The following is a 113768-nucleotide window of genomic DNA, read 5'->3' on the forward strand; positions in this document are numbered from 1 at the left end:
AACGCCACCTGCGACCCCGCACCCTGCATCCAATCGGCCAACACCGACGCCGTCACCGCCACCCGCGCCGCCGTCTTCCCCGACACCACCAACGCCGACACCCCCGACTCGGGCAGTGTCCGACGCGGCGGCGTGACGTCTTGGCCCTGCTCGATCACCACATGCGCGTTGGTGCCGCCGAATCCGAACGACGACACCCCGGCCCGGCGCGGACGCCCCGTCTCGGGCCAAGGAGTTTGTGTGTCAACAACTTTCATCCGCAGGTTGTCAAAGGGGATATGCGGATTCGGGCTTTCGAAGCGCTGATTCGGCGGAATCTCGCCGCGCTCCACCGCCATCACGGCCTTGATGAAGCCGGCGATGCCGGCTGCCGCCTCGGTGTGTCCCAGGTTCGTCTTCAGTGCGCCGATCAGCAGTGGAGAGTCCTCGGGACGGCCACGACCCAGCACCGTGCCCAGGGCGCGCGCTTCGATCGGATCACCCAATAACGTTCCGGTGCCGTGTGTTTCGACGTAGTCGACCATGCCGGGCTGCATCCCCGCGTTGGCGTAGGCGGCACGCAGCACCGCCATCTGGGCTGCCGGGTTGGGAGCCATCAACCCGTTGGAGCGGCCGTCCTGGTTGACGGCCGAGCCGCAGATCACGGCCAGCACCCGATCGCCGTCGCGCTGGGCGTCGGTCAACCGCTTGAGCACCACCACCCCGGCACCCTCACCACGCACAAACCCGTCCGCCGTCGCATCGAACGCGCGGCACCGACCGGTGGGCGAGAGCGCGCCGACTTGGTCGAAACCGCGAAATACCGCCGGGGTCAACAGCAAGTTCACACCGGCGGCGATGGCCAGCTGGGAATCCTGGGTTCGCAGGCTCTGGCAGGCCAGGTGGATGGCAACCAAGGATGACGAGCAGGCGGTGTCCACCGCGACCGACGGGCCACGCAGGTCAAGGAAATACGAGAGACGGTTGGCGATGATGCTCATCGCGCCGCCGGTGTTGTTCCATCCGTCGACCTGGCACAGATCGTTGGACGCGAGGACGCCGTATTCACTCAGGCAGGCACCGGCGAATACCCCGGTCTGCGAACGGCGCAGCGAGCTGGGCGGTATTCCGGCGTGCTCCAACGCCTCCCAGGCCACCTCGAGCAGCAGGCGCTGCTGGGGGTCCATCTTGTCGGCTTCGCTGGGCGAGATCTCGAAAAACTCGGCGTCGAAAGCGTCGATGTCGGGCAGGAACGAACCCCACCGCGTCGTGCGGGCCAACGTCGCAGCTACCTCGGGTGAGCCGCTTTCGAATGGCTGCCACCGCTCGGGCGGCACTTGCCCGATCGTGCAGCCGCGCTCAAGCAATAACTCCCACAACGCTTCCGGGCCAGTAATCCCGCCGGGGAAGCGGCACCCCATCCCCACCACCGCAATCGGCTCGTCGAGCGAGTTGCGCACCGGGCGCTTTACTCCCGCGTCGGATTCGGGGTCGGCTTCGGGCGCGGTGAGGTATGCGGCCAGGGCGTTGATCGTCGGGTGCTCCCAGAACTCGATCGGGGACACCGGCTTTCCCAACAACTCCGACAATTCGCCGGACAGCACGACCGACTCACGAGAGCTCACGCCAAGGTCGGCCAGGGAGAGATCGGGGTCGACCTCGTCCGGGGTGCATCCGATGTTGGTCACCAAGTAGTCGACGAGCCAGTGGCGCAAATCGGCCTCACCACTGATGCTCGAAGAGGTCATACCGTCACATCCAGCCGTTTGAATCCCTCGGTTTGATAGCGCTCGACGCAGGCCGAACGCCGGACTTTGCCGCTCGTGGTGATCGGTATCGAACCTGGTGACACCAGAACGAGATCGGCGACCCGCAGACTGTGCGACTTCGAGATCGCCGACGTGACTTTGCGCTTCACCGAGCGAAGTCGCACCAGCGCCTCTTCCGCGGAGGCTCCTTTGCCCTTGAGTTCGATGATCGCCACCAGTTGCTCGGTGATGTCGTCGGGCACCGATATCGCCGCGACCCGGCCGCCGGTGATTTCCTGGATCGTGGCCTCGATGTCGTCGGGGTAGTGGTTACGCCCGTCGACGATGAGCAAATCTTTGATGCGGCCCATGATGAACAGCTCGCCGTCGGAGATGACGCCCAGATCGCCGGTCCGCAGCCATGGTCCCTCCACGGCTCCCGGTGCGGGATCAACCAGCTTGGCGTTGAAAACGCGCTCGGTTTGTTCCGGCTTGCGCCAATATCCCATCGTCACGTGGTCGCCCTGCACCCAGATCTCGCCCACGGTCCCCTCGGGGTTCTCCACCATGGTCTCGGGGCGGACGATTCGCACCGACGTGGGGTCGGGCGCACCGTAGCCGATGAGTTCGGTTCCCAGCGTCCCGTCGGTTCCGCAGGGCTTGGCTCGCCCGGCGGTCAGGTGTTCATAGTCGAAACGGACCGTCTTGAGCGCGGCGCCGGGTTCGGGAGCTGCCACATAAAGCGTTGCTTCCGCGAGCCCGTAAGACGGACGGATCGCCGTGGCGCTCAGATTGTGGGGAGCGAAACGCTCGGTGAAACGCTTCACGGTCGCGACATGGATCCGTTCACTGCCACTGACGATGCGTTGCACGTTGCCGAGGTCAAGTCCGGCCATGTCGTCGTCGGATGTTCTGCGCACCGACAGTTCGAAGGCGAAGTTAGGTGCGGCGGACAGGCACGGACCGCTGGTGGCGAGCATGTGGATCCAGCGCGCCGGGCGGACCAAAAATGACATGGGGCTCATCAGCACCGCGCTCCGCTGAGCCACCAATGGCGCACAAAGTCCCAGAATCAGCCCCATGTCGTGGTACAGCGGCAGCCAGGACGTCAGGGTCAAGTCGGCTGGAAGCCGAGCGGGATCCCCAAAGTAGGCATACATGCTCTGTGTCACGTTGGCGATGACGTTCTTGTGCGTGACGATGACGCCGGCCGGCGTCCGCGTCGACCCCGATGTGTATTGCAGGTATGCCGCGCCCGAAGAGTGGTGCCGACGCAGTGGGAGGTCGCGCGGAGAGTCCAGGTCCAGCAGGTCGACCTCGATGACGAACGGGGCGGGTTGCCCGTGGTATCCCGTTGCGTATTTCGTGACGTCGCCGACAACGGCCGAAGTCGTGAGAATGGCGACCGGATTGGAATCCCGCAATACCGAGGAAATCCGGTCGTCGTGCACACCGTATTGCGGTGTCGAGAGCGGAACGGCGATGAAACCGGCTTCCAGCGCGCCGAAGAAGGCGACGATATATTCCATTCCCTGCGGCGCGAGAATTGCGACCCGGTCTCCAGGTGATCCGCAGAGTGCGAGCTCCTCGGCAACAATGCGCGCGCGCTGCAACATTTGCGACCATGTCAAGGTCTCAGCAAACCCCGTCGGGTCCTGCTCGTAGTCGATGTACGTGAACGCCGTCGCGTCGGGCTGTTCGTCAGCCCGCGCCTGCAGCAAAGCAGGTATGGACGCATTGGCTACCGGCATTTCGTTACCTTCCCAACTCGCTGTCGGCGTCACTAAGTGCACGCACCCTGTGTGTTGCGTTGAGCGGCTTTGTGGCTCCTCGGCGGAGCCCCCCTACACACAGCAGCTGCTGGCGAAAAACCTTGGCGCGCTGAGACTGGATGGGCGGGGTCCCCGGTTTCCCTCCCCGACCTCGAGTCTCCTTAAGCAAGGTAAGCAATCTAACACGGGGAGGTGATGGGATTTTCGAAATCCACAGATTCATGCACAGGACTCGGCGTGGGTTGTTGACTATGTGGACGACATTTGCCGTGAACAACGTTCTCGCAGGTCATAGCAGTATGTTCGGCAAGTGACCCGTGGTGTTAGTGATGCTGAAGTGGCGTGCGGGCAGCACGATACAACCAAGGTTGTCGGTCCAGCGGGTGCTGGAGCCGGTCGGTTTTGGGACCAGCGCACCGTTTTGCGGGCCGCCCCCACGCGGGGCCTCGAGGGGCCCGGAGAAGCGCTAACGCGGGTGGGGCCGCACGGCGGAGGCCAGGAGATGAAACGGCCGCCCGGAGGGGACCTTGGGCGGGTGTTTGCGTCGAATGGATGACCGCCTGCGGCCGGCCGCCGGCGCGGATCTGCGCGGCATCGGCGGCCGATCGCCTTAGCTAACCCGTGGTGCCCGATCGAGGATTTTTTGCTCGATATTCTTCACCAGTTCCGGCAAATTGTTGTTGAGGTAAAAATGATCTCCAGCAAACACTTGGAGAGAGAATTCGTCGGTAGTGCGATCCGACCAGGCCGTCATGTTTTCCTCGGCCACGATGATGTCGTTATCCGCGACGAAGGCGTGGATCGGGCACGACACCGTTACCTCGGGCGCGCGGGTATAGCCGGCAATGGCCCGCACGCTTTGCAAGGTGGGCAGAATCGTCGACGCGAATTCGTCATTCGCCAGCATTTCGGGGTTCGTGTCGGTGACCTGCGCGACTACGTTCAGGATGTCGCGGTCCGAACCCTGTAGTTCCTTGTAGCGGATGTGGCCGGGTGCCGCGCAGGACGAAACGAACAGGGCGGCGACCGGATGTCCGGCCGATTGGAAGCGCAGCGCCACTTCGAAGGCCAGCAACCCGCCCATGCTGTGGCCGAAGAACGCCACCGGACGGTCGGTCGGGGCGGTGGGCGCCATCATGGTGAAGATTTCGTCGGCGAACTCGGGAATGCTCGGCAGCTGGGTGAGGCCGCGATCGCTGCTTCGCGGGTATTGGACGGCAACCCGCTGGATGTCGGTGGAGAACGCCTTCGCAAACGGCACGTAAAAGGTCGCCGACCCACCGGCGTGCGGAAATATGTAAAGCGTTGCTGCGGGCGGCTTTGCGCCGGCGCTGCCTCGGTCCGTGGGCCCGTTCACTGACTCAGCGTATCTCGGTGCCATTAGCTGGCCGGCCGCCTCGGCATACGTAATTGCTCGTCGGCATCACAAACGCGGGCGCCCTGCGCGGGCGGAAGCGCAGAAGTCCTGGAAGAATCTACTTTTGTGGGCCTATCGACGGCTGCGGCTCGCCCCCGGTGCGCCCGGTTGGTGAATTTGCCCGACACACCGGTGTCGCCACCGCCGTCACAGAGGTAACACCAGGCACACTGGTAACAACAGGAATTGTGCAAGACGCCAGGAGGGTGTGGCCGTGTACCGAGTCTTTGAAGCGCTGGATGAATTAGGCGCCATTGTCGAAGAAGCCCGCGGCGTGCCTATGACGGCTGGCTGTGTGGTGCCTCGCGGTGACGTGCTGGAACTGATCGACGACATCAAGGATGCGATCCCCGGCGAGCTGGACGACGCCCAGGATGTCCTGGATGCCCGTGATTCGATGCTTTCCGACGCCAAGTCGCACGCCGAATCCATGGTGTCCTCGGCAACCACCGAGTCGGAGTCGATGCTCAACCACTCCCGCGCGGAGGCTGACCGGCTGCTTTCCGACGCCAAGTCGCAGGCCGACCGGATGGTGAACGAGGCGCGCCAGCACAGCGAGCGGATGGTCGGGGAGGCCCGCGAGGAAGCGATGCGCATCGCCACGGCGGCCAAACGCGAGTACGAGGCCAGCGTCGGCCGCGCCCAGGCCGAGGCCGACCGGCTGATCGAAAACGGCAACATCTCCTACGAGAAGGCCGTGCAAGAGGGCATCAAGGAACAGCAGCGCCTGGTCTCGCAGAACGAGGTCGTGCAGGCGGCTAACGCGGAGTCCACCCGGCTCATCGACACCGCGCACGCCGAGGCCGACCGGCTGCGCGGTGAGTGCGATATCTACGTCGACAACAAGCTGGCCGAGTTCGAGGAGTTCCTCAACGGCACGCTTCGCTCGGTGGGCCGCGGCCGCCACCAACTGCGGACGGCGGCCGGAACGCACGACTACGCGACCCGCTAGCGCCTAGCGTCCGCGGTTCTGTTCGCCCAGCGCCGACCGGCACCACCTGGGCGGATGGCCGCGACCGGGGCACTCCGGCGGCGCCGTAAGATTTTTCCATGGCGCGCAAACACACCACCACTGCGCAGCATCATCCGGCTTCGCCGATGACGGTCGACGTCACGCGGCTTGGGCGACGCCCGGGATCGATGGTGACCTTGCGTAACACCGTGCCCAGTCCGTCGCGTATCGGACTGGACATGATCGCTATCCCGCAGGGCGCTCCGCTCGACATGGATCTGCGGGTCGAGTCGGTGTCGGAAGGCGTGTTGGTCACCGGCACCGTGTCCGGCCCCACCGTCGGCGAGTGCTCACGCTGCCTGACGGCGGTCAGCGGGCACGTGCAGATCGGGCTGACCGAGCTGTTTGCCTATCCGGACAGCACCACCGAGGCGACCACCGAGGAAGACGAGGTCGGCCGGGTCGTCGACGACCGCATCGACCTCGAGCAGTTCATCGTCGACGCCGTCGGACTCGAGCTTCCGTTTGCACCGGTGTGCCAACCGGATTGCCCGGGGATGTGCCCGCAATGCGGCGTGCTGCTGGCCGACGACCCCGACCACCACCATGACACCATCGATCCGCGATGGGCCAAGCTGGTGGACATGCAGTCCGACGATTCCCGCGACCCGGATACCTCTCGGGGTGACCAGTGACCTCGCGGCAAATTCTGCTCGATGCGCTCGGGGTCGAACTGCCCGAGGAACTGCTCTCGCTGGCGTTGACCCACCGCAGCTACGCCTACGAGCACGGCGGACTACCGACCAACGAGCGGCTGGAGTTCCTCGGCGACGCCGTGCTGGGCCTGACCGTCACCGACGAGCTCTATCACCGTCATCCCGACCGTTCGGAAGGTGATCTGGCCAAACTGCGAGCCAGTGTCGTCAACACCCACGCGCTCGCCGACGTCGCGCGGCAGCTGTCCGAAGGGGGGCTGGGCGGTCACCTGCTGCTGGGGCGCGGCGAGGCGAACACCGGCGGAGCCGACAAGTCGAGCATCCTGGCCGACGGCATGGAGTCGCTGCTGGGCGCGATCTACCTGGCGCACGGCATCGAGACAGCGCGCGAGGTGATCCTGCGATTGTTCGGTGCGCTGCTGGACGCCGCGCCGACGCTGGGCGCCGGGCTGGATTGGAAGACCAGCCTGCAGGAGCTCACCGCGGCGCGCGGCATGGGCGCGCCGTCCTACCAGGTCACCTCCACCGGCCCGGACCACGACAAGGAATTCACCGCGGTGGTCGTCGTGATGGAGACCGAATACGGGTCGGGGATGGGCCGCTCCAAAAAGGAGGCCGAGCAGAAGGCCGCCGCCGCGACCTGGAAAGCGCTGGAGGCGCTGGACACCGCGGGGAAAACGCCCGCTTGACTTGATGGTGATGCCCCGCTGCGCCCGGCTTTGCCGCGCTTGCGATCATGCCTAACGTGATGGTGATGCCCCGCTGCGCCCGGCTTTGCCGCGCTTGCGATCATCACTAGATGCCCGAGCTGCCCGAAGTCGAGGTGGTGCGCCGCGGCTTGCAGGCCCACGTTGTGGGTAAGACGATCACCGCGGTTCGGGTGCACCACCCCCGCGCGGTACGCCGCCACGAAGCCGGGCCCGCCGACCTCACGGCCCGGCTGCTCGGCGCGCGGATCGACGGAACCGATCGCCGCGGCAAATACCTGTGGCTGCTGCTTGACGCCGAGTCGGGCGGGTCGAAGCCCGATGCCGCGCTGGTCGTCCACCTCGGCATGAGCGGCCAGATGCTGCTGGGCAAAGTCCCACGGGCCGACCATGTCCGGATCTCCGCGCTGCTCGACGACGGAACCGTGCTGAGCTTCGCCGACCAGCGGACCTTCGGGGGGTGGATGCTTGCCGACCTGACGGAGGTGGACGGCAGCGTGGTGCCGGAGCCCGTCGCGCACCTCGCGCGGGATCCGCTGGACCCCCGCTTCGACGCCGATGCGGTGGTGAAAGTGTTGCGGGGCAAGCATTCCGAGCTCAAGCGCCAACTGCTGGATCAGCAGGTGGTCTCGGGTATCGGCAACATCTACGCGGACGAAGCATTGTGGCGGGCCAAAGTTCATGGTGCCCGGGTGGCCGCGACGCTGAGTCGGCGCCAGCTGACCGCGGTGCTGGACGCCGCCGCGGACGTGATGCGCGACGCGCTGGCCAAGGGCGGGACCTCGTTCGATTCGCTGTACGTCAACGTCAACGGCGAATCGGGCTACTTCGACCGCTCCCTGGATGCGTATGGGCGCGAAGGCGAAAGCTGCCGGCGTTGTGGAGCGGTGATACGCCGCGAGAAGTTTATGAACCGTTCGTCGTTTTACTGTCCGCGGTGTCAGCCGCGTCCGCGCAGTTAACATTTTCTCGTTAAAAGCTGAGGCTAACCTCAGCATCGTGAGGTTATCCTTACCAGGATGATCAACCTCTGGACTCGGGGCGAGTAATGCGCAAAGCGGCGCGAAACGCAGATCGTTTCTCGGGTTCGCCAACCGTATTAGCGCAGCTGTCGCCCGGTGAGCGGGCGACCATCACGGGCGTGGCGCCGGCGGCGTCAGCCGTGGTGGCGGCCCGACTGCGGCAGTTGGGATTTCGGCCGGCCTCCGACGTCGAGGTCATCCGCCGGGCCCCGATGGGAGACCCGACCATCTACCGGGTTCAGAACACCGAGCTGTGCCTGCGCCGCCGCGAGGCGCGGCTGATCGAAGTCACCCAGGGGACCGACGTATGACGTCGTGCCACGAGGAAGGCGGCGCCGGCGTCGCCGTCGCGGGAATGGCGCGGATCGCGCTGGTGGGCAGTCCCAACGCGGGCAAGACGTCGGTGTTCAACCACCTGACCGGACTGCGCGCCAAGACCGGTAACTATCCGGGCGTCACCGTCGGGCGCAGCGTCGGCACCACCAAGGTGGACGGCGTCGAAATCGCCATCGAGGATCTGCCCGGCACCTACAGCCTCGACCCGATCAGCCCGGACGAACAGGTGGTGGCCGACCTGCTGGGCGGCGAGGTCTACGGCGACGGCCCACCCGATGCGATCGCCATCGTCGCCGACGCCACCACGCTGCACCGCTCGATCATCCTGCTGGCGCAGGTGCTGCGGCAGGACCTTCCGTGTCTGTTGGTGCTGAGCATGACCGACGAATTGACCGCGCGCGGCGGCGGCATCTCCATCGACGCCTTGTCGACGGCGCTGGGCGTCCCGGTCCTCGCTGTGATAGCCAATCGCGGCGTGGGCATCGACACCTTGCGCGCCCAACTGCTGGCCTTCAATCGGTGGCAACGGCCCCCGGTGCTGCCCCCGGCTGACAACGACGCCATCGACGCGTGGGGCACGTCCGTGCTGAAGGCTGCCGATTACGTTGCGCCAAAACCTGATCGGCGCACACGAGGGATCGACGCGGTGGTGCTGCACCCGCTGTGGGGGACCTTCATCTTCTTCGCGGTGATGTTCTGCTTTTTTCAGGTCGTCTTCACCGTCGCCGCGCCGCTGCAGGATCAAGTGGGCAATTGGCTCACCTCGCTGGGCGGACTGGTCAGCAACCACGTCGGCAACTATGTGGTGCGCGGGCTGCTCGGCCAGGGGCTGATCGGCGGCGTCGGCACGGTGCTCCAGTTCATCCCGCAGATCGTGTTGCTGTTCTTGCTGATCGCGCTGCTGGAGAACGTCGGCTACATGGCGCGAGCCGCGTTCTTGATGGACCGGGTGATGGCCGCGACGGGACTTGAAGGGCGCGCGTTCGTCGCGATGCTCTCGTCGTTCGCCTGCGCAATCCCGGGGATCATGGCCACCCGGACGCTGCCATCGTCGCGCGACCGGATCGCCACCATCATCACGGCGCCGCTGATGACCTGCTCGGCCCGGCTTCCGGTGTTCACCCTGCTGGTCGGACTGCTGGTGTCGCCGCGGACGCACTGGGGTGGCCTGAGTGCGCAGGGCATCGCGATGTTTGCGCTGTACGTGTGTGGCGGCACCTCGGCGCTGATCGCCGCGGCGTTGTTCAAATCGACGATCCTGCGCAGTGATTTGCTGCCGTTCACGATGGAGCTTCCGCCTTACCGCTTCCCGTCGGCCAAGAACGTGCTGATCACGATGTGGGATTCGGCGAAGGTGTTCTTACGCAAGGCCGGAACGATCATCCTGGGCACGTCCGTGGTGCTGTGGGTGCTGCTTAATCTGCCGGCGCGCGCGTCCGAGACCGAGAAGATGTCGCCAACGGACGCCACCGCTTACGTGATGAACCACAGCTATGCCGCCGATGTGGGGAAGGCGATCGGGCCGGTGTTCAAACCACTCGGATTCGATTGGCGCATCAACATTTCCCTGCTCGGTTCGTTCTCGGCGCGCGAAGTGTTCGTGTCCACCCTGGGCCAGGTGGCGGCGGCGGAGAGTCCCGACGATCCGCGCGAAGCGCTGGTCGCCATGACCGACGACAACGGCCATAAGGTGTTCACCGCGCCGACCGTCATCGCGCTGATGGCGTACTTCATCTATGCGCTGCAATGCATGTCGACCGTCGCGGTGATGCGCCGCGAGACCAACTCGTGGCGATGGCCACTGTTCGCCTGGTCCTACATGTTCATCCTGGCGTGGGCGGCGGCGTTCGCCGCCCGGTCGGTGGCGATCGCGCTGGGCGCATGATTCCGCTGCACGCCACGGCCACCGCGAATCCCGCGCAGCTGCGCTGGGTGGTCGCAGCCGAGCAACTGCCGCCGCGCGGCACCGTCCGCGTCGCCCCGGGCGCCCTCGGTGCCTTGTTGGATGCCGGCGTGATCGCCGAAGTCGTGGTGGCCGCCACCGGCATCCTGATCACCGTCGGCGCGGCCGACAGCTGGCGTGAGGTGGGCGACGACGTTCGCGAAGCGCTCAGCGAGGCGCTGCTGGACCCGGCGGGCTGGACGATCGACGAATCATCAGTCCCCGCAGGCAAATTGGAGGCAGTCGTCGCGGAGCTGCTGGCCGGCTCGGTGGGCGCGCTCGCCGCTTCGCACGGTGGGGCGATCGAGCTGGTGTCGGTGGTCGGTCACCACGTGACCGTGCGGATGTCGGGTGCCTGCGACGGATGCCCGGGAGCGTCCGCCACGCTTCGGGACGCGCTCGAGCGCGAACTGCGCCGACGGGTCGATGATCAGGTCGTGGTCTCGTCCGAAAATGGTTCCGCCACAATATCGTTCGGCAAGAAGCTGCTGTCGTTGATAGTCCGCTGAGGGCGCCATCGCACGTCCCCGGTAGAAATGAGCCATGACGGAACTGTGGGTCGAACGCACCGGGACGCGCCGCTACACGGGCCGTAGCTCACGCGGAGCGCAGGTTCTGATCGGCTCCGAGGACGTCGAGGGCGTGTTCACCCCCGGCGAACTACTCAAGATCGCGCTTGCCGCGTGCAGCGGGATGTCCAGCGACCAGCCGCTGGCCCGCCGGCTCGGCGACGACTACCAGGCAGTGGTCCGGGTTTCCGGCGACGCCGACCGCGACGAAGAGGTCTATCCACTGCTCTCCGAAACCCTGGAGCTGGACCTGTCCGGATTGTCGGCGGACGACCGGGAACGCCTGCTCGTTGTCGTCAGCCGGGCGATCGACCTGGTCTGCACGGTCGGGCGCACGCTCAAGTCGGGCACCACCGTCAAGTTCGAGATCGCCTCCGAGGCCGACAATGTCGGGTCCTGACGTCCGGCTCACCGCTTGGGTGCACGGCATGGTCCAGGGGGTGGGCTTTCGCTGGTGGACCCGCTGCCGGGCGCTGGAGCTCGGACTCACCGGCTACGCGGCCAATCAGGCCGACGGCCGCGTCCTGGTCGTCGCGCACGGCCCCCGAGAGTCGGGCGAGAAACTGCTGCAGCTGCTGCAAGGCGGCCATTCGTGGCCCGCGCAGCCCGGCCGCGTCGACAAGGTTGTCGCCGAATGGTCGCAACCGCAGGAGCGGTTCGAGGGATTCGTCGAGCGCTAGCCCGAGTCACACCGGTCACTGCGGCACCAGCTGAGCTCGGCACGCTGTGATCGCGAACGTGATAGCGCCGGCGCTATCACGTTTCCGGAGGCGTCATGGCCTCCTTTTCAGTGACTGAAGTGGCCATTGTGGCCAGTGCGTCAGGCTGTGAACGACGGGTGCATTTCGAGCCGGCCGACACCCCTCGGTGACGGCGACTCGGGCAATTTGAGCGGTAGTCTGGCTCGCCGTGTACCTCAAGAGTCTGACGCTGAAGGGCTTCAAGTCCTTCGCTTCGCCGACGACTCTGCGCTTCGAACCGGGCATCACCGCGGTCGTCGGACCCAACGGTTCCGGCAAATCCAACGTGGTCGATGCCCTGGCGTGGGTGATGGGGGAGCAGGGCGCCAAGACGCTGCGCGGCGGAAAGATGGAAGACGTCATCTTCGCCGGCACCTCGTCGCGCGCCCCGCTGGGCCGCGCCGAAGTCACCGTCACGATCGACAACTCCGACAATGCGCTGCCGATCGAGTACTCCGAGGTGTCGATCACGCGACGGATGTTCCGTGACGGCGCCAGTGAATACGAAATCAACGGCACCAGTTGCCGTTTGATGGACGTGCAGGAGCTGCTGAGCGACTCCGGCATCGGCCGCGAGATGCACGTGATCGTGGGGCAGGGCAAGCTCGACGAGATCCTGCAGTCGCGGCCCGAGGATCGCCGCGCGTTCATCGAAGAAGCCGCGGGCGTGCTCAAGCACCGCAAGCGCAAGGAAAAGGCCCTGCGCAAGCTCGACGCGATGCAGGCCAACCTGGCCCGGCTCTCCGACCTGACCACCGAGCTGCGCCGCCAGCTCAAACCGTTGGGCCGCCAAGCCGAGGTGGCCCGTCGCGCCCAGACGATCCAGGCCGACCTGCGCGATGCGCGGCTGCGGCTGGCCGCCGACGACATGGTCAACCGGCAGGGGCAGCGGGACGCGATCTTGGAGGCCGAGGCCACCATGCGCCGCGAGCACGACGTGGCGGCCGGCCGCCTGGCCGCGGCGTCCGAGGAGCTGACCGCGCACGAGACCGCGCTGGCCGAGCTGTCGGTGCGGGCCGAGTCCGTCCAGCACACCTGGTTCGGCCTGTCCGCCTTGGCGGAACGGGTTGGCGCCACGGTGCGCATCGCCAGCGAACGCGCGGCCCACCTCGATGTCGAGCCGGTGGCGGCCGGCGACACCGATCCGGACGCGCTGGATGCCGAGGCCGAAAAGGTCGCGGCCGCCGAGCGCCAGCTGCTGGCGGAGCTGGCCGCCGCCCGGACCCGGCTGGAGACCGCCCGCGCCGAATTGTCCGAGCGCGAACGCGAGGCCACCGAGGCCGACCGGGCGCATCTGGCCGCGGTCCGGGCCGAGGCGGACCGCCGCGAAGGCCTGGCCCGGCTGGCCGGTCAGGTCGAGACCATGCGGGCCCGCGTCGAATCGATCGACGACAGCGTGGCCCTGCTGTCCGAGCGCATCGAACAGGGCGCTGGCCGCGTTCAGCAGACCCGGGCGGAGTTCGAAACCGTGCAGGCCCGCGTCGGCGAACTCGATCAGGGCGAGGTCGGCCTGGACGAACACCACGAGCGGACTGTGGCCGCCATGCGGCTGGCCGACGAGCGTGTCGTCGAGCTGCAGGCCGGCGAGCGGGAAGCCGAGCGCCGGGTGGCTTCGCTGCGCGCCCGCATCGATGCACTCTCGGTGGGCCTCGAGCGCAAGGACGGCGCGGCTTGGCTCACGCAAAACCACAGTGGCGCAGGTCTTTTCGGTCCTGTCGCGAAGTTGGTCAAGGTCCGTTCGGGGTATGAGGCGGCGCTGGCCGCGGTGCTCGGATCGGCGGCCGACGCGCTGGCCGCCGAAAGCTTCGGCGCGGCCCGTTCGGCGGTCGCCGCGCTCAAGCAAGCCGACGGAGGCCGTGCGGCCCTGGTGCTGGGCGACTGGCCGGCCGATCAGCCGCCGCCGGCCGGGCCGCTGCCCGACGGTGCCCTCTGGGCGCTCGACCTGGTCGACGCCCCGCAGCGGCTGAGGGGCGCGATGGTCGCCATGCTGTCCGGCGTCGCGGTGGTCAACGACCTGGGCGCGGCGCTGGATCTGGTGGCGGGCCGCCCGCAGCTGCGCGCGGTCACGCTCGACGGTGACCTGGTCGGCCGCGGCTGGGTGAGCGGCGGTTCGGACCGTAAGCCGTCGACGCTGGAGCTCACCTCGGAGATCGACAAGGCCGGCACCGAGCTGGCCGCCGCCGAGTCGCAGGTGGCGCAACTGTCCGCCGCCTTGTCCGGCGCATTGACCGAGCAGCGCGGTCGTCAGGACTCCGCCGAGCAGGCGCTGGCCGCGCTCAACGAATCCGACACCGCGATCTCGGCGATGTACGAGCAGCTGGGCCGGCTCGGACAGGACGCCCGGACCGCCGAGGACGAATGGAACCGGCTGCTGCGCCAGCGCGAGGAGCTGGAGGCCGGGCGCGCCCAGACCATCGAAGAGGTCACCGGACTCGAAACCCGGCTGCGCAATGCCCAGGAGAGCCAGCTCGCGCCCGCCGAAGACCCCGTCGATCGTCAGCGGATCGCCGCCGCGGCCGACACCGCGCGCGGCGTCGAGGTGGAGGCCCGGCTCGCGGTGCGCACCGCCGAGGAACGAGCCAACGCCGTTCGCGGCCGGGCGGATTCGTTGCGCCGTGCGGCCGCCGCCGAACGCGAGGCACGGGTACGGGCCCAACAGGCACACGCCGCGCGGTTGCGGGCGGCCGCGGTGGCGGCGGCGGTGGCCGACGCGGGTCGGCTGCTGGCGACGAGGTTGAACCGGGTCGTCGGCGCGGCGTCGCAGATCCGCGACGCGATGGTCGGCGAACGGGAGGCGCGGTCGACGGCGATGGCGGCGGTGCGCGACGAGGTGCACACGCTGGGCGCCCGGGTGGCCAAACTGACCGACTCGCTGCACCGCGACGAGGTGGCCAACGCCCAGGCGGAGCTGCGCATCGAACAGCTGGAACAAATGGTGCTCGAGCAGTTCGGCATGAGCCCCGCGGATTTGATCGCCGAGTACGGCCCGCAGATCGCGCTGCCGGCCTCCGAGCTGGAGATGGCCGAGTTCGAGCTGGCCCGCGAGCGCGGCGAGCAGGTCACCGCGCCCGCCCCGGTGCCCTACGACCGGCCCACCCAGGAGCGGCGGGCCAAACGGGCCGAGCGCGAGCTGGCCGAACTGGGCCGGGTCAATCCGCTGGCCCTCGAGGAGTTTGCCGCGCTGGAGGAGCGCTACAACTTCTTGTCCACCCAGCTCGAAGACGTCAAGTCGGCCCGCAAGGATCTGCTCGAGGTCGTCGCCGAGGTCGATTCTCGCATCCTGCAGGTGTTCAGCGACGCATTCATCGACGTAGAGCGTGAATTTCAGGAAGTCTTCGCCGTGCTGTTCCCCGGTGGCGAAGGCCGGCTGCGGCTGACCAATCCGGATGACATGCTGACCACCGGCATCGAGGTCGAAGCCCGTCCGCCCGGCAAGAAGATCACCCGACTGTCTTTGCTGTCCGGTGGCGAGAAGGCGCTGACCGCGGTCGCGATGCTGGTGGCGATCTTCCGCGCCCGTCCGTCGCCGTTCTACATCATGGACGAGGTGGAGGCCGCGCTCGACGACACGAACCTGCGCCGCCTGATCTCGCTGTTCGAGCTGCTGCGGGCGCGCTCGCAGCTGCTGATCATCACCCATCAGAAGCCGACGATGGAGGTCGCCGATGCGTTGTACGGCGTGACCATGCAGGGCGACGGCATCACCGCGGTGATCTCGCAGCGGATGCGTGGACAAGAGGTCCAGCAGCTCGTCACTGCTTCTTCTTAGAGCACCGGCGGCGGCTGCCGCTGTGAGTCGCCGTGAGTTCGGCGACGTGGCCCTGAAACAATGTCAGCGTGTCGCAAGGTCTTTGGATCACCATCGCCGTCGTTGCCGCCCTGGTTGTCATCGCTGCGCTGGTCCTGGGGCTGACCCGGTACCGCCGCCGGCGGATCAGCCTGACCCGGCCCGAGCCGGGCGCACTCGAGGGTTCCGGGCGCTACACCGCGTCGTCGGGCATCACCTTCAGTCAGAGCGCGCCGGCGCAGGACCGGATCGACACCGGCGGGTTGCCCGCCGTGGGAGACGACGCGACCATCCCGCGCGACGCGCCGCGGCGCACGATCTCCGATGTTCACCTCCCCGCACCGGAGGCCGAACCCGAGACGGTCGCGCCGCCCGCGCCCGCGCCGGCGCCAGAGCCGGAACCGGAGCCGGAGATCCCCGCGGCCGCCGAGATCGACGAGATCGCGCCGACCGAAGGCCGGCTGGAGCGCCTGCGCGGCCGGATGGCGAGATCGCAGAACGCGCTCGGGCGCAGCATGCTGGGCTTGATCGGCGGCGGTGACCTGGACGAAGAGTCCTGGCAGGACATCGAGGACACCCTGCTGGTCGCCGATCTGGGCCCGGTGGCCACCGAGTCGGTGGTCGCGCAGCTGCGCAGCCGCCTGGCCGGCGGCAACGTGCGCAGCGAGGCCGACGCGCGGGCCGTGCTGCGCGACGTGCTGATCAGAGAGCTGAAACCCGAGATGGATCGCTCGATTAACGCACTGCCACACAACGAGCACCCGTCGGTGCTGCTGATCGTCGGCGTCAACGGCACCGGGAAAACCACCACCGTCGGCAAGCTGGCGCGGGTGCTGGTGGCCGACGGCCGGCGTGTCGTGCTGGGCGCGGCCGACACATTCCGGGCCGCGGCCGCCGATCAGCTGCAGACCTGGGCGTCCCGGGTGGGCGCCGAGGTGGTGCGCGGAGCCGAAGGTTCGGACCCGGCGGCCGTGGCCTTCGACGCCGTCGACAAGGGCATCGAAACGGGTGCCGACGTCGTGCTGATCGACACCGCGGGACGGCTGCACACCAAAGTCGGCCTGATGGATGAGCTCGACAAGGTCAAACGCGTGGTAACCCGGCGCGCCGCCGTGGACGAGGTGCTGTTGGTCCTCGACGCCACCATCGGACAGAACGGGCTGGCCCAGGCCAAGGTCTTCGCCGACGTCGTCGACATCACCGGCGCGGTGCTGACCAAGCTGGACGGAACGGCCAAGGGCGGCATCGTTTTCCGGGTCCAACAAGAACTCGGCGTGCCGGTGAAACTGGTCGGCCTCGGTGAAGGCCCCGACGATTTGGCGCCGTTCGAGCCCGCCGCATTCGTGGATGCCCTGCTCGGCTGAAACCCCTTACATGAGGACCGTTTCGTTAATGACGCCGAAACACGGTGGCCCCATCTCGGAAACAACCATTGCGCAAGGTTCTGGATCAGGTCATCGGGCACATGTCTGATGACTTCTTCAGGGCCGACCGGAGGTGATAGCGAGTGAGTTTCCCAGTAATGGGCCAGCCCAATACCGGCGATACCGCCTGGATGCTGGCGAGTTCCGCGCTGGTGTTGTTGATGACGCCAGGCCTGGCGTTCTTCTATGGCGGTATGGTGCGCGCCAGAAGCGTGCTGAACATGCTCATGATGAGCATCAGCGCGATGGGCGTGGTGACGGTGCTGTGGGTGCTATATGGCTATTCGGTCTCGTTTGGCACTGACAAGGCCAATTACATCGGCGACCCGACCGAGTACTGGGGCCTCAAGGGTCTGATCGGGGGTAACGCCGTAGCCGCCGACCCGACCAAGGGTGTTGCGGCGACGGACATCCCGCTGGCCGGCACGCTGCCCGCGACCGTATTCGTGGCATTCCAGCTGATGTTCGCGATCATCACCGTCGCGCTGATCTCGGGCGCGGTGTCCGACCGCCTCAAGTTCAGCGCCTGGCTGGTGTTCTCCGGGTTGTGGGCGACGTTCGTGTACTTCCCCGTCGCACACTGGGTCTTCGCGTTCGACGGCTTCGCCGCCGAGAAGGGCGGCTGGATCGCGAACAAGCTGCACGCGATCGACTTCGCCGGCGGAACCGCGGTCCATATCAACTCCGGTGTGGCCGGCCTGATGCTGGCGATCGTGCTGGGCAAGCGCAAAGGCTGGCCCACCACGCTGTTCCGCCCGCACAATGTGCCGTTCGTGATGCTCGGTGCGGGCTTGCTGTGGTTCGGTTGGTACGGCTTCAACGCCGGCTCGGCCACCAGCTCCAACGGTGCGGCTGGGGCGACGTTCATGACGACCACGATCGCGACGGCCACGGCCATGCTGGCCTGGCTCCTCACCGAGCGGATCCGCGACGGCAAGGCCACGACCCTGGGTGCGGCATCCGGCATCGTCGCCGGGCTGGTCGCGATCACCCCGTCCTGCTCGTCGGTGAATGCGCTCGGCGCGCTGATCATCGGTCTGGTAGCCGGTGTGGTGTGTGCGCTGGCGGTCGGGCTGAAGTTCAAGTTCGGCTTCGACGACTCGCTCGACGTGGTCGGGGTGCACCTGGTCGGTGGTCTGGCGGGCACGCTGCTGGTGGGTCTGCTGGCCGCCCCGGAGAGCGTGGCGATCAACGGCGTGACCGGCGTATCCAAGGGTCTGTTCTACGGCGGCGGCTGGGATCAGCTGGAGCGACAGGCGGTCGGCGCGTTCTCCGTTCTGTTCTACTCGGGGATCGTGACGCTTATCCTGGCTCTGATTCTGAAGTACACCATCGGGCTGCGTCTGAGTCCCGAGTCGGAAGCGGCGGGTATCGATGAGTCCGAGCACGCGGAGAGCAGCTACGATTTCGCAGTAGTCACCGGTTCGATTCTTCCTCATGCCAGCCTGCCGGACAGCTCTAATGGACTGGACGAAGCAGTCGCGGCCGAGAAAGTGGAGGCGGAGTAGAAATGAAGCTGATCACCGCAATCGTGAAGCCGTTCACCCTCGACGACGTCAAGACCAGCCTCGAGGACGCGGGCGTCCTGGGGATGACGGTCAGCGAAATCCAGGGCTATGGACGGCAGAAGGGTCACACCGAGGTTTACCGGGGTGCTGAATACTCGGTCGATTTCGTGCCGAAAGTTCGGATCGAGGTCGTTGTCGACGACTCCATCGTCGACAAGGTCGTGGACAGCATTGTCCGGGCGGCGCGCACCGGCAAGATCGGTGACGGCAAGGTCTGGGTGAGTCCCGTGGAAACCATCGTGCGAGTGCGCACCGGTGAACGCGGAACTGATGCGTTATGACGCTAGCCGCAAGTTGACGGTCCAGCCCGAGCGGGCCGGGAGGTTATGAAACCGAACGAGCCCGACCGGGAATCTGGAGCGGACGCCGCGCACGCAGAAATCGCTTCCGGGGCAAGCGATTTAGCTGCTGCGCGGCGTACGCTGCTGTCTGAGGGCAGCACACTGCATGCGGCCGAGCTGCGGCACGCTTGGCTGGAGCTACACGAGTCGTGGTTGACCGCCAAGGCCGACGAGATCGGCGTCACCGACACCAGTGAATTCGCGATCGTCGGCGTCGGCGGACTCGGTCGCCGCGAGTTGCTGCCTTACTCCGACCTGGACTTGATGTTGTTGCACGACAACGTGTCTGACGATGTGCTGCAGCGGGTCGCCGACGGGCTGTGGTATCCGTTGTGGGACGCCAACGTTCGGCTCGACCACAGCGTGCGCACGGTGGCCCGGACGCTGAGCGTCGCCAACGGTGACATGATCGCCGCCCTGGGCCTGCTGGACGCCCGCCACATTGCCGGCAACGCGGAGCTGTCCGAGGAGTTGATCGCCGGCGCAAGAAAGCAGTGGCGCACCGCGATTCGTTCCCGGATGAACGAGCTGGAGGAGATGACGCAAGCCCGGTGGCTGCGCTGCGGCCGGATCGCGCAGCGCGCCGAGCCGGACCTGAAATCGGGCCGCGGTGGCCTGCGTGACGTCCAATTGCTCGATGCGCTGGGCGTCGCCCAACTCATCGACCGACGCGGGATGAGCCGCCCGGAAAGCCCCGGGGGTTCACTCGACGACGCCTACCTCACGCTGCTCGACGTGCGCACCGAACTGCATCGGGTGTCCGGCCGCGGACGCGATCAGTTGCTGGCTCAGTTCGCCGACGAGATCAGCGCCGCGTTGCACCTTGGTGATCGTTTCAGTTTGGCGCGCAGGCTGTCTGATGCCGGCCGTACCATCGCGTACCACTCTGAAACCGGGTTGCGGACTGCGCAGAACGCGTTGCCGCGACGCGGCATCTCGGCATTGGTGCGGCGCCCGAAGCGGCGGCCGCTGGACGAGGACGTCGTGGAGTATGACGGTGAAATCGTGCTTGCCCGCGAGGCCCAACCCGGACGCGATCCCGGACTGGTGCTTCGGGTGGCCGCCGCCTCGGCCCACACCGGCCTGCCCATCGGGGCTGCCACGCTCAGCCGGCTGGCCACCAGCGTCCCGGACTTGCCGACACCGTGGCCGCGGGAGGCGTTGGACGACCTGCTGGTCGTGCTGCTGGCCGGCCCCACGATGGTGAACACGATCGAGTCGCTGGACCGTACCGGCCTGTGGAGCAAGCTATTTCCCGAATGGGACGCCGTCCGCGATCTTCCTCCGCGCGACGTCTCCCATGTGTGGACGGTGGATCGTCATATCGTCGAGACCGCCGTCAATGCGGCCCCCCTGACGACTCGCGTCGCGCGATCGGACCTGCTGGCACTGGGCGCGCTGCTGCACGACATCGGCAAGGGGCGCGATGTGGACCATTGCGTGTTCGGGGCCGATCTGGTGCTTCCGATCGGCGAAAGGCTGGGGTTGTCGCCGAAGGACATCGACACGCTGGCAGGCATGGTCCGCCACCATCTGCTACTGCCCATCACCGCCACCCGAAGCGACCTCAACGACCCGGCGACCATCGAGTCGGTGTCGGAGGCCTTGGGTGGCGACCAGCAACTGCTGGAGTTGTTGCATGCGCTGGCGGAGGCGGACTCGAAGGCGACCGGGCCAGGGGTGTGGAGCGACTGGAAGGCCTCCCTCATCGAGGACCTGGTGCGCCGCTGTCGGATGGTGATGGCAGGTGAGCCGCTGCCGGAGGCCGAACCGACTGCGCCACACTATCTTTCACTGGCGGCAGACCACGGCGTGCACGTTGAGATCAAGCCGGGGGAGCGGGAGCGTCTGCATGCGGTGATGGTCGCACCGGACGAGCGGGGCTTGGTGTCGAAAGCCGCGGCGGTGCTGGCATTGAACTCGCTGCGGATCCACTCGGCGACGGTAAACACTCACGAGGGCGTCGCGGTCACCGAATTCGTGGTGTCGCCGCTGTTCGGTTCTCCGCCCGAAGCGGGCCTACTGCGCCAGCAGTTCGTCGGTGCGCTGGCCGGCGACATCGACGTGCTCGCCATGGTGGAGAAGCGCGCCGGCGAGGCCGCGAGTTCGGCGTCCGCGCGGGCGGGGGAGGTGCAGGTGGGTGTGCCCGTCACGCGTTCGACCGCACCGCCGCACATCCTGTGGCTGGAGACCGGGGCCGACGGCCAGCTGGTCCTCGAGGTCCGCGCGGTGGACCGGCCGGGCTTGCTCGCGCTGCTGACCCGCGCGCTGGAGCGGACCGGCGCCGACATCGTCTGGGCCAAGGTCAACACATTCGGGTCGACGGCGGCCGACGTGTTCTCGGTGGTGCTGCCCGGGGACGGCGACGAGGGTGCGCGCGCCGACGTGGAGAAGCACCTACTGGCCGTGCTGAGCGCTCCGGGCGACGACGCGATCGGCTAGGCGTCTACTACGCCAGCTCCGAATTCAGTTGCCGCAGGGCCACAATGCGGTCCTTCAGCTGGTCGCGGGTCGCGGCCGCGATCGGCGGACCGCCGCAGCGCCGGCGCAGCTCGTTGTGGATCCATCCGTGCGGCTTGCCGGTGCGGTGATGGGCGACCGACACCAGACTGTTGAGTTCGCGGCGCAGCTCGCGGAGCTGACCGTGCATGGACCCGGGCGCCGACGGCACCGGTGCCGCGTGCCCGGACGCGGCCCGCTTCTGGAGCTGCTCGTCCTGGCGCCGGTGCAGCAGAGCCCGCATCTGGGTGGCGTCGAGCAATCCCGGGATGCCGAGGTAGTCGGCCTCCTCGTCGCTTCCGGCCGCGGCGGCGGTGCCGAACGAGGACCCGTCGAAGATGACCTGATCCAATTCGGCGTCGGCGCCCAACGAGATGAAACCCTTTTCCAGTTCCGTCTTTTCGTCTTGCGTCTTGACGGCCGGGTCATCGAGCAGCGGGTCGTCGAGGGATTCGCGGTGCGGCTCGCCGAGTACGTGGTTGCGCTCGGCTTCCAACTCGCTTGCCAGCATCAGCAGGTTGGGCACCGACGGCACGAAGATGCTCGCGCTCTCGCCCGGCCGTCGTGACCGCACGAAGCGCCCGATGGCCTGTGCGAAGAACAGTGGCGTCGAGGCGCTGGTGGCGTAGATCCCGACCGACAGCCGGGGGACGTCGACACCTTCGGAGACCATCCGCACCGCGACCAGCCAGCGAGTGCCGCTGTCGGCGAATTCGGAGATCCGGGCCGACGATCCCGGATCGTCGGAGAGCACCAGCGTCGGCACTTCGCCGGTGAGCTTCGTCAGCAGGGCGGCATACGCGCGAGCCGCGGTCTGATCGGACGCGATGACCATGCCGCCGGCGTCGGGCACATGCACGCGCTTCTGGCGCAGCCGCTGATCCGCGGCGGTGATCACCGCGGGCATCCATTCGCCCGCGGGATCCAGCGCGGTGCGCCACGCCCGCGCGGTCTGCTCGGCCGACAGCGGCTCGCCCAGTCGCGCCTCGTGCTCTTCGCCGGCGCTGTCGCGCCAGCGCGCCTGCCCCGAGTAGGCGAGGAACACCACTGGCCGTACCACGCCGTCGGCGAGCGCTTCGGCGTAGCCGTAGGTGTGGTCGGCCTGCGAACGGCGCACTCCGTCGGCACCCGATTCGTAGGTGACGAACGGGATGGGGCTGTCGTCGCTGCGAAACGGCGTGCCCGTCAAGGCAAGTCGGCGGGTGGCATCGCCGAAGGCTTCGCGAATGGCGTCGCCCCAGGTCTTGGCGTCACCGCCATGGTGGATCTCGTCGAAAACGACCAGGGTCTTGCGCTGCTCGGTGCGCACCCGGTGCAGCGTCGGATGCGACGCGACCTGGGCGTAGGTGACCATGACGCCGTGATACTCCGACGAGGTCGCCGCGCTGGTATTGGAGAACCTCGGGTCCAGGAAAATGCCGTACCGCAGCGCGGCCTGCGCCCACTGCACCTTGAGGTGCTCGGTGGGCACCACGACGGTGATCTGCTCGACGGCGCGACTGCCCAGCAGTTCGGCGATCACCCGCAGCGCGAACGTCGTCTTCCCGGACCCGGGAGTGGCCACGGCGAGGAAGTCGCGTGGCTCGGCGGCCACGTACTTCACCAACGCGCGGCGCTGCCAGCCTCGCAGCGGCGCAGTGTCGACTCCAACGCTCGCGTCGGCGGCGTTGACCGGCTGCATCGACACAGCTCCCCTCCGGCGCGCGGTTGGCAGGTCGCGCCCATTCAACAAGATTTAGGTCCCGGCCCGCGATGCTAGCCGGTGTGACGGCGGGTGTGAAATGTAGCATGACAACGCTTTTCGGCGCTGTAACGACTCCAAAGAGACGGGGCCGGGTTATCCCGAAAGCTGTGTCGGGCTCGCCAAGTCGCGGGTCTGCAGCCACGCGTTTATCCGCTCGGCGACGTCGGTCCAGCCCGGTTCGAGCATCATGTTGTGGCCCATCGCGAAGAACTCCGGCTCGGTCGCATACGCGCGTGCCGTGGCGCGCACCTCGTCGACGCTGACGAAGCCGTCGTAGAGGGCGCCGAGGACCAGAATCGGCGTCCTCACCCGCCGGGTTCTGACGCGGCGCACGATCGGATCGGTCATGGCGGCGCGAACGCTCTCGGCCCCGGCGCGTCGCCTACAGGATTCGACGATGGCCTCGGGCGTGTCGGCGCAGAACAGGTAATCGCGGGTCAGCTCCGGGGTGGCGAGGAATTTCAGCAGCGTGGGGTCGCTCCAGGCTTCCAGGGTCATCGACGGTCGGCGGCGCCAGACGCGTATCGCCAAGGTGAGCACGCCCTTGGGCGGCACGGAGCCCAACAGCACCGCGGCCGGGGCGCTGTGCTGTTCGAGGTAGCGCTGGATCACGAAGCCGCCCAGCGAATGGCCGATCAGCACCGGTTCGCCGCCCAGATCGTCGGCCACCGAGCGCAGATCGTCCATGTAGTCGGCGACGGACACCTTGGTCAACGGCTTGGCTGTCGGGCTGCTGCCGTGGCCGCGCAGGCTGATCGAGACCGCGCGGTAGCCGGCGTCGGCGAAGTAGTCCAGGAAGTGGTCGTCCCAGCACCAGGCACCGTGCCAGCCGCCGTGCACGAAGAGCAACGGCACGGGATGGTCGGAGCTGCACGATCCTTTGTCGATGACCTCGAGCATGAGCTGACATTTGCTGGCCGCGGCCGCGGCGTCAAGAGGGCCGCACACTCGCGCCGGTGGGGGCACCCGCCGGCTCTCCACTAGACCTGATGAGTGGTGACCCGCTGCGCCCGACTGCGTCGCGCTGGCGATCACCACTAGGCTGGCGGGGTGTTTGAATCGCTGTCCGACCGGTTGACCGGTGCCCTGCAGGGGCTGCGCGGTAAAGGTCGACTGACTGACGCCGACATCGATGCCACCACTCGCGAAATCCGCCTCGCGCTGCTGGAAGCCGACGTATCGCTGGCCGTCGTGCGGGCATTCGTCGGCCGGATCAAAGAGCGCGCTCGGGGCGCAGAGGTGTCCGGTGCCCTCAACCCGGCGCAGCAGGTCGTCAAGATCGTCAACGAAGAACTCGTCGGCATCCTCGGCGGCCAGACCCGCCAGCTGGCGTTTGCGAAGACACCGCCGACCGTGGTGATGCTCGCCGGCCTGCAGGGTTCCGGTAAGACCACGCTGGCCGGGAAGTTGGCCGCATGGCTGCGCGGCCAGGGACACACGCCGCTGCTGGTGGCCTGCGACCTGCAGCGTCCCGCCGCGGTCAACCAGCTGCAAGTGGTCGGCCAGCGGGCCGGGGTGCCGGTCTTCGCGCCGCATCCCGGAGAGTCGCCGGAGTCCGGCCCCGGTGACCCGGTCGCCGTCGCGTCGGCCGGACTCGCCGAAGCCCGCGCCAAGCATCACGACGTCGTCATCGTCGACACCGCCGGCCGGCTGGGCATCGACGACGAGCTGATGAGCCAGGCCGCCGCCATCCGGGACGCCGTCGATCCCGACGAAGTGCTCTTCGTGCTCGACGCGATGATCGGTCAGGACGCGGTCACCACCGCCGAAGCATTCCGGGAAGGCGTCGGCTTCACCGGCGTGGTGCTGACCAAGCTCGACGGCGATGCCCGCGGTGGTGCCGCGTTGTCGGTCCGCGAGGTCACCGGCGTACCAATCCTTTTCGCGTCCACCGGCGAGAAGCTGGAGGACTTCGACGTCTTCCACCCGGACCGGATGGCCAGCCGCATCCTCGGCATGGGCGACGTGCTCAGCCTGATCGAACAGGCCGAGCAGGTCTTCGACGCCGAGCAGGCCGAGGCCGCCGCCGCCAAGATCGGCACCGGCGAGCTGACCCTCGAGGATTTCCTCGAGCAGATGCTCGCGATCCGCAAGATGGGGCCGATCGGCAACCTGCTGGGCATGCTGCCCGGCGCCGGGCAGATGAAGGACGCGCTGGCCGAGGTCGACGACCGGCAGCTCGACCGGTTGCAGGCCATCATCCGCGGCATGACGCCGCAGGAGCGCGCCGACCCCAAGATCATCAACGCCTCGCGGCGGCTGCGCATCGCCAATGGTTCGGGCGTGGCGGTTTCCGAGGTCAACCAGCTGGTCGACCGCTTCTTCGAAGCCCGCAAGATGATGTCGTCGATGCTCGGCGGCATGGGCATCCCGGGCATGGGCCGCAAGTCGGCGACGCGAAAAGCCAAGGGCGCTAAAGGCAAGAAGGGCAAGAAGGGGGGACGCGGTCCGACGCCGCCGAAGGTCCGCAATCCGCTGGGCGCCGGCATGCCGGGCATGGCAGGGATGCCGCCGGGGTTCCCCGATCTGTCACAGATGCCCGAGGGCCTCAACGAGCTGCCGCCCGGCCTGGCCGACTTCGATCTGTCCAAGCTGAAGTTCCCGGGCAAGAAATAGCCGCACGGTGCCGATGCACGTGCGAGGTCGGGGGTTACCCGACGAGACCTCGGTCGAACTGTGGATCGTCGACGGCCACATCAGCACCGAACGGGTTGCCGGGGCCGAAACCGTGTTCGGGGCTTCTGGAGGCGGCTGGATCCTGCCCGGGCTGGTGGACGCCCACTGTCACGTCGGGCTCGGCCACCACGGCGAGATCCCGCTCGACGACGCGATCGAACAGGGCGAGACCGAACGCGATGTCGGCGCGCTGCTGTTGCGCGACTGCGGCTCACCCACCGACACCCGCAGCCTCGACGACCGCGAGGACCTGCCCCGCATCATCCGGGCCGGAAAGCACATCGCCAGGCCCAAGCGCTATCAGGCGGGCTTCGCGAAAGAGCTCGAAGACGAGTCCCAGCTGCCGGCCGCGGTGGCCGTGGAGGCGCAGCGCGGTGACGGCTGGGTCAAACTGGTCGGCGACTGGATCGACCGCGGCGCCGGCGACCTCGCCCCGCTGTGGTCCGACGACGTGCTCAAGGCCGCGATCGACACCGCACACACCCACGGTGCCCGCGTCACCGCCCACGTCTTCAGCGACGAGGCCATGCCCGGGCTGATCAAGGCCGGCATCGACTGCATCGAACACGGCACCGGGCTCACCGACGACACCATCGCGCTGATGCTCGAGCATAAAACCGTGTTGGTCCCCACCCTGATCAACATCATCGACAACTTCCCGGGCATCGCCGACGCCGCGAAGCGGTACCCGAGCTATGCCGCGCACATGCGCGATCTGTACGCGCGCTGCCCCGAGCGGATCGCGGCGGCCGCGGATGCGGGCGTGCCGATCTATGCCGGAAGCGATGCCGGCACGATGATCGCGCACGGCCGGATCGCCGATGAGGTCGAGGCGCTGGCGGGGATCGGGATGAGCCCGACCGACGCGCTGGGGGCGGCGTGCTGGGATGCCCGCCGCTGGCTGGGCCGGCCCGGCCTGGAACACGGGGCGCCCGCTGATCTGGTGTGCTATTCACAGGACCCGCGCCACGGTCCCGGTGTGCTGAGCCAACCCGACCTGGTGATCCTGCGCGGCAACATCTTTCGGCCCTGAAGCAGGGCTAGCGCCGGCCGGGCGCCTGGTAAGCGGGGCATCGCGGCGGCGGATAGAATGAGCCGATGGCGTTGGCCAGCGGCGCGGTTTTTGCCGGATATACCGTCGCTCGAAGGCTCGGATCCGGGGTGACTGGAGATGTCTACCTTGTCCAGGATCCGCGTTCGTCGCGCTGGCAGGCGCTCAAGGTTCTTTCGCTGACGTTGTCCTCGGACCGTCAGTTCCGCCGGGATTTTCTGTCCGAGACGTCGACCGTCTCGAGCCTTCATCACCCGAACATCGTGGCTGTGCACGACCGCGGCGACTTCGACGGACAGCTGTGGATCGCGATGGACTACGTGGAGGGCAGCAACGCCGCGCAGTTGTGCAAGGACCGATTCCCGGCGGTGTGGCCCGTCGGCGAAGTCCTGGCCATCGTCACCGCGGCGGCCGACGCGCTGGACTACGCCCACCAGCGCGGATTGCTGCACCGCGACGTCAAACCGGCCAACATACTGCTGACCAGCCCGGGAGAGGGCGAACAACGGATTCTGTTGTCGGACTTCGGGGTAGCCCGGCCACTCGGCGAGCACTCGGGCGTGGTCGGCTCCCATGTGCCGGTCGGCACGGTCGGCTACGCCGCGCCCGAACAGTTGATGGGGGCTGACGTCGATCGGCGCGCCGATCAGTATGCGTTGGCCGCCACGGCATTTCACTTGCTGACGGGCGCACCGCCGACCGAATATCTCAACCCGGCCGCGGCGCTGCGCGAGTTGCTCACGGATCCGCCGCGCAAGCTCAGCGACCAGCGCCCGGAATTGGCGCAGCTGGATCGGGTGTTCTCGCGGGCGCTCGCCGAACGACCCGTCGACCGGTTCGCGAGCTGCCGAGAGTTCGCCGACGCCGCCAACGAACTGTCCGCCGTCGAAACGGGAGATCGCAGCCCCGATGCCGTTCTGGTGCTCGATTACCCGGCCTTCGGGTGGCCCGGCGACGAGGACACTGCGAGTACCGAACCGGACCGCGGGGCACTAGCCGATGCCGACGCACCGGTCAGCCTGCCGACGAAGCGTCGGCCCCGCAAGATCGTGATCGGCGCGGTGGTGATCGCGGTGCTGATCGGGCTGTTCGCCTTCGGCATCATCACCGGGCGGAAGATGGAGTCGACTGCCGCGCGGGCGGCCAGCACCCCATCGAGTGCGCCCGCCCCGGCCGCCGCGCTCCCACCGCCGAGCGCGACGTCGGGTCCGCCCGCCGCGCTGGAGGGCACTTATCGCCTCGAGGTCGAGCGGTCCAAGCAGACTTTCGATTACACGCCCAGCCCGCAGCCCCCGGACGTGACGACCTGGTGGGCGTTCCGCTCGTCGTGCACGCCGTCGTACTGCTCGGCCGCCGCGATTCTGCTCGACGACAAGGATCACACCCAGCCGGCCCTGACGGGCGCTCGTCCCGTCGTCTTCCGGTTCGACGATGGTCAATGGCAGTCGCGTCCGGAAACGGTGCCGTTTGCGTGTGTGGGAGCAAACGGTATCGCCAAGTCGCAGACCACGGTGCAGACGCTGGTGCTGCGGCCCAACCCGCAGGGCGATCTTGTCGGCGAGATGGAGCTTGTCGTGCAAACCGACGAGTGTGGCCAGCGCGCGTCGGTGGTCCGGGTTCCCGCAAAGCTGAGCCGGACCGCCGACACCCCACCCGGTGTCTACGTGCCGGACCCGGTCACCGTCCCCGAAATCGCCGGCGCCCAGACCGCCGTATCCCCGACCCCCGGCGCCTCGAAGCCGTCCGGGACGCCGTCCAAGCCGGGTGGCTGACCCGCTTAGCGACCTGACCTGCACCGTTGCGTGTTTCAGAAAAAGATTGCGAGCGCTCACTATCTATGATAGGTTCGCTGCAACCGATCGACCTGGAGGCGACAGTGACTTACGACGTGATCATCCGCGACGGATTGTGGTTTGACGGAACCGGCAGCGCGCCGCATACCCGCACGCTGGGCATCCGCGACGGCGTGGTGGCCACGGTGTCGGCCACCCCGCTGGACGAGACGGGCTGCCCCGAGGTGATCGACGCGGCGGGCAAGTGGATCACGCCCGGCTTCCTCGACGTGCACACCCACTACGACGCCGAAGTGCTGCTGGACCCCGGCCTGCGCGAGTCGGTGCGCCACGGCGTCACCACGGTGTTGCTGGGCATGTGCTCGCTGTCGACGGTCTACGCCGACTCCGAGGACGCCGCCGACCTGTTCAGCCGGGTCGAGGCGGTGCCGCGCAAATTCGTCCTCGGCGCGCTGGAAACCAACCGGACGTGGAGCACCGCCGCCGAATACATCGCGGCCATCGACGCGCTGCCGCTCGGCCCGAATGTCAGCTCGCTGCTTGGTCATTCGGACCTGCGCAGCACGGTGCTCGGACTCGAGCGCGCCACCGACGCCGCCGTCAAGCCCACGGCCGCCGAGCTGGAGAAAATGGCGACGCTGCTCGACGAGGCGCTCGAGGCCGGGATGCTCGGCATGTCGGGCATGGACGCGGCGATCGACAAACTGGACGGCGACCGCTTCCGGTCGCGGGCGCTGCCGTCCACCTTCGCGACCTGGCGGGAACGGCGCAAGCTGATCAAGGTGCTGCGCAAGCGCGGCCGGATCCTGCAGAGCGCGCCCGACGTCAACAATGCGGCGTCCGCGCTGCTGTTCTTCTTGGCCAGCAGCCGGATATTCAATCGGCGCAAGGGCGTTCGGATGAGCCTGCTGGTGTCCGCCGACGCCAAGTCGATGCCGCTCGCGGTCTACGTCTTCGGGCCGGCAACTCGCCTGGCGAACAAGATCCTGGGCTCCAGCGTGCGGTTCCAGCACCTGCCGGTGCCGTTCGAGTTGTACTCCGACGGAATCGATCTGCCGGTCTTCGAGGAGTTCGGCGCCGGTACGGCCGCCCTGCACCTGCGTGATCAGTTGCAGCGCAACGAGTTACTGGCCGACGAGGCCTACCGCCGCAAGTTCCGGCAGGAGTTCGACCGCATCAAGCTCGGGCCGTCCCTGTGGCACCGTGACTTCCACGACGCGGTCATCGTCGAGTGCCCCGATAAGTCGTTGATCGGCAAGAGCTTTGGCGCGATCGCCGAAGAGCGCGGACTGCACCCACTCGACGCGTTCCTCGATGTGCTGGTCGAAAACGGTGAACGCAACGTGCGGTGGACGACCATCGTTGCCAATCACCGGCCCAAGCTGCTCAACGCGCTCGCCAACGAGGACAGCGTGCACATGGGCTTCTCGGACGCCGGTGCGCACCTGCGCAATATGGCCTTCTACAACTTTCCGATCAAGCTGCTCAAGCGGACTCGCGACGCCTATCGGGCGGGTGCGCCGTTCATGTCCACCGAACGGGCGGTGCATCGTTTGACCGGCGAACTGGCGGACTGGTTCGGCGTCGACGCCGGAACCCTGCGGGAGGGCGACCGGGCGGACTTCGTGGTGATCGACCCGGCCGGCCTGAACGACGAGGTCGACGCCTATCACGAGGAAGAAGTGCCCTTCTACGGCGGCTTGCGGCGCATGGTCAATCGCAGCGACGGCGCCGTCGTCGCGACCGGTGTGGGCGGCGCCGTGGTGTTCCGCGCGGGTCAGTTCCGCGACGGCTACGGACAGACGGTGAAGTCCGGCCGCTACCTGCGGGCGGGTCAGCGCGCGCAGCGCTCGGCTGCACTGGTCTGAGCGCGACATGGCCAGAACCCAGCAGCAACGCCGTGAGGAGACCGTCGGGCGGCTGCTCGAGGCGTCCATCGCCAGCATTGTCGAGGTCGGATACGCGCGGGCATCCGCGGCCGTGATCACCAAGCGGGCCGGGGTGTCGGTCGGCGCGTTGTTCCGTCACTTCGAGACGATGAGCGACTTCATGGCGGCGACGGCATCGGAGGTGCTGCGCCGGCAGGTGGAGTCGTTCACCAAGCAGGTCGCCCAGATTCCGGCCGACCGGCCGGCGCTGGAAGCGGCGCTGACGATTCTGCGGGACATCACCGGCGGCTCCACGAACGCGGTGCTCTACGAACTGATGATCGCCGCGCGTACCGACGAGAAGCTTAACGCCCATCTGCGCGACGTGCTGGCGCAGTACACGGCGAAGATCCTCGACGCCGCGCGTGCGCTGCCGGGAGCCGAGGCCGTCCCGGCGGAGACGTTCCCGGTGCTGGTGGCGTTGATGACGAATGTCTTCGACGGCGCGGCGATCGTGCGCGGGATCTTCCCGGAACCGGATATCGAGGAGCAGCGAATCGCGTTGCTATCCGCGCTGATAACCGGTCTGGTCCCGAACGAGGACTCCTAGCGACGGTTTACAGCGAGCCGATGCTGGACTGCGGGTTGAGCGCAAAGCCCCAGTCGAACAAGCTGCCCGCCTGATCCCAATAGGTCGGTCCGCCGGGCTTGATCAGCCCGTACATCATGGCGACCACCAAGCGGCGTCCGCCGCGGGAAGCGGCACCGACGAAGGTCTTTCGGGCCGCGTTGGTGAATCCGGTCTTGCCGCCGATGGCGCCCGGATAGCGAGTCAACAGTTCGTCCTGGTTGGTGATCGGTTGATCGCCGTTGTCGCCGGGGAACATCGCCGACGGCTCGGCGGTGATGTGGGCGAACATCGGGGTCGCCATCGCGGCCCGGAAGATCACCGCCAGGTCGTGCGCGGTCGACTCCCCGGAGCCGCCGGGGCCGTCCAGGCCGGACGGGGTGGCCGCGTGGGTGCTGGTCGCCCCGAGGGAGGCGGCCTTGGCGTTCATCTTGGCCACGGTGGCGTCGGCTCCGCCCAGTAGGTGCGCCAGCGTGTTGGCGGCATCGTTGCCGGACACCAGCAGCAGCCCGTCCAGCAGCTGCCGCGCGGTGTAGGTGCGGCCGGGCTTGATCCCGACGCAGTTGCACTCGACCTGGGTGTCGGCGACGTCGGCGACGACGGTGGAGTCCAGGCTCACCTGGTCCAGCACCACCAACGCCAGCAGCACCTTGATGGTGCTCGCCGGCGGGTGGGCCACGTTCTGGTCGCGACCGGCCAGCACCTGACCGCTGTCGAGATCGGCCAGGATCCAGGTCTGGGCCGGGCCGTCGGGAATCGGGATCGAGCCGATCGGCTGCATGTCGTCGGCCCGGGACGTCGCAGCGGTGGCACCGCAGGTAGCGATCGTGACCAAAGCAGCGACTGCGGCCATGAGTTTCCGCATGGGCGCAAAGTTTAACTTCCGGGCGCAGCCTTTACCTCACGGACACCACGGCGGGACGGGGCAGAACGGAAGCGTGGGCAGCGGCAGGTACGGGGTCTGGGTGGGTACCGGCCCCCGCGGAGGCGGCTGCTTGAACGGCAGGGACGACCACGAGTAAAAAGCGCCGGTGCCGGTGTCGTGGACTCCCGCGTAATCCCAGTAGAAGTCGTGACAGACGTTCGCGTCCCAGGGAATCGGCCGGCCCGCGGGATCGGGGTCGCCCGGACACCAGCGCTGACAGGAGCTTCCCGGCGCGCAGGCCCCGGGTGCGGCCTGCGCGACACGCTCGGCCGGACCCAGCGCGGCGAAGGCGGCCCACACCGACACCGCCATTGCTAAGCAGGCGATCCCTGCTTTCATAGCTGGGATTATTCTCCAATCCGGCTTTGCGCGGTACCGCGAATTGGCGGGCCTGTCCCCGGTGCGGGCGGCGGTGTTGAATCGACAACCATGAGTGAACGAATCGACTACGAAGCGGTGGCCCCGCGGGGTGTGAAGACACTCGGTGGCGTTCACCTCTACCTGACCCAGTCGGGTCTGCCGCCGGTGCTGCTGACCACCGTCTACCTGCGGGTGTCGCTGATCAACGGCTGCGCCTACTGCATCGACATGCACTCGCGGGAGTTGCGCGAATCAGGGGTGTCGAACGAGAAGATCGCCCTGGTTCCGGTGTGGCAGGAAGCCGGTGAGCTGTTCGACAGCCGCGAGCGCGCCGCATTGGCGTGGGCGGAAACCATCACCCTGATAGCGGCCACGGGTGCGCCCGACAGCGCATACACGGCGGTATCGGAGCACTTCGACGAGAAGGAACTGGTCGACCTCACGATCGCAATCGGGTTGATGAATGCCTACAACCGGCTGGCGATCAGCTTCCGCAACCCACCGGCAGCGGCGATTGCGAAACATGCTGAAACACCAGTGAACTGACGAACCACCGACATCGGCGACGAGTCGCTTCGGCGTCGAGGACACCCCGGGTGTTGAATCGATGCATGTTGAGCCTGGCCGAAATTTCCGACCGTCTGGAGATCCAGCAGCTGATGGTGGACTACTCCACCGCTATTGACCAGCGGCGATTCGACGATTTGGACAAGGTATTCACCGAGGACGCGTACATCGATTACACGGCCTTGGGGGGTATCGAGGGCCGTTATCCCGAGGTCAAGAAGTGGCTGTCGGAGGTGCTGCCGACCTTCCCGGTGTATGCGCACATGCTCGGGAACTTCTCGGTGCAGGTCGACGGGGATAAGGCCACGTCGCGGGTGATCTGCTTCAACCCGATGGTCTTTCCCGGCGGCCCCGAAACCAAGCAAGACCAGGTGATGTTCTGCGGGCTCTGGTACGACGACGAGTTCGTGCGCACCCCGGCCGGCTGGCGGATGACGCGCCGGGTCGAGACGAAGGTCTTCCAGAAAGTGATGTGAGCCGCCGACGCCTCGCGGCCGGGCGAATTTCTGCCGAAGCCCCTCGTTCTGGCACAATAGGCGGCTGTCCGCCGCGCGACCCGCCCCGTTTTACCGGGGTGCTTGTTCGGCGGTCATACACGCGAGGCAAAACCGGACCCGGGCATCCCGCCCCGATCGCTGAATTGCAGCGTGACACACGCAGGAGAGATCGCTTAACCATGGCTGTGAAGATCAAGCTCACTCGGCTTGGCAAAATCCGCAATCCCCAGTACCGCATCGCCGTCGCCGACGCCCGCAACCGGCGCGACGGCCGCTCGATCGAGGTCATCGGCCGGTACCACCCGAAGGAAGACCCGAGCCTGATCGAGGTCAACTCCGAGCGCGCCCAGTACTGGCTCTCGGTCGGGGCTCAGCCCACCGAGCCCGTCCTCAAGCTGCTGAAGATCACCGGCGACTGGCAGAAGTTCAAGGGCCTGCCCGGTGCGGAAGGCAGCCTGCAGCTCAAGGCGCCCAAGCCCAGCAAGCTGGAGCTGTTCAACGCCGCGCTGGCCGAGGCCGACGGCGGACCGAGCACCGAGGCCACCAAGCCGAAGAAGAAGGCCCCGGCCAAGAAGGCCGCGAAGGCCGACGAGGCCGGCGCGCAAGCCGCGCCCGCGCCCGAGGCGGCACCGGCCGAGACCGAGGCCCCGGCTCCCGAGGCCGCCGCCGCGCCCGCCGAGGGCGGCGAGCAGCCCGAACCGGCCGAGTCTTCTACGGAAAGCTGACTGACGCAATGAGTACGGTCGTCGTCGACGCTGTCGAGCATCTGGTCCGCGGAATCGTGGACAACCCTGACGATGTCCGGGTGGACCTGGTGACCAGCCGGCGTGGACGCACTGTCGAGGTTCATGTCCATCCCGACGATCTGGGCAAGGTGATCGGTCGCGGGGGACGTACCGCGACCGCGTTGCGCACGCTGGTCGCCGGTATCGGCGGCCGCGGTATCCGTGTCGACGTGGTGGACACCGACCAGTAGCGGGGCGCGCTGATGGAGCTGCTCGTCGGGCGCGTCGTAAAAGCACACGGCATCACCGGCGAGGTGGTCGTGGAAGTTCACACCGACGACCCCGCCGACCGCTTCGCAGCGGGGCGCACGTTGCGCGCCAAACCATCCCGTGGCCGCGGAGAAGAACGCAGTTGCGTCGTCGATACCGTGCGCCAACACGGCGGGCGGCTGCTGGTGCGATTCGCCGGAGTCAACGACCGCGAGGGTGCCGACGCGTTGCGCGGCAGCCTGTTCGTGGTCGACTCCGATGACCTGCCGCCGATCGACGAGGCGGACACGTACTACGACCACCAACTCGAGGGCCTGCACGTGCGGACCACGGCGGGTGAGGATGTCGGGGTCGTGGCCGAGGTGCTGCACACCGCGGCGGGGGAGCTGCTTGCGGTGCGCCGAAGTGACGGCGACGAAACGCGGGAAGTGTTGGTGCCGTTCGTGAATGCGATCGTCACGTCGGTGTCGTTGGACGACCAGACGGTCGAAATCGATCCGCCCGAGGGCCTGCTGGATTTGGAGTAGCGGGTGCGCATCGACGTCGTCACGATTTTTCCGGCCTATCTGGATCCGCTGCGGCAATCGTTGCCGGGCAAGGCAATTGCGTCGGGCTTGGTCGACCTGCGGGTGCACGACTTGCGGGCGTGGACCCACGACGTACACCACTCGGTGGACGACGCACCCTACGGCGGCGGACCGGGGATGGTGATGCGGGCGCCGGTGTGGGGTGAAGTGCTGGATGAAATCTGTTCCAGCGAAACATTATTGGTCGTTCCAACCCCGGCAGGCGGGCTGTTCGACCAGGCCACCGCCCAGCGCTGGAGCACCGAGGGGCACCTGGTGTTCGCCTGCGGGCGCTACGAGGGCATCGACCAGCGCGTCGTTCAGGACGCGGGCCGCCGCATGCGGGTCGAGGAAGTCTCGATCGGCGACTACGTGCTGCCGGGTGGCGAGTCGGCGGCCGTCGTGATGATCGAGGCCGTGCTGCGGCTGCTGACCGGCGTTCTGGGCAATCCCGCGTCGCATCACGAGGATTCGCATTCGCCGGGCCACGGCGGCCTGTTGGAGGGGCCCAGCTATACCCGGCCGTCGAGCTGGCGGGGCCTCGACGTCCCGGAGGTGCTGCTGTCCGGCGATCACGCGCGTATTTCCGCCTGGCGCCGCGAGGTTTCGCTACAGCGCACCCGCGAACGCCGCCCGGATCTCGCCCCCGGCGATTCGCCTTAGAAGGGCGTGGGCCCGATGCGGCCGTTGGGGAACATCGTCTTGACGGCCTGCGTGATCGTGTCGCGCGCCGTGGCGTCGTCGGAGGACTGCAGCGACTCGACGACCACGATGTAGCGCCGGTCGGCGCCCACCACGCCGGTAGACAGGTGCATCCACTCGGTGCCGATGCAGCACATCCAGCCCTGCTTGACCGCCACCGGCTCGGCGAACAGACCGTCGGGGATGCCGAACCGCTGCGGGTATCCGTCGATGCCGTTCGGGGTGGACTGCGCCAGATCGTTGACGATGATCTTGGCCCGCTCGGCAGGCAGCCCACCGGCGCCGTCGAGCAGCTCGTCGTAGTAGTGGATCAGGTCGGTCAGCGAGCTCATCGTGTTCCACCAGCGGCCGTCCGACGGCGGGGTGGTCGACGACAGCCCATAGCGGCCCGCGACCTGGTTGATGATGTTGTCGCCGCCGCCCTGATCCCAGAACTTCTCGGCGGCGCCGTCGTCGGACGACTGCAACATGACGTCCAACGCCCGACGGTCGTCGGGAGACAGGGTGGTCTTGCCCTGGGCTTCCTGGAGCAGGAGGTCGTCGGCGATGAACAGCTTGGCCACCGACGCGGTGCCGATGATCTGGGTGTTGCCGTTCGATATCAGCTCATGCGTCTTGCGGTCCAGGATCCCCACCGAGAGCGTGGCCCCGCTGGCCGCGGCCTGCTCGGTCGCCTGTTGCATGCGGGCCTGCAGTCCGCCGAATCCGGCGATCGGGGCCGCTGGCACCTCGTTGGTGTCCAGCAGCAGCTGAATGAGTTGCGGCTGGTGATCGGCCCCGCCGGGGGCGGACTTGCCGGGCACCTGTGTCTGAGGTTTTGCCGCCACCCTGGCCTCGTCACACCCGGCCAGCACCAGCGTCACCGCCGCGATGGCGGCGAGTGCGGTGAGCGGGCGTACGCGCATCTTTTTTCTTCTCCCAAGTTCTCTGACGTAAAACTGTTGTGGGCGGCCGTACCGCAATCTGCCCGGGCGTCTTTGAGTTCGGGTAGTGACCAGCGTGTTTTGACCCCAGTAATATGTACCACTCACCAGCGTCTTCGGCGCGCCGTGAACCGCAGGGTTTACCTGTGATTTTCAATGCATGCGGGGTGTCTGGCACAATTGACCAGTTGTCTCCAGCGGCAGCCGGCCGGCCGGGCCGCTTTTTGCCCGCTGCGAGATACGACCCAAGCCCGAATCGGCTTACGACCACCCCTGCGTGCGGGCAGTTGCCGCACGCCGCGACCTCAAGGAAGTGTCTCTGCGATGAACAGGCTGGACTTCGTCGACCAGGCGTCGCTGCGCGACGACATCCCGGCCTTCAGCCCGGGCGACACCATAAACGTGCACGTCAAGGTCATCGAGGGCGCCAAGGAGCGTGTCCAGGTGTTCAAGGGTGTGGTGATCCGCCGGCAGGGCGGCGGCATCCGCGAGACCTTCACCGTGCGCAAGGAGAGCTACGGCGTCGGCGTCGAGCGGACCTTCCCGGTGCACTCGCCGAACATCGACCACATCGAGTTGGTGACGCGTGGCGATGTCCGCCGCGCCAAGCTCTACTACCTGCGCGAACTCCGCGGCAAGAAGGCCAAAATCAAGGAAAAGCGCTGACCGCGCGCGTCAGGGCGGTCGCTGCGGCACGCCTCGACGCTCTACAAACACTCAAACCGCGCTGGCTACTGTAGATCTCGTGACGGATTCCACGGACTCGCCCGAGCCCCAGTCCGAGCCTGGTCAGTCGGAGCCGAAGGTCTCCACCCGCGCCGCGGACGCGCCCCTGAACGAAGCGGTCGAGGCCACCACCGTGCCCGCACCGGACGAGCAGTCCGACGCCGACGAGCCGGAGCCCAAGAAGAAGTCCGCGCTGCGTGAGCTGGCGATCCTGTCGGTCACCGCGATCGTCCTCTACTACGTCATGTTGACGTTCGTGGCGCGTCCTTACCTGATTCCCTCGGAGTCGATGGAGCCCACGCTGCACGGATGCTCGGGTTGTGTCGGCGACCGGATCATGGTCGACAAGCTGAGTTACCGCTTCGGTTCGCCGCATCCCGGCGATGTCATCGTCTTCAAGGGACCGCCGTCCTGGAACACCGGATACAAGTCGATCCGGTCGAACAACACCGCGCTGCGCTGGGTCCAGAACACGCTGTCGTTCATCGGTTTCGTGCCACCGGACGAGAACGATCTGGTGAAACGGGTCATCGCGACCGGGGGGCAGACGGTGCAGTGCCGGGCCGACACCGGGTTGACGGTCAACGGCAAGCCGCTCAAGGAGCCGTACCTGAAGCCGGCCACCATGATGGCCGACCCGTCGGTCTACCCGTGCCTGGGTAGCGAATTCGGGCCGGTCACCGTCCCGGACGGACGGTTGTGGGTGATGGGTGACAACCGCACCCATTCGGCGGACTCGCGCGCCCACTGCACCAGCACCCCGGCCGACGCGCTCAAAGGCATTCTGTGCACTGGCGATCCGATGTCGGGGACGGTGCCCGTGGACAACGTCATCGGCAAGGCCAGGTTCATCGTCTGGCCGCCGACACGATGGGGTGGAGTGGGTTCGGTGAACCCACAGCAAGGCCAGTAGCCATGGCCACGACGTGGCCGCCGCGGACGGTGATCCGCAAATCGTCGGGGCTGCGCACCCTGGAGTCCGCGCTGCATCGCAGCGGTCTGGGGCCGGTGGCGGGCGTGGACGAGGTGGGTCGCGGTGCCTGCGCGGGCCCGCTGGTGGTGGCGGCCTGCGTGTTGGGCCCCAACCGATTGGAAAGTCTTGCTGCCCTTGATGATTCGAAGAAGCTCACCGAGAAGATGCGGGAGAGGCTGTTCCCGCTGATCTGCCGTTACGCGGTGGCCTATCACGTGGTGTTCATCCCGTCCGTCGAAGTCGACCGGCGCGGCGTGCACGTCGCCAATATCGAAGGCATGCGGCGCGCGGTGGCCGGCCTGTCGGTGCGCCCGGGTTATGTGCTGAGCGACGGATTTCGCGTGCCCGGGCTGCCGGTGCCGTCGTTGCCGGTGGTCGGTGGGGACGCGGCAGCCGCCTGCATCGCCGCGGCCAGCGTGCTGGCGAAGGTCAGCCGGGACCGGCTGATGGTCGCGATGGACGCCGACCACCCCGGCTACGGCTTCGCCGACCACAAGGGCTACAGCACGGCCGCGCACAGCATGGCGCTGACCCAGCTCGGGCCGTGTGCGCAGCACCGGTATTCGTTCATCAACGTCCGGCGCGTGGCCTCGCCATCTGGGGAAGGCTCCCGCACCCGGGTGGTCGCCGAATGTAAACCGGACCCTCCGGACGCGCGTGGCGGACACCCGTGAGGAAAGATGGAGGCAGCCTTCTCGCCCGGCGAGCATGCTGTCGGTCAGCGGCCCGAACGGGAAGTCGGAGAAACTGGCAGGGAAAAGGACGTCTGAGCAGATGAGTGCCGAAGATCTCGAGAAGTATGAAACCGAGATGGAGCTCTCGCTCTACCGCGAATACAAGGACATCGTCGGCCAGTTCAGCTACGTGGTGGAGACCGAACGGCGCTTCTACCTGGCCAACAGCGTGGAGATGGTGCCGCGCAACGCCGACGGCGAGGTGTATTTCGAGCTGCGGCTCTCCGACGCCTGGGTCTGGGACATGTACCGGCCGGCGCGGTTCGTCAAGCAGGTGCGGGTGGTCACCTTCAAAGACGTCAACATCGAAGAAGTCGAGAAGCCCGAGCTGCGGCTACCCGAATAGCTAGTCGCCGGGCGGCGGTAACTCTTGCTCGCCGTTGGACGGCAGGTTGCCACGTCGTTCGATGACCTCGCGCGCGACGTCGGCCAGCTTGATGTTCAGGGCCTGCGAATGCCGGCGCAGCAGGTCGAACGCCTCGTCTTCGCTCAGGTCGTGCAGCAGCATCAGCATGCCGACGGCCTTGCCGATCTCGCGATTGCTGAGCAGACCGCGTCGCAGGCTGGCGGCATCTTCTCCCTTAGCCACCGCGTTGATGGCCACGCTGGCGAACGATGCCAGCACCGCTGCGCGCCCGGCGGACTCGTCGTCGAACATGTTGGGGGTGTCGCTGAACAGGTTGAGCGCCGCCCCCTTGCGCTTGTTGACCAGCAGCCGAAACCCCATGGCGCCGCGCACCGGCGTCTCCTCGAGAAGCCGGGCCGCCAGCTTGGGCCAATGCGACGGCGTCGTCAGGTCCGTGTCGATCTGCGGAGTCTCCTCCTCGATCGCGTCCAGACAGGGGCCGTCGCCGGCCTCCAGCTCCATCTGATCGATGTTCCTGGCGAGCGCGTCGCTCGCGCCCACGGTGACATAACGATCGTTGTCGAGCACCAACAGACTCGCGTGGTCGCAGCCGCGGATGGCCAGGGTCGCGGCGATGCAGATGGCAGCGTACATCTGCGTGGCGTCCGAGCCTTGATAGATGATCTCGGCGAGGGCCGAGAAAACCGTCGCCGGATCGGCTTTCTCACCGCCAGGCATCGACTCGTCGCCTTTCGATTCATCTGCCATGTTGTGCCTCATTTCCGGCGGTATCGCCGCCGTGACTCACGTTGAGCCGCCGAAGATCAATCCGCGGTAAACGTATGCCCTACCCACTGTGTTTCCCCATACCGATCCATTGGCGACCGGTGCAGATGCGGTGCACCGCGCCGGCAACCGATGAGCCATGTCGACACTAAAGCAAATTCGCCCGCTAACCACCACTTTCTTGCTCGTGGTTTGGGTGCCGCGCGGCCGCGACAGCGGCATCACCCGGCTCGGTGGGCCCGGGTGCACTCGCCGGCGCAGACGCTGGTGGCGCTGGCTTCGGCGGTGTGGTCGCCCGCCGGGTATTTTGGCGTGGTGAGGTCAACTCCGTGGGGAACGTAACCGCGCGCCGGCGCGCAACGCACCTCAACGCAGGTCAGGCGATCACCCGGCCCGAGACCCTGGCGGTGGAGGAGCCGCTGGAGATCCGCGTCAACGGCACGCCGGTCACCGTGACCATGCGGACCCCTGGTTCGGATTTCGAACTCGCGCAAGGCTTTCTGCTTACCGAAGGCGTGATCGCCCGGCGCGAAGACGTGCTGAGCATCCGCTACTGCGGTGGCCGCGGCGGGGATGGCGCCAACACGTACAACGTTCTGGATGTGACGCTGGCCGCCGACGTGAATCCGCCCGATCTCAACGTCACCCGCAACTTCTACACGACGTCCTCGTGCGGGGTGTGCGGCAAGGCGTCGCTGGACGCGGTCCGGGTGATCAGCCGCTTTTCGCCGGGGGATGACCCCGTCACGGTCGCCGCGGCCACGCTCAAGGCAATGCCCGGTCAACTGCGCAGTGCGCAAAAGGTTTTCGACAGCACCGGTGGGTTGCACGCTGCCGCGCTGTTCGACGTGCACGGCACGATGCTGGTGGTGCGAGAGGACATCGGCAGGCACAACGCCGTCGACAAGGTCATCGGCTGGGCGCTTGAACATGAGCGGATACCGTGCAGCGGCGCGGTGCTGTTGGTCAGCGGCCGGGCGTCCTTCGAGATCACCCAGAAGGCCGTGCTGGCGGGGATCCCCGTGCTGGCCGCGGTGTCCGCGCCGTCGTCGCTGGCGGTGTCCCTGGCAGAGGAATCCGGGCTCACGCTGGTCGCGTTCCTGCGGGAGGATTCGATGAACGTGTACACCCGCGCCGACCGGATCACGTAGCGGATTCTGCTGCGGCGCAGATCCTTTCCTGGCGCCGGCTGTGGATGCGCGCCCGACTGGGGATAACCGGTCGTCATACCGGGCACGAGGCGCCCGTCGCGGCATGTCATGTCGGGCCCGGCGGGCATCTTGGCCCCCATGACGACCGCAAAGGCCTCCGAGGCCGACAAGACACCGACCCGGATCGAGTTGGGAGCGATGGGTGAGGCCCTCGCCGTGGAATACCTGGCGCGGATGGGGTTGCGGATCCTGGACCGCAACTGGCGCTCCCGCTACGGCGAACTCGACGTGATCGCCGCCGACGACACCATCCGCACGGTGGTGTTCGTCGAGGTCAAGACGCGCACGGGCGACGGATATGGGGGTCTGGCGCACGCGGTCACACCCCGCAAGGTCCGGCGGTTGCGCCGGCTGGCCGGACTCTGGCTGGCCGCTCAGGACGGGCGCTGGGCGGCAGTCCGCATCGATGTGATCGGGGTGCGGATCGGGCGCCGCCGCACGCCGGAGATTTCGCATCTGCGGGGGATCGGCTGATGGCGCTCGGGCGCGCGTTCTCGGTCGCGGTGCGCGGGCTGGACGGACAGATCGTCGAGATCGAGGCCGACATCACCTCGGGGCTGCCCGGTGTCCATCTCGTCGGCCTGCCCGACGCCGCGTTGCAGGAGTCCCGCGACCGGGTCCGGGCGGCGGTGACCAACTGCGGAAACAGCTGGCCCATGGCCAGACTCACGCTTGCGCTGTCACCGGCGACGCTGCCGAAAATGGGATCGGTCTACGACATCGCCCTCGCGGCAGCCGTCTTGTCGGCGCAGCGCAAGAATCCGTGGGAACGCCTGGAGAAGACGGTGCTGCTCGGCGAGCTATCGCTGGACGGCCGGGTCCGTGCCGTGCGCGGGGTGCTGCCCGCAGTGCTCGCCGCCAAGCGCGACGGCTGGCCCGCCGTCGTCGTCCCGGTGGGCAACCTGGCCGAGGCCAGCCTGGTCGACGGAATCGACGTCTGGGGCGTCCGCACACTGGGGCAACTGCAGGGCTGGCTGGGCGGTTCGGCCCGCCTGGACGAGCGGACCAGTGCGGCGGCCACCGGTCCGGAGCCGGCGGGCGATCTGGCCGACGTGTTGGGGCAGGCGCAGGCGCGTTTCGCGGTCGAGGTGGCGGCCGCCGGGGCGCATCACCTGATGCTGACCGGGCCGCCCGGCGTGGGGAAAACGATGCTGGCGCAACGCCTTCCGGGATTGCTGCCCCCTCTGACGGACAGCGAGGCCCTGGAGGTCACCGCGATCCACTCGGTGGCCGGGCTGTTGTCCGGGGACACGCCGCTGATCACCCAGCCGCCGTTCGTGGCGCCGCACCACAGTTCCAGCGTCGCCGCACTCGTCGGAGGCGGGTCGGGAATGGCCCGCCCGGGCGCGGTCAGCCGGGCGCACCGTGGAGTGCTGTTCCTCGACGAATGCGCCGAGATCAGCGTCAGCGCGCTGGAAGCATTGCGAACACCTTTGGAAGACGGGCTCATTCGGCTCGCGCGCCGCGACGGGGTGGCGTGCTACCCCGCCCGATTCCAGCTGGTGTTGGCCGCCAACCCGTGCCCCTGCGCGCCGGCCGATCCGCAGGATTGCATCTGTGCGGCCGTGACCAAACGCCGCTACCTGGGCAAGCTTTCGGGCCCCCTACTGGATCGGGTGGACCTGCGGGTACAGATGCATCCAGTACGGGCGGGCGCGTTCGCGGCGGCCGACGGTGAATCCAGCGCGCAGGTGCGTCAGCGGGTGGCGCAGGCCCGCGACACGGCCGCTGCGCGTTGGCGGCCGCACGGTTTCGGAACCAACGCCGAAGTGAGCGGAACACTGCTGCGGCGCAAGTTCCGGCCTGCCGCCAAGGCAATGGACCCGCTGCGCCTCGCCGTCGAGCGCGGGCTGCTCAGCATCCGCGGGTTGGATCGCACCCTGCGTGTCGCGTGGAGCCTGGCCGACCTGGCGGGTCGCGGCTCGCCGGGGCTCGACGAGGTGGCCGCCGCGCTGAGCTTCCGGCAACTGGGGGCACAACGATGACCGCGGACTTCGACGATCCCGCGTGGCCGGCCTGGGCTTACCTGTCGCGAGTCGTCGAGCCGCCGTGCCCCGAACTCGCCGGGTTGGTGCAGTGTGTCGGCCCGGTCGAGGCGGCTGAGCGGGTACGGCGCGGACTGGTCAGCGACGAGCTGGCCCGGCGCACCGCGGCCAGGCGGGAACTAGACCGGGGCGCGCAGGATCTCGAGCTGCTCGCCCGTCGCGACGGTCGGTTGATCACACCCGATTGCGTCGAGTGGCCGCTGGTTGCGTTCTCGGCATTCTGCGGTGTCGGGGCAAGGCCGCGCGGCGCGCCGCCCCTGGTCTTGTGGGCGCTGGGGCCCGCGCGGCTGGACGAGGTGGCGCAGCGCGCGGCCGCGGTGGTCGGCACCCGCGCGGCCACCGGTTACGGCGAACAGGTGGCCGCCGACCTGGCGGCGGGACTGGCCGAGCGGGACGTCGCGGTGGTTTCCGGCGGCGCCTACGGCATCGACGGCGCGGCCCACCGCGCGGCGCTGCACTGCGACGGGATCACCGTGGCAGCACTGGCCGGCGGAATCGACGTCCCCTATCCGGCGGGACACTCGGCGCTGCTGCACCGCATCGGCCAGCACGGACTGCTGTTCAGCGAATACCCACCCGGCACCCGCCCCGCCCGGCACCGGTTCCTGACCCGCAATCGCCTGGTCGCCGCTGTCGCCGGGGCGGCCGTCGTGGTGGAAGCGGGGCTGCGCAGCGGCGCCGCGAACACCGCCGCCTGGGCGCGGTCGCTGGGCCGGGTGGTGGCGGCGGTGCCCGGACCCGTGACTTCGTCGGCCTCGGCGGGTTGTCACGCGCTGCTGCGCAATGGGGCGGAGCTGGTCACCCGGGCCGACGACATCGTCGAGCTCGTCGGCCGCATCGGCGAACTCGCCGTCGAAGAGCCGCGGCCCGCCACGGCTTTCGACGGGCTGGGCGAGGCCGAACGTCAGGTGTACGAGGCGTTGCCCGGTCGTGGTGCCGCGACGGTCGACGAGATCGCCATCGCCTCCGGGCTGCCGCCCGAGCACGTGCTGGGACCGCTGGCCATCCTCGAGGTCGCCGGGCTGGTCGAGCGCGACTGTGGGCGATGGCGAATTTCCCGGGCCGGCGGCGGCCGACCTGCGGCGACGGCCCGACTCGTATAGTCGGCGGGGGCCGGGTCTGAACAGGAGGACACGTGGCAGGTCGACCCCTTCAACGATTCGAAGTCGTCGGTACCCAACAAATCGCACCGCACATGGTCCGCGTGACGCTGGGCAGCAATCAGTTCGACACCTTCGTGCCGAGCAACTTCACCGACTCCTACGTCAAGTTGGTATTCGTCGCCGACGACATCGACGTGGCCGGTTTGCCCCAGCCGCTGACCCAGGACAGCTTTTCCGTCCTGCCGCCCGAGAAAAGGCCGTCGGTACGGACCATCACTGTTCGCAAGGTCGACGCCGCGGCGTGTCTGATCTCGCTGGACATCGTGGTGCACGGCGAGCACGGCGTGGCGGGTGCCTGGGCGGCGTCGGCCCAGCCCGGTCAGGTGATCTACCTGATGGGGCCCGGCGGCGCCTACACACCCGACCCCGCGGCCGACTGGCATCTGCTGGCCGGTGACGAGTCCGCGCTGCCGGCCATCGCCACCGCACTGGAAGCGTTGCCCCCCAACGCCATTGGCAAGGCGTTCATCGAAGTGGCCGGGCCGGCCGACGAAATCCCATTGACCGCGCCGGAAGGCGTGGCGGTGAGCTGGATTTACCGCGGGAGCCGCGCCGATCTGGCAAGCGACGACCGTGCCGGCGATTTCGCGCCGCTGATCGAGGCGGTCACCACCACGCTGTGGCTGCCCGGGCAGCCACACGTCTTCATCCACGGTGAAGCCCAAGCCGTCATGCACAACTTGCGGCCCTACATCCGCAAAGAGCGTGGGGTGGACGCCAAGTGGGCGTCGTCGATCTCCGGTTACTGGCGACGCGGCCGCACCGAAGAGACCTTCCGGCAATGGAAGAAGGAGCTGGCCGAGGCCGAGTCGGCAAGCTCGTCAGCCTGACGGCCGCCTGGCATTCTCTTTTCCATGGCATTCGGCAACTACCAGAACGAGATTTACTTCCAGGGCCTGGCCGGGGTGGCGCCCGCGCTGCCGATGGTCTTCGCGGAGTTGGAGGCCCGCGCGGAGCGGGCAATGTCGCCGTCGGTCTGGTCCTACGTCGCCGGTGGCGCCGGCGACGAACGCACGCAGCGGGCCAACCGTGAGGCGTTCGATCGCTGGGGCCTGATGCCGCGCATGTTCGTCGGTGCCGCCGACCGCGACCTGTCGGTGGAGATGTTCGGCCTGACCTTGCCGTCTCCGGTGTTCATGGCTCCGATCGGCGTCATCGGTATCTGTGCTCAAGACGGCCACGGCGATCTGGCCACCGCGCGCGCGGCCGCGGCCACCGGTGTCCCCATGGTCGTTTCCACCCTGACCGCCGACCCGCTGGAAGAGGTCGCCGGGCAGTTCGGTGACACCCCCGGCTTCTTCCAGCTGTACACGCCCAAGGATCGTGAGCTGGCCGCCAGCCTCCTGCAGCGGGCCGAAGCTGCCGGCTTCAAGGGCATCATCGTCACCCTCGACACCTGGATTCCCGGGTGGCGCCCGCGCGACCTCACCACGGCCAACTTTCCCCAGTTGCGGGGGCTCTGCCTGAGCAACTACACCAGCGACCCGGTCTTCCGCGCCAGCCTGCAGCGCCCACCCGAGGAGGACCCGCAAGGCACTGTGCTGCAGTGGATAACGACCTTCGGGAACCCGTTGACCTGGGACGACCTTGGCTGGCTGCGGTCGTTGACCGACTTGCCGCTGATCATCAAGGGCATCTGCCATCCCGACGACGCCCGGCGCGCCAAGGACGGCGGTGTCGACGGCATCTACTGCTCCACCCACGGCGGCCGGCAGGCCAACGGCGGCCTGCCCGCGCTGGACTGCCTGCCGGGCGTCGTCGAGGCGGCCGACGGCTTACCGGTGCTGTTCGACTCGGGGATCCGCAACGGCGCCGACATCGTCAAGGCGCTGGCAATGGGCGCGACCGCGGTCGGGGTCGGTCGTCCCTACGCCTACGGTCTGGCGCTCGGCGGCGTCGACGGCATCGTGCACGTGCTGCGCATGCTGCTGGCCGAAGCCGACCTGATCATGGCCGTCGACGGCTATCCGACGCTGAAAGATCTCACCCCGGACACGCTCCGGCGCGTCGACTGACGCAGCGGTCCGTGCCTGCGACCGTGGGGGAGTGCAGGCGATCCTCGACGAGTTCGACGAGTACCTGGATTTGCAATGCGGCCGGTCAGCGCACACGCGTCGCGCGTATCTGGGCGATTTGCGCTCGTTGTTCGCCTTCCTCGACGGCCACGGCGCCGCCCTGGACGGTTTGAGCCTGCCGCTGCTGCGCACCTGGCTGTCCACCGGCGCGGTGGCCGGGGCCGCGCGCACGACGCTGGCCCGTCGCACCTCGGCGGTCAAGGCGTTCACCGCGTGGGCGGTCCGGCGCGGCCTGCTGACCGTGGACCCGGCCGTGCGGCTGCAGGTGCCGAAGGCGCACCGCACCCTGCCGGCGGTGCTGCGTCAGGATCAGGCCGCAGACGCCATGGCGGCCGCGAAATCCGGTGCCGAGCAAGGAGATCCGCTGGCGCTGCGGGACCGGCTGATCGTCGAGATGTTGTACGCCACCGGGATCCGGGTGAGCGAGCTGTGCGGCCTGGATATCGACGACGTGGACACTGGCCACCGCGTGGTGCGCGTCCTCGGTAAGGGCGACAAGCAGCGCACCGCGCCGTTCGGCGTCCCGGCTGCCGACGCGCTGCGCGCCTGGCTGGCTGACGGGCGTCCCGCCCTGGTCACCGCGGAGTCCGGGCCGGCGCTGCTGCTGGGCGCACGCGGCGGCCGACTCGATGTGCGCCAGGCCCGCACCGTCGTGCACCAGACCATCGCCGCGGTGGACGGCGCGCCCGACATGGGGCCCCACGGGCTGCGGCACAGCGCCGCCACGCATCTACTCGAAGGCGGGGCTGACCTGCGGGTCGTCCAGGAGCTGCTCGGCCATTCCAGCCTGGCGACCACCCAGCTCTACACCCATGTCGCGGTGTCGCGGTTGCGGGCGGTGCACGATCAGGCCCACCCGCGCGCCTGAGAGCGGCCGCGAGTGTGCGCTGACGGCGGTGTGTGTGCGCCCTGGGCGCCCTGGGCGCACACACCGCGCGCGATCTAGCCGCCGAGTGGCTTGAGCCGCACCGCAGTGGACTTCAGCAGGCCCAGCGGATCGACATAGTCGGCGGCCGACGCCGGACCCCACATCGCGCCCCAGTGCAAACAGGCCCCTCCAGCTTGCGAGGCACGGCATCCGGGGTGCCCGGCCACCAACTCGCCGATCGGCGTCTGCGCCGTCACGCGCTGACCGGCCCGGACGTTCGCCCGGACCGGTTCGTAGCTGGTGCGCAATCCGCCGGGATGGGCCAGCGACACCACCGGCCGTCCCGCCAGCAGCCCGGCGAACACCACGGTCGCGCTGCCGGCGGCGTACACCGGTTGGCCGGGGCGCCCGGCCAGGTCCACGCCGCGGTGCCCGGGGTGCCAGTCGGGCAATGGGGCGTCGAATCCCCGCAGGACGGCCGGGGCCGGCCGCAGCGGCCAGTCCAGCCGGACCTGGGCAGCGTCGGGGTCCGCCGCCACCGGGAATGCGCTGATCAGGGCTAGGGTCAGGCTCACGCTCACGACCAGCGCCGCCCACCGCACCCCATGAGTTCAGCGCGGCGTCGACGACTCGGCCACCCGCGTTAGCCCAATCTGTGCACGCAAGCCGCACTGTGGATACGTGCTGGCAAAAACCACCAGCTGAGTCGGTGTAAACTGCTCGTCGCAGCTCGTTCGCGGGCTGACTTCGCGCGTCTGCCCCGCGTCTCCCGTTCCACTAGGAGAACGCAGCGCATGCCGGGCGGTCCCGTAACAGGGTCCGGCATCGCAGCAGGCGCCAGGGCCCGGCTTCACCCGATGCCGGGCGACAACCGATACAAAGGAATGGCATCACCATGGCCGTCGTGACCATGAAACAGCTGCTGGATAGCGGCACCCACTTCGGGCACCAGACCCGACGCTGGAATCCCAAGATGAAGCGGTTCATCTTCACCGACCGCAACGGCATCTACATCATCGACCTGCAGCAGACGCTGACCTACATCGACAAGGCGTACGAGTTCGTCAAGGAGACCGTCGCCCACGGCGGCAGCATCATGTTCGTCGGCACCAAGAAGCAGGCGCAGGAGTCCGTCGCGGCCGAAGCGACCCGCGTCGGTATGCCGTTCGTGAATCAGCGCTGGCTGGGTGGGATGCTCACCAACTTCTCCACCGTGCACAAGCGCCTGCAGCGCCTCAAGGAGCTCGAGGCGATGGAGCAGACCGGTGGCTTCGAGGGCCGCACCAAGAAGGAAATCTTGATGCTGACCCGGGAGAAGAACAAGCTGGAGCGCAGCCTCGGCGGTATCCGCGACATGGCCAAGGTGCCGTCGGCGATCTGGGTCGTCGACACCAACAAGGAGCATCTCGCGGTCGCGGAGGCTCGTAAGCTGAACATCCCGATCATCGCGATCCTGGACACCAACTGCGACCCCGACGAGGTCGACTACCCGATCCCGGGCAACGACGACGCGATCCGCTCGGCGGCGCTGCTGACCAAGGTGATCGCCTCCGCGGTCGCCGAGGGCCTGCAGGCGCGTGCCGGCGTGGGCCGAGGCGACGGCAAGCCCGAGGCTGGGGATTCGCTGGCCGCCGAGCCGCTCGCCGAGTGGGAGCAGGAGCTGCTGGCTTCGGCGACCACGACTGCGACGACCACAGCCACCACCGACGCCGTTGGAGCTGCAACCGAAACAACCACTGACCCCTCCTAGGAAGGCTGACCATTGGCGAACTTCACCGCTGCCGACGTCAAGCGTCTTCGTGAGCTCACCGGTGCCGGCATGCTCGACTGCAAGAACGCACTGGCCGAAAGCGACGGCGACTTCGACAAGGCGGTCGAGGCACTCCGGATCAAGGGCGCCAAGGATGTCGGCAAGCGCGCCGAGCGCGCCACGGCCGAAGGTCTGGTCGCGGCCAAGGACGGTGCGCTGATCGAGCTGAACAGCGAGACCGACTTCGTCGCCAAGAATGCGGAGTTCCAGAAGCTGGCCGACGAGATCGTCGCCGCGGCAGCGCAGTCCAAGGCTGCCGACGTTGATGCGCTCAAGGCCGCTGTTATCCCTGGGGAAGCGGCGACGACTACGGTCGAGCAGGCCGTGGCCGATCTGTCGGCCAAGATCGGCGAGAAGCTTGAACTGCGCCGGGCCGCCTTCTTCGGCGGCACCGTCGAGACCTACCTGCACAAACGCGCCGCGGACCTGCCGCCGGGCGTGGGTGTGCTCGTCGAATACACCGGCGATGGTGCCGAGGCTGCGCACACGGTGGCGCTGCAGATCGCGGCCCTCAAGGCCCGCTACCTGTCCCGCGACGACGTCCCCGAGGACGTGGTGGCCAGCGAGCGGCGCATCGCAGAGGAGACCGCGAAGGCCGAGGGCAAGCCGGAGCAGGCGCTGCCCAAGATCGTCGAGGGCCGGCTGAACGGCTTCTTCAAGGACTCCGTGCTGCTCGAGCAGCCGTCGGTGTCCGACAACAAGAAGACCGTCAAAGCGCTGCTCGACGAGGCCGGCGTCACGGTGACCCGGTTCGCTCGCTTCGAGGTGGGTCAGGCCTAACCGCGCAACGCGAGCGGCTAGCGTCACTGCTATGCGACGCGTGCACGCTTTCGGTGACGACGCCCTCGGCGATCTCGACGCCGTCGGTCTCAGCGAGGCCATCCGAGCCGGCTGGCTCGGCAGAACCGACGTCATCGAGGCTGCGATCGCTCGCACCGAGGCCGTCAACCCTGCCCTGAACGGCTTGGCGCACAAGGCCTTTGAGCAGGCGCGGGTGATCGCGTCCGGGAAGCCGTCAAGCGCCTTCTTCAGCGGTGTCCCCACGTTCATCAAGGACAACGTCGATGTCACCGGCCAGCCGACGATGCGGGGCGCCGACGCGTGGGCACCCCGCAATGCCGTCGCGGACGGCGAATTCACCCAGGTGTACCTCGCCACCGGGCCGACGCCGCTGGGCAAGACACAGATGTCGGAGTTCGGGTTCAGCGCGGCCGCCGAGCATCCGCGGCTGGGGCCGGTGCGCAACCCGTGGGACACCGACTACACGGCCGGGGCTTCATCGTCGGGATCGGGCGCGTTCGTCGCCGCCGGGGTGGTGCCGATCGCACACGCCAACGACGGCGGTGGCTCGATCCGAATTCCGGCCGCCTGCAACGGGATTGTCGGCCTCAAGCCGTCGCGCGGTCGGCTGCCACTGGATGCGGAGTTGCGACGGATGCCGGTGGGCATCGTCGCCAACGGCGTGCTGACCCGCTCCGTGCGCGACACTGCGGCCTTCTATCGGGAGGCCGAACGCGTCTGGCGTAATCCCAAGCTGGCGCCCGTCGGCGACGTCACCGGGCTCGGCCGGCAGCGGCTGCGGATCGCCGTGGTCACCGACTCGGTCCGGCGCGGGTGCGGCCAGGAGCTCACCGAGCTGACCCTCAAGTCCGCCGGGGTGCTCGAAGAACTGGGGCACCGCGTCGAACACATCGACGAGCACCCGGTGCCGGACAGCTTCGTCGACGACTTCATCCTGTATTGGGGATTCCTCGCACTGGTGCAGGTGCGCACCGGGCGGCGCGCGTTCGGCAACACGTTCGACCGCACCCGGCTGGACGCCTTGACGCTGGGCCTGGAGCGCCACACCGGTCGCAACCTGCACCGGCTGCCGGGGGCCATCATGCGACTGCGCAGAATGCGGCGGCGCAGCGCCGAGTTTTACCAAACCTATGACGTGTTACTCACCCCGACGCTCGCCGACATGACACCGCGCGTTGGTCACCTGGCGCCCACCGACTACCAGCAGGTCATGGACCGGCTGATCGATTGGGTCGCGTTCACGCCACTGCAGAACGTCACCGGGGATCCGGCGATCTCGTTGCCGTTGGCCCAATCCACGGAGGGGATGCCCGTGGGCATGATGTTCGCCGCCGACCTGGGGCAGGAAGCGCTGCTGCTGGAACTGGCCTACGAACTCGAAGCGGCGAAGCCGTGGGCAAGGATCCAAGCGGCCGGATAGCGGCGTTCAGTCGGAGCCGAGCTTTTCCAGCATCCGTTTGAATTCGCGTTGCTGCGTGGCGGTCAGCTTGGCCAGGATGTGGTCATCGGCGTTGCGGACCGCGGCTTCGGCGCGCTTCAGCAGCGCGCGCCCCTGACTGGTCAGTGTGGCCGGCAGCGCCCGCCCGGAGGACACCGACGTCGGCCGTTCCACGGCACGAACCTCTTCCAGCCTGCGTAGCACCGTGTTCATCGCCTGCGGTGTGACGTTGGTGTTGCGGGACAGCTCGGCGCTGGACAATCCCGGGGACATCGAAAGGATGCGCAGGCAAACGAATTCGGGAAGTGTCAGGTCCAGCGGACCCAACACGGCGGCAACCTCGGGTCGCAGCACGGCTGCCACGCGGTAGAGCAGGTAGCCAAGCGGAGCATCGTCGGTCGCAGCCATGTCAGCGATATTGACATATCCGCGCGGCGTCTGGACGTAAGCACGGCCTATCAAGGCGAATTACGCTGCGGCGAATACGAAGTAACACATCGGCGCACGGCACTTGAACGTCGGGTCAATTCGGCGACATGGGCTCGTGGACCCGTTTGGCGCGCGGACGCCAATGGGTATCGCCGGACACGGCGAAGATACGAGAAACTGGGGGCGACAATGAAATTCAGCACGACGACAGCGAAAGCGGCTCTGAGCGCAGCGGGGATTGCCGGGGCAAGCATCTTCATGGCCCCGATTGCTGCTGCCAATGTGCAGAGCTACGGTGCTACCGAACAGGCGGTCGATGGCCCGCTGGTCATGGACTACACGGTGAGTAACCTGCGGCCGAGCGATGCGACGCTACCGGGATTCCAACCCGCTGGGAAGCTGTACCAGGCCGATGTGACGGCGAAATCGGATGCCGGAACGGTCCGGCCGCAAATCTCTCGTTTCATGGCACGGGCGTTCAATGGCACGATTTATCCAGTCCTCAACAACGGACCTGTTCCCAACGGCCTTGACCCCAGGCCGATCGATCAAGGCCAACAGACGTCCGGCGAGCTGTACTTCGACGTGACCGGCGAGCAGCCGATCGGCGTGGTGTACACCGATCGCGCGGACGATTTCCTCGTCTGGACGCGCCACGTGTAGTCAATGCGACCTGCGAATTCGCAGCGCATCTGATTGCGCCGCGGAATTCGACTGTGGCATTTGTGGCTCAACTTGATTTTGAGGTCCATGCGCATTCTGGGGCGACACAAATTTTGGCCAGCAATAGTATCGTCGCAGGTCAGCGCCAAAATGTTTGGGGCCGCGGGTTATTGGCTATGCGGCACAGGTGCCGTGATGACCCGTGCCGGGGGGAAATCATTGCGGGAAATCAATTCGCAACAATGGAGGTATCTAGCATGAAGTTCACTTCTAATGCTATGAAATCGGTGATCGGAGCCGCCGGCATTGCTGCTGTTGGCGCTTTCACCGCCGCGACCGCGTACGCCGCGCCGCCCAATATTCAGGGCTTCGGCACCAGTCAACAGCTCATCGAAGGGCCGCTGATCACCAGCTACACGGTGAGTAACCTGCAGCCGAGCAATGCGGCGATCCCGGGCTACACGCCGAAGGGGACGCTGTACCAGGCGGATGTCACCGCCCGGTCGGACGGCGGACTGGTCACCCCAATGGTGAACGACTTCGTCGCCCGCGGTCCCAACGGTCAGAACTACCGGGTGATCGACAAGGTTCAGGCCCCGGGCAGCCTTAACCCGGCGCCGATCCAGCAGGGTAGCGAGTCGACCGGCACGCTGTACTTCGACGTGACCGGCGCACCGCCGAACGGTGTCGTCTACAACGAGGGCACGCAAGACGTCCTGATCTGGACGTCGAACATGTCGGGTAGCTCGGAGCCCGGTGTGGCACCGAACGCCACCCCGGCGCCTGGCATGCCGCCGGGCCCGGCGCCCGCCGCGCCAGCGCACACCTAAGCCCGGCTTCGGCCTAGCTGCTTAAAAGAACTCCCCGCGCCACCGACCGTGGCGCGGGGAGTTCTGCGTCGCTGCCCCAACCGTTTTGGTGCACGATAAGACGAGTTGGACATGACTCGGCTGGGTACTCGTCAGTAATGAGTTATGCAGATCACAGACCGCAAGCGGTACGCGAACAAGCGCAAGAACAAGCCGAACAGGCCCGAGCAGTGGTCGAGGAAAAGCGCAGTGATCAGGGCGGCGGATTGACCGGCTGGGTAGCGCGGCGTGCCGCCCAATGGGACCTGAGCGGCCAGGACGAGACCGCCCTGCAGCGTCAGAAGTTCTTTTGGAATCTGTTGGTCGACTATTGGTTTCGGATGGAGATCGACGGGTGGGAGAACATTCCCGATCCACCGGCGCTCTTGGTCGGGATTCACTCCGGTGCCCCGTTCGTCTGGGACGCGTGGACTGTCGGTCTGCAATGGTGGCGCCGCTTCGGCCAGGAGCGTCCGCTGCACGGTACCGCGCACGACGCGTTGATGGCCATCCCCGTCATCGGGCGCTACTTCCGCTCGATGGGCGTGCTTCCGGCCGCCCCGGACTCCATCGCCACGGCGCTGGCCGAGGGCCGAGACGTCGCGTTATGGCCTGGCGGAGAAGTGGATTCGCTGCGTCCCTGGGCCGAGCGTGACCGCGCCAACCTCGCGGGCCGCAAAGGCTTCGTGAAGATGGCGATTCGTGCCGGCGTGCCGATAGTGCCGATAGCGACGGTCGGCGGCGCGGACGCCATGCCGGTGCTGATCCGAGGTGACCGGCTGTCGAAGGTGTTACAACTCGACAAGCTGTTGCGGCTCAAGGTCTTTCCGCTGGCGGTATCGCTGCCGTGGGGCATCGCGCCGGCTGCGCTTCCGCAGCTGCCGTTGCCGGCCAAGATCAGGACGCGGTTCATGCCCGCGATTGAGCTGGACCACGATGCCGCGCGCGCTGAGGACGACGACTACGTCGACCGCAAGTACCAGGAGGTCCAAGACGGCATTCAGCACGGAATGGACGCGCTGGCCCGCAAACGTGCGCTGCCGCTATTCGCCTGACGAGCGAAAGTGCTTGTAAACCAATCGTATACGGCGCGTCAGCGGTGGGAGCCGTTGAGGTTCGGACTCGGCCCGGTGTCGTTGACGATCCACTGCGGATGCGGTGGCGTCACCGCCATGTAGCCCACCCCGCGGACCGTGTCGACCATCGATTCGTGTTCGGGTCCCAGCTTTGCGCGCAGCCGTCGCACGTGAACATCGACGGTGCGGACGCGTCCGTTGGAGTCGTATCCCCACACCTCGTGCATCAGCCGAGTTCTGCTGAATGCCCGACCGGCATGTTGCACAAGGAAATTCAGCAATCTGAACTCGGTGACCGTCAGGCGAAGATCCTTGCCGCACAGCGACCCGGCGAAACTTGCCGGATGCAGGACGAGGTCACCGAACGTCAACGACCCGTCCACCGCACTGCGGCGTCGCTTGATCGCCAGGCGCAGCCGCGCCTCCAACTCGTCTGCGCCGGTGGCGGGCAACATCACATCGTCGAGGCGCCAGTCGACGTCCACGGACGCGAAATGCGCCGGGGCGACGACCGCCACGACCGCGATGGCGGGCGCGTTGGCGGTCAGGCCGCGGCACACACTGCGGGCCGCCGCCAGGTCGGTGCGCGCATCGATGATCGCCACGTCAGCACTGTCATGATGGCCGTCGAGGTGGTCGGAGAGCGGGACGCGTCGGATCGTTTGCGTCAACGATTGCAGGGTCGGTAACGCCGATGCGAAATCGTCGGCATTGGAAAGCAGTAGCACGTCCAAAGACATCTCCAAACCTCATCAGGGTCCGTCGCCGCCCCCGAGCGCGTCGGCACCTCACTGGGAGATATGCCGTCAGCGCAGCGCTGAATACCCCGTTCAGCTCACAACTATGCCTTCTTTGTTGCTCGCGTTCGGGCGAATGCAGGTGGATACGGGCGATTCGTGGAGATGGTTTTGCCTGGGTGGAGCCGAAAATGGCCCCCGACAAGTCGACGGGCCCGGCCCGTCAATACGGGCCGGACCCATCCTTGAATCAAACTATTGGTTGGACTTCTGGCGCTCTTCGGCGACCTTCGCGGCGCCACGCGCGGCGTCGGCTTCGGCTTCCTTCTTCGCCGCGTCGCGCTGGGCTTCTGCCTTGTCCTGCTGCGCCTGGCCCTCGCGGGTGAGGTCATCGCGACCGGCCAGAGCACCGGCAGCTTCCTTGACCTTGCCCTTGGCGTCCTCGACGACGCCCTTAACGGCTTCCGCGGGTCCAGAGTTTTCGTTATCAGCCATGGATGATCCGTCCTCCTGTGGCGTACGTGGTGTGAGCGACTAACGCGCTCCTACGATCGGCTGAACGATCGATTCGGGATACGGCGTGTTCCGGTCCTACTTCTCAAGACCGCTGTTTCCCCGCCGCGTTGGTCCGGGTTCCCAGGCCGCGGGGACCTCAAACATTTGATGCCGGAGGCAAAGTCGCGACGGCGGCCCATCCGAGCGTGACCTGCGCCGACGGGTCGGGGCAACGACCCGGCTCGCGAACCGCGCAGATAATGCACCCCGCTGGCGTCAGACTGTGCTGCGATGGGGCAGGATATGAACCGCCGTTCCGGGTGGAGGTTGCCTGGGATGGCACTGTCATGCGAGGAGTCTGATGACGCAGCCTGAGCCTACGAGCGCTAACGGCGTGCCGACCTCCGCCGCCGACCACGGACACCCGCCGAATCAGGCCAAGTATTCGAGAGTGTTGCTCAAGCTTGGTGGCGAAATGTTCGGCGGCGGCCAGGTCGGCCTGGATCCCGATGTCGTGGCGCAGGTGGCCCGACAGATCGCCGAGGTGGTCCGAGACGGCGTACAAGTCGCCGTCGTGATCGGCGGTGGCAACTTCTTCCGGGGCGCTCAACTTCAGCAGCGCGGCATGGAGCGCACCCGTTCGGACTACATGGGCATGCTCGGCACCGTGATGAACAGCCTTGCGCTGCAGGACTTTCTGGAGAAGGAAGGCATCGCCACCCGTGTCCAGACCGCCATCACGATGGGCCAGGTGGCCGAGCCCTACATCCCGTTGCGGGCCGTCCGGCATCTGGAGAAGGGCCGTGTGGTCATCTTCGGCGCCGGCATGGGGCTGCCGTACTTCTCCACCGACACCACGGCCGCGCAGCGCGCCCTGGAGATCGGCGCGGACGTGGTCCTGATGGCCAAGGCGGTCGACGGTGTGTTCACCGCGGATCCGCGGCAGGATCCCGACGCCGAGCTGCTCGCGGTGATCAGCCATCGGGAAGTCATCGACCGAGGGCTGCGGGTGGCCGATGCGACCGCCTTCAGTCTCTGTATGGACAATGGCATGCCGATCCTCGTGTTCAACCTGCTGACTGACGGCAATATCGCTCGGGCGGTCGCTGGTGAGAAGATCGGAACGCTGGTTACCACTTGAAGGAAGACGTGATGATCCGCGCCTGCGAGGATGCACGGCGCAGGATGTGGGGGTACCACCCGCTTGCGGGGGATGAGGAGCGGCGCACATGATCGATGAGGCTCTCTTCGACGCTGAAGAGAAGATGGAAAAGGCAGTGTCGGTGGCCCGTGACGACCTGTCGACCATCCGGACCGGCCGCGCCAATCCGGGCATGTTCAACCGGATCGTCATCGACTACTACGGCACGAACACCCCAATCACCCAGCTGGCCAGCATCAACGTTCCCGAGGCGCGGCTCGTCGTCATCAAGCCCTACGAGGCCAGCCAGCTGCACGCCATCGAGACGGCCATTCGCAACTCCGAGCTCGGGGTGAACCCCAGCAACGACGGCACCCTGATTCGGGTGGCGGTACCGCAGCTGACCGAGGAACGCCGCCGCGAACTGGTCAAACAGGCCAAGGGCAAGGGGGAGGACGCCAAGGTCTCGGTGCGCAACATCCGTCGTAAAGCGATGGAAGAGCTGCACCGGATCCGCAAGGACGGCGAAGCCGGCGAAGACGAGGTCGGCCGGGCGGAGAAGGACCTGGACAAGACGACTCAGCAGTACGTCACCCAGATCGAAGAGTTGGTCAAGCACAAAGAAGGCGAGCTGCTGGAGGTCTAGCGGCCGCTCAGCAACCAAGTCCGTGGCAACCCCCGATGCTGGCGCAGGCACCCCGTCCGACGCGCGGGAGGCCAGCGAAACGGCGCGGGAGCCGACCCGGAAGACGTCTCGCGCGGGGCGCGACCTGCCCGCCGCATTCGCGGTCGGGCTGTTCACCGGTGGACTTGTGGTCGTCACGCTGATGTTCGCGCCGCGCTACTGGGTGGTGCTGTGCTCCGGAGCGATTTTGATCGCCAGCCATGAGGTGGTGCGGCGGCTGCGCGAAGCGGGCTATGTCATCCCGGTCATACCGCTGCTGGTCGGTGGGCAGGTCACCGTCTGGCTGACTTGGCCGTTCGGTGCTCGGGGAGCGTTGGCAGGTTTCGGCGCCACCGTGGTGGTGTGCATGTTCTGGCGGCTGTTCATGCACGACGAAAGCAGGCACCACGATCCGGATGCCGGCCCGCCACCCCCGTCGAACTACCTGCGCGATGCGTCGGCCACCATCTTCTTGACCGCATGGGTCCCGTTGTTCGCCTCCTTCGCCGCGCTGCTGGTTTACCACCCGTCCGAAGGCGCGGGGCGGGTGTTCTGCCTGATGATGACGGTCGTCGCCTCCGATGTGGGTGGCTACGCGTTCGGCGTGCTGTTCGGCAAGCATCCGTGGGTTCCGATGATCAGCCCGAAGAAGTCGTGGGAGGGACTGGCCGGTTCGCTGGTCTGCGGGATCACCGCGGCGTTGTTGATCGCGACATTCCTGGCACGCAGACCGCCGTGGGAGGGTGTGGTACTCGGGTTCGTGCTGGTGCTGACCTGCGCGCTTGGCGATCTGGTGGAATCCCAGGTCAAGCGTGACCTCGGTATCAAGGACATGGGCCGGCTGCTTCCCGGCCATGGGGGCCTGATGGACCGGCTCGACGGCGTGCTTCCGTCGGCGGTCGCGGCCTGGACGCTGTTCACATTGCTGCCGGCCTGAGAAGGCCGATACTGGTCACGTCATGGTCCAAGAATTGGTGTTCGACGCGCCGCGCCGCGGCTTGCCGCCGCGGCATCTCGCCGACCTCGACGCGAATGGGCGGGCCGCGGCCGTCGCGGACCTGGGCTTGCCGGCGTTTCGGGCCAAACAGCTCGCTAACCAGTACTACGGCCGGCTGATCGCCGATCCGCGGCAGATGACCGATCTGCCTGCGGCGGTGCGCGATGTGATCGCCGAGACCATGTTCCCGAACCTGATCACCGTCGCCACCGAAATCACCTGCGACGCGGGCCAGACTCGAAAGACGTTGTGGCGGGCCATCGATGGCACGACCTTCGAATCGGTGATGATGCGCTACCCGCAGCGAAACACGGTGTGCATCTCGTCGCAGGCCGGCTGCGGCATGGCGTGTCCGTTCTGCGCCACCGGCCAAGGCGGATTGACGCGCAACCTGTCGACGGCGGAGATCCTGGAACAAGTGCGCGCCGCCGCGGTGGCGCTGCGCGACGACTTCGGTGACCGGCTGTCGAACGTCGTCTTCATGGGCATGGGGGAGCCGCTGGCCAATTACGCCAGGGTGCTCGCCGCGGTGCGGCGCATCACCGAGGCGCCCCCGCACGGCTTCGGCATCTCGGCCCGCTCGGTGACGGTGTCGACGGTGGGCCTGGCCCCGGCGATCCGCAAGCTCGCCGACGAACGCCTGGGAGTGACGCTGGCGTTGTCGCTGCACGCGCCCGACGACGAGCTGCGCGACACGCTGGTTCCGGTCAACAACCGGTGGAAGATCGGCGAGGCGCTGGACGCGGCGCGATACTACGGCGACGTGACCGGCCGGCGGGTGTCGATCGAGTACGCGTTGATTCGCGACGTCAACGACCAACCCTGGCGGGCCGACCTGCTCGGCAAGCGGCTGCACGGCGCGCTCGGGCCGCTGGTGCACGTCAACCTGATTCCGCTCAACCCGACGCCGGGCAGTGACTGGGATGCCAGCCCCAAGGACGTGGAGCGGGAGTTCGTCCGGCGGGTCCGGGCAAAAGGCGTCTCGTGCACGGTACGAGACACCCGGGGCCGCGAGATCAGCGCCGCGTGCGGGCAGCTGGCCTTCGAGAAGGGGTAGAGCAGCGCTGAACCAGGCGGCGGGCTACTCCGTCTTGTGAGGTAGAAGTCCAGCAAAGGGGGTTGCCATGACCATTCGCTTGGTATCGCACGTCAAGATGTTTGCCGCGGCCTTGGTAATGGGCCTTGTCGCGGTTGTCCTGATGTCGGCAGCCGCGCCGCGCGCGCTGGCCGCCGACGATCGACTGCAGTTCACCGGAACCACGCTGAGCGGCGCGCCGTTCAACGGCGCCAGCCTGCAGGGGAAGCCGGCGGTGCTGTGGTTCTGGGCGCCGTTCTGCCCGTTCTGCAACGCCGAAGCTCCCGGCGTCGGTCAGGTGGCGGCGGCCAATCCCGGTGTCACCTTCGTCGGCATCGCCGGGCATTCGGATGTCGGCGCCGAACAAAACTTCGTCTCCAAGTACAACGTGAACTTCACCAACCTCAACGACGCCGACGGCTCGATCTGGGCCCGCTACAACGTGCCCTGGCAGCCGGCGTACGTGTTCTACCGGGCGGACGGTAGCTCGACGTTCGTCAACAACCCGACCTCGGCCATGTCCCAGCAAGAGCTGGCCGGGCGGGTCGCCGCGCTGAAGTGAATCAAGGCCTCGTCGGTCTGGCGTTCGCCGCCGGGTTGGTGGCCGCGGTGAACCCGTGCGGGTTCGCGATGCTGCCCGCCTACCTGCTGCTGGTGGTGCGCGAGCAGCACGGTGAACGCGCCGGCCCGCTTGCCGGAGTGGGGCGTGCCCTGAGCGCTACCGCGGGGATGGCGCTCGGTTTTCTGACGGTGTTCGGTTCGTTCGGCGCGCTGACCATCTCGGCGGCCACCACGGTGCAGCGATACCTGCCGTACGCGACGGTGGTGATCGGCGTTGTGCTTGTCGCGCTTGGGATTTGGCTGCTGTCGGGTCGGGAGTTGACCGCCCTGACGCCCCGGCAGCTGGGACCGCGGTGGGCTCCGAAGCAGCAGGGATCACGCATTGTGGGCATGTACGGCTACGGGATCAGCTACGCGATCGCGTCGCTGTCCTGCACCATCGGGCCGTTTCTGGCGGTCACCGCCGCCGGCTTGCGGAGCGGGTCGGTCGTCACGGGGGTGTCGATCTATCTGGCTTACGTCGCGGGCCTGACCCTGGTCGTCGGCGTGCTTGCCATCGCCGCCGCGACCGCGAGCTCGGCCCTGGCCGATCGGCTGCGGCGGATCTTGCCGTTCGTCAATCGGATCGGCGGCGCGCTGCTGGTGCTGGTCGGGCTGTACGTCGCCTATTACGGCCTCTACGAGTTGCGGCTGCTGAACACCGCCGCGGATCCGCGGGATGCGGTGATCACCGCGGCCGGCCGGATGCAGGGCGTGCTGGCCGGCTGGGTGCACCAGCACGGCGTCTGGCCGTGGATCGTGGCGCTGTTTGCCCTGGTGGCCGCCGCGCTGGTGAATGCGTGGCAGCGCCGCGCGCGGCGTTGAGCAGTGGTGTGACGGCTACCTGATCCAGCCGCGCCGGCGGCCCCACATGTCGCGGATCAGGACGAAGAGCGCGAGGACGGCGAACCCGATCAGGAAGTTGTCCTCGACGTGGCCGACGTGATTGCCGCGCAGCATCGCCAGCAGGAAGATGACGCCGAGGATGCCGACACCGTGCCAGGTGCGGGTGTTGATCTTGCTCCACCCCCACGCGGCGGATGGCACCTCGGCCGGGTCGACGCCGTTGTAGTGCTCCACCTCGGTACTGGCCACGGCGATTCCCTTCGGGTCCGATCGTCTTCTGCCTCGATATTCTGGCACACACTCCGGGCTGCGGCGCTTCTCAGGGCGCCGGTTGGCGACCGACCGTACCGCGCTGGTCGGCCACCAACCTCGGCTGACATCCGGTCCCGTAGAACCACACAACCAGCCTGCTTCTGCCCGTCTACGACGGCGGCATCAGCACCGTGTCGATCATGTACACCGTCGCGTTCGCGGTCGGCACCCCACCGCAGACCACGCTCGCGTTGTTGACCTTGAGGCCGTTGCCCTGACCGGTCACCGTCGCATTCGCTCCCTGAAGGGTGGGGTGAGTGCCGACGACCCTGTCCGGGCTCAATTGCCCCTGAACAACGTGGTAGGTCAGGATGCTCTTGAGCATCGCCGCGTTCGTCTTCAGCTGACCGATCGTGGACTCGGGCAGCTTGCTGAACGCCGCGTCTGTCGGCGCGAACACCGTGTACTGACCGTTGTTGAGGGTGTCGACCAGGTTCACCTGCGGGTTGAGCTGGCCGGAAAGCGCCGAGGTGAGCGTGGTGAGCTGAGGATTGTTCGACGCCGCCACGGCAACGGGAACCTGCGACATCCCTTCCACCGAAGCGGGACCGTTGGGATGGGCAGCTGCGTAGTCCGCGCATCCCGGGCCCACCAAATCAGCGGCCCCAGCGCTCGGGGAGACAGCGACCCCGAGGCTCAAGATGCCGGCCGCCGCGAAACTGGTTGCCGCAATTTTGCTGTGTACTTTCATTGCCATTCACTCCCTGATAGGCCGGCAGAATTCACCCCGTTTGGCTGAACCCCGGCCTCACTTGTTCGGAGCGGATCCGCTTTGGGATTGGTCGCGACAACGAATTAGCCGTAGGTGAAGGAAAATACCTGCAAGCCGTTGCTGGGCCGCACCTCTAGTGTCCCGGGGCTCATCCGGTCGCCGGCGACGATCCGGTGGGAGGTCGGCGGCCCGCTGATCGGCACCGTTGTTGATTTTCCATCCCGCGTCACTGTGAGTGTTCCGGTTCCGCCGGCCACGATGTAGACGTTTTTCGCCCGGTAGTTGAGTTTGATGGCGGCGTTGTCGCCGTCGGCCGTCGCGCCCTGATAATCCAGCGACCACGGCCCCGTCAGCGCAAAGCTGTTGGCCTTCAGGTCCGGCGGATACTCAAACGTCGCGGCCCCTTCGTCATACGTGCCGCGGCCACCGTAATTCACCACTTTGCCAACGGCGAAATACGTTTCGGGCGTGAGGCCGGGCTGCGGGGTGGTGTCGGCCGCGTCGACAGGCGGGGGGAGCTTGACGCCCGGCTTCGCGTCGGCGAGCAACTGCCGGATCAGCTTCTCGGTCACGTTGTAATCGCCTTCGCCGAACTTGATGTGGCGAACCGTGCCGTCGGCGTCGATGAGATATTCGGCCGGCCAGTATCGGTTGCGGTAGTTCGTCCAGGTGCTGTAGCCGTCATCCAGCGCGATCGGGTAGGTGATGCCCAGATCCGCAGCGCCCTGGGCGACGTTGTCCGGAACTTTCTCGAACGCGTACTCAGGGGTGTGCACGCCGATGACCTCGAAGCCGCTGTCCCGGTAGGCGCGATACCAGCCGACGACATGCGGGATTGCGCGTTGGCAGTTGATGCAGGAGTAGGCCCAGAAATCAATCAGCACGACTTTGCCGCGTAACGAATTCAGGGCAATCGGCTTGCCCTCCGAAGTGTTCAGCCACCCCGCGATTCCCTTGAGATCTGGTGCAGAGCCACAACTTTCGAGGGTCGACGCGCCGTTGCTGCAGTTCGACAGCTGCGCGTTCTGGGCGTTGACGATGCCGCCGAGGTTCAGCTTCTCCCGGATCCTGTCGGACCCGCCGACTTTCTGCTGCAGCGCGGCCGTGTAGTCGGGAATGGCTCGCTGCAACGTGGCCGGCAGGTCGAATACCAGTGCCACCGCGAGCAGGATCGTCACAATTCCAGCGGTGATTCGGATCTCGCGCTGTCGGCTCCGAAAAGCCTTGACACGCTCGGCGACCCGTTGGCCGGCCAGTGCGAAGGACAGCAGCGGCAGCGCGGCGCCGAGGGCGAACGCACCCGTCAGCACGACGATGCCGGCGCTGATGGTCGCGGTGGCCCCGGCCACCACGATGGCTGCGAGAACGGGCCCCGCACAGGGGACGTAGAGCACACCCAGCGCCAGACCGAGCCCGAAACCATTGCCGCGGTTGGCGATTTGCTTTTGTGGGATGCGAGAGAACGGCCGCTCCAGCAGCTGCTCAAACTTCGGAAAGATGAGGCCGATACCGATCGTTACCAACGCCACCAGCGCGATCCAGCGGATGGCGTCCTGCGGTAGGTGCAGCAGCGACAGTAGTGCCGAGCCGAGCAGGGTCACCACGCTGAAGCTGAGCACCAGGCCGCCGATCACCCGGTACGGGCGCAAGGTCTCGGACAGCTCGCGCTTTGGCTGGACCGCCACAGCGCCTTCGGATTCCGGTGACGCCATCGCACCACCGCGCCGGGTGCCGGAGAAAAATATCACCGGCAACACCGGCAGGATGCATGGTGATATCCCGGTGATCAGGCCCCCGAGGAAGCCGATCAAAGCAAGCGTCAGCATGTCTGGTATTCGTCGCCGTCGTCGGCGTGGATTGGTAAGAGCGGCAACGGCTTATGGCACATTCGCCTACACGCGACAAGGTAGGGCACCCCGCGCGACGGGCTGCCCTACCTCGGGTGCGGTAAACGTTACTGCGCCGGCGGCATCAGCACCGTGTCGATCATGTACACCGTCGCGTTCGCGGTGTGCACCCCGCCGCACACCAGGCCCGCGTCGTTGACCTTGAGGTCGTTTCCCTGACCGGTCACCGTCGAGTTGGCGCCCTGCAGGGTCGGGTGGGTGCCGTCGACCTTCGCCGGACTCAACTGACCCTGCACCACGTGATACGTCAGGATGCTTTTCAGCAACGGGGCATCCGTCTTGAGTTTGTCGACGGTGGCCGGCGGAAGCTTGGCGAATGCGGCGTCAGTCGGAGCGAACACCGTGTACTGCCCATTGTTCAGGGTGTCGACGAGGTTCACGCTCGGGTTGAGCTTGCCCGATAGCGCCGAAGTCAGGGTGGTCAGCATCGGATTGTTCGACGCCGCCGTCGCGACCGGGTCCTGCGCCATCCCGGCCACCGACCCCGGGCCGCTCGGATTCTGCGCGGCGTAGGCCGAGCACCCGGACCCGATCAGGTCCGCGGCCGGATTCGCCGTCGCCGACGTCGTGGCGGACGCCGCCATGCTGCTCGCCGGCGTCGCGCTGGTGGTGTCTTGAGCCGCGGGTTTGTTGCTCGAGCACCCAGCGAAACCCACGATCGCCATTGCTGCGAGGCTCGCCGCCGCAACTGCCTTGGCCTGCACGTTCATCATCGAGTTCTGACTCCTTCGCTATACACGGCGTTTCCACCGTCCTCCCGTTGACAGAAGTGATTCGGAGTGACGCCGGTCACGGATGGGTCTGAAAACCATTCGGTTCCGTCTCGCCCGCCGGGCTGCACAATGAGTAAGTGAGCAACCCGACCACCGAAGCGCCGGCCGACGGCCCCATCCGCGTGCTCGTGTTGGGCAGCACCGGCTCCATCGGCACCCAGGCACTCGAGGTCATCGCCGCCAACCCGGACCGCTTCGAGGTGGTCGGGCTGGCGGCCGGCGGGTCGAACCTGGACACGTTGGCGCGCCAGCGCGCCGAGACCGGGGTGACCAATATCGCCGTCGCCGACGAACACGCGGCCGCCGCACTCGGAGACATCGCCTTCCACGGGCCCGAAGCCGTTACCCGGCTGGTCGAGGAGACCGAGGCCGACGTCGTGCTCAATGCCCTGGTCGGGGCGCTGGGCCTGCGACCGACCTTGGCGGCCCTGAACTCGGGGGCGCGGCTGGCGCTGGCCAACAAGGAATCGCTGATCGCGGGCGGTCCGCTGGTCCTCAAGGCCGCACAGCCGGGTCAGATCGTGCCGGTGGACTCCGAGCACTCCGCGCTGGCCCAATGCCTGCGCGGCGGCGAACCAGACGAGGTCGCCAAGCTGGTGCTGACTGCCTCGGGTGGGCCGTTCCGCGGCTGGGCCGCCGCCGACCTGGAAGCCGTCACACCCGAGCAGGCCGGTGCCCATCCGACCTGGTCAATGGGCCCGATGAACACGCTGAACTCGGCGTCGCTGGTCAACAAGGGGCTCGAACTCATCGAAACGCACCTGCTGTTCGGCATTCCCTACGACCGCATCGAGGTCGTGGTGCACCCCCAATCGATTGTTCATTCAATGGTCACGTTCATCGACGGCTCGACGATCGCCCAGGCCAGCCCGCCGGATATGAAGCTGCCCATCTCGCTGGCGTTGGGCTGGCCGCGGCGGGTGGCCGGGGCGGCCGCGAGCTGCGACTTCACCACGGCATCTAGCTGGGACTTCGAGCCGCTGGACAGCGACGTTTTCCCGGCCGTCGAGCTGGCCCGGCACGCCGGAGAGACCGGCGGCTGCATGACCGCGGTCTACAACGCCGCCAACGAGGAAGCCGCGGCGGCCTTCCTGGACGGCCGTATCGGCTTTCCCGCCATCGTCAGAACAATCGGCGACGTGCTGAGCGCCGCCGACCAATGGGCCGTTTCACCCGCTAACGTGGAAGAGGTACTAGACGCGCAGCGCTGGGCCCGGGAGCGAGCGCAGCGCGCGGTCACCACCGCAAGCCCCGCGGGAGTCTGGAAATAAGGTCTCGGGAACGGTCTTAGAAAGGTCCTAGCGCCTGATGATGTTCGCAATCGGCATTGTGCTGTTCGCGCTGGCCATCCTGATCTCGGTGGCCCTGCACGAATGCGGCCACATGTGGGTCGCGCGCGCCACCGGCATGAAGGTGCGCCGCTATTTCGTCGGGTTCGGCCCCACGCTGTGGTCGACCCGGCGCGGTGAGACCGAATACGGTGTCAAGGCCGTTCCGCTGGGTGGATTCTGCGACATCGCCGGGATGACCCCGGTCGAGGAGCTGGCGTTCGACGAGACCGACCGGGCGATGTACAAGCAGGCGACGTGGAAGCGCGTCGCGGTGCTGTTCGCCGGCCCGGGCATGAACTTCGTCATCTGTCTGGCTCTGATCTACGTCATCGCGATGATCTGGGGGCTGCCCAACCTGCATCCGCCCACCAAGGCGATTGTCGGTGAAACCGCTTGTGTCGCACCGGAAACGGCGCCGGGCAAGATCGGGAACTGCAACGGCCCCGGTCCGGCCGCGCTGGCCGGCATTCGCCCAGGCGATGTCGTCGTCAAGGTCGGCGACACCCCGGTGTCCACCTTCGACGACATGGCCGCCGCGATCCGCAAGCTGCACGGCACCGCGCCGATCGTCGTCGAGCGGGACGGCACCCCGATCACCGCTTACGTCGACATCACGCAAACTCAGCGCTACGTGACCACCGGAGGCAACGGAGGGGACGGAAAGCCCGCGGCCGCAACGGTCGGCGCCATGGGCGTCGGCGCCGTCAAAGTCACGCCCACGCGCTACGGCGTGCTCACCGCCATTCCCGCCACGTTCGCCTTCACCGGCGACCTGACGGTCGAGGTGGGCAAGGCGCTGGTCACTATCCCGACGAAGGTCGGCGCGCTGGTGCACGCGATCGGCGGCGGGCAGCGCGACCCGGAGACGCCGATGAGCGTCGTCGGGGCCAGCATCATCGGCGGCGACACCGTCGACCACGGGTTATGGGTGGCATTCTGGTTCTTCCTGGCCCAGTTGAACCTGATTCTGGGCGCGATCAACCTGTTGCCGCTGCTGCCTTTCGACGGCGGCCACATCGCGGTCGCGGTGTTCGAAAGGATCCGCAACCTGGTGCGGTCCGCCCGCGGCATGGTCGCGGCGGCGCCGGTGAACTATCTCAAGCTCATGCCTGCGACCTACGTGGTCTTGGTGTTTGTGGTCGGCTACATGCTGCTGACCGTGACCGCAGATCTGGTCAACCCGATCAGGCTCTTTCAGTAACCAACCGAAGGAATTCGAACAGTGGACATTGGCTTGGGCATGCCGGAGGCTCCGGCGCCCACGCTCGCACCCCGGCGCAAGACGCGCCAATTGATGGTGCGCGACGTCGGGGTCGGCAGCGACCACCCGATTTCGGTGCAGTCGATGTGCACCACCAAGACTCACGACGTCAACACGACGCTGCAGCAGATCGCCGAGCTGACGGCCGCGGGCTGCAACATCGTCCGGGTCGCCTGCCCGCGTCAGGAGGATGCCGACGCGCTGGCCGAGATCGCCCGGCACAGCCAGATCCCGGTGATCGCCGACATCCACTTCCAGCCGAAGTACATCTTCGCCGCGATCGACGCCGGATGTGCTGCGGTGCGGGTCAATCCGGGCAACATCAAGGAGTTCGACGGCCGGGTCGGTGAAGTCGCGAAGGCGGCCGGCGCCGCCGGTATCCCGATCCGGATCGGCGTCAACGCCGGCTCGCTGGACAAGCGGTTCATGGAGAAGTACGGCAAGGCCACGCCCGAGGCGCTGGTCGAGTCGGCGCTGTGGGAGGCCTCGCTGTTCGAGGAGCACGGCTTCGGCGACATCAAGATCAGCGTCAAGCACAACGACCCGGTGGTGATGGTCGCGGCCTATGAGCAGCTGGCCGCGCAGTGCGACTACCCGCTGCACCTCGGCGTCACCGAGGCCGGGCCGGCGTTTCAGGGCACCATCAAGTCGGCGGTGGCGTTCGGCGCCCTGCTGTCGCGCGGCATCGGCGACACCATCCGGGTGTCCCTGTCGGCGCCACCGGTCGAGGAAGTCAAGGTCGGCATTCAGATTCTCGAGTCGCTGAACCTGCACCCGCGCGGGCTGGAGATCGTGTCGTGCCCGTCGTGCGGTCGCGCGCAGGTCGATGTCTACGCCCTGGCCAACGCGGTCTCCGCGGGGCTCGACGGTCTCGATGTGCCGCTGCGGGTCGCCGTGATGGGGTGCGTGGTGAACGGCCCGGGGGAGGCCCGCGAAGCCGATCTCGGCGTTGCCTCCGGAAATGGCAAGGGCCAGATCTTCGTTCGCGGCGAGGTGATCAAGACCGTGCCCGAAGCCCAGATCGTCGAGACGCTGATCGAAGAGGCCATGCGGTTGGCTTCCGAAAGCGGACAAGCGGCGGGAAGTGATAACGGTCCTGGCTCAACAGCAAGCGGTTCGCCAATTGTGACCGTAAGCTGATTAAGACCAGTTCGCTCTTGCTGGCCCTCAGTTCGCACCACAGAGAGTTCGCCAGATGTCGGCTCCGCCCCTGTTTCGCCTAGTCGGCGACCGACGGGTGTCCGTGGTGCGTGACGCCGCCGCGGTCTGGCGAGTTCTGGACGAGGACCCGATCGGGTCGTGCATGGTCGCCTCCCGCGTCGCCGATCACGGGATCGACCCCGGTGCGATCGGTGGGGAGCTGTGGACCCGCCGCGGCGCGGACGAGTCGCTGTGTTTCGCCGGAGCCAACCTGATCCCGCTGCGCGGGCTGCCGACCGACCTGAATGCGTTTGCGGACGAGGCGATGAGCGGGACACGGCGCTGTTCATCGCTGGTCGGCCGGGCCAGCCTGGTACTGCCGATGTGGGAGCGGCTGGAGCAGGCCTGGGGGCCGGCGCGCGACGTGCGCGAACGCCAACCACTGATGGCGCTGGCCAAGCACCCGTTCTGCGAGCTCGACCCCGAGGTGCGCCAGGTGCGGCCCGAGGAGCTGGACGCCTACCTGGTGGCCGCGGTCGACATGTTCATCGGCGAGGTCGGCATCGACCCGCGGCTCGGGGACGGCGGTCGCGGGTACCGCCGCCGGGTGGCCAGTCTGATCGCGGCCGGGCGCGCCTGGGCCCGGTTCGAGCACGGCCAGGTCGTCTTCAAGGCCGAGGTGGGGTCGCAGTCGCCCGCGGTCGGCCAGATCCAGGGCGTCTGGGTGCATCCGGAATGGCGTGGCCTGGGGCTCGGCGCCCGCGGCACCGCGATGCTGGCGGCCGTGATCGTCGGCAGCGGGCGCATTGCCAGCCTGTACGTCAACGACTTCAACGAGGTGGCGCGGGCGGCGTACTCCCGGGTGGGCTTCGCCGAGGTCGGCACCTTCGCGACCGTGCTGCTCGACTAGCGGCGGTCGCCCACTCTCGGCACGAGGGATTCGCGCCAATCCGTGCATAACGGTTCGGCCTCGGTGTGTCTGCGGGGCAGTAGCGGCCCGCGTTCATAACATCTGTAACGATGGCAACAAGAAGCACACTGGTATCAGGCGTATCAATGGTCTCAGGACTGTTGCTCGTCGCGGCTGTCGCGCTGTCTGGGTGCACTCCGCGTCCCGACGGGCCGGGGCCCGCCGCGGAGAAGTACTTCCGCGCCTTGGCCATTGGCGATACCGCGACCGCCGCCCAACTCAGCGACAACCCCAACGAGGCCCGCGAAGCGCTCAACGCGGCCTGGGCCGGGCTGCAGGCCACCCACCTGGACGCGCAGGTCCTCAGCGCCAAGTACGCCGAGGACACCGGCACCGTCAGCTATCGCTTCACTTGGCACCTGCCCAAGAACCGGCTCTGGAGCTATGACGGCCAGCTGCAGATGGCCCGCTACGAGGGGCGCTGGGAGGTTCGCTGGGCGCCCAACGGGCTGCACCCCAAGCTGGGCGAGCATCAGACCTTCGCACTGCGCGCCGACGCGCCACACCGGGCCTCGGTGAACGAACTCGGGGGCAGCGACGTACTGGCGCCCGGCTACCGCTACCACTACACGCTGGACGCCACCCAGGCCGGACCGCCGCAGTCGCTGAGCTTCGCCACCCACTCGATCGTCGACGTGCTGCGGCCCTTCAACGACACGCTGACCGACCCGCAGCTGCTCGCCGAGCAGGCCAGCTCGGCGACGCATCCGATCGATCTGGGCGTCACGCTGCTTCCGGCCGACAACGACAAGGTGTTTCCGGCGATCGGCAGGCTGCCCGGCATCGTGGTGACGCCCCAGGCCGACATGCTGGCGACCGACCCGCACTTCGCCCCGGCCGTCATCGGCGAAGTCAAGAAGGCCGTGATCGACCAACTCGACGGCCAGGCCGGCTGGCGGGTGGTCAGCGTCAACCAGAACAACGTCGACGTCGCGGTGCTGCACGAGGTCGACGGCTCGCCGGCGCCGTCGGTGTCGATCACCTTGGACCGGGTGGTGCAGAACGCCGCCCAGCGCGCGGTGGACAACAAGGGCGGCAAGGCGATGATCGTCGTGATCAAGCCGTCGACGGGGGAGATCCTGGCCATCGCGCAGAACGGCGGCGCCGATGCCGACGGCCTGCCCGCCACCAACGGCCTGTTTCCGCCCGGGTCGACGTTCAAGATGGTCACGGCCGGCGCGGCCGTCGACCGCGACATGGTGACGCCCAACTCGATGCTGGGTTGCCCGGGCCATCTCGACATCGGGCACCGCACCATCCCGAACTACGGCGGCTTCGACCTCGGCGTGGTCTCGTTGTCCCGCGCGTTCGCCAGTTCGTGCAACACCACGTTCGCCGAGTTGGGCAGCAGGATGCCGCCGCGCGGGTTGACCCAGACGGCCTCCCAATACGGGATCGGGCTTGACTACACGGTGGACGGCATCACCACCGTGACCGGGTCGGTGCCGCCGACGGTCGACTTGGCCGAGCGCACCGAAGACGGCTTCGGCCAGGGCAAAGTGCTGGCCAGCCCGTTCGGCATGGCCCTGGTGGCGGCCACCGTCGCGGCCGGGAAAACCCCAGTGCCGCAACTGATCGCGGGCCGGCCGACGGCGGTCGAGGGCGACAACACCCCGATCAGCCCGAAGATGATCGATGCGCTGCGACCGATGATGCGACTGGTGGTGACGAACGGGACCGCCAAGGAGATCAACGGCTGCGGCGAGGTCTACGGCAAGACCGGTGAGGCCGAATTCCCGGGCGGGTCGCACTCCTGGTTCGCCGGGTATCGCGGCGATCTGGCCTTCGCGGCGCTGATCGTCGGGGGTGGCAGCTCGGAGTGGGCGGTCCGGATGACGAAATTCATGTTCGACGCGATGCCGCCCGGCTATCTGGCCTGAAGCGCCCGGTGCGCCCGGTCCTGGGGCCCGCAACAGCGGTAAATTGCGAACATGACGGATACCGGCGGGGACATGGTGACGTTGCGCGTCTCCGATGCGGACCGCAACGGGACGATGCGGCGGCTGCACAACGCGGTTGCGCTCGGGCTGATCGATATCGACGAGTTCGAACAGCGCTCGTCGCAGGTGTCCTACGCGCGCACCCGCCCCGAGCTGGACGGCCTGGTCGGTGACCTGCCCGGGCCGGGCGCGATCGTCACCTCCGCGGCAGACCGGGTCGAGCTGCGTGGCTGGGCCGGCTCGCTGCGGCGACACGGCGAATGGACGGTGCCCACCCGGTTGGCGCTGGTACGCCGGCTGGGATCGGTCAAACTCGAGCTCACCAAGGCCCGGTTCGCCGGGCCGGTGGTGGTCGTCGAACTCGACGTGCGGTTCGGCTCGGTCGATATCTGGCTGCCGGACGGCGCCAGCGCCTCGATCGACGACGTCGAGGTCTATGGAGGCAGTGCCCGCGACCGCCGCAAGGATGCGCCCGGCGAAGGCAGGCCGCATGTGGTGCTGACCGGCCGGGTGGTGTGCGGCTCGGTGACGATCCATGGACCACGCCGTTCGCTGCTGCGTCGCCGCGGGGTCTGATCGCCGGGCTGCGGCTCCACGCCCGATCGCCCCGCTGTCGCGGCCCGATCGCCCCGCTGCCGACGCCCGATCGCCCCGCTGTCGCCGTCGAGTGTGCGTTGATGGCGGGAAAACGAGCGAATTCCCGCCCAGCAGACACACTCAACGCCGCTGCCTCACACTGGTTGCCGAGCTGCGCGCGTCGCAGCCGCCGCGTCGCCTGCGATTAAGCTAGCGGCATGTCTGTTCGCACCGCGCTTTCGCCCGGAGTGTTGTCCCCGACGCTGCCGGTGCCCAACCGCATCCCGCGCCCGGAATACGCCTGGAAGCCCACCGCGAAGGAGGGCACCGAGCCGTGGGTGCAGACGCCCGAGGTGATCGAGAAGATGCGCGTCGCGGGCCGGATTGCAGGCGGCGCGCTCGCGGAGGCGGGCAAGGCCGTCGCGCCCGGAGTGACGACCGACGAACTGGACCGCATCGCGCACGAATACATGGTCGACAACGGCGCCTACCCGTCGACGTTGGGCTACAAGGGCTACCCGAAGTCGTGCTGCACGTCGCTCAACGAGGTGATCTGCCACGGCATCCCCGACTCGACGGTGGTAGCCGACGGCGACATCGTCAACATCGACGTCACCGCCTACATCGACGGCGTGCACGGCGACACCAATGCGACGTTTCTGGCCGGCGACGTGTCCGAGGAACATCGGCTGCTCGTCGAGCGGACCCGCGAGGCGACGATGCGAGCGATCAACGCCGTCAAACCGGGGCGCGCGCTGTCCGTCGTCGGCCGCGTCATCGAGGCATACGCAAATCGGTTCGGGTACAACGTTGTTCGCGACTTCACCGGCCACGGAATCGGCACCACGTTCCACAACGGGCTGGTCGTGCTGCACTACGACCAGCCTTCGGTCACCACGGAGATACAGCCGGGCATGACGTTCACCATCGAACCGATGATCAATCTCGGCGCGCTGGACTACGAAATCTGGGACGACGGCTGGACCGTGGTCACCAAGGACCGCAAGTGGACCGCACAGTTCGAGCACACCCTGCTGGTCACCGATACCGGCGTCGAGATCCTGACCGTCGCCTGAGCCGCTTGTCAGCGTGAACGGCGCTCTGCTGGTCGCGGGTACCAGCTCCGATGCCGGGAAATCGGTTCTGGTCGCGGGCCTGTGCCGGCTGCTGGCCCGCAGGGGAGTCCGGGTCGCGCCGTTCAAGGCGCAGAACATGTCGAACAACTCCGCGGTCACCGTCGAGGGCGGCGAAATCGGCCGGGCTCAGGCGATTCAGGCCCGGGCGGCGGGACTGGAACCCAGCGTGCGATTCAACCCGATCCTGCTCAAACCGGGCAGCGACCGGACGTCGCAGCTGGTGATCAGGGGCCGTGTCGCCGATTCGGTCACCGCGGTAAGCTATTTCGGGCATCGCGACCGGCTGGCGAAAATCGTCATCGACGACTTGTCTTCTCTGCGAGACGACTTCGATGTGGTGATCTGCGAGGGCGCCGGGTCTCCGGCCGAAATCAATTTGCGGGCAACAGATTTAGCGAACATGGGCTTGGCCAGGGCCGCGAATCTTCCGGTCGTCCTGGTCGGCGACATCGACCGCGGCGGTCTGCTGGCCCATCTGTTCGGGACGGTCGCGGTGCTCGAGCCGGACGATCAGGCGCTGATCGCGGGCTTCATCGTCAACAAGTTCCGCGGTGACCCCGCGCTGCTGGAGCCCGGGCTGCGTCAGCTCCTCGAAATGACCGGTCGCCCAACGTATGGCGTGTTGCCCTACGCCGACGAGCTCTGGCTGGATGCTGAGGACTCGCTGTCGGTCCTCGCGCATCGCGTCGTCGGCAGGCCGGCCCCGCCGCTGGGCGGCGAGTGGCTGAAGGTCGCCGCCATCCGGCTGCCGCGAATCTCCAACTCGACCGACATCGAGGCCCTGGCATGCGAACCGGGCGTGTTGGTGCGCTGGATCAGCGACCCCGCCGACCTGGCCGACACCGACCTGGTGGTGCTTCCGGGCAGCAAGGCGACCGTCGCCGACCTGAACTGGTTGCGTGAACGCGGCCTGGCCGCCGCGATCACCGATCACGCCAGAGTCGGCAAACCGGTGCTGGGGATCTGCGGGGGATTGCAGATGCTCTGCCGGCGCATCGAGGACACGGTGGAATCCGGACACGGGGAAGTGGCGGGCCTGGGCCTGCTGGACGCCGACATCGTCTTCGGCGAACACAAGACGCTGCGCCGCTGGCAGCAGCCGCTGCGCGGCTACGAAATCCACCATGGCCAGCTCATTCGATGCGACGAAGCGGGCTGGTTCGACGCGAGCACGGGGCCGGGTTCGCCGCCATCCGGCATCATGCGGGCGGCGGTCTTCGGCACGCACTGGCACGGCCTGCTCGACAACGACGACTTCCGGCGCGGATGGCTCACCCGCGTCGCCGCGGCCGCCGGGCGGACGAGGTTCGTTGTCGCCGGGGACACCAATGTCGCGGCGCGCCGCGACGCCCAGCTGGATCTGATGGCCGAGCTGCTGGCGTCCCACCTCGATATCGACGCCGTCCTCGGCCTGCTCGACGGCGCAGGGCCGTCACGACCGCACATCGCAAGCCGGCTGCGGCCGTAGGGCCGTGCAATTGCGGGGACACCGGAGAAACCTCGCGCGGCGTCAATATTGGCTGTAGCGTGCGTAAGTGCCCTCGATGATGACCACGCTCGACGGGTTTCCCGTCCCGGTGGGCGTGTCCGGTCCTGAGAAGGGTGTCGTCGTCGTCATCCTCGGCGATGAACAGCGCGAGCTAGGCGCCTACGACGCGGTCTGCGAGCGCCTCCACACCGCGTCGCTTCGCACCATCGTCATCGGCCTCGACCCGCGGCTGACCCCGAAGTCGGTGATCGGCATTCTCGACGGGTTGGGCATCGCCTGGGCGGTGGTGGTGGGCGACCGCGCCGGCGGCGACATCGCCTGGGAACTGGCAGCCACCAAGCTGGGCCGGTTTGTCGGCCTGGTCGTCGTCGACCGCGGACATCCGCGAGTGGCCGACGTCAACGGCGTGGTCCGTGACGACCACTGCCCGCCGGTGGAGATCGGCACCACAGTGCTGGTCAGCACGCCGGGTGGACGGACGGTCGCCCGCGACAGCCAGCGGTTCGTCTACGCCGACTACCGCACAGTGGATTTGCTCGGGCGGCGCAATGCGCAGGAGTCGACCGCGCAATTGGCGGCCGAGATCGTTTTGCGCACCAGCACCTGGTAGCACGCGTGAACGCCTCTGGAACTCCTCGGCCGGTCATCGGCCTGACCAGTTATCTCGAGCAGGTGCAGTCCGATGGGTGGGACATGCCGGCGGGCTACCTGGGTGCGAACTATTTCGAGGGCGTCATCATGGCCGGCGGCGTCGCGGTGCTGCTGCCGCCGCAACCGGTGGACCCCGACATCGCCGAGAGCGTGCTCGACAGCCTGGACGGGCTGGTGATCACCGGCGGCTATGACGTCGACCCGGCAGCCTATGGCCAGCAACCGCATCCGAAGACCGACGCGCCTCGCACGGTCCGCGATGCGTTCGAATTGGCGCTGTTGCGGGGCGCGCTGGACCGTGGACTCCCGGTGCTGGGGATCTGTCGCGGCACGCAGATGCTCAATGTCGCGTTCGGCGGAACGCTGCACCAGCACCTGCCCGATGTTCTCGGCCACCGCGGGCACCACGCGGGCTATGGACGCTTCACCAAGTTGCCGGTCCGCACGGTCGCCGGCACCAGACTGGCCGGGCTGCTGGGCGAGTCCGCCGATGCGTGGTGCTATCACCATCAAGCCGTCGACAAGGTCGGTGACGGCCTGATCGTCAGCGCGTGGGACGCCGACGGCGTCGTCGAAGGACTCGAGGTACCCGGCGACAACTTCGCGGTTGCGGTGCAATGGCATCCAGAGCAGTTCCTCGACGACCTGCGGTTGTTCGAGGCGATAGTCGACGCCGCCAGCTCCTACGCGTCGAGCGCGCGGATCGGTGGCTCGTCTCGCCGTTAACGGGTAAGCGGCCAATGTGGCGGCTCACCGGTTCCGACCAGACGAATTGGCTCGTAGCCCCAATTGTGCTGCGGTGCGACGTTTTCCGGGCATAGCGTGTCGGCCATCCAGCCCCGCGGCACGGACAACATCCCGATCGACGTCGCACGCCCGAAGCCCGTTGTGGCAGGCGCACTGCCGGGGCGGGCCCGGTTCGGCAGCAGGGACAGCAACGCCGCCGCGCTGTGCAGTGCCGCCTGCTTGTTGCGCGAATTCAGGTGATCGACCGCGAAATCCGACGGCGCGGACAGTGAACCGAGTTTCGACAGTGACGCTGTCGCCGGCGACAGTAACGCGTCGAACGGCGTCAACGGCGACGCGGACAGCGCAACGAGAGCATCGGTAATGGTCGAGACTACTTGGTAGCCAGTCGATATGACGTCCGGTGCGACCTTCAGCGCCCGGCTGGCGGGTGCTCGGGTGACGTTCTCGCCCGGCTCGGCCGTGGCGGGCGGCGAAGTGAACGGTGTCACCGCCGCGGCGTCGGCGCAGGCCACTGCATAGGTGTGCATCGTGTCGACGTCCTGGGCCCACATCTGGTCGTAGTCGCTCTCGGCCTGCGCGATTGCCGGGCCGGATTGTCCTAGACAATTCGTCTCGGCAAGCCACGTCCGCAGCATGCGATTGGCCTGGATCGCGGAGGGAGGAACCATCGCCGCCCACGCCAACTCATAGGCGCTCGCGGCCGACTTGGCCGCAGTGGCGGTCATTTCGGCCTGTGCCGCAGCGTCATTGAGCCAATCGATATGTGCTGCCGCGGCCTGGGTCAGCGCCTGCGACCCAGCCAGCCTCGAGGTCACCGAACTGCATTGCGCCGCAGTGTCATACAGGCGAGCGGCCAGCCCGTCCCACGCTGCGGCGGCGTCCGTCATCGACCGCGAGCCGGGGCCCGAATACATCAGCCCGGAGTTGGTCTCCGGCGGTAGCGTTCCAAAATCCATTGCTATCTCACTTTTAGGGCAGTGGCGAACTGTGAAAACATGGCTGCCCTTCACGACGTTGACGCGGCGAAGGAGCGAGGGACACTGGCCTAGCAGGCCGCAAAAGGCCTCAGCGACGAGATACGCAGAGCAGCGTCAAGATTTCTTGATCACCGCATTCAGCCGCGGGTGCGCCGGTATGAACGTTGCCGGATCGAAAACCCGTGCCGGCGAGGGAAGTCGGTAGCTCGGAGCGCACCGTGTGCGATTGCAAGCGCGTCCAGACATCCGGGCGGTCGTGCGTCATCCACATGCTGTGAAACGGCTTTTTGCTCATCGGCGAGGCGCCCCATGAGCTGGCATGTTGAAGATGAGTCGTAGCGTGCGAATGCTCGGAAGGTGGGTTTGCGTGTGACCACGCCGCGGGCTCGGGCAAGGTGGCCGCGGAAAACTGGGACCGCAACGCAGAACCGGCGACGAGACTGATGAATACGCTGAGCGCCGCCACCACGGCGATGGCAGGCTGCCGCCGTCGAGAATGTCTAGCGCCCCTAACGTTCACTGTGGCCCGACTGTACAACACAAAACCTGTGCATCAGCCGCTGCCAGCTGTGAGGTCGATTAAAGTCTGTTGTGCATTCTCCGGACGAATAGCCCCCTGATCGCACTGACCACACCAGCACCAAACAAGCTGGGCTAGAACCGATTTAACAGTGATATCGCATGTGCTATCGCTTTTCCAAATGATGCGGCCCGAAGCTCCGCGATGCCGATGGGGCGCGTGTGACTGTACGGCAGCAGGCCCGGCAAGCAGCCGTGCAGCTCACGACTCGAAGACGATGAGCGGAATCGCCATTTCGGCTGCGCTGGCTCCGCCGTGAAAACCTATGAGGCGAGCCGCTTCCGGGGGTTCATGTTTGGTTGCCAGCACCGCCGCATCGCCAGTGCAGATGACGACGACGTCGCCGATCCGCGCCAGATGCCGCGGATCGACCGGCCCGAACATCCCGGTGGCCACCGCCTGTTCGCGACTGTAGACCGCGGCCCGGCCGTCCAGCAGCTCGCTCCACGTCGCCTGCACGTCGGCCGCCGCGCCGGGTTCGGTATGCAGGTAGCGCACCCGCGGTTCACCCGCGACCACCCGGATTCCCGCGCTCAGCCGGGTATCGGTGTCCAGGTCGACGCGGGCGTGCGGCGGAACGTTGAGACCGCCGTGGTCGGCGGTCACCAGCAGCGCCGCGTTCGGCGGCAGGGCGTCGACCAGGCGGGTCAGCAGCGCATCGACACGGGTGGCCGCCTCATGCCAGTGCGGCGATCCGATACCGAACACGTGCGCGGCCATGTCGAGCTCGGCGGTGTAGGCGTAAACCAGACCCGGTGTCGCACCCAGCTCGTCGATGACGTGCTGGGCGTAATCGTCGGTCGGGGTAGTCGGGCGAAAGCCGGCGCCGCGATACGCCGCGTCGGTCAGCCCGCTACCCATGAACAACGCCGGCAGCACCGCCCGCGCCGCGACCCCGGATCGCGCAAGCCGCTCGAACCAGGTCGGCACCGGCTGCCATTGCGCGTACGGCGGGTCGTCGTCACGCCAATAGATGTGGGTGAGCACGCGATCGGTGCCGGGGACGTTGACGGTGAAGCCGAGGATGCCGTGCTGGCCCGGCGGCGCGCCGGTGCCCAGCGACACCAGGCTGCTCGGCGTGGTGGACGGGAAGGTGCAGGTGAGTTCGCTCATCTCACCGGCGCCGCCGGCCAGAACCGAGGCAAGCAGCGGCGCGCTGCCCGCCAGCTCCGGCAACAGGTGCCAGCCCAGGCCGTCGACCAGCACGACGGCGACGCGATCAACCTGCTTGGCAACCGATTCCGTCACCGCGAGCCGGTCGACGGCACCCGGCACCCCGAGCAGTGCGGCGGCCGCGGGCAGTACGTCGAGCAGGGATCCGGGCGCTGGACCAGACATGGCCCCAGTCTGGCACGACTAGACGTGGGCCAGCCGCTGGCTGGTCACCCGCAGTTGCCGCTCGGTGCTCTCGGCGAGCGCGTGTACCTGTTGCGGGTTCAGCCGGCCGCACAGCCGGCCCCAGTGCACCGCGACTTCGTCACCGACGGACACATCGGGCACCGCGCTGTAGCCGTCGGCCCAGACGTCGAGCGCTCGCACCGAAGGCTCGGCCAGCGTGAGCACATGACCATCGCAGACCAGCGGCCGGCAGCTCACCGTGACATCATCTCCGGTGCGGGAAATGACTGTGCCCCAAGTGATTCTGCAGTTGTCCAGCACGCCGAGCGGGTGCTCGTCCATGCCGCGACCCAGAAATCGCGTCCACGGGTAGACGCCGAACACGTGGAAGCAATGGTTGCCCGCCGCCTCGCCGGCCAGGTCCGTAGTCAGATGTGACCAGTAGCGTCCCGCCTGCGGGCCGATGATCGCCAGCAACGCATCGAAAAAGTCCCGTGGATCGATGCCGGCGCCGACGCCGCCGCCGAGCCAATACGATTCGACCAGGCGATGATCCAGCGGGTCGGCGATACCCGTCAGCGCGGACAACACCCGCAGATACGGCCAGGCCCCGGAGAACCTCGTTGCCGCGGCGCGCACCTGGTCGACCGAACCGTCGCGCAACGTCGCTCCCAAGGCAGGACCGCAATAGCCCAGCGCGTTGGGTGCATAGGCGTAGCGGGCGAACATCTCGGCGCCACGGACGTCGGTCAACGAATCACACCCGCCCAGACTGCCCCACGAGCTTGATGGCATCACGGTGCATGCGGCCGAAGTTGTAGTAGGCCGCGCACGCCCCCTCCGGAGACACCATGCACGTCCCGATCGGCGTCTCAGGGGTGCAGGCGGTGCCGAAAACCTTGCATTCCCAAGGCTTGAGCACACCCTTGAGCACCTCGCCGCATTGACAGGCCTTCGGGTCGGCGACCCGCACGCCGGGCATCGCGAACCGCAGCTCGGCGTCGAACTCCGCGAAGTCGTCGTGCAGCCGCAACGCGCTTTGCGAGATGAAGCCCAGGCCGCGCCACTCGAAATGCGGACGCAGCGCGAACACCTTGCCCATCAACGCCAGCGCGGCCGGGTTGCCGTGCTCGGGCACCACCCGCTTGTACTGGTTCTCCACCTCGCAGCGGCCCTCACGGATCTGACGCAGCAGCATAGCGACCGACGCCAGGATGTCCAGCGGCTCGAACCCGGCCACCACCAACGGCTTTCGATACACGTCCGGGACGAATCGATACGGCCGGTTGCCGACCACGGTGGACACATGCCCGGGGCCGATGAAACCCGACAGCCGCAGATCCGGTGACTCCAGGATCGCCTTGATCGGCGGCACGATCGTGACGTGGTTACAGAACACGCTGAAGTTCGGCAGCCCCTCCTCGCGTGCCCGCACCAGCGTGACCGCGGTTGACGGGGCGGTGGTTTCGAAGCCGATCGCGAAGAACACGATCTGCTTGTCCGGGTTGTCGACCGCAATCTTGAGCGCGTCCAGCGGGGAGTAGACGAACCGTACATCGGCGCCGCGTGCCTTGGCGTCCAGCAGACTCCCGTTCGAACCGGGCACCCGCATCATGTCGCCGAAGCAGGTGAAGATCACGTCGGGCTGACTCGCCAGCCACATCGCGTCGTCGATGCGGCCCATCGGGATCACGCACACCGGGCAGCCCGGTCCATGCACCAGTTCGACGTTGTCGGGCAGCAGGTGCTCGATGCCGTGCCGGTAGATGGTGTGGGTGTGCCCGCCGCACACCTCCATGAACTTGAACTGTTCGCCGCCGGTGCTCGCCAGGTGCTCGATGGCGACGAGCAGCTTGCGGGCCGCCGCGGGATCGCGGAATTCGTCAACGAATTTCATTTGCCGTCCCCCTTAGACGATGGCCGACGAGTCGAAGGCTTGCATTTCGGCTGTGTAGGCGTCACCGAGTTGTTTGATCGCGGCCAAGGTGAGCAACGCTTCGGTTTCGTCGATCTTGGCCATCGCGAACCCGACGTGGACCAGCACCCAGTCGTCGGGCTCGGGCATCTCGCTTTCCAATAGGCGCACACTGATCGTGCGCTGGACGCCGCTGACGTCGACCTTCGCCAAATAGTTTGCCGGGTCGGTGATCTCAACGATCCGGCCGGGAATTCCAAGGCACATCTCGGCGTATCTCCTTATCTGTCAGCAGATCCGCGGCAGCGGGTCCCCGACGAGCATGTCGACGATCCGGGTACCGCCGAATCCGGTACGCAGTACCACGGTCTCCGCGGGTTCGGTGACGATTTCCCCGACAACGGCCGCCTGCGCGCCCAGCGGATGTGACCGCAGTGCGGCCAGTCCGGCCTCGGCCTCCTCCGCCGCGACGACGGCGACGAACTTGCCCTCGTTGGCGACATAGAGCGGATCGATGCCCAGCAACTCGCAGGCCCCATTCACCATGGGTTGCACCAGAAGTTGATCCTCTTCGAGCAGCACCCCAAGACCGCAGGCCTGAGCCAGTTCGTTGCACACCGTGCCCACGCCGCCCCGGGTGGCGTCGCGCAGCCAGCGGGTGGACGGCGCGGCCGCCAGCAGCAGCTCCACCAGCGGGCTGACGCACGCGGTGTCGGAAGCAATGTCGGCCTCGATCGCCAGGTCGCCCCGGGCGAGCATGACGGCCATGCCGTGGTCGCCCATCGACCCGGACAACAGCAGTTTGTCGCCGGCGCGCACCGAGTCCGCCGACAGCGTGCGCCCGGCCGGGATGACACCGGCTCCCGCGGTGGTGATGAACAGCCCGTCGGCCGCACCTTTCGGCACCACCTTGGTGTCGCCGGTGACGATCTGCACCCCGGCTTTGGCGGCGGCGGCGGCCATATCCGCGACGATCTCTTTCAACTCGGCGATCGGAAACCCCTCTTCGAGCACGAATGCCGCCGAAATCCAGGCCGGCACCGCGCCGGTCATCGCCAGGTCGTTGCAGGTGCCATGGATGGCGAGCTCGCCCACCGAGCCGCCGGGAAAACGCCTGGGCTGCACCACAAAGGAATCCGTGGACATGGCCAGACGCTCGCCGCTTGGCAGGGTGAGCACCGCGCCGTCACCGAGTGACTCCAGCGCCGGGTTGCGGAACGCCTCCATGAACACCGCGTCCACCAGCGCTGCCGAGGCCTTGCCGCCGGCGCCATGCGCCAGGGTCACGTGGTCGTCGAGCAACCGCGGGCGGCGTCTGCGGAACGTTTCAATCCGCTCGATCACCTCGCCCTCGGCGAAGCGCGGCCCCGATGACAGGTATTCGCCTGCGGACTTACTCATGCGGCCCCCAAACCTTGGTCACCGGATCGTTCGTGAACCGCCAACCACAGCTGATAGCCCAGCAGCGCTTGCGATTCCTGGATCCGGTGCACACTTTGCGAACGAACGACGAAGCAGGCGTCCACATTTGGATTATCAGCGAAGGCGCCGCCGTCGTAGCCGGCGAAACCGATGGTGTACAAGCCGCGTTGGCGCGCCTCGGCCAGCGCGGTGAGTAGGTTCGGCGAATTGCCGCTGGTGGACATCGCGATGGCGATATCACCGGCGTGCGCGCGGGCGATCAACTGACGGGCGAACACCAGCTCGAACCCGACGTCGTTGCCCAGCGCGGTCACGATGGCCTGGTCGGCGGTCAACGACCAGGCCGGCAGGGACCTGCCAATCGGCGGTCGGGCGAACAAGAGCGCCAAGGTGGTGGAATCCGTGCAGCTGCCGCCGTTTCCGAAGGTGAACATTCGTCCGCCCGCCGCGAACCGGCGCGCCGTCTCGGTGGCCGCCCGGTCCAGCAGTTCGGCGTTTGCCTCGAGCGTGGAGCGCCGTAACGCCAGGCTCTCGGCCGCTTTCGCCTGCGCCGACGCGGCCAGATCCGCGAGCAGCGATTTCGGGTCGTCCTCCTGCGCATCGATGAACGGGTAGAGGAAGTTGGTGGGCTCGTCGCTCATGAAGGACCCTCCTCTTCATCCACTTTTGTGATCGCGGTGCCCGCGTGCACCAGGACCAACTCGCCCTCGGCGACCGGGTCGACCAGCGTGGTGACCACGTTCTCGACTCCGCGCGCGGTGCGCACTGTGGCTGTTCCGGGGGCCTGCCCGTCGGCCGCCGCGGTCAAGATCTCGCCCAGGCGGCCCTCGTCGCTACAGGTCACGCAAACTTCTTCCGCAGAACCGGGTTTGAGCAGCCCGGAGTGCTCGAAACAGACGTGCGTGAGTTCCCACAGCAGGTGGTAGAACAGCACGAAGCCGCCGGTCGCGGGCACCCGTGGATCGGGGTCGTCCAGCCACAGCACGTGATCGGCCAGCCCGGCTTTCGGCCGTTCGCCGCTGCCGATCCAGATCGTGGTGGCACCCCACGCCGGGCTTCGGCGCATTATCGAGCGCACTTGTGCGTCGTGCGCGTCCGCGACCGCGATCACGATGTCGCCGGGTCGCACCGAAACCCGCACCAGATCAACCAAATCGGGCCCGGTCAGTGCGACGGCAGGCAGTGCCCGCTTTCCCATGATCACCGGGTGGACGAACTCGACCGCGATGTGTAGCGCATGCGGCTCCCAGGACGGGGCGATGGACCACATGGTGGCGCCCGCGGCGAACCGCTTGGCCAACGTGAATGCCGTGGCGGCCAGGTCTTCGGCCAGCTCGGCGCCCAGCCCGCGGTCGATCGTGGTAACGGTTGTCATCGCATTGCCTCCTCGAGTGCGGTCAGCATCGAGATCGCCGCCTGACCCAATGCCAGCCCGCCGTCGTTGGGCGGTACGGTGTGGTGGGTCAGCACCTCAAAACCATTGCGCTGCAGCAGCTCACGGCAAGAACGCAGCAGCAGCACATTCTGGAACACGCCGCCGGTCAGGCCGACCAGCCGGATGGGGCCGGCCACCTGGGCAACCACCTTGGCGACGGCGATTGCGACCGCCCGGTGGAATGCGGCCGCCAGCAATGCCACCGGCGTGCCCGCGTGCAGCGCCGACACGGTCGCTTGCACCAGCGCGGACGGGTCGATCACCCCGTCGGCGCGCACCGTCAGCGGCAGCGACGGCCCGGGGCCGGCGGCGCGCTCGGCCAGCGCCTCGAGCTCGATGGCGGCCTGGCCTTCGTAGTCAATGCGGTGCCGCACCCCCAACAGGGAGGCGATCGCGTCGAACAGCCGGCCCATGCTGGAACACGGCACACATCCCGCGCCCGTCTCCAATTGCGAACGGGTGAGCCGCAATTCCTCAACCGACGCCGCGGCGACCGGCGCCAGATCCGGGGTCCAGTCGATGCCGGCCATCCACAACTGGGACAGCGCCATCCGCCACGGGTTGCGGACGGCGGCGTCCCCGCCCGGTAGCGGGACCGGGAGCAGGTGGCCGGCCCGCACGAAGCGGTGGCTGTCGCGCCCGAGCACGAGGATCTCGCCGCCCCAGATCGTGTCATCGCAGCCGTAACCGGTGCCGTCGAAGGAGACGCCGACGACGGGCTCACCGATGCGCCCGCGTTCGGCCAACAGCGACACCACGTGCGCGTGATGATGCTGGACGAGATCCAGCGGTCGATCGCCGACACGACGCTCCGCCCAACTTCGAGTGTGATATCCCGGATGCAGGTCGGCGGCCAATCGGGCCGGCTCGCCGCGTATTTCGCTCAGTTGACCGACCGCACGCTCGAACGCCCGCAGCGTCTCCCAGGTGGCCATGTCGCCGATATGGCCGGACAGATACGCACGCGAACCGTCGGTGAGGCAGCAGGTGTTCTTCAACTCTCCGCCCACCGCGAGCACCGCCGGGCCCGTGCGCCCCAGGTCGACCGGCAGCGGCGCATAGCCGCGGGACCGGCGAATCGGAAGCTCCCGACCGTCCACGACGCGCACCACGGAGTCGTCACACGGCACGTGAATGGGCCGGTCGTGATCCAGGATCGCATCGCAGAGTGCCGAAAGCCTGGACGCGACATCGTCGTCGGTGAAGCAGATGGGTTCCTCGGTTCGGTTGGCGCTGGTGAGCACCAGCGCGTCGGGAACCTGCTCGGCGGCATCGGGCACGGCTGCCAACAGCAGGTGGTGAAGGGGGGAGTACGGCAGCATCAGGCCCAGCAGCGGGCTTCCGGGGGCAACGGCTTCGGCGACCGGAGCGTTCGGGCGGCGTCGCAACAACACGATCGGGCGCGCGGGACTGCACAGCACCGCGGCCTCGTCGTCGTCGATGCAAGCGTAGCGCCGCGCAACCTCAAGGTCGCGGACCAGCATGGCGAAGGGCTTGGCGCCCCGCGCCTTTCGTGATCGCAATGCGCCGACGGCCGTCTCGTCGTCGACGGCACAGGACAGGTGGTAGCCGCCGACGCCCTTGATCGCGACCACCGAGCCCACGGCCAGCGCCCGTTGCGCCGCCGCCAGTGCCGCGTCCGATCCAGTGGCCCGCCCGACCTCCTCGGAGAACCACAGCGAGGGACCGCATTCGGGGCAGGCTATCGGCTGTGCGTGGAACCGGCGATCCGCGGGGTCATGGTATTCGGCCGCACATCGCGCACACATGGTGAACGCCGACATCGTGGTGGCCGGGCGGTCATACGGCAACTCACGGATGATGGTGAACCGCGGCCCGCAGTTGGTACAGGTTATGAACGGGTGCCGGTAGCGCCGGTTGCGCGGGTCGAACAGTTCGGCGACACAGTCGTCACACACCGCGATGTCGGGTGGAATCGGCGTCGTGGCACCGGCGATCGACCGGCTGGGCACGATCCGGAACTCGGGCGCCCAACCGGGATCCGCCGCCAGGTCCGTCACGCGGACGTCGGCGACACGAGCCAGCGGCGGGGCCTGAGTACGCAGCCGGCGACCGAACTCTGCCACCCGCTCGCGTTCGCCCTGCACCTCGAGAAAAACCGCGCCGGAATCGTTGCCGACGAACCCGGCCAGCCCGAGTTCGGTGGCGATCCGGTGAACGAACGGACGAAAGCCAACCCCCTGAACTACACCGGTCACGGTGAAGCGCTGCCGGACCCGGGTGTCAGCGAGGTTGGACCGCAGCATCAGGGGGGTGTCGGTCATCTCAACCGTCCCCCGGGCTGACTGTCGGATCAATGCCCCGGCCCATCAGTTCCAGACCGGCCATCGCCTGCTCGGCACCGGCGCGATCCGTCTTCTCGATCACGAAGCCCATGTGGATGATCACCCAGTCGCCGGGTGCGAAGGTCTCTTCCGGCAACATGCCGACGTTGACCTTGCGCTGCTCGCCCGTGACGTCGACCAGCGCGAGTTGGCCCTCGTAGCCGTCCAGCATCCTGATCACCTGACCGGGTATCCCAAGACACATCTCAGCACTCCTCGGGCAGCGCGGCAGCGGTGGTGGGTATTTGCAACGCCGCGATGATCTCCTCGATGGCGTGCACGGCCCGCGGAACGGCCTTGGCGACCGGCTCGGACAGGCCAATGCCTTCCTCGACACTTCCGGCCTCACACCCGACGACGACCGTGTAGGGCGGACTGCCGCCCAGCGCTCGCAGGCTGGCGAACACCGCTGCCGGATCCATGCTGTGACCGTCGAATCCGATGTTCGCACCGCCGGATTGATGATCGGCCTGAAAGACGTGCAAGGTGCCCGGGTTGCCGCGGCTGGGCACCGCGTCGACGAGGACCAGCGAGTCCCAGTCCTCGAGCAGGTCGTATGCCAGGTGCATACCCGCGATGCCGTAGTCGGTAATGCGGACACCCGGATTGCCTTGTGGCAGCTCGGCGTGGCGGACCACTTCGGAGCCGAATCCGTCGTCGCCCAGAAAGATGTTGCCGATCCCGGCCACCAGGATGCGCTTGGTCATTGCATTGCCCGATGCGGCTACATCCGCCTCAACTTGAGGTAGCGGCGGGCATCCGGCAGTGAGACCAGTCCCAGCGCCAAACCGATCCCGACCACAAGGGCGAGGATCGCGATGAATATCCAACCTACGATTTCCATGTCGAACTCCTTTCAGGGGTTGATGAGTCGTGCTCTACTTCCAGCGGCTCGACTTCGTCGGGGGAGAAGTACAGGTAACGGCCGTACCAGTCGTGCAGCTCGGCGGCCGGGTCGTCCTCGACCACCACGCCCACATGCTTGTTGCCCTCGACGTCCTCGTGCACCGACGTGACGCGGGCGGTCTTGCCGGCGACGAAGATGTCTTGCGCATCGGCGTTGCGGCGCGGCCGCAGCCGCACCCGGCTACCTCGCGCGATCCGGAAGCCGTTCACCAGCACCGCGTCGATTTCTGGTCGAACAGCGTTGTCGGCCAGCGGATCCCACCAATCGACGCCTTCGGGAATTTCCGGGACCAGGCCGACGGGAATGTCGAGCCGGTGCGGATCACGCAGCACCCCGTGCAGGCGTGCCATCGCGTCGGGTGACATCGTGTCGCACTGGTCGATGAGCCGCGCGGCCCGCGGATCGGTGGCCCGGGCCTGCGCCTTCTCGTCGTCGGTCATGGTCATCACACGCAGGGTCAGGATCTCGTCGATCTCGGTGCAGTCATACAGCGCGGCGTTGCTCTGCTCGGCGACCTCGGGGTGGTCGTAGAGAATGATCGGCGAGATCAGCAGCATGTCTTGGCTGCCGGGTGGGCCGGCCAGCACGGGGAAGCAGCGGTGCTGGGCGCACCGGGACACCGCGTCGGCCGCGGCCGGTGCCGGCTCGAGCATCGAGACGAACCGGCCACCGATGACTTCGGCGATCAGGTGGCTGCCGATCATGGACCGCGCGATCGCGTCGTCCTTGTCCACCGCGGCATCCCCGATGTTGTTCAACCGCACCGAAACCCTGCGGACGCCGCCATCGACTTCGCTGGAGACGCTGAGCTCGCCCCGGATCTGTCTGCGTTCGCGAACCAGGCGACCGCGGTCGAGTTCTTCGATGTCGGTCGCCGCGTCTGCCACAACCGGCAGTGAACACGGCAGTTCCTCGAATGCGATAGGGCCGAAGGACCTCTCGCACTCGACGGCTTCGTCCCAGGTCAGCCAGGACCCGGTCGGCGTACTCAGCTGGGCAACGGGTTCGAAGCGCCCGTCGGCTACTTCGCGTTCGGCCCGGCGATGCTGCAGCTGCAGGAAACGCACCACCAGGGTGATCGCCTCGCCCCCCTCGACCAGGAACTGCGCCGCCAGCGCATCGTCCTCGCCCAGGCCCGCATCGGCCGCACCCGGCGGCCCCAAAACGCCGAACTGCCAACGTGATTGATTCTTGGTTGACGTGCCGCGGTACGGGTAGAGCAGGTAGCCCTCGTAGAGCACCGCGTCGGCGACGGCACGGGCCCGGTCCCAGCTCGAGGTCGTCATGCCGTCGTCCGCTCGGCTTCCAGCAGCGAGGTGACCGCTTGGTCGAGGTCGAGCATTCCCTGCGCCGACTTGTAGTTGGCCAACCCCGCGATGGTTTCGTGACTCAGGCGCACCCAGCCGGTGTTGGGATAGTGCTGCGCGATCAGTGCACGCCAGACCGCGACCGGCATGTCGTAGCGGTGCTCGCGGTCCCAAGGCACCTGCTGGACGGAGAAGCCGCGCTCGGATTTGACGAATATGGTCCCGCTGAACAGGAATTGCAGCGGCACCGTGCCGTCGCGCAGCGCGTGCAGATACTTGGCGGCGGCGACCTCGAAGTCGTAGGTGCACTCCAGCGGCAGCGCCACGGTTGTCCTACCGGCGAATCCGGGCACCATCGCGGTGCAGTGCTGCCAGAGGAAGCCGTGTTGGGTGCTTGCCCAGCGTTCACGCGGCCCGAACAGGTCGATCAGCCCGGCTGCCTCCTCATCGGAGTACGACCGTCGTGGCGGCTCGATGCGGACCTGGCAGCGCAGCGCGATGGCGTGCACCGGGTCGTCCCCCTCGGCGACGACACCGACGCGGGCGATGAGCACCGGGCTCACGGCGTACGGCTCGGGTGCCACGTCGGCAATGTTGTAGGTGACCTCTACCTGGCCGGTCATGGCGGCGTCCCGGGGAGGGTTTCTGAGGCGCGGGCCGCGATCCGGGTAAAGAACTCGTCGATGAACTGGCGCGCCTGCTGGCCGCCGTCGAACCCGCGCCACAGCATGCGCAGGCGACCGACGAACTCGTAGCAGGCGTCGATCGGGACGAGATAGCTTTGCGGCTGCCCGGTTTCGCCTTCGCCGCTTTGGGAGCCGTCGATTTCGGGGACCCGGACCAACAGCGCCTCCACGTCGTCGCTCAGCAGACTCACCCGGGAGTCGGCCGCGCTGATGGCGTTCCAGGCGTCGAGGTCCAGCTCGGATTCGCAGGCCCCGGCCGGGCCCGGGTAGAACGCGACGGTGCGCGACAGCGCGGAGTTGGCGAAAAAGAAGGCGACGCCGACCGGGATTTGGAGTGCGTCCCAGGCGCGCCGGTCCAATGCGAAATCCGGGAAGGCCAGATACCGATCCGGCACTGCGCGGTAACGCAATTCGGCGTCGGGATCGGTGAACAACAGATAGCAGGCGCGGCACACGCACATCAGCTGCCGGCCGGCGACATTCACCACGTGCTGATGCTCGTCGGTGATGACCTCGTTGCACATCTCGCATCGCTCGCCGGCCGCCTCGGCGACAGGCCGGTTGCTTTTGATGCGGTTGAGCACGTCGTAGGGCGTTGTCATGCGCCGGCTCCCATCGGCTCGGCCAGTGCTACCGACGGCACCCCATCGCGAAGCAGCAGGGGGAGCGGCTCGAGGTGGGCCCCGTTGGGGCCGGCACCCGCGTGCACGATGTCGAACTGCGTGCCGCAGCGCGGGCAGCCCAACAGCGTCTCGCGCAGTTGCGCACCCGCTAACGAGTCATCACACACCGGACAATGGTCGCGGTAGGCCAGGGGCAGGTCGCCGACCCTGCACACCACCATCGTGGTGCCCGAAATCCGGAACCCCGCAACCTCGCCGGGCTCCAACTCGGCCAGTTCGGGTACCGGATACCAGGTTGAGCCGTTCGAGTGGCTGTGGCCATTCGAACGCAGGGGTGCCATCAGTGATTCGGTGGGTATCAAGGCGGGCCCCGACGCGGACTCGGCGGTGACCACTTCGATCTCCGAAATCTCCGGCGCCGCAGCCCGAACCGCGTCCTCGACGGCAAGCTCCAGCGTCACCGCCGAGGATGGACAACTCTTGCAGCTGCCCGTGAACGCCAGCCGCACGTTGCTTTCTCCCATCGTTCCGACGGGAACGATCTCCAGCAGATCCACATCGCCGCCGTGTGAACCGAGGTACGGCCGCACCCGATCCAGCGCGTCGGAGACCCGGCGATGCACGTCATGCGGGTGCAGGCCGTGAACCAAGAGCAGACTGGCCACCAGGTCGTCGGTGGCCAGCCGCTCCGTCAGTTCGGGATCGCCCAGTTGCATGATCCGATCCAGCCCGGCTCCGTAGAGCCCGACTACTTCCCGGACCAGCTGCTGCGCCCGCTCGTACGCGGCCGTGCCACCCGCCGCACAGGAATCCAGCAGTGTCTGGATCCGATCGCCCGCGCTACGCCACTGCACTTCGCTTTCGGAGGCTTCTCGGGGTTTCTCCGGGCGACCCGTCATGTCAGTCCCCGGCGGGTGACTGCGTTGGTGTGTGCAGTCTGTCCAGGGTCTTGCCCTTCCCCAGATACATGTGCACACCGCAGGGCAGGCATGGATCGAAGCTGCGCACCGTGCGCATGACATCGATGCCCTTGAAGTTCTCCCGGCCGTTTTCCTCGAAGATCGGCTGACCCTGGACGGCGTCCTCGTAGGGGCCCGGCGTGCCAAAGCTGTCGCGCGGGTTGGCATTCCACGGGGTGGGCGGGTAGGGGTGGTAGTTCGCGATCTTGCCGTCCCGGATCACCATATGGTGGCTCAGCACGCCGCGGACCGCCTCGGTGAAGCCGCAGCCGATGGCCTCGTCGGGCACCTCGAACTTCTCCCAGGTCTTGGTGCGCCCGGCGCGGATCTCCGCCAGCGCCTTCTCGGCAAAGTGCAGCGCGCACGCCGCCGCGTAGGCCTGGAAGTAGGTCCGGGCGCGGTCCCGTTCGATCGTGTTGCTGCCGTAGGTGGGAATCTTCCACTCGAACTCCACCGGGCCCTTCAGTGCGGTCTTGGGCAGGTTGATCTTCACGCTGTTGCCGGTTGCCTTGACGTAGCCGATGTCGACCAGGCCGGCCAGCGCTGTCGACCACAGCCGCGCCAGCGGGCCGCCGCCGGTATCCAGCGCCAAGTGATCCTTGCCGTCGAACCAGCGCGGCGACATCACCCAGCTGTAATTGCCACCGGCCATGTCCCGCTTCTGCGGATGCGGGTTGGTGTGCTGGTTCCACGGATGCCGCCGGTCTACCGCGTTGCCCAGCGGATCGGTCTTGACGAACATCTCCTGGTCGGTCCAGTCGTCGTAATACGAACTGCCCAAAAGGATCCGGATGCCGAGGTTGATGTCGACCAGCGAGTGGGTGACCAGCTTGCCGTCGACCACCACGCCCGGGGTGACGAACATCGCGTTACCCCAACGCTCCATGTCCTTGTACTCGAAGTTGCACACGTCGGGATCCTGGAAGGAGCCCCAGCAGCCGAGCAGCGTGCGGCGTAATCCGACGTTCTCGTATCCGGGCAGCGCCTCATAGAAGAAGTCGAACAGGTCGTCGTGCATGGGCACGACCTTCTTCATGAACTCGACGTAGCGCATCAGTCGCGTCATGTAGTCGGTCATCAGCTGGATGGTCGCGACGGTGCCGACCCCGCCCGGGTACAGCGTGGACGGGTGCACATGGCGACCTTCCATGAGGCAGAACATCTCTCGTGTCCAGCGACTCACCACGAGCGCCTCGCGGTAGAACTCGCCGCTGAACGGATTGAGCGACCGCATAATGTCGGCGATGGTCTTGTAGCCGTGCGCGTCGGCGTGCGGTGCCGCGGTCTTCTCCGCCTGGGCCAGCACGCTCGGGTTGGTCTCGGCGACCATCTTTTCGCAGAAGTCAACGCCGACCAGGTTCTCCTGGAAGATGTTGTGGTCGAACATGTATTCCGCTGCCTCACCCAGGTTGACGATCCACTCGCCGAGGTGGGGTGGCTTGACCCCGTAGGCCATGTTCTGCGCGTAGCAGGAGCAGGTCGCGTGGTTGTCGCCGCAGATACCGCAGATGCGGCTGGTGATGAAATGCGCGTCGCGGGGATCCTTGCCCTTCATGAAGATCGAGTAGCCGCGGAAGATCGACGATGTGCTGTGACACTCGACGACTTCCTTGTTCTCGAAATCGATCTTGGTGTAGATGCCGAGACTGCCGACGATCCTGGTGATCGGGTCCCACGCCATTTCGACGAGCTGGCCCGGCTCCTTCTTCTCTTGCGTCGGCTTGGGAATGATGGTTGTCATCGCATTACTGCTCTCTGCCCCAAGGGCTAGGTGGTGAAGTGAGAACGAAGCGCCCGCGACCTACCAGGTGCGGCGTGCCCCGGTGACCAGTTCGGTGCCCTTGTGGCGCCAGCGCGGTTCCTTGTCGACGGTTCGGGCCGTGATACCCCTCAAACTACGAATCACGGTCCCGTACAAACCCGATGCGGTGCTGGACAGCTTGCCGCCCGGCGGCTCGTCCATGAACGGCATGAATTTGTCGGGGAACCCCGGCATCGTGCACCCGATGCAGATGCCACCCACGTTCGGGCAACCACCGATTCCGTTGATCCAGCCGCGTTTGGGCACATTGCATTTCACGACCGGGCCCCAACAGCCAAGCTTGACAATGCATTTCGGTGACCCATATTCGGTGGCGAAATCGCCCTGCTCGTAGTAGCCGGCCCGGTCGCAACCCTCGTGGACGGTGTTGCCGAACAACCACTGGGGGCGCAGCGCGTCGTCGAGCGGGATCATCGGCGCCTGACCGGTGGCCATGTAGAGCAGGTAGGTCAGCGTCTCCGCCATGTTGTCGGGATGGGCCGGGCAGCCGGGAACGCAGACGATCGGAATGCCGGCCTTGCTCTTCCAGTCCCAGCCGAGGTAGTCGGGTACGCCCATCGCTCCGGTCGGGTTGCCGGCCATCGCGTGGATGCCGCCGTAGGTGGCGCAGGTCCCGACCGCGACCACCGCGGTGGCCTTGGGCGTCAGCCGGTCGAGCCACTCGCTGGTGGTCATCGGCTGGCCGGTGGCGGGATCGTTGCCGAACCCACACCAGTACCCCTCGTCCTTGATCTTCTCGTTCGGAATGGATCCCTCGACGACAAGCACGAATGGTTCCAATTCGCCGCGGTCGGCTTTGAAGAACCACTCGAGAAAGTCGTCCGCGCCTCCGGTGGGCCCGCATTCGAAGTCGATCAGAGGCCAGTGCACGGCTACCTGAGGGAGACCGGGAAGAGCCCCGAGAGCGATCTCCTCAACGCTGGGCTGGGTGGCGGCAGTCAACGCCACCGAATCACCGTCACAACTGAGGCCTGCATTGATCCATAACACGTGGATCAGCGTTTGTTCTGCTTTGACTGCTGCTTCCGTTGGCATGCTGCAGCTTTCCGGGGCCGGGCTGGGGCCCCTGCGCCGCCGGAGTCGACCGTCGGCCCACTTGCGCAGCGCTGTTTTTGGGTCTACTCCCGCCCTCAGGAGTTGTCAACGGTTCCCCCTTTGCCGGCATTTAAACATGTGTGTCGAAGCTCGGTGCGGGGGCCATATTTCCGCTGTGCGGCAAGGAGTTTCGGGCAATCGGCGCCCGCGTGCGAAACCGCTGAGGATAACTAATTTCTCTCGGGTGGGCTGACTGAGAAGAAATTGCGCCGCCGCGCCTTCATGCGAATCATTTGCATGAAACCCAGACGTCAGTCCACGACTCCTTCGGCGAACCGTCTCAGCCATCCGAACCAAGCGCCCATGCCGGCGCCGGTGCGCGCACTTACCGGCAGGATCGCCGCGGTCGCATTGACCTCGCGGACGTGCGCAATGTAGGTGTCCACGTCGACGTCCAGGTAGGGGACCAAGTCAATCTTGTTGAGCAACACCACATCCACCGATCGAAACATCACCGGATACTTCAGCGGCTTGTCCTCGCCCTCGGTGACGGAATACACCATCGCCTTGGCGTGCTCGCCGACGTCGAACTCCGCCGGGCAGACCAGGTTGCCGACGTTTTCGACGATCACCAGATCCAGGCCCCGAAGGTCGAGGCCCGGCAGCGCACGATTGACCATCGGGGCGTCGAGATGGCATTCGCCGCCGAAGCCGTTACTGGTGTTCAGCAGCGACACCTGGGCGCCGCGACCGCTGAGCTTGGCCGCATCGAGGTCGGTGGCGATGTCGCCCTCGATCACCCCGATCGCGAATTCGCCGGCGAGCGCGTCGAGCGTTGCCGCAAGGACTGTCGTTTTTCCGGACCCCGGTGAGCTCATCAGGTTGAGGGCGCGGATCCCGTTGCTCTCGAACGCCGACCGGTTGGCGTCGGCGAGAACGTCGTTCTCGGCGAAGATCGCCTCCAGCACATCGATGCGCTGCTTGCCGGTCTCGTAGCGGCTGTGATCGCCGTGGTCATGATCGTGGGGAACGTGATCGTGTTCGTGGGTGTGCACGGCCCCGTCATCGTGCCGATGAAATCTACCCATCGTCAACACCTTTCACGAGACGTCCAACGACGTGACCAGGAATTCGTTGCCGTGCAGTACTTCGACATCGGAACTGTCGCAGCGCGGACACCAGATCGACCAGGCCGAGGTGATCTCCGAGCACCGGCCGCACGCGCGGCAGCGCACCTCGGCGCCGATGCACTCGAGTTCCAGCTCGGCGTCCGGCATGTTCTCCGATTCCCGGACCAGAGTCCAGCAGAACGACAACGACTCGGGAACCACCTGGCGAAGGGCGCCGACTCGGACGCGGACCACGTCGACGTGCCGCCCGTCGGCGTGCGTCTTGACCACACCGGCGATCGCCTCGCACAGCGAAAGCTCATGCATCGCCGGTCACCGGCGTCGGGCTCGGGCCCATGAAGTCGTTTCTACACCCGTGGGCGCGTTGGCTGGTGCCCACTTCTCTTCGATGCGGCCATAGCGCCAGACGAGCAGCGCGACCACCCAGGTGCTCACGAAGATGCCGACGATCACGAAGCCGACGGTGTTGAGGTCGAGGCCGCCGAGCCAGTCCCAGAAGGGGCCCCGCCAGCCCAGCTGGCCGGCGAACAGGTCGAGCAGCTCGATGCTGCCGATCAACAGGGCGACGACGACCGATAGCCCGGTGATGGTGATGTTGTAGTAGATCTTGCGCACCGGGTTGGAAAACGCCCAGCCGTAGGCGAAGTTCATGAACGAGCCGTCGATGGTGTCCAGCAGGCACATGCCGGCGGCGAACAACACGGGTAGACACAGGATCGCGTACCACGGCAGCCCGGCGGCCGCGCTGGTGCCGGCCAGCACCAGCAGGGCGATCTCGGTCGCGGTGTCGAAGCCCAGACCGAACAGCAACCCGACCGGGTACACGTGCCAGGACTTGGAGATCGAACGCGTGAAGCGGCCGAGGAAGCGGTTGAGAAATCCGCGGTTGGCCAAGTGCTGTTCGAGCTCCGCCTCGTCGTATTCGCCGCGGCGTAACCGCAGGAAAACCCGCAGGATTCCGGCCAGCACTATCACGTTGAGGACGGCGATCAGATAGAGGAAGACGCCCGAGACGCCGGTCCCGATCAGGCCGGTGTAGTGATGCAACGCCGAGGAATCGTCTTCGACCGGCCCGATGATGGCCTTGGCTCCGATCGCCAGCAGCATCGCCAGCACGAACACCACGGTGGAGTGGCCCAGCGAGAAGAAGAACCCGACCGCAAGCGGGCGCTGACCGTCGCTCATCAGCTTGCGGGTGGTGTTGTCGATTGCGGCGATGTGGTCGGCATCGAAGGCGTGCCGCAGGCCCAGGGCATAAGCCGTCAGTCCGACGCCTATGCCAAATGCCTTGCCGCCCACGCTTAGTCGCGCCGGCTCGACGATCAAGAGCAGGGTGGCCCAGCCGATGAGATGCAGCGCGACGATGAGCGCCACCATGGCGCAAAGGCGCCCCCATTCCGCGGGTGCCAGGAAGCCGTGCAGCCTGGCTAACCTGGTCCGCGGCGCGGCGAGCTTGCTACCGGCCATTGCGTCCTTCCCGCCTGAGCAGAACACGACAGCCACGACCTTAGGGTCGGACGCGAACTCGATGCAAGTGAGTTGCAGGAGGGATACCCGCTCGGTCGGCGCTCAAGACTGGCAATCCGGGATGCGCGGCGCAACACTGAACGGGTGACGTCCAACCCGTCGGCGCTTGACCCTGCCGTCACCGAACGCATCGGTGACTTCCTGCGGGCCCGCGGGTTGCGGCGGATGACGTCGCGGATACAGGTGTTGGCGGTGCTGGAACCGGTCAACGGCCACCTCTCCGTCGCGGAGATCCATCAGCGGGTACAGGCCGGCCTGCCGCCCGGCGCCCAGCCGCCCGACGTGGCCACCATCTACCGCACCGTGACCACCCTGGTCGAGCAGGCGGTGCTGCACGCGTTGACCCTCGACGGCGGCATCACGACCTACGGGCTGGCGGCCGCCCCCCATCACCACGCGGTGTGCACACGGTGCGGCTCGATCATCGAGGTGCCCGCCCGGCAGCTGAGCTCGGCGCTCGAACACGCGATGGAGGGCAGTGCGTTCGCCCTGTCGGAGCGGGCCGGTCTGACGCTGCGCGGCCTGTGCCCGCAGTGCCAGGACGCCGAGTCGGCGGGCCGGCGCTGAGGTCAGCGCAGGCCCAGTAGCGCGTTCTCCACCACCTCGGGCAGCGCCGGATGGATCCAGTACTGCCCGCGGGCCATCTGCGGGGCGCTAAGACCGAAGCTGATGGCCTGGATCAACGGCTGGATGATCGACGATGCCTGATGGCCCATGATGTGCGCACCCAGCAGTCGCCCGGTCCCGCGCTCGCCGATGAGCTTCACGATCCCGGTGGTGTCCTCCATCGCCCAGCCGTAGGCGACGTCGCCGTAGTCCTGGATCGTCACCGATACTTTGAAACCCTGTGCGATGGCTTCATTTTCGGTCAACCCAACGCACGCGATCTGGGGATCGGTGAACACCGCGGACGGCACATAGCGATGGTCGGTGACCGCCATCGCTTCGGTGTCGTCCCAGTCGCACAGCAGATTGTGCCGCACCACGCGCGCCTCGTGGTTGGCGACGTGCTTGAGCTGATACGGCGAGGAGACGTCGCCGAGGGCGAAAACCCCACGCGCCGTGGTTCGCTGGTACTCGTCGGCGACCACGCGGCCATCCTCGACGGCGACGCCGGCCTGCTCGGCGTCCAAAAGATCGGCGTTGGAGACCCGACCGGTCGCGACCAGTAGTGCGTCGGCGTCCAGGGTGTGACCGTTGTCGAGTCGCACCGCGACGCCCGAGCTTTGGTTCTCGGCGTGCACGACACTGCGGTGGGTGTGCAGCTCCCATTTGCTCGACGCGATGCGGGTGAAGCGTTTGCAGAGGGTGTCATCGCAATGCCGCAGCAAGGCGGAGCCCCGGACCACCAGGGTGACCCGCGAGCCCAGCGAGGAGAAGATGTGCGCGAATTCGGCCGCCACGAAGCCGCCGCCGACGATCACCAGATGCTCTGGCAACTCGGAGATCCGCATGATCGTGTCGCTGGTGTAGTACTGAGCGCCGCACTCGAGGATTGCCGGGGGAACCGTGGCCCGGGCCCCCGCGGCGATCACCACCTGATCGGCCGTGAACTCGTCGCCGGCCTCGGTGCGCAGCAGGTAGCGCCCGTCGGCCTGAACCGGTCCAAATCGGGTGTGCTGCTTGTACACGTCGATATTGGGCGCGGAGCTCCGATAGTCCTCACCGCCGACCCCGATCGGGTCGATGCGCCCGAAGACGCGCGAGACGATGTCGTCCCAGCGCACCCGGTCGATGCGTGCGTCGATGCCGTAGCGCGCCGCCTCCCGGATCGTTTGGGCGACCTCGGCGGCGTAGACGAACATCTTGGTCGGGATGCAACCGACGTTGAGGCAGGTGCCGCCGAACGTGCCCTGTTCGCAGATCGCCACCCGCTTGTCGGCGAAGCGGTCATCGAGAACGGAGTTGCCCGAACCGGTTCCGATGATCGCGACATCGTAGGTCTCCACGCCGTCACCCCTTTCCAAACGATGCCGAGGCGTCGGTGTTGTTGGCGCGCAGGTACCCGTTCAGCCAGATATCCAGTTCCCGATAGGCGACTTCGCGCGGCCCCTCCAATGACAGGAACACATCGTGTTTGGCGTCGGTCACCGGAATGGCGGTGCTGCGGTTCCCGATACAGCCGGCCCACCTTGCGATCTGAGCGACGTCGAGAACCGCGTCGCCACGTTGCATGTCCATCGCGTCGGTGGTTTCGGGCACGCTGTGGTCCGAGCGCAGGATCAGGTTGGGCACACCGACATCCAGGCCTCGGTGCAGCCGGGCCTGGCCGCGGCGCACGGCGTGCAGCCACCCCACGGTGATTGGGAAGCCGCCCAACGGTTTCCACCGCAGGTCGTAGTCGAACTCGCCGTGGTAGTCGCGATGCAGGGTGGTGCCGTAGCCGCCCTTGCTGGCCCCCCGGAGTACGCCTTTGGAGCGCACTCGCGACAGCCCGGCGATCATCGCCGAGGTCAGTCCCATGCGAAGGGCGGCCGGGCCGTGTAGATCCAGGAACGGGCTGTTGAGCACCAATCCGCCAATGCCGGCGTGCGCCTTCGCGTTTCGTCGGCGCAGCCGGTCCATCCACAACGCCACGATCAGCCCGCCGGCGGAATGGCCGTACATCAGAATCTTGACGGACTGCTCGGCGATGACGGCCAGGGCGCGTTCGAGTTCGGCGTCATAGCGGGCGAGATCGGTGATGAAGTGCGGGGTCTGGTTGTCGCGTCGCGACCGGCCGCACTTCTGCAGGTCCAGTGCATAGAAGGTGAATCCGCGGTTGGCGAAGTGATCGGCCAGCGCGGTGTTGAAGAAGTAATCGGTGTAACCGTGCACCGCCAGCACCGCGTGCTGACGACCATTCGCCCCGCTTGTTTCCGGGCCGGGTTCTCCGCCGCGCCGGATCAGGGTTGCGACGATGTCGCCCTCGCCGGCCGGATCGGGTCCCAGCGCAATGGTGTACTGCCAGTAGCCAGGCAGGACGTCGGGCACCCAGCCAGTCACCAGGCCAGCTTAGCGTGGCACCACCTTTTGCTGGTCGAGGCCGGTCCAGGTCGTTTCGCCGGCGCCGTCGGGATAACCTGATGACCGGCAAGGAAAGGACCAGCGTTTCGGTGGCAGACATAACGGCGCGCACCGACGTCGTGCTGGTCGGCGCCGGCATCATGAGCGCCACCCTGGCCGCGTTGCTGCGACTGCTGGAGCCGGACTGGTCGATCACCGTGATCGAGCGGCTGGACGCCGTCGCCGCCGAGAGCAGCAGTCCGTGGAACAACGCCGGCACCGGGCACGCCGGGCTGTGCGAGATGAACTACACGCCGGAGCGCCCAGGCTCCCAGGGCTCGATCGACATCAGTAAAGCGGTGTCCATCAACGAGCAATTCCAGGTAACCCGCCAGTTCTGGGCGTACGCCGTCGAGCGCGGCATCCTCACCGATCGAAGCTTTCTGAACCGCGTCCCGCACGTCAGTTTTGTGCACGGCGCGCAGCGGGTCGACTATTTGCGGCGGCGTCAGCAGGCGCTGGCACCGAACCCGCTGTTCGCCGGTACCGAATTGATCGACGACCCGGACGAGTTCACCCGCCGGCTTCCGTTCATGGCCGCCAAACGTGACTTCTCCGAGCCGATCGCACTCAACTGGGCCCCTGACGGCACCGACGTGGACTTCGGTTCGCTGTCCAAGCAGCTGATCGGCTTTTGCGTGCAGGGCGGCGTCACCGCGCTGTTCGGCCACGAGGTCGCAAACCTGACCCGGCGGGCAGATGGCGGCTGGACGGTGCGGATCGGTAATCGCCGCACCGGCGAAAAGCGCAAGCTGAACGCAAAATTCGTGTTCGTCGGCGCAGGTGGTGACGCACTGCGCCTGCTACAGAAGTCCGGTATCGACGAGGTCAAAGGCTTCGCCGGCTTCCCGATCGGCGGCCGGTTCGTGCGCACCGACAATCCCGCGCTCACCGGTGCGCACCGGGCCAAGGTCTACGGCGTCCCGGCGCCCGGAGCCCCACCGCTGGGGGCGCTGCATCTGGATCTGCGGTTCGTCAACGGCAAATCGTGGCTGGTCTTCGGGCCATACGCCGGCTGGTCACCCAGGTTCTTGAAGCATGGTCACGTCAGCGATCTGCCCCGATCCATCAGGCCGGACAACGTGGTGTCGATGCTGGGCGTCGGCGTCACCGAGATGGGACTGGTCAATTACTTGATCCGCGAACTGCGGCTCACCGAGCCCGGCCGAATCCACGCGCTGCGCGAATTCGCGCCCAGTGCGCTGGATTCGGATTGGCAGCTGACGGTGGCCGGACAGCGCGTGCAGGTGATCCGCCGGGCCAAGGGCAGGGGAGGCGTGCTCGAATTCGGCACCAGCGTGCTGGGATCGGCCGACGGCAGCATCGCCGGACTGCTCGGTGGTTCCCCAGGAGCCTCGACGGCCGTGCCGATCATGCTCGATGTGCTTGCGGGCTGCTTCGCGAAGCGCTATCAGTCCTGGCTGCCCATGCTCAAGGAGATGATTCCTTCGTTGGGGACCAAGCTCTCCAATGAACCGGCGCTCTACGACGAGGTGCGCTCGTGGAGCGCCAAGGTATTACAGTTGGACGCCTCATGACCCGCGCCGGCGAGCGAAAGTGAAAAGCGATGAGGAGGAGCGGCGCAAATGACTGAAGCGCTACGCCGCATCTGGGCCAAAGACCTTGACGCCCAAACCCTTTACGAGCTACTCAAGCTCAGGGTGGAGGTGTTCGTCGTCGAACAGGCCATCCCGTATCCGGAGCTGGACGGGCGTGACTTGCTGGCCGAAACTCGGCACTTCTGGCTGGAAACTCCTGACGGCGACGTGATCTGCACGCTGCGGCTGATGGAGGAGCACGCCGGAGGTGCGAAGGCGTTCCGGATCGGACGGCTGTGCACCAAACGCAGCGCGCGCGGACAGGGCCACACCACCCGGCTGCTGCGTGCCGCACTGGCCGAGGTCGGCGACTACCCGTGCCGGATCAACGCGCAGACCTATCTGGCCGACATGTACGCCCACCACGGGTTTATCCGCGATGGCGACGACTTTGTGGACGACGGTGTTCCGCACGTCCCCATGCTGCGGCCCGGTTCCGGCCTGGCGGCGATGCCGTGAGGCCCTATCCGTTCAGCGCGATCGTCGGTCACGACCAGTTGCGGTTGGCGCTGCTGTTGTGTGCGGTGCGTCCGGAAATCGGCGGAGCGCTGATCCGCGGCGAGAAGGGCACCGCCAAATCGACGGCCGTACGCGGCCTTGCCGCGTTGCTGTCCGCGGCGACCGGAAGCAACGGCGCCGGCAGCGGCCTGGTCGAAATGCCGCTGGGCGCAACCGAAGACCGGGTTATCGGATCGCTGGACCTGCAGCGGGTGCTGCGCGACGGTGAGCATGCGTTCTCCCCGGGATTGCTCGCGCGTGCCCACGGTGGCGTGCTCTACGTCGACGAGGTCAACCTGCTACACGATCACCTGGTCGACGTGCTGCTCGACGCCGCCGCGATGGGGCGGGTGCACATCGAACGCGACGGCATCTCGCACTCGCATGAGGCCCGTTTCGTGCTGATCGGCACGATGAATCCGGAGGAAGGCGAACTGCGCCCGCAGCTGCTCGACCGGTTCGGGCTGACCGTCGACGTGCATGCGTCGCGTGATGTCGATGTGCGGGTGGAGGTGATTCGGCAGCGGCTGGCCTACGAGGCCGACCCGGACGGGTTCGCCACGCGCTATGCCGCCGACGACGCCGAGCTCGCCCGGCGGATCGCCTCTGCTCGCGCGCTCGTCGACGATGTGGTGTTGCCGGACAACGAGTTACGACGAATCGCGGCGCTGTGTGCGGCGTTCGATGTCGACGGGATGCGAGCCGATCTGGTGGTCGCCCGCACCGCCGTCGCGCACGCCGCCTGGCGGGGCGTGACCACCGTCGAGGAGCAGGATATCCGGGTGGCGGCCGAACTGGCGCTACCGCATCGGCGCCGCCGCGACCCGTTCGACGATCCGGGTATCGACCGCGACCAGTTGGACGACGCCTTGGCGCGGGCCGGTGACGATCCGGAACCTGATCCCGACCCGCCCGGCGGTGGACAGTCCGCCAATGACCTTGACTCACAATCGGATTCGTCGTCCGCCGGGAAGCCGCAGCCACCTAGGACGCGGCCCAGTGCCCCGCCGTCGAAAACGTTTCGTGCCCGCGCGCTAACGGTTCCCGGCGTCGGTGAAGGAGCCCCCGGCCGACGCTCGCGGGCCCGCAACCGCGCGGGGAGCGTGGTGGCCGCCGCTGACGGCAACGATGCCGCGGCTCACGGACTACACCTGTTCGCGACCCTGCTGTCGGCCGCCGAGCAGGCCGGGGCCGGGCCGCTACGCCCGCGACCCGACGATGTGCGCCGGGCGGTCCGCGAAGGACGCGAGGGCAACCTGGTGATCTTCGTCGTCGACGCGTCCGGGTCGATGGCCGCCCGCGACCGGATGGCCGCGGTGAGCGGTGCCACCCTGTCGCTGTTGCGCGATGCCTATCAGCGGCGGGACAAGGTCGCGGTGATCACCTTCCGGCAGCACGAGGCGCGGCTGTTGCTGCCCCCGACGTCGTCGGCGCACATCGCCGGACGGCGCCTGGCCCGATTCGATACCGGCGGCAAGACGCCGCTGGCCGAGGGTCTGCTGGCCGCGCGTCAGCTGATCGTCCGGGAAAGGGCACGCGACTCCGCACGGCGTCCGCTGGTGGTGGTGCTCACCGACGGCCGGGCGACCGCCGGGCCGGACCCGTTGGGCCGCAGTCGGATCGCGGCGTCCCGACTGGTCGCGGAGAGCACGGCGGCGGTGGTCGTGGACTGTGAAACATCTTATGTGCGGCTGGGATTGGCCGCACAGCTCGCCCGCCAGCTCGGTGCGCCGGTCGTCCGGCTGGAGCAACTGCACGCCGATCATCTGACGCGAGCCGTACGCAGCGCGGCCTAGCCGGCGGGCCGCAACAAAGGAGGTGCGCCCTTATGCCACAGGGAACCCCGGTGCAGGTCCCGGATGACGGACTGACCACCCGGGACCGGCGCAATCTGCCGGTACTGGCGGTGCACACCGGCGACGGCAAGGGAAAGTCGACGGCGGCGTTCGGAATGGCGCTGCGCGCGTGGAGCGCACGGCTGGACGTCGCGGTGTTTCAGTTCGTCAAGAGCGCGAAGTGGAAGGTGGGGGAGGAAGCCGTCTTTCGCCAACTCGGCCAGTTGCACGACGAGCACGGCGTCGGTGGCGCGGTGGAATGGCACAAGATGGGCAGCGGCTGGTCCTGGTCGCGTAAATCCGGCAGCGAGGACGATCATGCGGCCGCGGCCGCCGACGGCTGGGCGGAGATCTCGCGCCGGCTGGCCGAACAGCGGCATGATTTCTACGTGCTCGACGAGTTCACCTATCCGCTGAAGTGGGGCTGGGTCGACGTCGACGAGGTGGTGGACGTATTGCTGGCCCGGCCGGGCCATCAGCATGTGGTGATCACGGGTCGCGCCGCGCCGCCGCGGCTGGTGCACGCCGCCGACCTCGTCACCGAGATGGCCAAGGTCAAGCACCCGATGGACGCGGGACGCAAGGGACAAAAGGGCATCGAGTGGTGAATGCCCCCGCGGTCGTCGTCGCCGCGCCCGCGTCGGGCAGCGGAAAGACCACGGTGGCAACGGGTTTGATCGGCGCGCTGCGCGCGGCCGGGAATGCGGTCGCACCGTTCAAGGTGGGCCCGGACTTCATCGACCCCGGCTACCACGGGCTGGCCGCCGGCCGCCCCGGACGCAACCTCGACCCGGTAATGGTGGGGGAAGGGCTCATCGGCCCGCTGTACGCGCACGGCGCTGCCGGAGCGGACATCGCGGTGATCGAGGGCGTGATGGGGCTGTTCGACGGGCGGATCGGGCCCCCGGAAAATCCCATGACGTCGGTGCCGGCGGGCTGCACCGCGCACGTCGCCGGCCTGGTGGGCGCCCCGGTGATCATGGTGGTGGATGCGCGCGGCCAAAGCCACAGCATCGCCGCACTGCTGCATGGCTTTTCGACATTCGATACCGCAACCCGGATCGCCGGCGTGATTCTCAATCGGGTGGGATCTGCACGGCACGAGCAGGTGTTGCGACAGGCCTGCGAGCACACCGGCATCCCGGTGCTGGGCGCCATTCCGCGCACCGCCGAATTAGAGCTGCCGACAAGGTATTTGGGTCTGGTCACCGCGGTCGAGTACGGGCGTCGGGCCCGGCTCGCGGTCGAGGCGATGACGGCCCTGATCGCCCGGCATGTCGATTTGGCCGCGGTGATGGCGGTCGCGGCAAGTCGTACCAGCGGCACAGCGTGGGATCCGGTTGCCGCAGTGGGGGAGACGACCGGCCGGCGCCGGGCCACGGTGGCGATGGCCGCCGGGAAGGCCTTCAGTTTCGGCTACGCCGAACACGCGGAGCTGCTGCGCGCCGCCGGCGCCGACGTGGTCGAGTTCGACCCACTGGTCGATACGTTGCCCGACGGCACCGGCGCCGTCCTGTTGCCCGGCGGTTTTCCCGAACAGTTCACGGCCGACCTGTCCGCCAATGACATTGTGCGACAACAGATCGGCGAGCTAGCCGCGGCCGGTGCGCCGGTGCACGCCGAATGTGCGGGGCTGATCTACCTGGCTTCCGAGCTCGACGGGTACCCGATGTGCGGGGTCCTGGGTGGATCGGCGCGGTTCACCCCGCAGCTGAAGTTGGCGTATCGCGACGCGGTCGCGGTGGCCGATTCGGCGCTGTATCCGGCCGGAGCGCGGGTGGTCGGACACGAATTCCACCGGACGGTCATCACCTTCACCGAGAGCTACCAGCCCGCCTGGGTCTACCGGGCCGGCGAAGCGGACGACAACGCGGCGCCGATGCGCGACGGCGTCGTGCACGCCGGCGTACACGCGTCGTACCTGCACACTCACCCAGCCGCCGTTCCGGACGCGGTAGCGCGTTTCGTCGCACGCGCCGCCGGCCCTCTCCCGCAAGCGGGCGGTACCCCCACGCGCCCGGCTTGAGGACCGCGCGGATGCTTTTCACTAGGCTTGCCGCGTGACCGAGAGCCCCTACCTCGTCGGACTGCGGCTGACCGGCAAGAAGGTCGTCGTGGTCGGCGGAGGCACGGTCGCCCAGCGTCGGCTACCCCTGCTCATCTCCAGCGGTGCCGACGTCCACGTGATCTCCCGCAGTGCCACCCCGGCCGTCGAGGCGATGAGCGGAATCACCTTGACGGTGCGCGAATACCGCGACGGTGACCTCGACGGAGCCTGGTACGTGATCGCGGCCACCAATGACGCAGCGGTCAACGCCGCGGTGGTGGCCGAGGCCGACAGCCGGCAAATCTTCTGTGTACGGGCCGACATCGCCATCGAGGGCACCGCGGTGACCCCGGCGTCGTTCGAGTACGCCGGGCTGTCGGTGGGCGTGCTGGCCGGCGGCGAGCACCGCCGGTCGGCAGCGATCCGCTCGGCCATCCGTGAGGCGTTGCAACAGGGCCTGATTACGGCAGAAAGTTCCGACGTCGTGCGCGGCGGGGTGGCTCTGATCGGCGGCGGCCCCGGCGACCCCGAGCTGATCACGGTCCGCGGTCGCCGGCTACTTGCCCAGGCCGACGTCGTGGTCGCGGATCGGCTGGCTCCCCCCGAACTGCTCGCCGAGCTGCCGCCGCATGTCGAAGTCATCGACGCCGCCAAGATTCCGTACGGGCGGGCGATGGCCCAGGACGCGATCAACGACGTCATGATCGAACGGGCCCGCGCCGGGAGCTTCGTGGTCCGGCTCAAGGGCGGCGACCCGTTCGTATTCGCGCGCGGTTATGAGGAAGTCATCGCGTGCGTCGACGCCGGCATTCCGGTCACGGTGGTCCCCGGTGTGACAAGTGCCATAGCGGTACCCGCGCTGGCGGGCGTTCCGGTCACGCACCGGGGCCTCAATCACGAGTTCGTGGTGGTCAGCGGCCATCTGCCGCCCGGGCATCCCGAATCGTTAGTGAATTGGAATGCGCTGGCGGCATTGTCGGGCACCATCGTTTTGCTGATGGCGGTCGAACGCATTGAACTCTTCGTCGACGTGCTGCTCAAAGGCGGCCGACCTGCGGATACACCTGTGCTGGTGGTTCAGCACGGAACGACGCCGGCGCAGCACACGTTGCGGGCCACTCTTGCCGACACGCCGCAGCTGGTTCGGGCTGAAGGGATCAGACCTCCCGCGATCATCGTGATCGGGCCTGTGGCGGCGTTCGGGGTTTAAACGATTCTTAAGATTACTGTAAGGTAACCCGTTATGACGGCCCTCAACGACACAGAGCGTGCGGCCCAAAATTGGACCGCCGCACGCCCCGATCGTCCGGCCCCGGAGCGCACCGAGCGCCCGGCGGAGACCTCTTCCGCGACCGCCACCACCCGCACTAGCAGGTATTACCCGGCGTGGTTGCCCTCTCGCCGCTTCATCGCGGCCGTGATCGCCATCGGCGGCATGCAGCTGCTGGCAACCATGGACAGCACCGTCGCGATCGTCGCGCTTCCTAAGATTCAAAACGAGCTGAGCTTGTCCGACGCCGGCCGTAGCTGGGTGATCACCGCGTATGTGCTCACCTTCGGCGGGCTGATGCTGCTGGGTGGCCGCCTCGGCGACACCATCGGCCGCAAACGCACCTTCATCGTCGGCGTCACGCTGTTCACCATCTCCTCCGTGCTGTGCGCGGTGGCCTGGGACGAGGCGACGTTGGTCATCGCCCGGCTGCTGCAGGGCGTCGGGTCGGCCATCGCGTCACCGACCGGTCTTGCACTGGTAGCCACGACTTTCGCGAAGGGCCCGGCGCGCAACGCGGCGACGGCGGTGTTCGCCGCGATGACCGCGATCGGCTCGGTGATGGGCTTGGTGGTCGGTGGGGCGCTGACCGAGTTTTCGTGGCGGCTCGCGTTCCTGGTCAACGTGCCGATCGGGCTGGTGATGATCTACCTGGCCCGCACCGCGCTGCGCGAGACCAACCGGGAGCGGATGAAGCTCGACGCCACCGGCGCCATGCTGGCCACATTGGCTTGCACCGCTGCGGTTTTCGCCTTCTCGATGGGTCCGGAAAAGGGCTGGGTTTCGCCGACCACCATCGGTTCGGGTGTGGTGGCCGTGGCCGCCGCCATCGCGTTCGCCATCGTGGAGCGCACCGCCGAAAACCCCGTCGTGCCCTTCCAGTTGTTCCGCGACCGCAACCGGCTGGCCACCTTCGCCGCCATCTTGCTCGCCGGTGGCGTGATGTTCAGCCTCACCGTCTGCATCGGCCTGTACGTGCAGGACATCCTGGGCTACAGCGCGCTGCGCGCGGGTGTCGGATTCATCCCGTTCGTCATCGCGATGGGAATCGGCCTCGGTATCTCCTCGCAGCTGGTGTCGCGGTTCTCGCCGCGAGTGCTGACCATCGGCGGCGGCTGGCTGCTGCTGCTCGCCATGATCTACGGCTCGGCCTTCATGCACCGCGGTGTGCCCTACTTCCCGAACCTGGTGCTGCCGATCGTCGTCGGCGGGATCGGCATCGGCATGGTTGTCGTCCCACTGACGCTGGCGGCGATCGCGGGCGTCGGTTTCGACCAGATCGGCCCGGTGTCGGCGATGACGCTGATGCTGCAAAGCCTGGGTGGGCCGCTGGTGCTGGCCGTGATCCAGGCCGTCATCACCTCGCGCACGCTGTATCTGGGCGGCACCACCGGTCCGGTGAAGTTCATGAACGACGCGCAACTGCAGGCGCTCGACCACGGCTACACCTACGGCCTGCTGTGGGTGGCCGGAACGGCCGTGATCGTCGGCTGCGCCGCCCTGTTCATCGGGTACACCCCGGGGCAGGTCGCGCACGCGCAAGAGGTCAAGGAAGCGATCGACGCCGGGGAGCTCTAAGCTCCCGGCCCTGGTCGCTCTCCCCGCCGTCGTCAAACCCGTCGCACGCTAGGCTGGCCCGCTGTGATCACCCGGATGTCCGAGTTGTTCCTGCGCACTTTGCGCGACGATCCCGCCGATGCCGAACTGGCCAGCCACAAGCTGCTGATTCGCGCGGGATACGTCCGGCCTATCGCCCCGGGGCTGTACAGCTGGCTGCCGCTGGGGCTGCGGGTGCTGCGCAACATCGAACGCGTTGTCCGCGAGGAGATGAACGCGATTGGCGGGCAGGAGATCCTGTTCCCCGCGCTGCTGCCGCGCGCGCCGTACGAGACGACGAACCGCTGGACGGAATACGGCGACAGCGTGTTTCGGGTGCAGGACCGCCGCGGCAACGACTACATGCTCGCTCCCACGCACGAAGAGTTTTTCGCCTTGGTCGTCAAGGGTGAGTACAGCTCCTACAAAGACTTTCCGCTCACGCTGTATCAAATCCAGATCAAGTACCGCGACGAGGCGCGGCCGCGAGCCGGGATCATGCGTGGCAGGGAATTCGTCATGAAGGATTCCTATTCCTTCGACATCGACGCCGCCGGCCTCAAGGCCGCCTACCACGCGCACCGCGAGGCGTATCAGCGCATCTTCGATCGGCTGCGGCTTCGCTACGTCATCGTGTCGGCGGTGTCCGGCGCGATGGGCGGCAGCGCCTCCGAAGAGTTCCTGGCCGAGAGCCCCAGCGGGGAGGACACCTTCGTGCGGTGCCTCGAATCGGGTTATGCGGCCAATGTCGAGGCGGTGATCACCGCCCGCCCGGACGCGCTGCCTGTCGACGGGCTGCCGCAGGCGGTGGTGCACGACACCGGCGACACCCCGACCATCGCCAGCCTGGTGGCCTGGGCCAACGAAGCCGGCCTCGGTCGCGACGTCACCGCGGCCGACACGTTGAAAAACGTGCTGCTCAAGGTCCGCCAACCCGGCGGGGAGTGGGAGCTGCTGGCGATCGGGCTGCCCGGCGACCGCGAAGTCGACGACAAGAGGCTGGGCGCGGCACTGGAGCCGGCCGAGTATGCGCTACTCGGCGATGCCGATTTCGCCAAGTATCCGTTTCTGGTCAAGGGTTATATCGGGCCGAAAGCATTGCGGGACAACGATGTTCGCTATCTTGTCGACCCGCGGGTGGTGGACGGCACCAGCTGGATCACCGGCGCCGACGAGCCCGGCCGCCATGTCGTCGGTCTGGTGGCGGGCCGCGACTTCACCGCTGACGGCACCATCGAGGCAGCCGAAGTGCGCGAAGGCGATCCGTCTCCGGACGGCGCCGGCCCGCTGGTCATGGCGCGCGGCATCGAGATCGGCCACATCTTCCAGCTGGGCCGCAAGTACACCGATGCCTTCACCGTCGACGTGCTCGGCGAGGACGGCAAGCCGGTGCGATTGACGATGGGCTCCTACGGGCTCGGGGTGTCGCGGCTGGTCGCCGTCGTCGCCGAGCAACACCATGACGAGCTGGGCTTGCGCTGGCCGGCGGCGATCGCGCCGTTCGACGTGCACCTGGTGATCGCCAACAAAGACGCGCAGGCCCGCGAAGGCGCCACGACGCTGGCCAGCGACCTGGATCGGCTGGGCCTCGAGGTGCTGCTGGACGACCGCCAGGCCTCGCCCGGGGTCAAGTTCAAAGACGCCGAGCTGCTCGGGATGCCCTGGGTCGTCGTGATCGGACGGGGTTGGGCCGACGGTGTCGTGGAGCTGCGCGACCGATTCGGCGGACAGACTCGCGAGCTGGCGGCCGGGGTCTCGCTGGCCACCGACATCGTGGCGGCCATCACCGGCTAGCCTCGGCTACTCGTTGCCGCCGGGGAAGCTGGTCGTGATCGGCCAGGCGCCCAGGATGCGGCTCCATCGGGCGCCCATCACCGCGCTCTGCGTCAGGGCCGTCGAGGCGAACGCACGGTCTTCGGCGGTCTCGGCGTGTTCGGTGACCGCGCGCCATGCCGTCGCGCCGTCGCTTTCCATTCGTACCGCCAGGCGGGCCGCATCGGCCGGGCTGCCCACCAGTAAGGGCAGCTGATAGCCGGCGGCGGCGGGCGGGGCAGTCACCTTGCGGGCGGCCAGCATGGCGATCACGTCGTCGCGACGCTGGCGATGCGTCAGCAGCGCCTCCACCACCAAGTCGTTGACGCTGGGTGGCGACAGCGCGGACACGATGCCGTAGCCGTAGATCGTCGAGTGCTCGACGGCCAGCGCATCGCAGAGCGCAGCGTTGTCGGCATCCTGGCCCGAGGTCATATCGACGGGCCCCCGGGTACCAGCGCGACCGTGTAGGACGCCGTGCACGACGCGGCGATCGAGGCGAGCAGCCCCGCCCGATAGCCCGACTCGGAGGACACCAGCCGCGCGGCGTTGTCGGCCGAGGTGCGCAGCGCGTTGATCACGTCGGACACCGGGGGTGGCGGCGGCGGTGGCCCCGTGGGTGCGGCCGGGCTCTGGCTGGGGCTGGTCGTCTCGCTCGACGAGGTGGTGAGCTTGCCGGCCGCCCGGGAGATCTCCGTGGACAGGGCGCGGGCGTGGGCGCCGCGCTGGTTGGCGACCACCGACAGCGCGGCCGCGATCTGCGGCGCAACGCCGACGGCCGCGGCGGCGGCACCGGCGAGCGCGCTGTCGCGCCTGGCCTGGTCTAACGGCCCCAGCAGCTGTTCGACCGCGGGGGGTTTGGGCGGGGACTCGCCGCAGGCGGATACGACCACCCCGAGCGCAGCAAGAGCAGCACCCCCGGCGAGCACACCCCGCCTGCTGGTGACGGGTACTGCGCTAGGCACAGCAACATCCTGCCACCCGAACCCGGGCGGGCATCATGCCAGGACGCCGACCTACGCGATCACCTCGTCATACGCAATTCCTGGCGTATCGTTAGGGGCTGGTTCTCGCGGAACGGCCGCTATCGCGTTTCACCGGGACGCCGGAAGTCGCCCGAAGATGGATGGGCGGCGACATCAGCCAGATGACCGGACAACTCAAGATGAGGAGCTCGCCGTGACCACCGGGCTACCGTCGCAGACGCAGGTGATCGAGCTACTCGGTAGTGAGTTCGCGCGCGCCGGCTACGAAATCGAAGACGTGGTCATCGATCCCCGGGTGCGTCCGCCCCGGATCACGGTGATCGCCGATGGGGACACCGCTCTCGACTTGGACACCGTCGCGGCGCTGGCGCGTTCGGCGTCGGCTTTGCTGGACGACCTGGACGGCATCGGCGACCGCTACGTTCTCGAAGTCAGCTCACCCGGCGTAGAGCGCCCACTGACCAGCGAGAAGCACTTTCGCCGCGCGCGTGGCCGCAAGGTCGAGCTCGAGTTGTCGGACGGATCGCGATTGACCGGCCGGGTGGGGGAGACCCGCGCCGACGCGGTGGCGCTGGTGGTCCGCGACGGCCGCGACTGGGCGGTGCGCGAGATCCCGCTCGCTGAGATCGCGAAAGCTGTTGTCCAGGTTGAGTTTTCGTCGCCATCCCAAGCCGAGCTGGATTTGGCGGGTGCGGGTGAGTCCCGGAGGACGGAGGCCGGAGCATGAACATCGACATGGCCGCGTTGCACGCCATCGAGGTGGACCGGGGCATCTCGGTCAACGAGCTGCTCGAGACGATCAAGTCGGCGTTGCTGACCGCCTATCGGCACACCCAGGGCCACCAGAACGATGCGCGGATCGAGATCGACCGCAAGACCGGCGTCGTGAAGGTCATGGCCCGCGAGGTGGACGAAGACGGCAACGTCATCAGCGAATGGGACGACACCCCCGAGGGTTTCGGCCGCATCGCCGCGACCACCGCTCGTCAGGTGATGCTGCAGCGCTTCCGCGACGCCGAGAACGAGCGCACCTACGGCGAGTTCTCCACCCGTGAGGGCGAAATCGTCGCCGGCGTTATTCAGCGCGACAGCCGGGCGAACGCCCGTGGTCTGGTCGTCGTCCGGATGGGCAGCGAAACCAAGGCCTCCGAGGGCGTCATCCCGGCGGCCGAACAGGTCCCCGGTGAGAGCTACGAGCACGGCAACCGGGTGCGCTGCTACGTGGTCGGCGTGACGCGGGGTTCGCGCGAGCCGGTGATCACGTTGTCGCGTACCCACCCCAATCTGGTTCGCAAGTTGTTCTCGCTGGAAGTCCCCGAGATCGCCGACGGGTCGGTGGAGATTGTGGCCGTGGCACGTGAGGCGGGCCACCGTTCCAAGATCGCGGTCGCGTCCCGAGTGCCCGGCTTGAACGCCAAAGGCGCCTGTATCGGCCCGATGGGGCAGCGGGTCCGCAACGTGATGAGCGAGCTGTCCGGGGAGAAGATCGACATCATCGACTACGACGAGGACCCGGCCCGCTTCGTCGCCAACGCGTTATCGCCGGCGAAGGTGGTGTCGGTGTCGGTCATCGACGAGGCCGCCCGCGCCGCCCGCGTGGTGGTGCCCGACTTCCAGTTGTCGCTGGCCATCGGCAAGGAGGGGCAGAACGCGCGGCTGGCCGCCCGGCTCACCGGGTGGCGCATCGACATCCGCGGCGATTCGCCCGCTGGTTCCGGGGGGCAGCCGGAGGACCAGCCGGAACACGGTGCCAGCCACCCGATGGCCCACGACCACTAACCCGACCCAACCGCTTCGCGTCTGAGTTAGGGGAAGCCGGTTTTTTGCGGCGTCGCGCGCGATCAGGCGCACACCTCGCGGCGCAGCTACGGGTGGTTCTGACCATCGGTTCCGTGACGCTAGACTGAGCCGTGATCCAGCGCGAGCCTTCGGCCCCCGAAGCTAGAAGGGCGCACAGACACATGGGTAGACCCGTGCGGACGTGTGTCGGGTGCCGAAAGCGAGAGTTGGCCGTCCAATTGCTCCGAGTGGTGGCTGTGCCTACCGGGAACGGCGGATACGCCGTAATCGTTGACACAGCGACCCGCCTGCCGGGGCGGGGTGCCTGGTTGCATCCCGCGTCGCGGTGCGTACACGAGGCGATTCGGCGGCGGGCTTTCACCAAGGCGCTGCGCATCGACCGTCCACCGGACACATCCGCGTTGGTCGAGCACCTACAGGTGCTGGACTCGCCCGGCAACAGAACAGGTAGCGAAGAACATGAGCACACCGTGAAGTCCCGATGACCATGCGTCATAGCTAAACCCGAGGCGCGGCCCACGACTGTCGCCTCATAGACAGGAGATGTAGTGGCAGGTAAGGCCCGCGTACACGAGTTGGCTAAGGAACTCGGTGTTACCAGTAAGGAAGTTCTCGCCCGGCTGAATGATCAGGGCGAATTCGTCAAATCCGCATCGTCGACGGTCGAGGCCCCGGTTGCTCGCCGGTTGCGCGAGTCGTTCGGCGGCAGTAAGCCCGCGGCCGCCGCCAAGAGCGCCGCGAAGAGCCCGGACCGCTCACTCGACAAGGCCCTGGACAAGGCGATTCAAAAGCCCTCCGGTAATGGTGAGGCGACTGCCGCGCCGGCGAAGCCCGCTGACGCCGGCGGAGCGGCTGCCCAAGCTTCCCCGGCCGCGACGGCCGGAGCGCCCGCGGCGCCTGCGCCCAGCCGGCCCGCGCCGTCGCCCGCGGCGCGCCCCTCGGCTCCCGCGCCTGGGCAGCCGCC

110 protein-coding genes and 3 pseudogenes (1 of these 113 running past the window's edge) are annotated in these 113768 nt (G+C 67.4%); 71 read left to right on the forward strand and 42 right to left on the reverse strand.

All coding sequences use genetic code 11. The features are described 5' to 3' along the window. From ACZY0B_RS03740 to ACZY0B_RS03750, 3 genes are all read right to left on the reverse strand, one after another. A partial coding sequence (locus tag ACZY0B_RS03740) for a type I polyketide synthase (protein ID WP_463762649.1) occupies positions 1-1727 on the reverse strand: 1727 nt, incomplete at its 3' end. After that, positions 1724-3478 carry a long-chain-fatty-acid--AMP ligase FAAL26/FadD26 gene (gene fadD26 / locus ACZY0B_RS03745; protein WP_463762650.1) on the reverse strand — a complete coding sequence of 585 codons (1755 nt, stop codon included), beginning with the start codon at positions 3476-3478 and terminating at the stop codon, positions 1724-1726. The genes fadD26 and ACZY0B_RS03740, both read right to left, overlap by 4 nt. Before the next feature lie 631 nt (positions 3479-4109). Beyond that, positions 4110-4880, reverse strand: coding sequence for a thioesterase II family protein (locus tag ACZY0B_RS03750; protein ID WP_463762651.1), 771 nt, complete (start codon positions 4878-4880; stop codon positions 4110-4112). 250 nt (positions 4881-5130) lie between these two features. On the opposite strand from ACZY0B_RS03750, the gene sepIVA reads away from it, so the two are divergent. From sepIVA to ACZY0B_RS03820, 14 genes are all read left to right on the forward strand, one after another. Beyond that, the gene (gene sepIVA, locus ACZY0B_RS03755) at positions 5131-5868 is read left to right on the forward strand and encodes a cell division protein SepIVA (protein WP_463762652.1); all 738 of its coding nucleotides are present in this window, start codon (positions 5131-5133) and stop codon (positions 5866-5868) included. 98 nt (positions 5869-5966) lie between these two features. Beyond that, positions 5967-6563 (forward strand): YceD family protein, encoded by a 597-nt coding sequence (locus ACZY0B_RS03760; protein ID WP_463762653.1) that lies wholly within the window; start codon positions 5967-5969, stop codon positions 6561-6563. Further along, a complete protein-coding gene (gene rnc, locus ACZY0B_RS03765; protein ID WP_463762654.1) occupies positions 6560-7273 on the forward strand; it encodes a ribonuclease III in 714 nt (237 codons plus the stop codon). Before ACZY0B_RS03760 ends, rnc begins: the two co-directional genes overlap by 4 nt. A gap of 110 nt (positions 7274-7383) precedes the next feature. After that, on the forward strand, positions 7384-8253 hold the full coding sequence (mutM, locus tag ACZY0B_RS03770) for a DNA-formamidopyrimidine glycosylase (RefSeq protein ID WP_463762655.1): 870 nt from the start codon (positions 7384-7386) through the stop codon (positions 8251-8253). Positions 8254-8339: 86 nt separating this feature from the next. Continuing rightward, positions 8340-8624, forward strand: coding sequence for a FeoA family protein (locus tag ACZY0B_RS03775; RefSeq protein ID WP_463762656.1), 285 nt, complete (start codon positions 8340-8342; stop codon positions 8622-8624). Beyond that, complete coding sequence (gene feoB / locus ACZY0B_RS03780; RefSeq protein ID WP_463762657.1) at positions 8621-10534, forward strand: ferrous iron transporter B; 1914 nt, start codon at positions 8621-8623, stop codon at positions 10532-10534. Before ACZY0B_RS03775 ends, feoB begins: the two co-directional genes overlap by 4 nt. Beyond that, positions 10531-11100 (forward strand): NifU family protein, encoded by a 570-nt coding sequence (locus tag ACZY0B_RS03785; protein ID WP_463762658.1) that lies wholly within the window; start codon positions 10531-10533, stop codon positions 11098-11100. The genes feoB and ACZY0B_RS03785 overlap by 4 nt, the downstream gene beginning before the upstream one ends. 34 nt (positions 11101-11134) lie before the next feature. Further along, positions 11135-11560 (forward strand): OsmC family protein, encoded by a 426-nt coding sequence (locus ACZY0B_RS03790; RefSeq protein WP_463762659.1) that lies wholly within the window; start codon positions 11135-11137, stop codon positions 11558-11560. Beyond that, positions 11547-11840: an acylphosphatase gene (locus ACZY0B_RS03795; protein WP_463762660.1), complete on the forward strand. Its 294-nt coding sequence runs from the start codon at positions 11547-11549 to the stop codon at positions 11838-11840. Before ACZY0B_RS03790 ends, ACZY0B_RS03795 begins: the two co-directional genes overlap by 14 nt. A gap of 229 nt (positions 11841-12069) precedes the next feature. Next, positions 12070-15669 carry a chromosome segregation protein SMC gene (smc, locus tag ACZY0B_RS03800; RefSeq protein WP_463762661.1) on the forward strand — a complete coding sequence of 1200 codons (3600 nt, stop codon included), beginning with the start codon at positions 12070-12072 and terminating at the stop codon, positions 15667-15669. Between the two features lie 68 nt (positions 15670-15737). Continuing rightward, on the forward strand, positions 15738-17051 hold the full coding sequence (ftsY, locus tag ACZY0B_RS03805) for a signal recognition particle-docking protein FtsY (RefSeq protein ID WP_463762662.1): 1314 nt from the start codon (positions 15738-15740) through the stop codon (positions 17049-17051). Positions 17052-17209: 158 nt separating this feature from the next. Further along, entirely contained in the window at positions 17210-18619 is a 1410-nt protein-coding gene (locus tag ACZY0B_RS03810) for an ammonium transporter (RefSeq protein WP_463762920.1), read from the forward strand. A gap of 2 nt (positions 18620-18621) precedes the next feature. Beyond that, positions 18622-18960 (forward strand): nitrogen regulatory protein P-II, encoded by a 339-nt coding sequence (glnB, locus tag ACZY0B_RS03815; protein WP_003878721.1) that lies wholly within the window; start codon positions 18622-18624, stop codon positions 18958-18960. A gap of 45 nt (positions 18961-19005) precedes the next feature. Continuing rightward, positions 19006-21462 (forward strand): [protein-PII] uridylyltransferase, encoded by a 2457-nt coding sequence (locus ACZY0B_RS03820; RefSeq protein ID WP_463762664.1) that lies wholly within the window; start codon positions 19006-19008, stop codon positions 21460-21462. 7 nt (positions 21463-21469) lie between these two features. Here the strand turns inward: ACZY0B_RS03820 and ACZY0B_RS03825 are convergent, their stop codons facing one another. Together ACZY0B_RS03825 and ACZY0B_RS03830 are read right to left on the reverse strand one after the other, a co-directional pair. Further along, positions 21470-23200, reverse strand: a complete 1731-nt coding sequence (locus tag ACZY0B_RS03825) for a DEAD/DEAH box helicase (RefSeq protein ID WP_463762665.1) — start codon at positions 23198-23200, stop codon at positions 21470-21472. 156 nt (positions 23201-23356) lie between these two features. Beyond that, on the reverse strand, positions 23357-24163 hold the full coding sequence (locus ACZY0B_RS03830) for an alpha/beta hydrolase (protein WP_463762666.1): 807 nt from the start codon (positions 24161-24163) through the stop codon (positions 23357-23359). A gap of 150 nt (positions 24164-24313) precedes the next feature. Between ACZY0B_RS03830 and ffh the strand changes: the two genes are divergently transcribed. The 5 genes from ffh (at position 24314) to ACZY0B_RS03855 (ending at position 31261) form a co-directional block, all read left to right on the forward strand. After that, complete coding sequence (ffh, locus tag ACZY0B_RS03835) at positions 24314-25879, forward strand: signal recognition particle protein (protein ID WP_463762667.1); 1566 nt, start codon at positions 24314-24316, stop codon at positions 25877-25879. A gap of 13 nt (positions 25880-25892) precedes the next feature. Next, positions 25893-26972 carry a metal-dependent hydrolase family protein gene (locus ACZY0B_RS03840; RefSeq protein WP_463762668.1) on the forward strand — a complete coding sequence of 360 codons (1080 nt, stop codon included), beginning with the start codon at positions 25893-25895 and terminating at the stop codon, positions 26970-26972. Positions 26973-27037: 65 nt separating this feature from the next. Next, complete coding sequence (locus tag ACZY0B_RS03845) at positions 27038-28762, forward strand: serine/threonine-protein kinase (protein ID WP_463762669.1); 1725 nt, start codon at positions 27038-27040, stop codon at positions 28760-28762. A 65-nt stretch (positions 28763-28827) separates the two neighbouring features. Then, the gene (locus ACZY0B_RS03850; protein ID WP_463762670.1) at positions 28828-30651 is read left to right on the forward strand and encodes an N-acyl-D-amino-acid deacylase family protein; all 1824 of its coding nucleotides are present in this window, start codon (positions 28828-28830) and stop codon (positions 30649-30651) included. 7 nt (positions 30652-30658) lie between these two features. Further along, positions 30659-31261: a TetR/AcrR family transcriptional regulator gene (locus ACZY0B_RS03855; protein WP_463762672.1), complete on the forward strand. Its 603-nt coding sequence runs from the start codon at positions 30659-30661 to the stop codon at positions 31259-31261. 7 nt (positions 31262-31268) lie between these two features. Here ACZY0B_RS03855 and ACZY0B_RS03860 read toward each other — a convergent pair whose 3' ends face one another. Both ACZY0B_RS03860 and ACZY0B_RS03865 read right to left on the reverse strand, forming a co-directional pair. Beyond that, a complete protein-coding gene (locus tag ACZY0B_RS03860) occupies positions 31269-32144 on the reverse strand; it encodes a D-alanyl-D-alanine carboxypeptidase family protein (protein ID WP_463762673.1) in 876 nt (291 codons plus the stop codon). Positions 32145-32180: 36 nt separating this feature from the next. Next, on the reverse strand, positions 32181-32543 hold the full coding sequence (locus ACZY0B_RS03865; protein ID WP_463762674.1) for a hypothetical protein: 363 nt from the start codon (positions 32541-32543) through the stop codon (positions 32181-32183). Between the two features lie 90 nt (positions 32544-32633). On the opposite strand from ACZY0B_RS03865, the gene ACZY0B_RS03870 reads away from it, so the two are divergent. From ACZY0B_RS03870 to trmD, 6 genes are all read left to right on the forward strand, one after another. After that, positions 32634-33110, forward strand: coding sequence for a carboxymuconolactone decarboxylase family protein (locus ACZY0B_RS03870; protein ID WP_463762675.1), 477 nt, complete (start codon positions 32634-32636; stop codon positions 33108-33110). Between the two features lie 65 nt (positions 33111-33175). Then, complete coding sequence (locus tag ACZY0B_RS03875; protein ID WP_463762676.1) at positions 33176-33607, forward strand: nuclear transport factor 2 family protein; 432 nt, start codon at positions 33176-33178, stop codon at positions 33605-33607. Between the two features lie 200 nt (positions 33608-33807). Further along, positions 33808-34353, forward strand: a complete 546-nt coding sequence (gene rpsP, locus ACZY0B_RS03880) for a 30S ribosomal protein S16 (protein WP_463762677.1) — start codon at positions 33808-33810, stop codon at positions 34351-34353. An 8-nt stretch (positions 34354-34361) separates the two neighbouring features. After that, a complete protein-coding gene (locus ACZY0B_RS03885) occupies positions 34362-34604 on the forward strand; it encodes an RNA-binding protein (RefSeq protein ID WP_036354608.1) in 243 nt (80 codons plus the stop codon). Between the two features lie 12 nt (positions 34605-34616). Further along, complete coding sequence (rimM, locus tag ACZY0B_RS03890; RefSeq protein WP_463762678.1) at positions 34617-35150, forward strand: ribosome maturation factor RimM; 534 nt, start codon at positions 34617-34619, stop codon at positions 35148-35150. A gap of 3 nt (positions 35151-35153) precedes the next feature. Next, positions 35154-35852 carry a tRNA (guanosine(37)-N1)-methyltransferase TrmD gene (gene trmD, locus ACZY0B_RS03895; protein ID WP_463762679.1) on the forward strand — a complete coding sequence of 233 codons (699 nt, stop codon included), beginning with the start codon at positions 35154-35156 and terminating at the stop codon, positions 35850-35852. On the opposite strand, the gene ACZY0B_RS03900 is transcribed toward trmD, so the two are convergent. Beyond that, the gene (locus ACZY0B_RS03900) at positions 35849-36796 is read right to left on the reverse strand and encodes a hypothetical protein (protein WP_463762680.1); all 948 of its coding nucleotides are present in this window, start codon (positions 36794-36796) and stop codon (positions 35849-35851) included. The genes trmD and ACZY0B_RS03900 overlap by 4 nt on opposite strands. 342 nt (positions 36797-37138) lie before the next feature. Here ACZY0B_RS03900 and rplS point away from each other — a divergent pair, with 342 nt between their 5' ends. The 4 genes and pseudogenes from rplS (at position 37139) to ACZY0B_RS03920 (ending at position 39593) form a co-directional block, all read left to right on the forward strand. Beyond that, positions 37139-37480, forward strand: coding sequence for a 50S ribosomal protein L19 (rplS, locus tag ACZY0B_RS03905; protein WP_108925903.1), 342 nt, complete (start codon positions 37139-37141; stop codon positions 37478-37480). A 79-nt stretch (positions 37481-37559) separates the two neighbouring features. Next, positions 37560-38453: a signal peptidase I gene (gene lepB / locus ACZY0B_RS03910; protein ID WP_463762681.1), complete on the forward strand. Its 894-nt coding sequence runs from the start codon at positions 37560-37562 to the stop codon at positions 38451-38453. Between the two features lie 2 nt (positions 38454-38455). After that, positions 38456-39251, forward strand: a pseudogene (locus tag ACZY0B_RS03915) (ribonuclease HII); the annotation flags it as partial. A gap of 36 nt (positions 39252-39287) precedes the next feature. After that, the gene (locus tag ACZY0B_RS03920) at positions 39288-39593 is read left to right on the forward strand and encodes a DUF2469 domain-containing protein (RefSeq protein ID WP_007171389.1); all 306 of its coding nucleotides are present in this window, start codon (positions 39288-39290) and stop codon (positions 39591-39593) included. On the opposite strand, the gene ACZY0B_RS03925 is transcribed toward ACZY0B_RS03920, so the two are convergent. Further along, complete coding sequence (locus ACZY0B_RS03925; protein ID WP_463762682.1) at positions 39594-40361, reverse strand: GAF and ANTAR domain-containing protein; 768 nt, start codon at positions 40359-40361, stop codon at positions 39594-39596. 347 nt (positions 40362-40708) lie between these two features. Here ACZY0B_RS03925 and fdhD point away from each other — a divergent pair, with 347 nt between their 5' ends. The 7 genes from fdhD to ACZY0B_RS03960 all read left to right on the forward strand — a co-directional run bounded on the left by fdhD (position 40709) and on the right by ACZY0B_RS03960 (position 47741). After that, positions 40709-41530 (forward strand): formate dehydrogenase accessory sulfurtransferase FdhD, encoded by an 822-nt coding sequence (fdhD, locus tag ACZY0B_RS03930; protein WP_463762683.1) that lies wholly within the window; start codon positions 40709-40711, stop codon positions 41528-41530. A gap of 138 nt (positions 41531-41668) precedes the next feature. Further along, complete coding sequence (locus tag ACZY0B_RS03935; RefSeq protein WP_463762685.1) at positions 41669-42064, forward strand: YraN family protein; 396 nt, start codon at positions 41669-41671, stop codon at positions 42062-42064. Then, positions 42064-43575, forward strand: coding sequence for a YifB family Mg chelatase-like AAA ATPase (locus tag ACZY0B_RS03940; RefSeq protein ID WP_463762686.1), 1512 nt, complete (start codon positions 42064-42066; stop codon positions 43573-43575). The genes ACZY0B_RS03935 and ACZY0B_RS03940 overlap by 1 nt, the downstream gene beginning before the upstream one ends. Then, on the forward strand, positions 43572-44738 hold the full coding sequence (gene dprA / locus ACZY0B_RS03945; RefSeq protein ID WP_463762687.1) for a DNA-processing protein DprA: 1167 nt from the start codon (positions 43572-43574) through the stop codon (positions 44736-44738). Before ACZY0B_RS03940 ends, dprA begins: the two co-directional genes overlap by 4 nt. A gap of 32 nt (positions 44739-44770) precedes the next feature. Further along, positions 44771-45628 carry a siderophore-interacting protein gene (locus ACZY0B_RS03950; protein ID WP_463762688.1) on the forward strand — a complete coding sequence of 286 codons (858 nt, stop codon included), beginning with the start codon at positions 44771-44773 and terminating at the stop codon, positions 45626-45628. Between the two features lie 24 nt (positions 45629-45652). Further along, positions 45653-46813 (forward strand): lactate 2-monooxygenase, encoded by a 1161-nt coding sequence (locus ACZY0B_RS03955; protein WP_463762689.1) that lies wholly within the window; start codon positions 45653-45655, stop codon positions 46811-46813. A 31-nt stretch (positions 46814-46844) separates the two neighbouring features. Then, positions 46845-47741: a tyrosine recombinase XerC gene (locus ACZY0B_RS03960; RefSeq protein ID WP_463762690.1), complete on the forward strand. Its 897-nt coding sequence runs from the start codon at positions 46845-46847 to the stop codon at positions 47739-47741. An 83-nt stretch (positions 47742-47824) separates the two neighbouring features. On the opposite strand, the pseudogene ACZY0B_RS03965 reads toward ACZY0B_RS03960, so the two are convergent. Then, positions 47825-48250 (reverse strand): annotated as a pseudogene (locus ACZY0B_RS03965) (M23 family metallopeptidase); the annotation flags it as partial. Between the two features lie 386 nt (positions 48251-48636). On the opposite strand from ACZY0B_RS03965, the gene rpsB reads away from it, so the two are divergent. Genes rpsB through ACZY0B_RS03980 form a run of 3 tightly spaced genes read left to right on the forward strand, consistent with a single transcriptional unit; the run spans position 48637 to position 51772 of the window. Continuing rightward, positions 48637-49491 carry a 30S ribosomal protein S2 gene (rpsB, locus tag ACZY0B_RS03970; RefSeq protein ID WP_463762691.1) on the forward strand — a complete coding sequence of 285 codons (855 nt, stop codon included), beginning with the start codon at positions 48637-48639 and terminating at the stop codon, positions 49489-49491. Between the two features lie 12 nt (positions 49492-49503). Continuing rightward, a complete protein-coding gene (gene tsf / locus ACZY0B_RS03975; RefSeq protein WP_463762692.1) occupies positions 49504-50331 on the forward strand; it encodes a translation elongation factor Ts in 828 nt (275 codons plus the stop codon). A gap of 31 nt (positions 50332-50362) precedes the next feature. Next, positions 50363-51772, forward strand: coding sequence for an amidase (locus ACZY0B_RS03980; RefSeq protein WP_463762693.1), 1410 nt, complete (start codon positions 50363-50365; stop codon positions 51770-51772). Between the two features lie 6 nt (positions 51773-51778). Here the strand turns inward: ACZY0B_RS03980 and ACZY0B_RS03985 are convergent, their stop codons facing one another. After that, positions 51779-52198, reverse strand: a complete 420-nt coding sequence (locus tag ACZY0B_RS03985) for a MarR family winged helix-turn-helix transcriptional regulator (protein ID WP_463762694.1) — start codon at positions 52196-52198, stop codon at positions 51779-51781. Positions 52199-52408: 210 nt separating this feature from the next. On the opposite strand from ACZY0B_RS03985, the gene ACZY0B_RS03990 reads away from it, so the two are divergent. From ACZY0B_RS03990 to ACZY0B_RS04000, 3 genes are all read left to right on the forward strand, one after another. After that, entirely contained in the window at positions 52409-52882 is a 474-nt protein-coding gene (locus ACZY0B_RS03990) for an MPT63 family protein (RefSeq protein WP_463762695.1), read from the forward strand. A gap of 257 nt (positions 52883-53139) precedes the next feature. Then, positions 53140-53712, forward strand: a complete 573-nt coding sequence (locus tag ACZY0B_RS03995; RefSeq protein ID WP_463762696.1) for an MPT63 family protein — start codon at positions 53140-53142, stop codon at positions 53710-53712. Between the two features lie 137 nt (positions 53713-53849). Further along, positions 53850-54785: a lysophospholipid acyltransferase family protein gene (locus ACZY0B_RS04000; protein WP_463762697.1), complete on the forward strand. Its 936-nt coding sequence runs from the start codon at positions 53850-53852 to the stop codon at positions 54783-54785. A 38-nt stretch (positions 54786-54823) separates the two neighbouring features. Here ACZY0B_RS04000 and ACZY0B_RS04005 read toward each other — a convergent pair whose 3' ends face one another. Together ACZY0B_RS04005 and mbp1 are read right to left on the reverse strand one after the other, a co-directional pair. Then, positions 54824-55546, reverse strand: coding sequence for a winged helix-turn-helix domain-containing protein (locus ACZY0B_RS04005; RefSeq protein ID WP_463762698.1), 723 nt, complete (start codon positions 55544-55546; stop codon positions 54824-54826). A 252-nt stretch (positions 55547-55798) separates the two neighbouring features. Beyond that, complete coding sequence (mbp1, locus tag ACZY0B_RS04010; RefSeq protein ID WP_463762699.1) at positions 55799-56038, reverse strand: microaggregate-binding protein 1; 240 nt, start codon at positions 56036-56038, stop codon at positions 55799-55801. Between the two features lie 361 nt (positions 56039-56399). On the opposite strand from mbp1, the gene pyrH reads away from it, so the two are divergent. The 6 genes from pyrH (at position 56400) to ACZY0B_RS04040 (ending at position 61340) form a co-directional block, all read left to right on the forward strand. Next, positions 56400-57179, forward strand: a complete 780-nt coding sequence (gene pyrH / locus ACZY0B_RS04015) for a UMP kinase (protein WP_463762700.1) — start codon at positions 56400-56402, stop codon at positions 57177-57179. An 88-nt stretch (positions 57180-57267) separates the two neighbouring features. Next, entirely contained in the window at positions 57268-57825 is a 558-nt protein-coding gene (gene frr, locus ACZY0B_RS04020; RefSeq protein WP_463762701.1) for a ribosome recycling factor, read from the forward strand. A 22-nt stretch (positions 57826-57847) separates the two neighbouring features. After that, positions 57848-58780: a phosphatidate cytidylyltransferase gene (locus ACZY0B_RS04025; RefSeq protein WP_463762702.1), complete on the forward strand. Its 933-nt coding sequence runs from the start codon at positions 57848-57850 to the stop codon at positions 58778-58780. A gap of 22 nt (positions 58781-58802) precedes the next feature. Beyond that, complete coding sequence (gene rlmN, locus ACZY0B_RS04030) at positions 58803-59897, forward strand: dual-specificity RNA methyltransferase RlmN (protein WP_463762703.1); 1095 nt, start codon at positions 58803-58805, stop codon at positions 59895-59897. 67 nt (positions 59898-59964) lie between these two features. Then, positions 59965-60477 (forward strand): protein disulfide oxidoreductase, encoded by a 513-nt coding sequence (locus tag ACZY0B_RS04035; RefSeq protein ID WP_463762704.1) that lies wholly within the window; start codon positions 59965-59967, stop codon positions 60475-60477. After that, positions 60474-61340 carry a cytochrome c biogenesis CcdA family protein gene (locus ACZY0B_RS04040; RefSeq protein WP_463762705.1) on the forward strand — a complete coding sequence of 289 codons (867 nt, stop codon included), beginning with the start codon at positions 60474-60476 and terminating at the stop codon, positions 61338-61340. Before ACZY0B_RS04035 ends, ACZY0B_RS04040 begins: the two co-directional genes overlap by 4 nt. Before the next feature lie 15 nt (positions 61341-61355). On the opposite strand, the gene ACZY0B_RS04045 is transcribed toward ACZY0B_RS04040, so the two are convergent. From ACZY0B_RS04045 to ACZY0B_RS04060, 4 genes are all read right to left on the reverse strand, one after another. Continuing rightward, positions 61356-61610 carry a DUF2631 domain-containing protein gene (locus tag ACZY0B_RS04045; RefSeq protein ID WP_463762706.1) on the reverse strand — a complete coding sequence of 85 codons (255 nt, stop codon included), beginning with the start codon at positions 61608-61610 and terminating at the stop codon, positions 61356-61358. 172 nt (positions 61611-61782) lie between these two features. Beyond that, positions 61783-62364: a fasciclin domain-containing protein gene (locus ACZY0B_RS04050; protein WP_463762707.1), complete on the reverse strand. Its 582-nt coding sequence runs from the start codon at positions 62362-62364 to the stop codon at positions 61783-61785. A gap of 104 nt (positions 62365-62468) precedes the next feature. Next, a complete protein-coding gene (locus ACZY0B_RS04055) occupies positions 62469-64211 on the reverse strand; it encodes a cytochrome c biogenesis protein DipZ (protein WP_463762708.1) in 1743 nt (580 codons plus the stop codon). A gap of 128 nt (positions 64212-64339) precedes the next feature. Continuing rightward, positions 64340-65005, reverse strand: coding sequence for a fasciclin domain-containing protein (locus ACZY0B_RS04060; protein WP_463762709.1), 666 nt, complete (start codon positions 65003-65005; stop codon positions 64340-64342). Between the two features lie 137 nt (positions 65006-65142). On the opposite strand from ACZY0B_RS04060, the gene dxr reads away from it, so the two are divergent. From dxr to ACZY0B_RS04110, 10 genes are all read left to right on the forward strand, one after another. Further along, positions 65143-66336, forward strand: a complete 1194-nt coding sequence (dxr, locus tag ACZY0B_RS04065) for a 1-deoxy-D-xylulose-5-phosphate reductoisomerase (protein WP_463762710.1) — start codon at positions 65143-65145, stop codon at positions 66334-66336. 37 nt (positions 66337-66373) lie between these two features. Then, a complete protein-coding gene (locus ACZY0B_RS04070) occupies positions 66374-67597 on the forward strand; it encodes a M50 family metallopeptidase (RefSeq protein WP_463762711.1) in 1224 nt (407 codons plus the stop codon). A gap of 21 nt (positions 67598-67618) precedes the next feature. Beyond that, positions 67619-68797, forward strand: a complete 1179-nt coding sequence (gene ispG, locus ACZY0B_RS04075) for a flavodoxin-dependent (E)-4-hydroxy-3-methylbut-2-enyl-diphosphate synthase (protein WP_463762712.1) — start codon at positions 67619-67621, stop codon at positions 68795-68797. 55 nt (positions 68798-68852) lie between these two features. Further along, on the forward strand, positions 68853-69707 hold the full coding sequence (locus ACZY0B_RS04080) for a GNAT family N-acetyltransferase (RefSeq protein ID WP_463762713.1): 855 nt from the start codon (positions 68853-68855) through the stop codon (positions 69705-69707). A 110-nt stretch (positions 69708-69817) separates the two neighbouring features. Next, the gene (locus ACZY0B_RS04085) at positions 69818-71647 is read left to right on the forward strand and encodes a penicillin-binding transpeptidase domain-containing protein (protein WP_463762714.1); all 1830 of its coding nucleotides are present in this window, start codon (positions 69818-69820) and stop codon (positions 71645-71647) included. 51 nt (positions 71648-71698) lie between these two features. Next, complete coding sequence (locus ACZY0B_RS04090; RefSeq protein WP_463762715.1) at positions 71699-72283, forward strand: DUF1707 SHOCT-like domain-containing protein; 585 nt, start codon at positions 71699-71701, stop codon at positions 72281-72283. 218 nt (positions 72284-72501) lie between these two features. Further along, a complete protein-coding gene (gene map / locus ACZY0B_RS04095) occupies positions 72502-73359 on the forward strand; it encodes a type I methionyl aminopeptidase (RefSeq protein WP_463762716.1) in 858 nt (285 codons plus the stop codon). A gap of 13 nt (positions 73360-73372) precedes the next feature. After that, positions 73373-74887: a cobyric acid synthase gene (locus ACZY0B_RS04100; protein WP_463762717.1), complete on the forward strand. Its 1515-nt coding sequence runs from the start codon at positions 73373-73375 to the stop codon at positions 74885-74887. Between the two features lie 76 nt (positions 74888-74963). Beyond that, positions 74964-75518, forward strand: coding sequence for an alpha/beta hydrolase (locus ACZY0B_RS04105; protein WP_463762921.1), 555 nt, complete (start codon positions 74964-74966; stop codon positions 75516-75518). Positions 75519-75523: 5 nt separating this feature from the next. Beyond that, the gene (locus ACZY0B_RS04110; RefSeq protein WP_463762718.1) at positions 75524-76285 is read left to right on the forward strand and encodes a gamma-glutamyl-gamma-aminobutyrate hydrolase family protein; all 762 of its coding nucleotides are present in this window, start codon (positions 75524-75526) and stop codon (positions 76283-76285) included. Here the strand turns inward: ACZY0B_RS04110 and ACZY0B_RS04115 are convergent. The 21 genes from ACZY0B_RS04115 to nicT all read right to left on the reverse strand — a co-directional run bounded on the left by ACZY0B_RS04115 (position 76282) and on the right by nicT (position 96257). Then, a complete protein-coding gene (locus ACZY0B_RS04115) occupies positions 76282-77265 on the reverse strand; it encodes a PPE family protein (protein WP_463762719.1) in 984 nt (327 codons plus the stop codon). The genes ACZY0B_RS04110 and ACZY0B_RS04115 overlap by 4 nt on opposite strands. Positions 77266-78067: 802 nt before the next feature. Then, entirely contained in the window at positions 78068-79204 is a 1137-nt protein-coding gene (locus tag ACZY0B_RS04120) for an alkaline phosphatase family protein (RefSeq protein ID WP_463762720.1), read from the reverse strand. Between the two features lie 18 nt (positions 79205-79222). Further along, on the reverse strand, positions 79223-79999 hold the full coding sequence (locus ACZY0B_RS04125; protein WP_463762721.1) for a DUF6390 family protein: 777 nt from the start codon (positions 79997-79999) through the stop codon (positions 79223-79225). Next, positions 79962-81101 carry a hydrogenase formation protein HypD gene (gene hypD / locus ACZY0B_RS04130; RefSeq protein WP_463762722.1) on the reverse strand — a complete coding sequence of 380 codons (1140 nt, stop codon included), beginning with the start codon at positions 81099-81101 and terminating at the stop codon, positions 79962-79964. Before hypD ends, ACZY0B_RS04125 begins: the two co-directional genes overlap by 38 nt. A 12-nt stretch (positions 81102-81113) precedes the next feature. Next, positions 81114-81386 (reverse strand): HypC/HybG/HupF family hydrogenase formation chaperone, encoded by a 273-nt coding sequence (locus ACZY0B_RS04135; protein ID WP_463762723.1) that lies wholly within the window; start codon positions 81384-81386, stop codon positions 81114-81116. Positions 81387-81407: 21 nt separating this feature from the next. Continuing rightward, positions 81408-82520, reverse strand: coding sequence for a hydrogenase expression/formation protein HypE (gene hypE / locus ACZY0B_RS04140; protein ID WP_463762724.1), 1113 nt, complete (start codon positions 82518-82520; stop codon positions 81408-81410). Further along, complete coding sequence (locus ACZY0B_RS04145; protein WP_463762725.1) at positions 82517-83182, reverse strand: D-sedoheptulose-7-phosphate isomerase; 666 nt, start codon at positions 83180-83182, stop codon at positions 82517-82519. Before ACZY0B_RS04145 ends, hypE begins: the two co-directional genes overlap by 4 nt. Then, entirely contained in the window at positions 83179-83916 is a 738-nt protein-coding gene (locus ACZY0B_RS04150; RefSeq protein WP_463762726.1) for a HypC/HybG/HupF family hydrogenase formation chaperone, read from the reverse strand. Before ACZY0B_RS04150 ends, ACZY0B_RS04145 begins: the two co-directional genes overlap by 4 nt. Continuing rightward, positions 83913-86261 (reverse strand): carbamoyltransferase HypF, encoded by a 2349-nt coding sequence (hypF, locus tag ACZY0B_RS04155; protein ID WP_463762727.1) that lies wholly within the window; start codon positions 86259-86261, stop codon positions 83913-83915. The genes ACZY0B_RS04150 and hypF overlap by 4 nt, the downstream gene beginning before the upstream one ends. Position 86262: 1 nt before the next feature. Continuing rightward, positions 86263-86526: a HypC/HybG/HupF family hydrogenase formation chaperone gene (locus ACZY0B_RS04160; RefSeq protein ID WP_463762728.1), complete on the reverse strand. Its 264-nt coding sequence runs from the start codon at positions 86524-86526 to the stop codon at positions 86263-86265. 1 nt (position 86527) lies between these two features. Continuing rightward, positions 86528-87028 (reverse strand): hydrogenase maturation protease, encoded by a 501-nt coding sequence (locus ACZY0B_RS04165; RefSeq protein ID WP_463762729.1) that lies wholly within the window; start codon positions 87026-87028, stop codon positions 86528-86530. Positions 87029-87045: 17 nt separating this feature from the next. Beyond that, positions 87046-87165, reverse strand: coding sequence for a DUF6893 family small protein (locus ACZY0B_RS04170; RefSeq protein WP_463762730.1), 120 nt, complete (start codon positions 87163-87165; stop codon positions 87046-87048). Beyond that, positions 87153-88514: a hypothetical protein gene (locus ACZY0B_RS04175; protein WP_463762731.1), complete on the reverse strand. Its 1362-nt coding sequence runs from the start codon at positions 88512-88514 to the stop codon at positions 87153-87155. Before ACZY0B_RS04175 ends, ACZY0B_RS04170 begins: the two co-directional genes overlap by 13 nt. After that, positions 88511-89158, reverse strand: a complete 648-nt coding sequence (locus ACZY0B_RS04180) for a DUF6084 family protein (RefSeq protein WP_463762732.1) — start codon at positions 89156-89158, stop codon at positions 88511-88513. The genes ACZY0B_RS04175 and ACZY0B_RS04180 overlap by 4 nt, the downstream gene beginning before the upstream one ends. Then, positions 89155-89823 (reverse strand): DUF5947 family protein, encoded by a 669-nt coding sequence (locus ACZY0B_RS04185; RefSeq protein WP_463762733.1) that lies wholly within the window; start codon positions 89821-89823, stop codon positions 89155-89157. The genes ACZY0B_RS04180 and ACZY0B_RS04185 overlap by 4 nt, the downstream gene beginning before the upstream one ends. After that, positions 89820-90743 (reverse strand): NifU family protein, encoded by a 924-nt coding sequence (locus tag ACZY0B_RS04190; RefSeq protein WP_463762734.1) that lies wholly within the window; start codon positions 90741-90743, stop codon positions 89820-89822. The genes ACZY0B_RS04185 and ACZY0B_RS04190 overlap by 4 nt, the downstream gene beginning before the upstream one ends. Position 90744: 1 nt before the next feature. Next, positions 90745-92544, reverse strand: coding sequence for a nickel-dependent hydrogenase large subunit (locus ACZY0B_RS04195; protein ID WP_463762735.1), 1800 nt, complete (start codon positions 92542-92544; stop codon positions 90745-90747). A 60-nt stretch (positions 92545-92604) separates the two neighbouring features. After that, positions 92605-93660, reverse strand: coding sequence for an NADH-quinone oxidoreductase subunit B family protein (locus tag ACZY0B_RS04200; RefSeq protein WP_463762736.1), 1056 nt, complete (start codon positions 93658-93660; stop codon positions 92605-92607). A gap of 311 nt (positions 93661-93971) precedes the next feature. Further along, positions 93972-94748: a hydrogenase nickel incorporation protein HypB gene (hypB, locus tag ACZY0B_RS04205; RefSeq protein ID WP_463762737.1), complete on the reverse strand. Its 777-nt coding sequence runs from the start codon at positions 94746-94748 to the stop codon at positions 93972-93974. Positions 94749-94760: 12 nt separating this feature from the next. Next, positions 94761-95096 (reverse strand): hydrogenase maturation nickel metallochaperone HypA, encoded by a 336-nt coding sequence (locus ACZY0B_RS04210; protein ID WP_463762738.1) that lies wholly within the window; start codon positions 95094-95096, stop codon positions 94761-94763. Positions 95097-95102: 6 nt separating this feature from the next. Next, positions 95103-96257: a Nickel transporter NicT gene (nicT, locus tag ACZY0B_RS04215; RefSeq protein WP_463762740.1), complete on the reverse strand. Its 1155-nt coding sequence runs from the start codon at positions 96255-96257 to the stop codon at positions 95103-95105. Between the two features lie 144 nt (positions 96258-96401). Between nicT and ACZY0B_RS04220 the strand changes: the two genes are divergently transcribed. Then, positions 96402-96884: a Fur family transcriptional regulator gene (locus ACZY0B_RS04220; protein ID WP_463762741.1), complete on the forward strand. Its 483-nt coding sequence runs from the start codon at positions 96402-96404 to the stop codon at positions 96882-96884. Between the two features lie 2 nt (positions 96885-96886). On the opposite strand, the gene mtr is transcribed toward ACZY0B_RS04220, so the two are convergent. Then, positions 96887-98266 (reverse strand): mycothione reductase, encoded by a 1380-nt coding sequence (gene mtr / locus ACZY0B_RS04225; RefSeq protein ID WP_463762742.1) that lies wholly within the window; start codon positions 98264-98266, stop codon positions 96887-96889. Between the two features lie 4 nt (positions 98267-98270). Further along, positions 98271-99302: an alpha/beta hydrolase gene (locus tag ACZY0B_RS04230; RefSeq protein WP_463762743.1), complete on the reverse strand. Its 1032-nt coding sequence runs from the start codon at positions 99300-99302 to the stop codon at positions 98271-98273. 110 nt (positions 99303-99412) lie between these two features. Between ACZY0B_RS04230 and mqo the strand changes: the two genes are divergently transcribed. The 8 genes and pseudogenes from mqo (at position 99413) to ACZY0B_RS04270 (ending at position 110000) form a co-directional block, all read left to right on the forward strand. Beyond that, on the forward strand, positions 99413-100900 hold the full coding sequence (mqo, locus tag ACZY0B_RS04235) for a malate dehydrogenase (quinone) (protein WP_463762922.1): 1488 nt from the start codon (positions 99413-99415) through the stop codon (positions 100898-100900). Positions 100901-100948: 48 nt separating this feature from the next. Then, positions 100949-101419, forward strand: a complete 471-nt coding sequence (locus ACZY0B_RS04240; RefSeq protein ID WP_463762744.1) for a GNAT family N-acetyltransferase — start codon at positions 100949-100951, stop codon at positions 101417-101419. Further along, positions 101416-103254, forward strand: coding sequence for a magnesium chelatase subunit D family protein (locus ACZY0B_RS04245; RefSeq protein ID WP_463762745.1), 1839 nt, complete (start codon positions 101416-101418; stop codon positions 103252-103254). Before ACZY0B_RS04240 ends, ACZY0B_RS04245 begins: the two co-directional genes overlap by 4 nt. A 32-nt stretch (positions 103255-103286) precedes the next feature. Continuing rightward, positions 103287-103901 carry a cob(I)yrinic acid a,c-diamide adenosyltransferase gene (gene cobO / locus ACZY0B_RS04250; RefSeq protein ID WP_463762746.1) on the forward strand — a complete coding sequence of 205 codons (615 nt, stop codon included), beginning with the start codon at positions 103287-103289 and terminating at the stop codon, positions 103899-103901. Further along, positions 103898-105319: a cobyrinate a,c-diamide synthase gene (locus ACZY0B_RS04255; RefSeq protein WP_463762923.1), complete on the forward strand. Its 1422-nt coding sequence runs from the start codon at positions 103898-103900 to the stop codon at positions 105317-105319. The genes cobO and ACZY0B_RS04255 overlap by 4 nt, the downstream gene beginning before the upstream one ends. Before the next feature lie 34 nt (positions 105320-105353). Then, positions 105354-106561, forward strand: a pseudogene (gene cobA / locus ACZY0B_RS04260) (uroporphyrinogen-III C-methyltransferase). 22 nt (positions 106562-106583) lie between these two features. Beyond that, on the forward strand, positions 106584-108188 hold the full coding sequence (locus ACZY0B_RS04265) for an MFS transporter (RefSeq protein WP_463762747.1): 1605 nt from the start codon (positions 106584-106586) through the stop codon (positions 108186-108188). Between the two features lie 63 nt (positions 108189-108251). Then, on the forward strand, positions 108252-110000 hold the full coding sequence (locus ACZY0B_RS04270; RefSeq protein WP_463762748.1) for a proline--tRNA ligase: 1749 nt from the start codon (positions 108252-108254) through the stop codon (positions 109998-110000). Between the two features lie 6 nt (positions 110001-110006). Here the strand turns inward: ACZY0B_RS04270 and ACZY0B_RS04275 are convergent, their stop codons facing one another. Further along, positions 110007-110453: a ferritin-like domain-containing protein gene (locus tag ACZY0B_RS04275; protein ID WP_463762749.1), complete on the reverse strand. Its 447-nt coding sequence runs from the start codon at positions 110451-110453 to the stop codon at positions 110007-110009. Further along, positions 110450-110983 carry a hypothetical protein gene (locus ACZY0B_RS04280; RefSeq protein WP_463762750.1) on the reverse strand — a complete coding sequence of 178 codons (534 nt, stop codon included), beginning with the start codon at positions 110981-110983 and terminating at the stop codon, positions 110450-110452. Before ACZY0B_RS04280 ends, ACZY0B_RS04275 begins: the two co-directional genes overlap by 4 nt. A gap of 214 nt (positions 110984-111197) precedes the next feature. On the opposite strand from ACZY0B_RS04280, the gene rimP reads away from it, so the two are divergent. From rimP to infB, 4 genes are all read left to right on the forward strand, one after another. Further along, on the forward strand, positions 111198-111731 hold the full coding sequence (gene rimP / locus ACZY0B_RS04285; protein ID WP_463762751.1) for a ribosome maturation factor RimP: 534 nt from the start codon (positions 111198-111200) through the stop codon (positions 111729-111731). Further along, entirely contained in the window at positions 111728-112783 is a 1056-nt protein-coding gene (nusA, locus tag ACZY0B_RS04290; protein WP_463762752.1) for a transcription termination factor NusA, read from the forward strand. Before rimP ends, nusA begins: the two co-directional genes overlap by 4 nt. Before the next feature lie 182 nt (positions 112784-112965). Further along, the gene (locus ACZY0B_RS04295; RefSeq protein ID WP_463762753.1) at positions 112966-113289 is read left to right on the forward strand and encodes a YlxR family protein; all 324 of its coding nucleotides are present in this window, start codon (positions 112966-112968) and stop codon (positions 113287-113289) included. Positions 113290-113352: 63 nt separating this feature from the next. Continuing rightward, positions 113353-113768 carry the 5' portion of a translation initiation factor IF-2 gene (gene infB / locus ACZY0B_RS04300; RefSeq protein ID WP_463762754.1) on the forward strand. Its footprint extends 2383 nt past the window's final position, so only the first 416 of its 2799 coding nucleotides appear in the window; it begins with the start codon at positions 113353-113355; its stop codon lies beyond the right edge, outside the window.

This window comes from Mycobacterium sp. IDUB_19, assembly GCF_055419445.1.

Coding starts and splice junctions, on each gene's coding strand:
- fadD26 (WP_463762650.1), bottom strand. CDS start 3,478: ATGCCGGTAGCCAATGCGTCCATACCTGCTTTGCTGCAGGCGCGGGCT.
- ACZY0B_RS03750 (WP_463762651.1), bottom strand. CDS start 4,880: ATGGCACCGAGATACGCTGAGTCAGTGAACGGGCCCACGGACCGAGGC.
- ACZY0B_RS03760 (WP_463762653.1), top strand. CDS start 5,967: ATGGCGCGCAAACACACCACCACTGCGCAGCATCATCCGGCTTCGCCG.
- mutM (WP_463762655.1), top strand. CDS start 7,384: ATGCCCGAGCTGCCCGAAGTCGAGGTGGTGCGCCGCGGCTTGCAGGCC.
- ACZY0B_RS03775 (WP_463762656.1), top strand. CDS start 8,340: ATGCGCAAAGCGGCGCGAAACGCAGATCGTTTCTCGGGTTCGCCAACC.
- feoB (WP_463762657.1), top strand. CDS start 8,621: ATGACGTCGTGCCACGAGGAAGGCGGCGCCGGCGTCGCCGTCGCGGGA.
- ACZY0B_RS03785 (WP_463762658.1), top strand. CDS start 10,531: ATGATTCCGCTGCACGCCACGGCCACCGCGAATCCCGCGCAGCTGCGC.
- ACZY0B_RS03790 (WP_463762659.1), top strand. CDS start 11,135: ATGACGGAACTGTGGGTCGAACGCACCGGGACGCGCCGCTACACGGGC.
- ACZY0B_RS03795 (WP_463762660.1), top strand. CDS start 11,547: ATGTCGGGTCCTGACGTCCGGCTCACCGCTTGGGTGCACGGCATGGTC.
- ACZY0B_RS03810 (WP_463762920.1), top strand. CDS start 17,210: ATGGGCCAGCCCAATACCGGCGATACCGCCTGGATGCTGGCGAGTTCC.
- glnB (WP_003878721.1), top strand. CDS start 18,622: ATGAAGCTGATCACCGCAATCGTGAAGCCGTTCACCCTCGACGACGTC.
- ACZY0B_RS03820 (WP_463762664.1), top strand. CDS start 19,006: ATGAAACCGAACGAGCCCGACCGGGAATCTGGAGCGGACGCCGCGCAC.
- ACZY0B_RS03825 (WP_463762665.1), bottom strand. CDS start 23,200: ATGCAGCCGGTCAACGCCGCCGACGCGAGCGTTGGAGTCGACACTGCG.
- ACZY0B_RS03830 (WP_463762666.1), bottom strand. CDS start 24,163: ATGCTCGAGGTCATCGACAAAGGATCGTGCAGCTCCGACCATCCCGTG.
- ACZY0B_RS03840 (WP_463762668.1), top strand. CDS start 25,893: ATGCACGTGCGAGGTCGGGGGTTACCCGACGAGACCTCGGTCGAACTG.
- ACZY0B_RS03845 (WP_463762669.1), top strand. CDS start 27,038: ATGGCGTTGGCCAGCGGCGCGGTTTTTGCCGGATATACCGTCGCTCGA.
- ACZY0B_RS03850 (WP_463762670.1), top strand. CDS start 28,828: ATGATAGGTTCGCTGCAACCGATCGACCTGGAGGCGACAGTGACTTAC.
- ACZY0B_RS03855 (WP_463762672.1), top strand. CDS start 30,659: ATGGCCAGAACCCAGCAGCAACGCCGTGAGGAGACCGTCGGGCGGCTG.
- ACZY0B_RS03860 (WP_463762673.1), bottom strand. CDS start 32,144: ATGCGGAAACTCATGGCCGCAGTCGCTGCTTTGGTCACGATCGCTACC.
- ACZY0B_RS03865 (WP_463762674.1), bottom strand. CDS start 32,543: ATGAAAGCAGGGATCGCCTGCTTAGCAATGGCGGTGTCGGTGTGGGCC.
- ACZY0B_RS03870 (WP_463762675.1), top strand. CDS start 32,634: ATGAGTGAACGAATCGACTACGAAGCGGTGGCCCCGCGGGGTGTGAAG.
- ACZY0B_RS03875 (WP_463762676.1), top strand. CDS start 33,176: ATGTTGAGCCTGGCCGAAATTTCCGACCGTCTGGAGATCCAGCAGCTG.
- rpsP (WP_463762677.1), top strand. CDS start 33,808: ATGGCTGTGAAGATCAAGCTCACTCGGCTTGGCAAAATCCGCAATCCC.
- ACZY0B_RS03885 (WP_036354608.1), top strand. CDS start 34,362: ATGAGTACGGTCGTCGTCGACGCTGTCGAGCATCTGGTCCGCGGAATC.
- rimM (WP_463762678.1), top strand. CDS start 34,617: ATGGAGCTGCTCGTCGGGCGCGTCGTAAAAGCACACGGCATCACCGGC.
- ACZY0B_RS03900 (WP_463762680.1), bottom strand. CDS start 36,796: ATGCGCGTACGCCCGCTCACCGCACTCGCCGCCATCGCGGCGGTGACG.
- rplS (WP_108925903.1), top strand. CDS start 37,139: ATGAACAGGCTGGACTTCGTCGACCAGGCGTCGCTGCGCGACGACATC.
- ACZY0B_RS03920 (WP_007171389.1), top strand. CDS start 39,288: ATGAGTGCCGAAGATCTCGAGAAGTATGAAACCGAGATGGAGCTCTCG.
- ACZY0B_RS03925 (WP_463762682.1), bottom strand. CDS start 40,361: ATGGCAGATGAATCGAAAGGCGACGAGTCGATGCCTGGCGGTGAGAAA.
- ACZY0B_RS03935 (WP_463762685.1), top strand. CDS start 41,669: ATGACGACCGCAAAGGCCTCCGAGGCCGACAAGACACCGACCCGGATC.
- ACZY0B_RS03940 (WP_463762686.1), top strand. CDS start 42,064: ATGGCGCTCGGGCGCGCGTTCTCGGTCGCGGTGCGCGGGCTGGACGGA.
- dprA (WP_463762687.1), top strand. CDS start 43,572: ATGACCGCGGACTTCGACGATCCCGCGTGGCCGGCCTGGGCTTACCTG.
- ACZY0B_RS03955 (WP_463762689.1), top strand. CDS start 45,653: ATGGCATTCGGCAACTACCAGAACGAGATTTACTTCCAGGGCCTGGCC.
- rpsB (WP_463762691.1), top strand. CDS start 48,637: ATGGCCGTCGTGACCATGAAACAGCTGCTGGATAGCGGCACCCACTTC.
- ACZY0B_RS03980 (WP_463762693.1), top strand. CDS start 50,363: ATGCGACGCGTGCACGCTTTCGGTGACGACGCCCTCGGCGATCTCGAC.
- ACZY0B_RS03985 (WP_463762694.1), bottom strand. CDS start 52,198: ATGGCTGCGACCGACGATGCTCCGCTTGGCTACCTGCTCTACCGCGTG.
- ACZY0B_RS03990 (WP_463762695.1), top strand. CDS start 52,409: ATGAAATTCAGCACGACGACAGCGAAAGCGGCTCTGAGCGCAGCGGGG.
- ACZY0B_RS03995 (WP_463762696.1), top strand. CDS start 53,140: ATGAAGTTCACTTCTAATGCTATGAAATCGGTGATCGGAGCCGCCGGC.
- ACZY0B_RS04000 (WP_463762697.1), top strand. CDS start 53,850: ATGAGTTATGCAGATCACAGACCGCAAGCGGTACGCGAACAAGCGCAA.
- ACZY0B_RS04005 (WP_463762698.1), bottom strand. CDS start 55,546: ATGTCTTTGGACGTGCTACTGCTTTCCAATGCCGACGATTTCGCATCG.
- mbp1 (WP_463762699.1), bottom strand. CDS start 56,038: ATGGCTGATAACGAAAACTCTGGACCCGCGGAAGCCGTTAAGGGCGTC.
- pyrH (WP_463762700.1), top strand. CDS start 56,400: ATGACGCAGCCTGAGCCTACGAGCGCTAACGGCGTGCCGACCTCCGCC.
- frr (WP_463762701.1), top strand. CDS start 57,268: ATGATCGATGAGGCTCTCTTCGACGCTGAAGAGAAGATGGAAAAGGCA.
- rlmN (WP_463762703.1), top strand. CDS start 58,803: ATGGTCCAAGAATTGGTGTTCGACGCGCCGCGCCGCGGCTTGCCGCCG.
- ACZY0B_RS04035 (WP_463762704.1), top strand. CDS start 59,965: ATGACCATTCGCTTGGTATCGCACGTCAAGATGTTTGCCGCGGCCTTG.
- ACZY0B_RS04050 (WP_463762707.1), bottom strand. CDS start 62,364: ATGAAAGTACACAGCAAAATTGCGGCAACCAGTTTCGCGGCGGCCGGC.
- ACZY0B_RS04055 (WP_463762708.1), bottom strand. CDS start 64,211: ATGCTGACGCTTGCTTTGATCGGCTTCCTCGGGGGCCTGATCACCGGG.
- ACZY0B_RS04060 (WP_463762709.1), bottom strand. CDS start 65,005: ATGATGAACGTGCAGGCCAAGGCAGTTGCGGCGGCGAGCCTCGCAGCA.
- ACZY0B_RS04070 (WP_463762711.1), top strand. CDS start 66,374: ATGATGTTCGCAATCGGCATTGTGCTGTTCGCGCTGGCCATCCTGATC.
- ACZY0B_RS04080 (WP_463762713.1), top strand. CDS start 68,853: ATGTCGGCTCCGCCCCTGTTTCGCCTAGTCGGCGACCGACGGGTGTCC.
- ACZY0B_RS04085 (WP_463762714.1), top strand. CDS start 69,818: ATGGCAACAAGAAGCACACTGGTATCAGGCGTATCAATGGTCTCAGGA.
- ACZY0B_RS04090 (WP_463762715.1), top strand. CDS start 71,699: ATGACGGATACCGGCGGGGACATGGTGACGTTGCGCGTCTCCGATGCG.
- map (WP_463762716.1), top strand. CDS start 72,502: ATGTCTGTTCGCACCGCGCTTTCGCCCGGAGTGTTGTCCCCGACGCTG.
- ACZY0B_RS04105 (WP_463762921.1), top strand. CDS start 74,964: ATGATGACCACGCTCGACGGGTTTCCCGTCCCGGTGGGCGTGTCCGGT.
- ACZY0B_RS04115 (WP_463762719.1), bottom strand. CDS start 77,265: ATGGATTTTGGAACGCTACCGCCGGAGACCAACTCCGGGCTGATGTAT.
- ACZY0B_RS04120 (WP_463762720.1), bottom strand. CDS start 79,204: ATGTCTGGTCCAGCGCCCGGATCCCTGCTCGACGTACTGCCCGCGGCC.
- ACZY0B_RS04125 (WP_463762721.1), bottom strand. CDS start 79,999: ATGCCATCAAGCTCGTGGGGCAGTCTGGGCGGGTGTGATTCGTTGACC.
- hypD (WP_463762722.1), bottom strand. CDS start 81,101: ATGAAATTCGTTGACGAATTCCGCGATCCCGCGGCGGCCCGCAAGCTG.
- ACZY0B_RS04135 (WP_463762723.1), bottom strand. CDS start 81,386: ATGTGCCTTGGAATTCCCGGCCGGATCGTTGAGATCACCGACCCGGCA.
- hypE (WP_463762724.1), bottom strand. CDS start 82,520: ATGAGTAAGTCCGCAGGCGAATACCTGTCATCGGGGCCGCGCTTCGCC.
- ACZY0B_RS04145 (WP_463762725.1), bottom strand. CDS start 83,182: ATGAGCGACGAGCCCACCAACTTCCTCTACCCGTTCATCGATGCGCAG.
- ACZY0B_RS04150 (WP_463762726.1), bottom strand. CDS start 83,916: ATGACAACCGTTACCACGATCGACCGCGGGCTGGGCGCCGAGCTGGCC.
- hypF (WP_463762727.1), bottom strand. CDS start 86,261: ATGACCGACACCCCCCTGATGCTGCGGTCCAACCTCGCTGACACCCGG.
- ACZY0B_RS04160 (WP_463762728.1), bottom strand. CDS start 86,526: ATGTGTCTTGGGATACCCGGTCAGGTGATCAGGATGCTGGACGGCTAC.
- ACZY0B_RS04165 (WP_463762729.1), bottom strand. CDS start 87,028: ATGACCAAGCGCATCCTGGTGGCCGGGATCGGCAACATCTTTCTGGGC.
- ACZY0B_RS04170 (WP_463762730.1), bottom strand. CDS start 87,165: ATGGAAATCGTAGGTTGGATATTCATCGCGATCCTCGCCCTTGTGGTC.
- ACZY0B_RS04175 (WP_463762731.1), bottom strand. CDS start 88,514: ATGACGACCTCGAGCTGGGACCGGGCCCGTGCCGTCGCCGACGCGGTG.
- ACZY0B_RS04180 (WP_463762732.1), bottom strand. CDS start 89,158: ATGACCGGCCAGGTAGAGGTCACCTACAACATTGCCGACGTGGCACCC.
- ACZY0B_RS04185 (WP_463762733.1), bottom strand. CDS start 89,823: ATGACAACGCCCTACGACGTGCTCAACCGCATCAAAAGCAACCGGCCT.
- ACZY0B_RS04190 (WP_463762734.1), bottom strand. CDS start 90,743: ATGACGGGTCGCCCGGAGAAACCCCGAGAAGCCTCCGAAAGCGAAGTG.
- ACZY0B_RS04195 (WP_463762735.1), bottom strand. CDS start 92,544: ATGACAACCATCATTCCCAAGCCGACGCAAGAGAAGAAGGAGCCGGGC.
- ACZY0B_RS04200 (WP_463762736.1), bottom strand. CDS start 93,660: ATGCCAACGGAAGCAGCAGTCAAAGCAGAACAAACGCTGATCCACGTG.
- hypB (WP_463762737.1), bottom strand. CDS start 94,748: ATGGGTAGATTTCATCGGCACGATGACGGGGCCGTGCACACCCACGAA.
- ACZY0B_RS04210 (WP_463762738.1), bottom strand. CDS start 95,096: ATGCATGAGCTTTCGCTGTGCGAGGCGATCGCCGGTGTGGTCAAGACG.
- nicT (WP_463762740.1), bottom strand. CDS start 96,257: ATGGCCGGTAGCAAGCTCGCCGCGCCGCGGACCAGGTTAGCCAGGCTG.
- ACZY0B_RS04240 (WP_463762744.1), top strand. CDS start 100,949: ATGACTGAAGCGCTACGCCGCATCTGGGCCAAAGACCTTGACGCCCAA.
- cobO (WP_463762746.1), top strand. CDS start 103,287: ATGCCACAGGGAACCCCGGTGCAGGTCCCGGATGACGGACTGACCACC.
- ACZY0B_RS04265 (WP_463762747.1), top strand. CDS start 106,584: ATGACGGCCCTCAACGACACAGAGCGTGCGGCCCAAAATTGGACCGCC.
- ACZY0B_RS04275 (WP_463762749.1), bottom strand. CDS start 110,453: ATGACCTCGGGCCAGGATGCCGACAACGCTGCGCTCTGCGATGCGCTG.
- nusA (WP_463762752.1), top strand. CDS start 111,728: ATGAACATCGACATGGCCGCGTTGCACGCCATCGAGGTGGACCGGGGC.
- ACZY0B_RS04295 (WP_463762753.1), top strand. CDS start 112,966: ATGGGTAGACCCGTGCGGACGTGTGTCGGGTGCCGAAAGCGAGAGTTG.